Annotated in this window: 113 protein-coding genes and 2 tRNA genes (2 of these 115 cut by a window edge); 28 read left to right on the top strand and 87 right to left on the bottom strand. The window is 63.2% G+C overall.

Annotation, left to right across the window (positions count from 1 at the left end; all coding sequences use genetic code 11):
- A protein-coding gene (locus tag O3301_RS10165) for a DMT family transporter (RefSeq protein ID WP_305056277.1) crosses the window boundary here: on the top strand, positions 1 to 559 show its 3' portion. Its footprint begins 332 nt before the window's first position; only the last 559 of its 891 coding nucleotides appear in the window; its start codon lies off the left edge, out of view; its stop codon occupies positions 557 to 559.
- A gap of 3 nt (positions 560 to 562) precedes the next feature.
- Here O3301_RS10165 and O3301_RS10160 read toward each other — a convergent pair whose 3' ends face one another.
- Positions 563 to 1786: an MFS transporter gene (locus O3301_RS10160; RefSeq protein ID WP_305056276.1), complete on the bottom strand. Its 1224-nt coding sequence runs from the start codon at positions 1784 to 1786 to the stop codon at positions 563 to 565.
- A gap of 98 nt (positions 1787 to 1884) precedes the next feature.
- Between O3301_RS10160 and O3301_RS10155 the strand changes: the two genes are divergently transcribed.
- Positions 1885 to 2799 (top strand): LysR family transcriptional regulator, encoded by a 915-nt coding sequence (locus O3301_RS10155; protein WP_305056275.1) that lies wholly within the window; start codon positions 1885 to 1887, stop codon positions 2797 to 2799.
- On the opposite strand, the gene O3301_RS10150 is transcribed toward O3301_RS10155, so the two are convergent.
- A complete protein-coding gene (locus O3301_RS10150) occupies positions 2796 to 4955 on the bottom strand; it encodes a bifunctional diguanylate cyclase/phosphodiesterase (protein WP_305056274.1) in 2160 nt (719 codons plus the stop codon). The two genes, O3301_RS10155 and O3301_RS10150, sit on opposite strands and share 4 nt — an antisense overlap.
- 153 nt (positions 4956 to 5108) lie before the next feature.
- On the bottom strand, positions 5109 to 6035 hold the full coding sequence (locus tag O3301_RS10145; protein WP_251351450.1) for a LysR family transcriptional regulator: 927 nt from the start codon (positions 6033 to 6035) through the stop codon (positions 5109 to 5111).
- A 166-nt stretch (positions 6036 to 6201) separates the two neighbouring features.
- On the opposite strand from O3301_RS10145, the gene O3301_RS10140 reads away from it, so the two are divergent.
- The 5 genes from O3301_RS10140 to O3301_RS10120 all read left to right on the top strand — a co-directional run bounded on the left by O3301_RS10140 (position 6202) and on the right by O3301_RS10120 (position 10593).
- Positions 6202 to 6903 (top strand): pirin family protein, encoded by a 702-nt coding sequence (locus tag O3301_RS10140; RefSeq protein WP_305056273.1) that lies wholly within the window; start codon positions 6202 to 6204, stop codon positions 6901 to 6903.
- A gap of 27 nt (positions 6904 to 6930) precedes the next feature.
- Entirely contained in the window at positions 6931 to 7332 is a 402-nt protein-coding gene (locus tag O3301_RS10135) for a DoxX family protein (protein ID WP_305056272.1), read from the top strand.
- A gap of 160 nt (positions 7333 to 7492) precedes the next feature.
- Positions 7493 to 8146, top strand: a complete 654-nt coding sequence (gene ribA, locus O3301_RS10130) for a GTP cyclohydrolase II (protein WP_077407024.1) — start codon at positions 7493 to 7495, stop codon at positions 8144 to 8146.
- Between the two features lie 69 nt (positions 8147 to 8215).
- Positions 8216 to 9616, top strand: a complete 1401-nt coding sequence (locus O3301_RS10125) for a serine protease (protein ID WP_305056271.1) — start codon at positions 8216 to 8218, stop codon at positions 9614 to 9616.
- The gene (locus O3301_RS10120) at positions 9613 to 10593 is read left to right on the top strand and encodes an FHA domain-containing protein (protein ID WP_305056270.1); all 981 of its coding nucleotides are present in this window, start codon (positions 9613 to 9615) and stop codon (positions 10591 to 10593) included. The genes O3301_RS10125 and O3301_RS10120 overlap by 4 nt, the downstream gene beginning before the upstream one ends.
- 75 nt (positions 10594 to 10668) lie before the next feature.
- Here the strand turns inward: O3301_RS10120 and O3301_RS10115 are convergent, their stop codons facing one another.
- A complete protein-coding gene (locus O3301_RS10115; RefSeq protein ID WP_099667172.1) occupies positions 10669 to 11325 on the bottom strand; it encodes a CCXG family PEP-CTERM protein in 657 nt (218 codons plus the stop codon).
- A gap of 518 nt (positions 11326 to 11843) precedes the next feature.
- On the opposite strand from O3301_RS10115, the gene O3301_RS10110 reads away from it, so the two are divergent.
- Positions 11844 to 12182, top strand: coding sequence for an MmcQ/YjbR family DNA-binding protein (locus tag O3301_RS10110; protein WP_099667171.1), 339 nt, complete (start codon positions 11844 to 11846; stop codon positions 12180 to 12182).
- On the opposite strand, the gene O3301_RS10105 is transcribed toward O3301_RS10110, so the two are convergent.
- Positions 12183 to 12803, bottom strand: a complete 621-nt coding sequence (locus O3301_RS10105; protein WP_077407037.1) for a TetR/AcrR family transcriptional regulator — start codon at positions 12801 to 12803, stop codon at positions 12183 to 12185.
- A 92-nt stretch (positions 12804 to 12895) separates the two neighbouring features.
- Here O3301_RS10105 and O3301_RS10100 point away from each other — a divergent pair, with 92 nt between their 5' ends.
- On the top strand, positions 12896 to 14110 hold the full coding sequence (locus O3301_RS10100; RefSeq protein ID WP_289916414.1) for an MFS transporter: 1215 nt from the start codon (positions 12896 to 12898) through the stop codon (positions 14108 to 14110).
- Between the two features lie 3 nt (positions 14111 to 14113).
- On the opposite strand, the gene O3301_RS10095 is transcribed toward O3301_RS10100, so the two are convergent.
- The 34 genes from O3301_RS10095 to rpsO form a co-directional block, all read right to left on the bottom strand.
- On the bottom strand, positions 14114 to 14416 hold the full coding sequence (locus tag O3301_RS10095) for a hypothetical protein (RefSeq protein ID WP_305056269.1): 303 nt from the start codon (positions 14414 to 14416) through the stop codon (positions 14114 to 14116).
- Between the two features lie 57 nt (positions 14417 to 14473).
- Positions 14474 to 15649: a PQQ-dependent sugar dehydrogenase gene (locus O3301_RS10090; protein ID WP_305056268.1), complete on the bottom strand. Its 1176-nt coding sequence runs from the start codon at positions 15647 to 15649 to the stop codon at positions 14474 to 14476.
- Positions 15650 to 15762: 113 nt separating this feature from the next.
- Positions 15763 to 17781 (bottom strand): hypothetical protein, encoded by a 2019-nt coding sequence (locus tag O3301_RS10085; protein WP_305056267.1) that lies wholly within the window; start codon positions 17779 to 17781, stop codon positions 15763 to 15765.
- A gap of 175 nt (positions 17782 to 17956) precedes the next feature.
- Positions 17957 to 18457: a 2-C-methyl-D-erythritol 2,4-cyclodiphosphate synthase gene (gene ispF / locus O3301_RS10080; RefSeq protein WP_305056266.1), complete on the bottom strand. Its 501-nt coding sequence runs from the start codon at positions 18455 to 18457 to the stop codon at positions 17957 to 17959.
- Between the two features lie 17 nt (positions 18458 to 18474).
- Positions 18475 to 19176, bottom strand: coding sequence for a 2-C-methyl-D-erythritol 4-phosphate cytidylyltransferase (gene ispD, locus O3301_RS10075; protein WP_305056265.1), 702 nt, complete (start codon positions 19174 to 19176; stop codon positions 18475 to 18477).
- Between the two features lie 12 nt (positions 19177 to 19188).
- Entirely contained in the window at positions 19189 to 19884 is a 696-nt protein-coding gene (locus tag O3301_RS10070; RefSeq protein WP_180278728.1) for a hypothetical protein, read from the bottom strand.
- Positions 19885 to 19892: 8 nt separating this feature from the next.
- The gene (locus O3301_RS10065) at positions 19893 to 20450 is read right to left on the bottom strand and encodes an NUDIX domain-containing protein (protein WP_070255807.1); all 558 of its coding nucleotides are present in this window, start codon (positions 20448 to 20450) and stop codon (positions 19893 to 19895) included.
- 74 nt (positions 20451 to 20524) lie between these two features.
- Entirely contained in the window at positions 20525 to 20854 is a 330-nt protein-coding gene (locus tag O3301_RS10060) for a DUF2818 family protein (RefSeq protein ID WP_305056264.1), read from the bottom strand.
- A gap of 3 nt (positions 20855 to 20857) precedes the next feature.
- A complete protein-coding gene (gene nuoN / locus O3301_RS10055; protein ID WP_099667163.1) occupies positions 20858 to 22360 on the bottom strand; it encodes an NADH-quinone oxidoreductase subunit NuoN in 1503 nt (500 codons plus the stop codon).
- A 16-nt stretch (positions 22361 to 22376) separates the two neighbouring features.
- Positions 22377 to 23879, bottom strand: coding sequence for an NADH-quinone oxidoreductase subunit M (locus O3301_RS10050; protein WP_099667162.1), 1503 nt, complete (start codon positions 23877 to 23879; stop codon positions 22377 to 22379).
- Between the two features lie 29 nt (positions 23880 to 23908).
- On the bottom strand, positions 23909 to 26008 hold the full coding sequence (gene nuoL, locus O3301_RS10045) for an NADH-quinone oxidoreductase subunit L (protein WP_305056263.1): 2100 nt from the start codon (positions 26006 to 26008) through the stop codon (positions 23909 to 23911).
- A 46-nt stretch (positions 26009 to 26054) separates the two neighbouring features.
- Positions 26055 to 26363: an NADH-quinone oxidoreductase subunit NuoK gene (nuoK, locus tag O3301_RS10040; protein ID WP_010399724.1), complete on the bottom strand. Its 309-nt coding sequence runs from the start codon at positions 26361 to 26363 to the stop codon at positions 26055 to 26057.
- Positions 26360 to 26992: an NADH-quinone oxidoreductase subunit J gene (locus tag O3301_RS10035; protein ID WP_034779507.1), complete on the bottom strand. Its 633-nt coding sequence runs from the start codon at positions 26990 to 26992 to the stop codon at positions 26360 to 26362. The genes nuoK and O3301_RS10035 overlap by 4 nt, the downstream gene beginning before the upstream one ends.
- 66 nt (positions 26993 to 27058) lie before the next feature.
- Positions 27059 to 27547: an NADH-quinone oxidoreductase subunit NuoI gene (gene nuoI, locus O3301_RS10030; protein WP_010399726.1), complete on the bottom strand. Its 489-nt coding sequence runs from the start codon at positions 27545 to 27547 to the stop codon at positions 27059 to 27061.
- 14 nt (positions 27548 to 27561) lie between these two features.
- Positions 27562 to 28644: an NADH-quinone oxidoreductase subunit NuoH gene (gene nuoH / locus O3301_RS10025; protein ID WP_071076363.1), complete on the bottom strand. Its 1083-nt coding sequence runs from the start codon at positions 28642 to 28644 to the stop codon at positions 27562 to 27564.
- Entirely contained in the window at positions 28644 to 30977 is a 2334-nt protein-coding gene (gene nuoG, locus O3301_RS10020; protein ID WP_305056262.1) for an NADH-quinone oxidoreductase subunit NuoG, read from the bottom strand. Before nuoG ends, nuoH begins: the two co-directional genes overlap by 1 nt.
- 22 nt (positions 30978 to 30999) lie before the next feature.
- On the bottom strand, positions 31000 to 32295 hold the full coding sequence (gene nuoF, locus O3301_RS10015) for an NADH-quinone oxidoreductase subunit NuoF (protein WP_010399729.1): 1296 nt from the start codon (positions 32293 to 32295) through the stop codon (positions 31000 to 31002).
- Positions 32292 to 32771 (bottom strand): NADH-quinone oxidoreductase subunit NuoE, encoded by a 480-nt coding sequence (nuoE, locus tag O3301_RS10010; protein WP_034749989.1) that lies wholly within the window; start codon positions 32769 to 32771, stop codon positions 32292 to 32294. The genes nuoF and nuoE overlap by 4 nt, the downstream gene beginning before the upstream one ends.
- Before the next feature lie 12 nt (positions 32772 to 32783).
- Positions 32784 to 34037: an NADH-quinone oxidoreductase subunit D gene (locus O3301_RS10005; protein WP_034749992.1), complete on the bottom strand. Its 1254-nt coding sequence runs from the start codon at positions 34035 to 34037 to the stop codon at positions 32784 to 32786.
- Positions 34037 to 34630, bottom strand: coding sequence for an NADH-quinone oxidoreductase subunit C (locus tag O3301_RS10000; RefSeq protein WP_289898458.1), 594 nt, complete (start codon positions 34628 to 34630; stop codon positions 34037 to 34039). Before O3301_RS10000 ends, O3301_RS10005 begins: the two co-directional genes overlap by 1 nt.
- A gap of 17 nt (positions 34631 to 34647) precedes the next feature.
- The gene (locus O3301_RS09995; RefSeq protein WP_010399733.1) at positions 34648 to 35124 is read right to left on the bottom strand and encodes an NADH-quinone oxidoreductase subunit B family protein; all 477 of its coding nucleotides are present in this window, start codon (positions 35122 to 35124) and stop codon (positions 34648 to 34650) included.
- A gap of 3 nt (positions 35125 to 35127) precedes the next feature.
- Positions 35128 to 35487 carry an NADH-quinone oxidoreductase subunit A gene (locus O3301_RS09990; RefSeq protein WP_010399734.1) on the bottom strand — a complete coding sequence of 120 codons (360 nt, stop codon included), beginning with the start codon at positions 35485 to 35487 and terminating at the stop codon, positions 35128 to 35130.
- 177 nt (positions 35488 to 35664) lie between these two features.
- Positions 35665 to 35749: transfer RNA gene (locus tag O3301_RS09985), tRNA-Leu, on the bottom strand.
- Between the two features lie 191 nt (positions 35750 to 35940).
- The gene (secG, locus tag O3301_RS09980) at positions 35941 to 36345 is read right to left on the bottom strand and encodes a preprotein translocase subunit SecG (protein ID WP_034749996.1); all 405 of its coding nucleotides are present in this window, start codon (positions 36343 to 36345) and stop codon (positions 35941 to 35943) included.
- Between the two features lie 28 nt (positions 36346 to 36373).
- On the bottom strand, positions 36374 to 37123 hold the full coding sequence (tpiA, locus tag O3301_RS09975) for a triose-phosphate isomerase (RefSeq protein WP_305056261.1): 750 nt from the start codon (positions 37121 to 37123) through the stop codon (positions 36374 to 36376).
- 72 nt (positions 37124 to 37195) lie between these two features.
- Positions 37196 to 38176, bottom strand: a complete 981-nt coding sequence (locus O3301_RS09970) for an NAD(P)H-quinone oxidoreductase (RefSeq protein ID WP_305056260.1) — start codon at positions 38174 to 38176, stop codon at positions 37196 to 37198.
- 71 nt (positions 38177 to 38247) lie between these two features.
- A complete protein-coding gene (locus tag O3301_RS09965; protein ID WP_289898460.1) occupies positions 38248 to 38856 on the bottom strand; it encodes a tetratricopeptide repeat protein in 609 nt (202 codons plus the stop codon).
- A gap of 64 nt (positions 38857 to 38920) precedes the next feature.
- Positions 38921 to 39682, bottom strand: a complete 762-nt coding sequence (locus O3301_RS09960; RefSeq protein WP_099388387.1) for a GIN domain-containing protein — start codon at positions 39680 to 39682, stop codon at positions 38921 to 38923.
- A 109-nt stretch (positions 39683 to 39791) separates the two neighbouring features.
- Complete coding sequence (locus tag O3301_RS09955) at positions 39792 to 40001, bottom strand: hypothetical protein (protein WP_099667156.1); 210 nt, start codon at positions 39999 to 40001, stop codon at positions 39792 to 39794.
- 162 nt (positions 40002 to 40163) lie between these two features.
- Positions 40164 to 42116: a methyl-accepting chemotaxis protein gene (locus O3301_RS09950; RefSeq protein ID WP_305056259.1), complete on the bottom strand. Its 1953-nt coding sequence runs from the start codon at positions 42114 to 42116 to the stop codon at positions 40164 to 40166.
- 121 nt (positions 42117 to 42237) lie between these two features.
- Positions 42238 to 42537: a hypothetical protein gene (locus tag O3301_RS09945; RefSeq protein ID WP_305056258.1), complete on the bottom strand. Its 300-nt coding sequence runs from the start codon at positions 42535 to 42537 to the stop codon at positions 42238 to 42240.
- Positions 42538 to 42543: 6 nt separating this feature from the next.
- Positions 42544 to 43239 carry a hypothetical protein gene (locus tag O3301_RS09940; protein WP_305056257.1) on the bottom strand — a complete coding sequence of 232 codons (696 nt, stop codon included), beginning with the start codon at positions 43237 to 43239 and terminating at the stop codon, positions 42544 to 42546.
- A 226-nt stretch (positions 43240 to 43465) separates the two neighbouring features.
- Positions 43466 to 45583 (bottom strand): polyribonucleotide nucleotidyltransferase, encoded by a 2118-nt coding sequence (pnp, locus tag O3301_RS09935; protein WP_010399742.1) that lies wholly within the window; start codon positions 45581 to 45583, stop codon positions 43466 to 43468.
- Positions 45584 to 45815: 232 nt separating this feature from the next.
- Positions 45816 to 46085: a 30S ribosomal protein S15 gene (gene rpsO, locus O3301_RS09930; protein ID WP_010399743.1), complete on the bottom strand. Its 270-nt coding sequence runs from the start codon at positions 46083 to 46085 to the stop codon at positions 45816 to 45818.
- Between the two features lie 185 nt (positions 46086 to 46270).
- Between rpsO and bamE the strand changes: the two genes are divergently transcribed.
- Positions 46271 to 46768, top strand: coding sequence for an outer membrane protein assembly factor BamE (gene bamE, locus O3301_RS09925; protein WP_289916427.1), 498 nt, complete (start codon positions 46271 to 46273; stop codon positions 46766 to 46768).
- A 132-nt stretch (positions 46769 to 46900) separates the two neighbouring features.
- Here the strand turns inward: bamE and O3301_RS09920 are convergent, their stop codons facing one another.
- The 9 genes from O3301_RS09920 to O3301_RS09880 all read right to left on the bottom strand — a co-directional run bounded on the left by O3301_RS09920 (position 46901) and on the right by O3301_RS09880 (position 56645).
- Positions 46901 to 48445: a 2-isopropylmalate synthase gene (locus O3301_RS09920; protein ID WP_305056256.1), complete on the bottom strand. Its 1545-nt coding sequence runs from the start codon at positions 48443 to 48445 to the stop codon at positions 46901 to 46903.
- Between the two features lie 48 nt (positions 48446 to 48493).
- On the bottom strand, positions 48494 to 49345 hold the full coding sequence (pssA, locus tag O3301_RS09915; protein WP_077407095.1) for a CDP-diacylglycerol--serine O-phosphatidyltransferase: 852 nt from the start codon (positions 49343 to 49345) through the stop codon (positions 48494 to 48496).
- 157 nt (positions 49346 to 49502) lie between these two features.
- Positions 49503 to 50270, bottom strand: a complete 768-nt coding sequence (locus O3301_RS09910) for an SIMPL domain-containing protein (protein WP_305056255.1) — start codon at positions 50268 to 50270, stop codon at positions 49503 to 49505.
- A gap of 101 nt (positions 50271 to 50371) precedes the next feature.
- Positions 50372 to 51127, bottom strand: a complete 756-nt coding sequence (locus tag O3301_RS09905) for an SIMPL domain-containing protein (RefSeq protein ID WP_251351414.1) — start codon at positions 51125 to 51127, stop codon at positions 50372 to 50374.
- Positions 51128 to 51333: 206 nt separating this feature from the next.
- Positions 51334 to 52572, bottom strand: coding sequence for an MFS transporter (locus O3301_RS09900; RefSeq protein WP_369812184.1), 1239 nt, complete (start codon positions 52570 to 52572; stop codon positions 51334 to 51336).
- Positions 52573 to 52762: 190 nt separating this feature from the next.
- The gene (locus tag O3301_RS09895) at positions 52763 to 53173 is read right to left on the bottom strand and encodes a hypothetical protein (protein ID WP_305056254.1); all 411 of its coding nucleotides are present in this window, start codon (positions 53171 to 53173) and stop codon (positions 52763 to 52765) included.
- A 156-nt stretch (positions 53174 to 53329) separates the two neighbouring features.
- Positions 53330 to 54346, bottom strand: a complete 1017-nt coding sequence (gene ilvC / locus O3301_RS09890) for a ketol-acid reductoisomerase (RefSeq protein WP_034750044.1) — start codon at positions 54344 to 54346, stop codon at positions 53330 to 53332.
- Between the two features lie 74 nt (positions 54347 to 54420).
- On the bottom strand, positions 54421 to 54912 hold the full coding sequence (gene ilvN / locus O3301_RS09885; protein WP_010399754.1) for an acetolactate synthase small subunit: 492 nt from the start codon (positions 54910 to 54912) through the stop codon (positions 54421 to 54423).
- A gap of 2 nt (positions 54913 to 54914) precedes the next feature.
- Positions 54915 to 56645 carry an acetolactate synthase 3 catalytic subunit gene (locus O3301_RS09880; RefSeq protein WP_099667148.1) on the bottom strand — a complete coding sequence of 577 codons (1731 nt, stop codon included), beginning with the start codon at positions 56643 to 56645 and terminating at the stop codon, positions 54915 to 54917.
- 496 nt (positions 56646 to 57141) lie between these two features.
- Here O3301_RS09880 and O3301_RS09875 point away from each other — a divergent pair, with 496 nt between their 5' ends.
- From O3301_RS09875 to O3301_RS09855, 5 genes are all read left to right on the top strand, one after another.
- Positions 57142 to 57711: an RNA polymerase sigma factor gene (locus O3301_RS09875; RefSeq protein WP_034779551.1), complete on the top strand. Its 570-nt coding sequence runs from the start codon at positions 57142 to 57144 to the stop codon at positions 57709 to 57711.
- Complete coding sequence (locus O3301_RS09870; RefSeq protein WP_099667147.1) at positions 57708 to 58112, top strand: DUF3619 family protein; 405 nt, start codon at positions 57708 to 57710, stop codon at positions 58110 to 58112. Before O3301_RS09875 ends, O3301_RS09870 begins: the two co-directional genes overlap by 4 nt.
- On the top strand, positions 58112 to 58888 hold the full coding sequence (locus O3301_RS09865) for a DUF3106 domain-containing protein (protein ID WP_305056253.1): 777 nt from the start codon (positions 58112 to 58114) through the stop codon (positions 58886 to 58888). The genes O3301_RS09870 and O3301_RS09865 overlap by 1 nt, the downstream gene beginning before the upstream one ends.
- Positions 58878 to 59414, top strand: a complete 537-nt coding sequence (locus O3301_RS09860) for an RDD family protein (protein ID WP_099667145.1) — start codon at positions 58878 to 58880, stop codon at positions 59412 to 59414. The genes O3301_RS09865 and O3301_RS09860 overlap by 11 nt, the downstream gene beginning before the upstream one ends.
- A 63-nt stretch (positions 59415 to 59477) precedes the next feature.
- The gene (locus O3301_RS09855) at positions 59478 to 59906 is read left to right on the top strand and encodes a group III truncated hemoglobin (RefSeq protein WP_099667144.1); all 429 of its coding nucleotides are present in this window, start codon (positions 59478 to 59480) and stop codon (positions 59904 to 59906) included.
- Here O3301_RS09855 and O3301_RS09850 read toward each other — a convergent pair.
- From O3301_RS09850 to O3301_RS09780, 15 genes are all read right to left on the bottom strand, one after another.
- The gene (locus O3301_RS09850) at positions 59903 to 60661 is read right to left on the bottom strand and encodes an rRNA pseudouridine synthase (RefSeq protein ID WP_289898471.1); all 759 of its coding nucleotides are present in this window, start codon (positions 60659 to 60661) and stop codon (positions 59903 to 59905) included. The two genes, O3301_RS09855 and O3301_RS09850, sit on opposite strands and share 4 nt — an antisense overlap.
- 99 nt (positions 60662 to 60760) lie before the next feature.
- Positions 60761 to 61678, bottom strand: coding sequence for an SAM-dependent methyltransferase (locus O3301_RS09845; protein WP_099667142.1), 918 nt, complete (start codon positions 61676 to 61678; stop codon positions 60761 to 60763).
- On the bottom strand, positions 61665 to 61859 hold the full coding sequence (gene iscX, locus O3301_RS09840) for a Fe-S cluster assembly protein IscX (protein ID WP_071322763.1): 195 nt from the start codon (positions 61857 to 61859) through the stop codon (positions 61665 to 61667). The genes O3301_RS09845 and iscX overlap by 14 nt, the downstream gene beginning before the upstream one ends.
- 1 nt (position 61860) lies before the next feature.
- On the bottom strand, positions 61861 to 62202 hold the full coding sequence (fdx, locus tag O3301_RS09835) for an ISC system 2Fe-2S type ferredoxin (protein ID WP_034750070.1): 342 nt from the start codon (positions 62200 to 62202) through the stop codon (positions 61861 to 61863).
- 71 nt (positions 62203 to 62273) lie between these two features.
- Entirely contained in the window at positions 62274 to 64154 is a 1881-nt protein-coding gene (hscA, locus tag O3301_RS09830; RefSeq protein ID WP_305056252.1) for a Fe-S protein assembly chaperone HscA, read from the bottom strand.
- 108 nt (positions 64155 to 64262) lie between these two features.
- Positions 64263 to 64778 carry a Fe-S protein assembly co-chaperone HscB gene (gene hscB / locus O3301_RS09825; protein WP_230520945.1) on the bottom strand — a complete coding sequence of 172 codons (516 nt, stop codon included), beginning with the start codon at positions 64776 to 64778 and terminating at the stop codon, positions 64263 to 64265.
- Between the two features lie 66 nt (positions 64779 to 64844).
- Positions 64845 to 65165 carry an iron-sulfur cluster assembly protein IscA gene (gene iscA / locus O3301_RS09820; protein ID WP_305056251.1) on the bottom strand — a complete coding sequence of 107 codons (321 nt, stop codon included), beginning with the start codon at positions 65163 to 65165 and terminating at the stop codon, positions 64845 to 64847.
- A 157-nt stretch (positions 65166 to 65322) separates the two neighbouring features.
- On the bottom strand, positions 65323 to 65709 hold the full coding sequence (gene iscU / locus O3301_RS09815) for a Fe-S cluster assembly scaffold IscU (protein ID WP_034750082.1): 387 nt from the start codon (positions 65707 to 65709) through the stop codon (positions 65323 to 65325).
- Between the two features lie 55 nt (positions 65710 to 65764).
- Entirely contained in the window at positions 65765 to 67021 is a 1257-nt protein-coding gene (locus O3301_RS09810; RefSeq protein WP_099667139.1) for an IscS subfamily cysteine desulfurase, read from the bottom strand.
- A gap of 40 nt (positions 67022 to 67061) precedes the next feature.
- Positions 67062 to 67538 (bottom strand): Fe-S cluster assembly transcriptional regulator IscR, encoded by a 477-nt coding sequence (gene iscR, locus O3301_RS09805; protein WP_065310626.1) that lies wholly within the window; start codon positions 67536 to 67538, stop codon positions 67062 to 67064.
- Positions 67539 to 67742: 204 nt separating this feature from the next.
- Complete coding sequence (locus tag O3301_RS09800) at positions 67743 to 68294, bottom strand: NADAR family protein (protein ID WP_099667138.1); 552 nt, start codon at positions 68292 to 68294, stop codon at positions 67743 to 67745.
- Positions 68295 to 68332: 38 nt separating this feature from the next.
- Entirely contained in the window at positions 68333 to 69112 is a 780-nt protein-coding gene (locus O3301_RS09795) for a uracil-DNA glycosylase (RefSeq protein ID WP_305056250.1), read from the bottom strand.
- Between the two features lie 133 nt (positions 69113 to 69245).
- The gene (gene maiA, locus O3301_RS09790; protein ID WP_305056249.1) at positions 69246 to 69896 is read right to left on the bottom strand and encodes a maleylacetoacetate isomerase; all 651 of its coding nucleotides are present in this window, start codon (positions 69894 to 69896) and stop codon (positions 69246 to 69248) included.
- 11 nt (positions 69897 to 69907) lie between these two features.
- Entirely contained in the window at positions 69908 to 70936 is a 1029-nt protein-coding gene (locus O3301_RS09785) for a fumarylacetoacetate hydrolase family protein (protein ID WP_099667135.1), read from the bottom strand.
- A 62-nt stretch (positions 70937 to 70998) separates the two neighbouring features.
- Positions 70999 to 71532 carry a VOC family protein gene (locus O3301_RS09780; protein WP_092710160.1) on the bottom strand — a complete coding sequence of 178 codons (534 nt, stop codon included), beginning with the start codon at positions 71530 to 71532 and terminating at the stop codon, positions 70999 to 71001.
- 118 nt (positions 71533 to 71650) lie between these two features.
- On the opposite strand from O3301_RS09780, the gene O3301_RS09775 reads away from it, so the two are divergent.
- From O3301_RS09775 to O3301_RS09745, 7 genes are all read left to right on the top strand, one after another.
- A complete protein-coding gene (locus O3301_RS09775) occupies positions 71651 to 72586 on the top strand; it encodes a LysR family transcriptional regulator (protein WP_077407156.1) in 936 nt (311 codons plus the stop codon).
- 53 nt (positions 72587 to 72639) lie between these two features.
- Positions 72640 to 73224: a gamma-glutamylcyclotransferase gene (locus tag O3301_RS09770; RefSeq protein WP_305056392.1), complete on the top strand. Its 585-nt coding sequence runs from the start codon at positions 72640 to 72642 to the stop codon at positions 73222 to 73224.
- A 212-nt stretch (positions 73225 to 73436) separates the two neighbouring features.
- Positions 73437 to 75839: a sigma 54-interacting transcriptional regulator gene (locus O3301_RS09765; RefSeq protein WP_305056248.1), complete on the top strand. Its 2403-nt coding sequence runs from the start codon at positions 73437 to 73439 to the stop codon at positions 75837 to 75839.
- Positions 75814 to 77034, top strand: coding sequence for a DUF917 domain-containing protein (locus O3301_RS09760; protein ID WP_305056247.1), 1221 nt, complete (start codon positions 75814 to 75816; stop codon positions 77032 to 77034). The genes O3301_RS09765 and O3301_RS09760 overlap by 26 nt, the downstream gene beginning before the upstream one ends.
- A complete protein-coding gene (locus O3301_RS09755) occupies positions 77031 to 77744 on the top strand; it encodes an aspartate/glutamate racemase family protein (protein ID WP_289916439.1) in 714 nt (237 codons plus the stop codon). The genes O3301_RS09760 and O3301_RS09755 overlap by 4 nt, the downstream gene beginning before the upstream one ends.
- Before the next feature lie 295 nt (positions 77745 to 78039).
- Complete coding sequence (locus O3301_RS09750) at positions 78040 to 79950, top strand: S8 family serine peptidase (protein WP_305056246.1); 1911 nt, start codon at positions 78040 to 78042, stop codon at positions 79948 to 79950.
- A gap of 154 nt (positions 79951 to 80104) precedes the next feature.
- Positions 80105 to 80281, top strand: coding sequence for a hypothetical protein (locus O3301_RS09745; RefSeq protein ID WP_305056245.1), 177 nt, complete (start codon positions 80105 to 80107; stop codon positions 80279 to 80281).
- 208 nt (positions 80282 to 80489) lie between these two features.
- Here O3301_RS09745 and O3301_RS09740 read toward each other — a convergent pair whose 3' ends face one another.
- From O3301_RS09740 to O3301_RS09685, 12 genes are all read right to left on the bottom strand, one after another.
- Positions 80490 to 81632 (bottom strand): PA0069 family radical SAM protein, encoded by a 1143-nt coding sequence (locus O3301_RS09740; protein ID WP_305056391.1) that lies wholly within the window; start codon positions 81630 to 81632, stop codon positions 80490 to 80492.
- 128 nt (positions 81633 to 81760) lie between these two features.
- The gene (locus O3301_RS09735; RefSeq protein WP_305056244.1) at positions 81761 to 82456 is read right to left on the bottom strand and encodes a tRNA-uridine aminocarboxypropyltransferase; all 696 of its coding nucleotides are present in this window, start codon (positions 82454 to 82456) and stop codon (positions 81761 to 81763) included.
- 86 nt (positions 82457 to 82542) lie between these two features.
- Positions 82543 to 84315, bottom strand: coding sequence for a methyl-accepting chemotaxis protein (locus O3301_RS09730; protein WP_305056243.1), 1773 nt, complete (start codon positions 84313 to 84315; stop codon positions 82543 to 82545).
- A 264-nt stretch (positions 84316 to 84579) separates the two neighbouring features.
- Positions 84580 to 85092 (bottom strand): lipocalin family protein, encoded by a 513-nt coding sequence (locus O3301_RS09725; RefSeq protein ID WP_305056242.1) that lies wholly within the window; start codon positions 85090 to 85092, stop codon positions 84580 to 84582.
- 34 nt (positions 85093 to 85126) lie between these two features.
- Complete coding sequence (locus O3301_RS09720; protein WP_305052740.1) at positions 85127 to 85927, bottom strand: ABC transporter substrate-binding protein; 801 nt, start codon at positions 85925 to 85927, stop codon at positions 85127 to 85129.
- A 33-nt stretch (positions 85928 to 85960) separates the two neighbouring features.
- Complete coding sequence (gene tssA / locus O3301_RS09715; protein WP_305056241.1) at positions 85961 to 86992, bottom strand: type VI secretion system protein TssA; 1032 nt, start codon at positions 86990 to 86992, stop codon at positions 85961 to 85963.
- Positions 86993 to 87021: 29 nt separating this feature from the next.
- The gene (gene tssH, locus O3301_RS09710) at positions 87022 to 89664 is read right to left on the bottom strand and encodes a type VI secretion system ATPase TssH (RefSeq protein WP_305056240.1); all 2643 of its coding nucleotides are present in this window, start codon (positions 89662 to 89664) and stop codon (positions 87022 to 87024) included.
- Positions 89661 to 90137 carry a type VI secretion system baseplate subunit TssE gene (gene tssE, locus O3301_RS09705; RefSeq protein WP_305056239.1) on the bottom strand — a complete coding sequence of 159 codons (477 nt, stop codon included), beginning with the start codon at positions 90135 to 90137 and terminating at the stop codon, positions 89661 to 89663. The genes tssH and tssE overlap by 4 nt, the downstream gene beginning before the upstream one ends.
- 65 nt (positions 90138 to 90202) lie before the next feature.
- Positions 90203 to 90694 (bottom strand): type VI secretion system tube protein Hcp, encoded by a 492-nt coding sequence (locus tag O3301_RS09700; RefSeq protein ID WP_034750126.1) that lies wholly within the window; start codon positions 90692 to 90694, stop codon positions 90203 to 90205.
- 31 nt (positions 90695 to 90725) lie between these two features.
- Positions 90726 to 92225: a type VI secretion system contractile sheath large subunit gene (gene tssC, locus O3301_RS09695; protein ID WP_077407195.1), complete on the bottom strand. Its 1500-nt coding sequence runs from the start codon at positions 92223 to 92225 to the stop codon at positions 90726 to 90728.
- A gap of 1 nt (position 92226) precedes the next feature.
- Positions 92227 to 92736 (bottom strand): type VI secretion system contractile sheath small subunit, encoded by a 510-nt coding sequence (tssB, locus tag O3301_RS09690; protein ID WP_305056238.1) that lies wholly within the window; start codon positions 92734 to 92736, stop codon positions 92227 to 92229.
- A 37-nt stretch (positions 92737 to 92773) separates the two neighbouring features.
- On the bottom strand, positions 92774 to 93361 hold the full coding sequence (locus O3301_RS09685; protein WP_305056237.1) for a tetratricopeptide repeat protein: 588 nt from the start codon (positions 93359 to 93361) through the stop codon (positions 92774 to 92776).
- Positions 93362 to 93641: 280 nt separating this feature from the next.
- On the opposite strand from O3301_RS09685, the gene tssJ reads away from it, so the two are divergent.
- From tssJ to icmH, 3 genes are read left to right on the top strand one after another with little or no spacing between them, the layout of a single operon-like run.
- Entirely contained in the window at positions 93642 to 94241 is a 600-nt protein-coding gene (tssJ, locus tag O3301_RS09680; RefSeq protein WP_305056236.1) for a type VI secretion system lipoprotein TssJ, read from the top strand.
- Between the two features lie 47 nt (positions 94242 to 94288).
- A complete protein-coding gene (gene tssK, locus O3301_RS09675; protein ID WP_305056235.1) occupies positions 94289 to 95659 on the top strand; it encodes a type VI secretion system baseplate subunit TssK in 1371 nt (456 codons plus the stop codon).
- A complete protein-coding gene (gene icmH, locus O3301_RS09670) occupies positions 95656 to 96438 on the top strand; it encodes a type IVB secretion system protein IcmH/DotU (protein ID WP_305056234.1) in 783 nt (260 codons plus the stop codon). Before tssK ends, icmH begins: the two co-directional genes overlap by 4 nt.
- A 14-nt stretch (positions 96439 to 96452) precedes the next feature.
- On the opposite strand, the gene O3301_RS09665 is transcribed toward icmH, so the two are convergent.
- The 4 genes from O3301_RS09665 to O3301_RS09650 form a co-directional block, all read right to left on the bottom strand.
- Entirely contained in the window at positions 96453 to 97238 is a 786-nt protein-coding gene (locus O3301_RS09665; RefSeq protein WP_305056233.1) for an OmpA family protein, read from the bottom strand.
- 9 nt (positions 97239 to 97247) lie between these two features.
- A complete protein-coding gene (gene tagF / locus O3301_RS09660) occupies positions 97248 to 98228 on the bottom strand; it encodes a type VI secretion system-associated protein TagF (RefSeq protein ID WP_305056232.1) in 981 nt (326 codons plus the stop codon).
- On the bottom strand, positions 98225 to 102076 hold the full coding sequence (gene tssM, locus O3301_RS09655) for a type VI secretion system membrane subunit TssM (protein ID WP_305056231.1): 3852 nt from the start codon (positions 102074 to 102076) through the stop codon (positions 98225 to 98227). Before tssM ends, tagF begins: the two co-directional genes overlap by 4 nt.
- A 217-nt stretch (positions 102077 to 102293) precedes the next feature.
- The gene (locus O3301_RS09650) at positions 102294 to 103133 is read right to left on the bottom strand and encodes a M15 family metallopeptidase (protein ID WP_305056230.1); all 840 of its coding nucleotides are present in this window, start codon (positions 103131 to 103133) and stop codon (positions 102294 to 102296) included.
- Between the two features lie 136 nt (positions 103134 to 103269).
- On the opposite strand from O3301_RS09650, the gene O3301_RS09645 reads away from it, so the two are divergent.
- The gene (locus O3301_RS09645; protein WP_305056229.1) at positions 103270 to 103953 is read left to right on the top strand and encodes a hypothetical protein; all 684 of its coding nucleotides are present in this window, start codon (positions 103270 to 103272) and stop codon (positions 103951 to 103953) included.
- Positions 103954 to 103958: 5 nt separating this feature from the next.
- Here O3301_RS09645 and O3301_RS09640 read toward each other — a convergent pair whose 3' ends face one another.
- On the bottom strand, positions 103959 to 104750 hold the full coding sequence (locus O3301_RS09640; RefSeq protein ID WP_305056228.1) for an alpha/beta fold hydrolase: 792 nt from the start codon (positions 104748 to 104750) through the stop codon (positions 103959 to 103961).
- A 337-nt stretch (positions 104751 to 105087) separates the two neighbouring features.
- On the opposite strand from O3301_RS09640, the gene O3301_RS09635 reads away from it, so the two are divergent.
- Positions 105088 to 105471, top strand: a complete 384-nt coding sequence (locus O3301_RS09635; RefSeq protein WP_251351372.1) for a hypothetical protein — start codon at positions 105088 to 105090, stop codon at positions 105469 to 105471.
- Between the two features lie 144 nt (positions 105472 to 105615).
- On the opposite strand, the gene O3301_RS09630 is transcribed toward O3301_RS09635, so the two are convergent.
- A tRNA-Asn gene (locus tag O3301_RS09630) sits at positions 105616 to 105691 on the bottom strand.
- A 269-nt stretch (positions 105692 to 105960) separates the two neighbouring features.
- Here O3301_RS09630 and O3301_RS09625 point away from each other — a divergent pair.
- Entirely contained in the window at positions 105961 to 106668 is a 708-nt protein-coding gene (locus tag O3301_RS09625; protein ID WP_099667112.1) for a GntR family transcriptional regulator, read from the top strand.
- A gap of 109 nt (positions 106669 to 106777) precedes the next feature.
- On the opposite strand, the gene O3301_RS09620 is transcribed toward O3301_RS09625, so the two are convergent.
- The 6 genes from O3301_RS09620 to O3301_RS09595 all read right to left on the bottom strand — a co-directional run.
- Complete coding sequence (locus O3301_RS09620) at positions 106778 to 108076, bottom strand: NCS2 family permease (protein WP_092606241.1); 1299 nt, start codon at positions 108074 to 108076, stop codon at positions 106778 to 106780.
- A gap of 71 nt (positions 108077 to 108147) precedes the next feature.
- Positions 108148 to 108549: a GtrA family protein gene (locus tag O3301_RS09615; RefSeq protein ID WP_305056227.1), complete on the bottom strand. Its 402-nt coding sequence runs from the start codon at positions 108547 to 108549 to the stop codon at positions 108148 to 108150.
- Positions 108550 to 108814: 265 nt separating this feature from the next.
- A complete protein-coding gene (locus tag O3301_RS09610) occupies positions 108815 to 110278 on the bottom strand; it encodes a cytochrome c (protein ID WP_305056226.1) in 1464 nt (487 codons plus the stop codon).
- Complete coding sequence (locus O3301_RS09605) at positions 110275 to 111933, bottom strand: GMC family oxidoreductase (protein WP_099667110.1); 1659 nt, start codon at positions 111931 to 111933, stop codon at positions 110275 to 110277. Before O3301_RS09605 ends, O3301_RS09610 begins: the two co-directional genes overlap by 4 nt.
- Positions 111930 to 112589 (bottom strand): sugar dehydrogenase complex small subunit, encoded by a 660-nt coding sequence (locus tag O3301_RS09600; protein WP_305056225.1) that lies wholly within the window; start codon positions 112587 to 112589, stop codon positions 111930 to 111932. The genes O3301_RS09605 and O3301_RS09600 overlap by 4 nt, the downstream gene beginning before the upstream one ends.
- 122 nt (positions 112590 to 112711) lie before the next feature.
- Positions 112712 to 112944, bottom strand: partial view of a hypothetical protein gene (locus tag O3301_RS09595; protein WP_305056224.1) — the end only. 784 nt of this gene lie beyond the right edge of the window; the window shows 233 of its 1017 coding nt (coding positions 785-1017); its start codon lies off the right edge, out of view; the stop codon is at positions 112712 to 112714.

Here is a 112944-nt window from a genome sequence, read left to right as displayed (position 1 = left end):
CCTGCTGGCCTCGCGCCGCCCGCTCGACTTCGTCTGGGTGGCCCTGGCCGTGGCGGGATTGGCGCTGCTGTTGCCGCTGGGTCACGACGTCAGCAATCTCGATCCCACGGGCGTGCTGTTCGCCCTGGGCGCGGCCGTCTGCTGGGCTTCGTACATCGTCTTCGGCAAGCGCGCCAGCCATTTGCATGCGGGCCACTCCGTGTCGCTGGGCCTGGCCATGGCCGCGCTGGTGGTCGTGCCCGTGGGCGTGATGCATAGCGGCGTCGCCCTGCTCTCACCCGTCGTGCTGGGCGTGGGCCTGGGCGTCGCGCTCATTTCCAGCGCCATCCCGATCTCGCTGGAAATGGTGGCCCTGAAGCGGCTGACGCCGCAGGCGTTCGGCATCATGAGCAGCATGGAGCCTGCCGTGGCCGCCATGCTGGCGTTCATCCTGCTCGACGAACGCCTGGACGCGCCGCAATGGCTGGCCATCGCCATGATCATGGCCGCGTCGATGGGCAGCTCCTACATGGCGCAGCGCATGAAGAAACCGGCGCCGGCCGGCGCCGTGCATACCTGAACCTCAGTGCGCGGCCGCGCCCGCCACGTGGGACGCCAGGTTCTTGCGCGCCAGCCAGGCCAGCGGCAGCAGGGCCAGCAGCGCGGCGGCCACGCCGGCCCAGGGGGACGACGCCATCAGCTGGCGCGAGACCATCAGCGCACCGAGCATGGAACCGAAGGAAATGCCGAGGTTAAACGCGGAAATGTTCAGGCCCGAGGCGAAATCGACGGCGTGCGGCGTGTAGCGCTCGGCCGTGGCCAGCATGCCCGCTTGCAGGGCGGGCGACAGGCCGAAGGCGAACACGCCCCAGACGAACAGCATCACCGTCATCATCCAGGGCGAACTGATGCTCAGCGCCACGCCCGTTTGCGTGACGGCCAGCAATAGCAGCATCGCGCGCAAGGCCTTTTGCCAGCCCAGGTGGCTGGTCAGGTAGCCGCCCGCCAGGTTGCCGGCAAAGGTGGCGGCGCCAAACACGATCAGCAAGGCGCTGGCCATGGTGGCGGAAAAGCCCGTCACATCCGTCAGGATGGGCGTGATGAACGTGAACGCGGCAAAGCTGCTGCCAAAGCCAAACGTCGTAATCGCCATCATCGTCAGGATGGGGCCGCTGCCCAGCGCCGCCAGCTGCGTCATGGCCTTGCCGCCCTTGCCTTGCTGCAAACCGGCCGGCAGCCAGCGCGCCATGGCGGCCAGGCCCAGCGCGGCCAGCAGCACCACGGCAAAGAAGGGCAAGCGCCAGCCCATCAAGTTGCCGAGGAAACTGCCGAACGGCACGCCGATCACCATGGCCAGGGTCAATCCCGCAAACATCACGGAAATCGCCCTGCCCGCCTGCGCCTTGGTGACGAGGCTGGCGGCCACGGTGGCGCCGATGGCAAAGAAGGTGCCGTGCGCCACGGCCGTGATGACACGCCCCAGCAGCAACAGTTCGAACGTGTGCGAAAAGGCGGCCAGCAGGTTACCGGCCAGGAACACGCTCATCAGCCCCAGCAGGGCAGCCTTGCGCGGCAGGCGCGCCATCAGCAGCACCAGCAGCGGCGTGCCGATGGCCAGCGCCAGCGCATACAGGCTGACCAGCGAGCCTGCCGATTCGATGGAAATATGCAAATCTTTCGCGATGGTCGGCAAGATGCCGACGACGATGAATTCGGTCACGCCGATGGCAAAGGCGCCGACGGCCAGCGCCAGCACACCGGGCGGCATCTTGCTGGCTGAAGTGGAAACAGGGTTTGCGGTGGTCATGGTATTTCTCCGGCAGAGTTCAAGCCAGCCAGTGTATCGATGCAAACGCTTTTGATATAGACTCCAATAATGGAAACACCTGTGAAATGGATTCAATAATGGCCAGGCAAGACATCAACCGCGCGTTCGAGATGGCCGTGTTTGCCGCCGTGGTGGAAACGGGCGCCTTTTCCGCCGCCGCGCGCCGCCTGGCCTTGACGCCGTCGGCCGTCAGCAAGCTCGTCAATCGACTGGAAGCGCGGCTCGGCGCCCGGCTGCTGCAGCGCAGCACGCGCCAGCTGCACACGACGCCTGAGGGCGACGCCTTCTTTATCCAGTGCAAGCGCATCCTCGACGATATCGAGAGCGCCGAGCGCGAAGCATCGCAGGGCGCCGCGCCGCGCGGGCGCTTGCGCATCAACTGTTTCGTGCCGTTCGGCGTGCGCCATCTGCTGCCCATCCTGCCCGAGTTCGCGCAGCGCTATCCCGACATCGTACTCGACGTCGTCGTCAGCGACGCCATCGTCGATCTGCTGGAAGACCGCACCGACATCGCCATCCGCACGGGCAAGCTGAAGGAATCGAACCTGGTGGCGCGCAAACTCGGCGAAGACGCGATGGTCGTCGTCGCGTCGCCCGCCTACGCGGCGCGCCACGGCTTGCCGCGCACGCCGCAGGAGTTGTCACAGCACAATTTATTGGCGTTTAACTTCCGCTGCCAGAACGAAACCTGGCCCTTCCTCGATGAGGCTGGCAACACCATGCAAGTGGCGCCGCAGGGCAATACCTGCGTCAGCGATGGCGAAAGCATGCGCCAGCTGGTGCTGGCCGGCATGGGGCTGGGACGCTTTTCGCGCCAGCACGTGCTGCGCGACATCGAGCGAGGCGATTTGATACCCGTGCTGCAGGACTACAACCCGGGCGACAAGGAACTCGTGCACGCCGTCTTCGTGGGACCGGGCTTGCAAGTGCCGGCGCGGGTGCGCGTGATGCTCGATTATCTGCTGGAAAAAGTGCAGCTGGGTGGCGCTTAGAGCGCCAGTTCTTCCAGCCGCAATTGCCGGCCTTCACCCAGCATCAGCTCGAATTCGGCCGCCGGCACGGCCGGACTGAACAGATAACCTTGCAGCTGGTCGCAGCCGAGTTCGCGCAGGAAGCGCATCTGCTCGGCCGTTTCCACCCCTTCGGCGACGATTTCCTGGCGCAGCTGCTGCGCCATGGTGACGATGGCGCGGGCGATGGCGCAATCGTTTTCCTCGAAGGGCAAGCCGATGACGAAGGAGCGGTCGATTTTCAAGGTGCTGATGGGGAATTTCTTCAGGTAGGCCAGGCTGGAATAGCCGGTGCCGAAGTCGTCCAGCGCCAGCGCCAGGCCCATGGCCACCAGCTGGTTCATGATGTCGATCACCTTGTCGGCGCCGCGCATCAACAGGCTTTCCGTGATTTCCAACATGATCTGGTCGGGCCGCACGCCGTAGCGTTCCAGCACGGCCGCTATGCGCGCCGGCAACTGTTCATCGAACTGGCGCGCCGACAGGTTGACGGCGATGGCCGGCATGTGCAGGCCGCGGTCTTCCCAGCTGCGGATCTGGCGGCACGCCTCGTCCAGCACCCAGGTGCCCAGCTCCAGAATCAGGCTGGTTTCCTCGGCGACGGGGATGAAGAGGCCGGGCGAGACCATGCCGTGCATCGGATGCTTCCAGCGCAGCAAGGCTTCCGCGCCCACGATGCGTCCGCTGGCCAGGCTCACTTTCGGCTGGTAATGCAATTCCAGTTCCTTGTCGCCCAGCGCCAGGCGCATTTCGCTTTCCAGGCGCAAATGTTCCTTGGCCCGGCGGTTCATGTCTTCGCGGTAGAACAGGAAGGTCGATTCGATCGTCTGCCCCGCCTTGGCCACTGCCACGTCGGCAAAACGGAACAGGGCCGGCGCTTCCAGGCCGTCTTCCGGATACACGGTGATGCCGATGCTGGCGCCCACGTGCAGGGCGTGCGCATCGATATTGATCGGTGCTTCCAGCAAATTGAGCAGCTTTTGCGCCACGTTCGCCGCGTGTTCGCGCTTTTCGATATGCAGCAGGGCGACGACGAACTTGCTGTTGTCGACGCGCGCCAGGATGTCGGCGTCGCGCAGGGCGCCGCGGAACAGCTGGCCGATGGCGATCACCAGCTGGTCGCCCACTTCATGGCCGAGCGTGTCGCTGATGGAACCGATGCGGCTGATGTCGATGACCATCAGCGCGCCATGCGTGCCCTGGCGTTTCGCCTCGGCCAGGCCCTGGTCGACCAGCTGGTTCAGCAGGCAGCGGTTGGGCAAGCCCGTCAGGCTGTCGTAGTTGGCCATGCGCTGCATGCGCGCCTCGGCATCCTTGTGCACGGAGATATCGGAAAACAGGGAAAACACGTGGCTGATTTCGCCGAATTCGTCGCGCACGACGCTGATGGTGACGTCTTGCGGGAACAGTTCGCCATTCTTGCGTTTGCCGATGATTTCGCCACGCCAGGAGCCGTGGCCACGCATGGCGGCACGCACCTTGGCGCGGAAGTCGGGATCGTGCACGCCCGAGCGCAGCAAGTCCGGCGTGCGGCCGATGGCTTCGGCCGGCGAATAGCCGGTGATGCGGCTAAACGAACTGTTGATGGAGACGATGCGCTCTTCCGCATCCGTGATCAGCACGGCTTGCTCGCTGTCTTCGATGATGCGTGCGTGCAACCTTACCTTGTCCACGTCGGACAGCGGCTCGCTCATGGCCGACAGGCGCACGGCCATGCCGCACGCCTTGCCCGCCTGGTCGTGGATCACGTGGCGGTGCATGCGCAGCCACGTCACCATGCCCGACTTCTTGCGCCGGCGCACATCGGTGGCCACGTCGCCCTGCGTGAAATGCAATTCCAGCACGCTCGCTTCCGCGTCGTCTTCCGGATACAGGAACAGGATGTGCTGGCCCAGGGCTTCCAGCTCGGAATAGCCGAACATCTGTTCGGCGCCATGGTTCCAGCCGATCAGGAAGCCGTCGGGATCGATTTCCAGCAAGGCGTCGGGGGGCGCCACGCGCACCACGGGCCGGCTGGCGCCGCGCAGCCGCTCCAGCTCCTCCTCCAGCCGCGCCAGGGTGGCGGCCTGCTGCGGCCCCGCCTGTTCACGGGCATCCTGGGCCAGGCGCAGGCACAGCGCAACCTTCGCCTCAAGCATGGCAACCCCACTCTAGGGCCAGGTCAGGGGAACAGATCAGGGGCGCTGCGGTGTGTGTAATCATCAAAATCCCACTGTGGGGCGTGGAGGTCGGGCGGAAATACTGTGAATATGGTAACTTAAAAATGTTGGCGTATGTCAACATTTTAAGACCTACGCCGAATGGCCCGGCAGATGCTGCGCCAGGCGGGCAAACACATCCGGTTCGCGCATGCGCGCCATCCACCAGCGCAGCGCCGCGCCATCCTCACCCACTCTCCAGGCCAGGTAAAACGTTTCCGACGGTTTCGGCTCTTCCACGGCCTTTTCCACCAGCAAGCCACGCGCGATGGCGGCGCGGGCGCACGGTCCCGGCAGGAAGCCAAAGCCCAGCCCCAGCACCTGGTAGTCGAACTTGACCTGCATGTTCGGCACGCTCAAGGCATCCTGCCCCAGCAGCAGGCCCACCGTGCGCGGCGCCATCTGGCGCGCCGAATCGGCCACCACCACGGCCCGGTGCTGCTGCAGGTGGCCGCGCGACAAGGGCTCCTGCACCTGCGCCAGCGGATGCGTGGGCGCCACGGCAAACACGAAGTCGAGCATGCCGATCGGCTGCGCGATATAGCCGCCGCCCGCCGGCCCGTCGCCGGGCGCGCCCACCAGCAAGTCGGCCCGCCGGTCCAGCAGCGCTTCCCACGTGCCCGACAGGGTGTCTTGCGACAGGCGCAGGCGCGTCTGCTGCGCCACGTCATAAAAGGCGCGCACGTCGTCGGCCAGGGCCACGGCGGAAAACATGGAATCGATGCCGATGGACAATTCCGTTTCCCAGCCGGACGCCACCCGGCGCACGCGGTGTTCGAGGTCTTGCGCCGCCTTCAGCAGGTAGCGGCCCTCTTTCAGCAATTCCTGGCCGGCCGCCGTCAGCATGACTTTCGGCCCGTTGCGCTGGAACACTTGCACGCCGAGGTCGTCTTCCAGCTTGGCCACCGTATAGGAAATGGTGGACGGGACTTTGTGCAACTCCTTGCCGGCCGACGAGAACGATCCGCGGCGGTCGATGGCGTCGACGATTTGCAGGGCTTCCAGGCTCAGTCTTAACATTCGATTTTTTCGATCATAGGTCGCAAGATTTTCCGTTTTTCTTTCCCTGCACAGGGGCATATACTTTGTTCATCGTACAGCGAAGGGCAGAAAAGAGCCGCGGCGCAGCGCCAGGCAACGGTCCTTCGAAATTATCGCACATTAACTTATAGAAACGGAGTCCACCATGTTACAGATTCGTCACAGCGAAGAACGCGGCGCCGCCAACCACGGCTGGCTCAATTCCCACCACAGCTTTTCCTTCGGCAGCTATCACGATCCGCTGCACATGGGCTTTGGGCCCCTGCTGGTGATCAATGAAGACCGGGTCACGCCAGGCCAGGGTTTCGGCACGCACGGCCACCGCGACATGGAAATCATTTCGTATGTACTCGACGGCGCGCTGGAACACAAGGACAGCATGGGTACCGGTTCCGTCCTGCACTACGGCGATGTGCAGCGCATGAGCGCCGGCAGCGGCGTGCGCCACAGCGAGTTCAATCACTCGGCAACGGATGGCTTGCACTTCCTGCAGATCTGGATCCAGCCGAACGTGACGGGCATTCCGCCCAGCTATGAAGAGAAGCACTTCGCGCCGGACAGCAAACGGGGCAAGCTGCGCCTGATCGCTTCCTCCGACGGCCGCCAAGGTTCCGTGCTGATCCACCAGGATGCGGCCATCTACGCCAGCATTCTGCAGGAAGGCGAACAGGCCGAACACGCGCTGGAAGAAGGCCGCCTCGCCTATGTGCACCTGATCCGCGGCAGCCTGGTGGTCAACGGCACGCCCTTGAAAGCGGGCGATGCGCTGAAACTGACGCAGGAAGCCAGTGTGATCATCACGCAACCCGAGGACGCGGAATTCCTGGTCTTCGACTTACCCAAATAATTGATAAATATACAGAAAGAGAAAATCATGGAAAACAAAACCAATGTATTGCTCCCCCGCGGCCGTGCTGCCCTTGGCGTGCTGTTCTTTGTCTCGGGCTTGCTGAAAATCGGCGCCTTCGCGGGCGTGGCCGGCTACATGGCCAGCCAGGGCTTGCCAATCGCCAATATTTTGCTGGTGGGCGTGATCGCCCTGGAAGTGGGCGGCGGCTTGCTGCTGATCACGGGCTGGCAGGCGCGTTGGGCGGCGCTGGCCCTGGCGCTGTTCCTGATTCCCACCACCGTGATCTTCCACGCCTTCTGGAGTGCGGACGCGGCCCACTTCCAGGACCCGCTGACGAACTTCCTGAAGAACCTGTCCATCTTCGGCGGCATGCTGTTGCTGGTGGAGCGGGGCTTCGGCAAGGCCAGCCGTCTTGTAAAAGGCTGATCCGGCCGCAATTAGAGGAATATCACCAGGCATTCCAGCTTTCAAATCTCAGCCAGGGGAAATGGCTTCCCCTGCTTTTTGGTATGATGACAGGGCGCGCCGGCACCGGAGTGGTGTCGCGCGCCTTTTATTTTTGACAATTACCTATATGAGCACAACCATGCAAAGCGGCGCAGACCTCCTGGCGACAGGCGAATTGGATTACACGACTTCCTGCGCACTGCCGACGCCGTGGGCCCAGTTCACCCTGCACGCCTTTGTCGAGCACGCCACTGGCAAGGAACACCTGGCCATGGTGCTGGGCGATATCGGCAACGGCGAACCGGTGCTGGCGCGCGTGCATTCCGAGTGCCTGACGGGCGACGTGCTGTTTTCGCAGCGCTGCGACTGCGGCGCCCAGCTCGAGGGCGCCTTGAAACGCATCGCTGAAGAAGGCCGCGGCATCTTGCTGTACCTGCGCCAGGAAGGACGCGGCATCGGCTTGATCAACAAGATCCGCGCCTACCGCCTGCAGGAAGCGGGCGCCGACACGGTGCAGGCGAATGAACAGCTGGGCTTCAAGGCCGACGCGCGCAACTACACCCTGTGCAAGCCCATGTTTGCGCAATTCGGCATCCACAGCCTGCGCTTGATGACGAACAACCCGCGCAAGATCGCCGCCATGGAAGCGCTGGGCATCACGGTGGCCGAACGGGTGCCGCTGCTGGTCAACCGCAACGCCTTCAACCAGCACTACCTGAATACCAAGCAAAGCAAGCTCGGTCACATGATGACGCCGCAAACGGCGCCGGCGCTGGAAGACGGCGCCCTGTAGTCCCCCGGGCCGGCGCGTGCGCGATACCGCGCCGCGCCGGCCGCGCTCCTGCTCACGCACAAAGGATGCATGAAATTATCTAACTACGCCTGCTTGCTGGCCAGCCTGTGCGCTGCCGCAGGCGCCCACGCGGCCGCGGCGCCTGCGCCTGCCGCGCCTGCCGCAGCCACCACCGCTTCGACTCCCCCCATCAAACCGCCGCCGGCCACCGCCGCGCCCGCCGCCACCGAACATGCGGCCCTGCCGCCGCCCTCGTCGGCCGCGCAAAAGCTGTACACGGCGGCGCGCGCCGACATCCTGCAAGTGCGCGTGCTGCTGAAAAACGGCCGCACGCAATCGTCCGTGGGTTCCGGCTTTTTGATCGGCACGGGCGACCTGGTGGTGAGCAACTATCACGTGGTCTCCCAATTCGCCCTCGACCCCGATACCTACGTGGGCGAATGGGTCGACACCAGCGGCCAGCGCGGCAACGTGGAATTACTGGCCGTCGACGTGCTGCACGACCTGGCCGTGCTGCGCGTAAACCGCCATGGCACGGGTTTCTTCAAGATGCCGGAGCCGCTGGCGCCGCTGACGCAGGGCCAGTACCTGTATTCGATGGGCAATCCGCTGGACCTGGGCTTCGCCATTTCGGAAGGTTCCTATAATGGCGTCGTCACGCGCAGCTTCTACGACCAGCTGATGTTTACGGGACCGATCAATTCCGGCATGAGCGGCGGCCCCAGCGTCACGGCGAATGGCGACGTGGCCGGTGTGAATGTGTCGAAACGCCTCGATGGCGAACTCGTCAGTTTTCTCGTGCCTGCCCGCTATGCCCAACAATTGTTGGCCAAGGTGGCGCAGCAAGGCAAGGCGCCGAAGGACTTCAAGCCGCTGGTGACGGCGCAGTTGCTGGCGCACCAGGAAGTCATGCTGGCGCGCCTGCTCGACACGCCATTGAGCCTGAAAGCCATGGGCCCGTACCGCGTGCCCGTGCGCGAATCCGACCAGATGCGCTGCTGGGGCCGCTCCAACGTCAAGTCCGACAAGCCCTACATGCTCGACAACACCAGCTGCGCCATGGAATCGGCCATCTTCATCTCCGGCGCCTTGCAGACGGGGCAAGTGTCGATGCGCCACGAATTCCTGCGCAGCAGCGGTCTGGGCGCCCTGCGCTTTTCCGAACTGGCCAGCGCTTCGTTCAAGAATGAAAGTTTCGGCAGCTACAAGAGCGCCAGCCTGACGGGCCCGCAATGCACCGAACAGTTCGTCAAGAACAAGACCCTGCCCTTGCGCGCCGTCCTGTGCGTGCGCGCCTACCGCAAGTTTACCGGCCTGTACGACTTTGCCCTGCTGGCCGCCAGCACCGATGAGCCACTCATGAGCCTGCAAAGCCGCATCGACGCGCGCGGCGTGTCCTACGCCAACGGCATGCGCGTCACGCGCACCTTCCTCGAAGCGCTGTCGCGGGAAAGCCGCCGCAAGCCATGAAAGCACCATACTTCATCGAAATCCTCGCCGACAATGGCGAGGTGCGGCAACGCCAGCGCATCGACACCCTGCCGATCCGCATCGGGCGCGGCTACGACAACGACTTCATCCTCGACGACGCGCATACGGCCGCCGCGCACGCCATCGTCGAAGACGACGGCGCAGGCGGCCTGCTGCTGCGCGACCTGGGCAGCCAGAATGGCGTGATCCACCGGGGCCAGCGGCAAATGCAGGTGGCCCTGACGGGCAACAGCATCGTGCGCCTGGGCCACACGCGCCTGCGCGTGCGCGCCAGCGACCACCCGGTGGCGCCCGAACTGGGCGACACGACCCGGCACGACTGGGAAGGCTTGCGCCCCGCCATCGCCGGCCTGGCCATGATCGGCGCCTCGGCCGCCTTCAGCAACTGGCTGAGCGACGCGGACGCCTTCGAGCCGATTTCCTACCTGATGATCATCGCCTACGCGCTGGCCGGCGGCCTCGTGTGGGCGTCGATCTGGGCCGTGGCAAACCGCCTGTTTGGCCATGGGGCGCGTTTCGGCCGCCACCTGTTCATCATCGGCTGCGGCTTGCTGGCCATGGAAGTATGGGAACTGGGCAGCAATGTGACGGCGTATACGCTGTCGCTGGAAGTGCTGACGCGCTACGGACGGCATATGTTCATCGTCATTGTATGCGCGATGATCTATTACCATTTGTGCACGATCAAGCCGCAGCATCCGCGCCGCTTCGGCCTCGTCGCCGTCGTGCTGGCCATCGTCGGCTCGACCCTGATCCTGCTGAGCAACCTGCAGGCCAGCGGCCGCCTGGCCGACGAAGCCTACATGTCCGTGATCTACCCGCCAGCCTTGCGCCTGAGCCCGGATCACACGACGGACGCCTTCTTCCGCGACGCGGCCAGCCTGCAGCGCGCCGTCGATGCCGAGCGCGGCCAGGCGACCAAGGGCGCCGACGAAGACGAAGACAGCGGCGACTGACAGTGCGTACATAAAAAAAGCCCGCCGCATCCTGACGGAGCGGCGGGCTTTTTTACGTGCGCTCGGGATGTGCGCTTAAAACTTGGCTTCCTGCTTGCGGCGTGCCGTGAAGCCCAGCAAGCCCAGGCCGATCAGCAGCATGGCATAGGTGCTTGGTTCCGGCACGGCCGAGACCAGGCCGTCGGTGCTGGAAAAGCTGGCGAAATTGTTGTTGCCCGCCTTGAACTGGACTTGCTGGCCGCCATCGCAGCAGCCTTCCAGGCCGAAGATGCTCAAGGTATGGTTGCCTGCAGCCAAAGTGCCCGAACCGGCGAGGAACTGGCTGCTGCTATTGTAGTTACCGGCCCACCACAGGTCGCTGCTCTTGAAATCCAGCGCCACGCCGTCGAGGAACAGGGCGCCGCCCTTGCCGAAATCGACGCCGCTGCGGAAGCTCCAGGCGCCCGCATCGGCCGCGCTGACGCCAAAGTTGATCACCGACTTGAAGGCGATATTCGAACCGCTGCCGAACAGGCTGCTATTCGTGACATTGTTGTAGCTGGCAATCGTCGTCGTGCCATAGCCGGCGCCCGGCGTGGCCACGGCGGCATTCACAACGGACTGGTAAGCGGCGGCGGACGCTTGCGCGCCGGCATTCGAGTAGCCGGTGGAGACGGTGATGGTGCTGGCGTTCGCGTGGGCAAACACACCAACGGCGATCAGGGACAAAGCGATTTTAGGCAAGTTTTTCATAATGGGTATCCAGTCAATAAGTATTCAACGGGCGCAACAGGCGTGAAGGCGCTTGAGCTGAATACACGCTGCATTGAGGCGTGTCGGCGTAGCGCAAGAATTGCAAGAATGAGCGGTCGGGGGCGTGGCTTCCGCAAAACTTCGCGGACTTGCGGCGTGCCATGGCGGCACTGCAAGCGTCCTGGAAAGGGTTCGGGTTCCCGGGACAAAACCAGACAATTGACGGGTCAGGTGAAACGTTGAATCTATTCTATCTTAAATTCCCTAGAAGAAAAGTATTTTTCTTTTAGCCATGTAAGATATTTATATGATAAGTACCTTGAAACAGGCTGAACAAGCCTGCCGGGATGGGCATTTTACCCCTGGCGCGCTGGCCGGACCTGTCGCGCAAGCGCCACAAGCGCGCGCGCCAGTGTCGCATCTTGCGCATTTCTTTTCGCATGCCGCTGCACCACGCGGCGAAACAGCATGGCAAAATGTAGTCACGCTGCTATCTATCCGAACTGGGGGAAAGAGGAATGGTCGACCTGGAAGAACTACGCTATCTGGCACTGTCGTTTCCCGACGCCACCGAGGAAGAACACCACGACCGTCCGGCCTTCCGCGTGGGCGGGAAGATCTTCGCCACCCTGCCCGATGACGAGCACATCAATGTGCTGCTCGATGCGGAAGCGGCGCATATCGCCACCGTCATCACGCCGTCCGGCTGCGAGAAGCTGTGGTGGGGCGAACGCCTGGCCGGCATCACGGTACGCCTGGCGGATGCCGAGCTGGACATGCTGGCCGCCGCCCTGACGGCCGCCTGGCGGCGCAAGGCGCCCAGCGACCTGGCCAAGACCATCGCCCCGACGGAGTAGCTACATCGGCCAATTGCGCAGCAGCAATCCCACCATCTGCTGCAATTGCTCGCGAGATACGCCGGCCGCCGCCTGGATGGCCATGCCCTGCGACAGGGTCACGACGAAGCGCGCCTGCTGCTCCGGGCAGGAGTCGGGCGGCAAATCCCCCTCTTCCTTCGCGCGCCGCAAGCGGTCGCGCAGCTTGATTTCACCGCGCAGCCGGCGCGCGAACAATTCATCGCGGATCGGCAAGGCATCGTCGCTGCAGGCGAGCGCCGCATTGACGCCCATGCAGCCGTGCGGGCCGTCCGGCATCGTTTGCGCGTCGACATATTGCGTCAGCAAGGCTTCCACCACCTGGCGCGCCGTCGGCTGTTCCAGCGCCGCATCGAAAAACCGCATGCGCGTATCGCTGTAGCGCTCGAGCGCCTTGTGGAACAATTGTTCCTTGTTGCCGAAGACGGCATACAGGCTGGGCCGGTTCATGCCCATGGCTTTCGTCAATTCCGGCAAGGAACTGCCTTCATAGCCTTTTTCCCAGAATACTTTCATGGCGCAATCGAGCGCCTCGTCCGCGTCAAACGTGCGGGGCCGCCCCGTTTTCGCCTTGACCGCCTCTTCTTTTTTATCTTGTTTCATACCGTTCGGTAAAAAATTATTGACAACAATGTCCACCTGCCCTGATTATATACCGACCGGTTAAAAACCTCTCGGCTTTTCAGGAACCTCTCATGCATACACTTTCCAACGCTACCGACGACGATACCACCGTGGCGCCGTGGCTGGCCGTCTTATCCGTCGGCATCGGCGCCTTCGCCCTCGTCACTTCCGAATTCCTGCCCGTCGGCCTGCTGCCCGCCATGGCCGCCGAACTGGCCATCAGCAAGGGCCAGGCGGGCTTGATGATCACCACGCCCGGCATCGTTGCCGCGTTTGCCGCCATCTTCGTCACCGTCGGCTCGGGCCGCCTGGACCGCCGCATCGTGCTGCTGGCCCTGACGGCCCTGCTGGTGGCGTCGAACCTGCTGGTGGCGCTGGCCCCTTCGTATGCGTGGATACTGCTGGGCCGCGCCATGCTGGGCGTGGGCGTGGGCGGCTTCTGGGCCATCGGCAGCGCCATCGGCCCGCGCCTGGTGGCGCCGCAGCATGCCTCGCGCGCCATGTCCATCATCTTCGCCGGCGTCTCGCTGGGCACGGTGGCGGGCGTGCCGGCCGGCGCGCTGGTGGGCGATCTGGTGGGCTGGCGGGTCGCGTTCGGCGCGGCCAGCGCCATTGCCGTGCTGGTCTTCGTCGGCCAGCTGTTGCTGCTGCCCAAGCTGCCGCCGACACAGGCCATCCGCCTGCGCCAGTTGCCGATGATTTTCGGCATCCGCAAGGCCAGGCTGGGCCTGATCGCCACGGCCATGCTCTTCACGGGCCAGTTCGCCGCCTACACGTATATCGCGCCTTTCCTCACGCAAATCTCGCACCTGGCGGCCGGCACGGTCAGCGCCATGCTGCTCGTGTACGGCGCTTCCGGCTTCATCGGCAACCTCGTGGGCGGCTGGGCCGCCGGCCGCTATGAACGGGCCGCGCTGATGGCGACGGGCGCCGTGCTGGGCGTGTCCACCCTTGCCCTGGCCGCGTTCGGCAGCCATTCGCTTACCGCCATGCTGCTGGTGGCCGTCTGGGGTTTCGGTTTCGGCGCCATGCCGATCGCCGTGCAGACGTGGATGTTCAAGGCGGCGCCGGAGCTGATGGAAGGCAGCAGCGCGCTCTTCGTTGCCATCGTGCAAGTGTCGCTGGCGTCCGGCGCCTTGCTGGGAGGCGTGGCCGTCGACCGGCTGGGCGTGTCCAGCGCGATGGTGGTCGGCGGCTTGTTCGCCCTCGGCTGCGGCTTGACGATCGCTATCTTCGGCAAGCCGCAGGCCGGCGCCAAGGCCGGCGCGGCCTGCATCGCCTCGTAGGAATCAGATGCGGCCGCGGCGGAATTCTCCAAGGAATTTCGTCACTTCGGCCGGCGTCATCACCACGTCCGCGTCGCCGTGATACGCATACAGGAAAGGCGTGCCGCCCAGGCGGTCCGTCAGCTTGGCAAAGAGTAAAAAGCGGCTGCCCAGCGGATGGTGCTGCAGGTCGGCCAGGCGGCGCGAGCACTGTACGGCCAGCTCCGGCGAAAAGGCCTGGCCCGGCACGGGGCGGATTTCCACGCGGCCATTAATCGCGCGCGATTCGACGGCGACGTGCCGGTATGCATAAGTATCACGGGCCATGCCGCCACCTTGAATGAAGTAAAGGCGCCATCTTAAGCGAAGTGGGCGCCCGCCGTGCTACTGCGGCACGATGCGCAACAGGCGGCCGTTGTCTTCATCCGTCAGCGCGTACAGGTAGCCGTCCGGCCCCTGGCGCACGTCGCGCACGCGCGCGCCGATGGCCAGGCGGTCTTGCCCCGTCACCTTGCCGCTGGCATCGACGGCGATGCGGCGGATATCCTTGGCTGCCAGGCCGCCGCTGAAGATGCTGCCGCGCCAGGCGGCAATCTTGTCGCCCGTGTAGACAGCCAGTCCGGACGGGGCCGGCGACGGCACCCAGGCCACGCTCGGGTTGAGCATGCCGGCCACTTCGTGCTTGCCGACCGGTTCATGCGTCGTATAGTCGGCGCCATAGCTTTGCAGGGGCCAGCCATAGTTGCCGCCCGCCACCACCAGGTTCAGCTCGTCGCCGCCGTACGGACCGTGTTCCGTGGCCCATACGCGGCCGGAAACGGGGTCGAGCGCCAGGCCCTGCACGTTGCGGTGCCCATACGACCAGATTTCCGGCAAGGCGCCCTTGGCGGCCAGCGGATTGCCGGGCGCCGGCTTGCCGTCTTCCGTCAGGCGCAGGATGGAACCCTGGTGCGTGGCCAGGTTTTGCGCCTGCTCGCGCGCCAGGCGGTCGCCGATGCGCAGCGGCGGGTTGCCGCCATCGGCCACGCTCATCAGCAAAGTGCCGTCCGGCAGCCACAGCAGACGCGAGCCGAAGTGCTGGCCGCCGCTCTTGTCCGTAGCCACCTTGAACAGGGTCTGGATGCCCGTCACCTTCTTGCCGTCGAACACGCCGCGCACGAGGGTCGTGCGGTTGGCGTCATTGTTGCCGGTCGACACCGTCATGTAGACGCGCTGCTGCGCCTTGCCCGCATCCTGCGGGTGCAGGACGATATCGAGCAAGCCGCCCTGCCCGCCCGTGAATACCTTGGGCATGCCTTCCAGCGCCACGTCGGTAAAAGTCTTTCCATTGAGCAAATGCAAGGTGCCCTGCTTGCTGGTGACGAGCGCGCGTCCCTCGCCCAGCCAGGCGATGCCCCACGGCTGGCGCACGCCTTCGGCCACGGTAACGGCCTTCCACGGCTGTTTCGCGGCGGGCGGTTCGCCCGTCGCTTGCAGTTCGGCGTGGGCGGGCATGGCGCAAGCCGCGAAAGCTCCCAGCAGCAATGCGGTGGCAATGCGTGTACGCTTGATGATTGGCATCGGGAATTCTCCTGTGTCGTCAATAAAAAAAGCGGCCGCGATGGTCTGTGCCATCGCGCCGCCTTTAAAAATAGCACAGATTGCCAGGCGGACGCGCCGCCGCCTCCATGCGATCAGCGATACACCAGATAGTACTTGGCACGCGCGGTGCCCTTCTGCGCGCCGCCCGTCTGCACCAGCGCCACTGGATCGCCGGCGGCCGTGTGGAAGATGCCGATGCCATAGCTGGGTTCGCCGCCAATGTACGGCAAGGTGACATCGCCTGCAGGGAACAACAGATCTCCTGTGAAACGCTTGTAGCTGGCTTGATACGCCGGATCACTGCCGAGATAGCCGAGGCCATCACGCTCCATCACCAGCGCCTCCGCCTTGACGGGCGAATAGCTCACCGACAACACGCCGTTGTTCGTATTGCTCAAAGCAAAGCGACCAACGTATACCAGCGTATCAGCCTTAAAGTATGTTCCGCTTGCCGTAAATAGCAGGTCTTCCTTGGGTGACAGGAAAAACGGCGCGGCCATCGGGATCGGATGCGGCATGAAAATAGAGTAGGAGGTCTGCAAGATATAGCCTTGCTGCGAATCAACGAGAAAAGCCGAGGGCTGGAACAGTGGCTCCTCATTGATGGTAACGAGTCCCTTGTTCAGCGATGCCACGAAGATACCCCTCATTTCACCATAGAAACCTCCGCTCGTGGTTCGCCTCTCTACAAGCTGGCCAGTACGCGCATTGAACCCTTCCAATACTGGCTCTCTGAGCGATCCCTTGGATTGACCGGACAGAAAGACGATGCCCGCATCGGTCGTGAACACTTCGGTCTGCGAACCGGCTGTACCGGTCGAACGCAGCAGTTTCCCCGCTTCCAGATCAATCAGGCTGACCGCCCCCTCATGCAATACGCCGGCCAGTTTCCCGTCTGCACTCAGACTGAAGGACTTGACGGCGGCAGGCAAACTGACGCTGCTGAAAGTACCATCGGCCGGATTAATGATTTTCAAGCTATCGGGATTGGGCGTCACCACGATCAGTCGGTCCATTCCCTTGCTGTAACGCGCCTCCAAAGGCTTGAACGGCAACGCCATGACACTGTAAGTCGGGACGATCACATTGAGCTTCAGGTAGGCCACCGCCAATTGCCGGCCACTGGTGACCGTCATCGACAGCACATACGCGCCGGTCACGTCTGGCGTGAACGACGGCACTACCGCCGTTGCTTCCCCGATCACGGCGACGGAACCAGCAGGCCGGCTGTCAACCGCCCATGCATAAGCGAGTTTGCCGCCTCCCTCGTCATAACTCAGGATACCGCTGGTCACCACCGGCTGGCCGACGGGCACTGTTTGATTTTCACGGCTGATGACAGCGACCGTGCCTTGGATCACACCGGATGGCATCGTATTATTAGCATCGAACTGGTACACCGTTTCGGCATACGCGCCCTTGCCATCCGCACCGCGGGCGCGTATTTTATACAGGCCCAGCACATCGGGCGAGAAACGGGCAACCTGATCGACAACGCGCAAATTGGATGTGCTGCCGGCCGGTTTTTCGATCAAGTCCCACGTGGTGGTGACCTTGTCACCGTCAGCGTCAGTGCTGCCGGTGGCGTCGAGAACGATACCGGCTCCCAGCGACACACTCACGGCTGGTTTGACAAGTGCTTGCGCCGTAAACGTCGCATTGACCACCACCACCGCATTCGGTACCCGGTTATTCACCAGCACGGTAGCATTCTTTTCCGCAAAGCCACCCTTGCCATTCGTCACGCGCAGCTTGAAGATATACGTGCCCAAGGCGTCGGGCTGGAAGTTCAGTTTCGGGGTCGCGACAGCACCCATGTTCAAGCCGCTACCGGCAGGCTTGGATACCAGGCTCCAGGCAAAACTCAGCGTCCCGCCGTCGCTATCCTTGCTGCTACCGGCATCGAGTTCAATCTGTCCACCCATGCTGCCGATGGCATCGGCACCTTCGGCCGCCGCCGACACGGCGCCGGCAAACAAAATGGCAGGCTGCGGCACGGCCGCCACGGGCGGCGCCGCAGTTTCACTGCCACCGCCACCGCCGCCACATCCGGCCAGCATGACCATGGCCAACAGACCCGCTCCCAACCAGCGCGCGGCTGGTCCCTGCATACGACTGCGCATATGATCCCGTTCTCTCAATATTTCCAGTGGTTATAAGGTGACGTCTTGTCGCGTCCGAAAAAGCGGACAAATATTATCATGACAATAACGTTAAAATTTCACCAAATTTCACTTTGGAAATATTAATTTTCAGAAATCATTTAAAAGGTGCTGCAGGGTATGCTCAGGCGCGCAGCAGCAAGGCCACGGCTTCGGCCGCGATACCCTCTTCGCGGCCCAGGTAGCCCAGTTTCTCATTCGTCTTGGCCTTGATATTGACCTGGCCCACACTCACGCCCAGGTCTTCGGCCACGTTGGCGCACATGGCGGCGATGTGCGGCGCCATTTTCGGGCGCTGGGCGATGATGGTGGCGTCGATGTTGCCGATGATATAACCGGTCGCGTGCACGCGGCGCACGGCTTCACGCAGCAGGGTGCGCGAATCGGCACCCTTGAATTGCGCATCCGTGTCGGGGAAATGGCGGCCGATGTCGCCCAGCGCGGCGGCGCCGAAGATGGCGTCCGTGATGGCGTGCAGCAATACGTCGGCGTCGGAATGGCCGAGCAAGCCCAGGTGATGGGGGATTTTCACGCCGCCGATGATCAGGTCGCGGTTTTCCACCAGCGCGTGGCAGTCATAGCCCTGGCCGATGCGGAAAGGCAGTACGGGAGTCGTTGTGTTCATGCGGGTCTCTCTGGAATTCAAGGGTTGGCCAAATACAGTTCGGCCGTGTGTATGTCGCGCGGCAAGGTCACCTTCAGGTTGCGCGGGTGGCCTTCGACCAGCCTGGGCGCCAGGCCCAGCGCTTCGACGGCGCTGGCGTCGTCCGTGATCGCTTGCGGATCGGGCGCTTGCGACAGGGCCCGGTGCAGCAGCGCATAGCTGAACATCTGCGGCGTCTGCGCCAGCCATAAATGGTCGCGCGGCACCGTCTGCGCCGACAGGTTGTTCTGCCCTGCCCGCTTGACGGTGTCGACCACGGGCAAGGCCAGCAAGCCGCCTGCCGGATGGTCAGCGACTTCGGCGATGAGTGTTGCGATCAGCGCCGGCGTCAGGCCAGGGCGCGCCGCGTCGTGCACCAGCACCTGGTCGTGGGCGGCTATGCTGCCGTGCAGGGCCTGCAGGCCGTTCAGGATGGTTTCCATGCGCGTGGCGCCGCCGCAGCGCAGCACAGTCACGCCTTGCTCCGGCACGACCGTGTCGATCACGCCGTCCTCGGCGCTGACGACGACATAGGTATGCGCGATCAGGGGGCTGGCGAGAAAGGCGTCGAGCGCGTGGCGCAGCATGGGCTTGCCGGCGATGGGCAAATATTGCTTGGGACTGCCCGCTTCCATGCGCGCGCCCACGCCGGCGGCGGGGATCAGGGCAAAATAACGGGGGCGATTCGGTGCTGCTGTCATGCCATTCCTTGTCTAGTTGGCGGGCGCTGTCTTGCCCGCCAGGATATTCTGGATCTCACCATTGCACGCCTTGCCCAGGCGCGCATATTCCTGCGGAGAATCGATGGCCGCCTGCAAAATTTCCACCTTGCGCATTTCGGCCTTGACGTACGGCAACCAGCCCGTGTCGATCTCGCGCGCCAGCGCCGCCTTGGCCGTGCCACTGGGCGCATACAGGGGCCGCGCCTCGAAGCGCTTGGCCAGCGCGGCGCGCACGGTCTTTTCCACGCGCGGCAAGTGTTCCATATAGGTTTTCATGTGCCGCAGTTCGTGCGCCAGTATCTCATCATACGCGCAAGTGCCGGGGGCAAATTCGCGGCCGATATAGATCACCACGGGCGCATACGTGAGGGTGACGGTAATCTGCGGCGCCACGCATTCGTAGCCGCTGGCCGGGTCTTGCAGCATGGGGCCGGCCAGGGCGATGGCCACGCGCGACTCGGTCTTGGTCAAGCCCAGCACCCAGGTATTGGCGCGCGCCGTGCCCTTCATGACGGTCAGGGCCTTGTACGGCAGATGCGTGTCGATGCTGTAGCCGTTCTGCTGCGCCGTCAGCACGGACACCGTCTTGCTGATCGTGTCTTCGCAGCGCACCTGGAACGGCGTGCGCGCCGCCCCGTGTGCGCCCAGGCTGGCCGAGGCCAGCAACAGGAAGATCGCCGTGCGCATGCGCAGGATCAAGCCGGCTGCCAGGCGCCGCTGGTAATCTTGTCGAGCCAGAAGATGCCGATGACGGTTTTCACGTCCGTGATGGTGCCATCCTTGACCCAGTCGAGCAGCTGCGGCACGGTGGCAGTGAACGTCTCCAGGAATTCGCCTTCATCGAGCTGGCGTTCGCCCGCCACGAGCCCGCGCGCCAGGAACAGTTCCAGGTGCTCGTCCGAATACGCGATGGCGTTGTGGATGGTGGAAACGAATTGCCAGTCGCTGGCCGTGTAGCCCGTTTCTTCCAGCAACTCGCGCTGGGCGCAGGCCAGGTGCGATTCGCCCGCGTCGATCTTGCCAGCGGGGAATTCAATGAAGACCCGGTCCAGCGGATAGCGGTACTGCCGTTCCATCAGCACCGTCCCATCGTCGAGCAGCGGCAGGATGACGACGGCGCCCGGATGCAGGACGAATTCGCGCGCCGTGATCTTGCCGTCCGGCAGAGCAACCCGGTCACGCTGCACGCGCAGGAAGCCGCCCTGGTAGACGAGCTCGCCGTCCACCTTGGTCTCAGTTAAATTCATGTCCATGCGTTCAGTATCCATACCTTGATTATGCTCAATAAAAAAAACGGCGCCAGAGGCGCCGCTTTCGGTCGATGGGGCTAGTGTCGTTTGCGCAGGTAGCGGGTGACAAAGCCGGGAAAAGCCAGCACCAGGAACAGACAGCCCGTGATGGCATAGAACTCCCACGTCTGCGGGAAACCGTTGCCGATGCGCGCTTCGAGCGCGAACGCCACGGCGCCGACGATGAAGTACAGAATCACCATCTCCAGCAGGCGCAGCGCCAGCGGCTTGCGCCAGCCTTTGCCCCCGTCTGCTTGCGCCGTCTTTTTCAAGGGCACGGCGGCAAACAGTTTCTCGTTCAGGAAAGGCAGGTTGGCGCCCAGGATGCCCAGGGCGATCACCAGCCAGCTCGAGACGGTGACATCCATCGGTCAGGACGCCAGGGTCTTGGTGATGGCGGTCGCGCAGGCAGCCAGGATGCTGTTAGGCATCGCACCCAGCGCCAGGACGAACACGCCGTTCAGGGCCAGCACGACGCGCATGTCGCCATGCACGACCAGCGCATTGCTGTCGGTCGGCTCGTCGAACCACATCATCTTCACGACGCGCAGGTAGTAGAAGGCGCCGATCAGCGAGAACAGCACGGCGGCGATGGTCAGCCACAGCTGGCCCGTGGCCAATACCGATGCCAGCACCGAGTACTTGGCCATGAAGCCCATCAGCGGCGGCACGCCGGCCAGCGAGAACATGAACAGGGTCATCACCAGCGCGAAGATCGGGCTGCGTTTGCCCAGGCCCTTGAAGTCGGCCAGTTCGTCTGCTTCGAAACCATTACGTGCCAACAACATGATCACGCCAAAGGTACCCAGGGTGGTGAACACATAGGTGATGACGTAGTACATCGAGGCGCCGTAGGCGGTGGCTGCGCCAGCCGCGTTCAGGGTGTTGTTCGGTGCATCCACGGTACCGGACAGCAAGCCCAGCAGGACGAAGCCCATTTGTGCGATGGTCGAGTACGCCAACATGCGCTTCAAATTCGTTTGCGCGATCGCGGTGAAGTTACCGATCGCCAGCGACATCACGGCCAGCACCAGCAGCATTTGCTGCCAGTCATGCGCCATCGGCAGCAAGCCTTCGGCCAGCAGGCGCAGGGTGATGGCGAAGGCGGCCAGTTTCGGCGCCGCGCCCAGCAGCAGGGTCACTGCCGTCGGCGAACCTTGATACACGTCAGGCACCCACATGTGGAATGGCACGACGCCCAGTTTGAAGGCCAGGCCGGCTACCAGGAACACCAGGCCGAAGACCATGATGGTGCCGTTGGTCTTGCCGTTTTCCAGCGCCACGCGCAGTTCGCCCAGGTCCAGGGTACCGGAGGCGCCGTACAGCATCGAGATACCGTACAACATGAAACCGGAAGCCAGTGCGCCCAGGATGAAGTATTTCATGGCCGCTTCCGTGGCCTTGGCATTGTCACGGCGCAAGGCGATCAGTGCGTACAGCGACAGCGACATCAGTTCCAGACCCAGGTAAATGATCAGGAAGTTGTTGGCCGAGATCATGATCATCTGGCCCAGCAGTGCAAACAGGGCCAGCACGTAGAACTCGCCGCCCAGGTTACCCGACAGCATGCTGCGGTCGGTGGCGTAGGCACGCGAGTAGATCAGGGTCAGCGCCACGGCGCCGTAGGAGAACAGTTTCAGCAACTGCGACATCGGGTCCGACACGAACATGTTATTGAACGTGTAGACGGTGGTGCCCGCGTTGAAGTCGCCCACGGTCAGCAAGGCGCAGCCGGCCAGGGTCAGCAAGGCCAGCACGTAAGTGATCGAACGCTTCGCCGCAGGCAAGAACATATCGATCAGCAAGAGCGCCGACGTGGCGATCAGCAGAAAGATTTCCGCGTACAGCGGTACCAGATTAGGTGCATTAGTCATGTTATCGGTCTTCTATTTAAGGCAGCAGCTTGCCGGCTTTGACATGGGCAAGCAGATCAGTCACCGAGGTTTGCATCGTGTCGGTGAACGGGGCTGGGTACAGACCCATCACGAGCACGGCGATGGCCAGCACAGCAAGCATGAAGAATTCACGTTTGTTGATGTCGGTCAATTCGGCCACATGCTTGTTCTTGATCTTGCCGAACACCACGCGCTTGGCCATCCACAGCGAGTACGCCGCGCCCCAGATCAGTGCCGTTGCAGCCAGCAGACCAATCCAGAAGTTGAATTTCACCGCGCCCAGGATCACCATGAACTCGCCGACGAAGCCGGACGTCGCTGGCAGACCGCAGTTGGCCATCGAGAACAGCACGAAGAAGGCGGCAAATTTCGGCATGCGATTCACGACGCCGCCGTAGTCGGCGATGTTGCGGGTATGCATGCGGTCATACAGCACGCCGATGCACAGGAACATGGCCCCGGAGATGAAGCCGTGCGAGACCATCTGCACGATACCGCCCTGCACCGAGATATCGTTGAACATGAAGAAGCCCAGGGTGACGAAACCCATGTGCGCGATCGACGAATAGGCGACCAGTTTTTTCATGTCGGTTTGCACCAGGGCAACCAGACCGATATAGATGACGGCGATCAGCGACAAGGCGATCATGAAGCCCGACAGGTAGTGGCTGGCGTCCGGCGTGATCGGCAACGAGAAACGCAGGAAGCCATAGGCGCCCAGTTTCAGCATGATGGCGGCCAGCACGGCGGAACCGCCCGTAGGCGCTTCCACGTGGACGTCCGGCAACCACGTATGCACGGGGAACATCGGTACCTTGACGGCAAACGCCATCAGGAAGGCCAGGAAGATGAAGATCTGTTCGTTCATCGTCAGCTTGAACGCATGCCAGGCCAGGATGTCGAAAGTGCCCGACACATTGCGCAGGTAGATGATGGCAACCAGGGTCAGCAGCGAACCGAAGAAGGTGTACAGGAAGAACTTGAACGACGCGTACACGCGGTTCGAACCGCCCCAGATACCGATGATGATGAACATCGGGATCAGGGTTGCTTCAAAGAAGAAGTAGAACAGCAAGCCGTCCAGCGCGCAGAACACGCCGATCATCAGGCCCGACAGGATCAGGAACGAGCCCATGTATTGGGCGATGCGCTTCTCGATCACTTGCCAGGCCGAAATGACGACGATGACGGTGATGAAGGCTGTCAGTGGCACGAACCACAGCGACAGGCCGTCGATACCCAGCGAGTACCAGATATTGAAGGTTTCAATCCACGGTGCTTTTTCGACGAATTGCATGCCGTGTGCGGCGTTGTCGAAATGCTGGATCAGGGGCCAGGTGCACAGCATGCTGAGCACCGCGCCGGCCAGCGACAGCCAGCGGGTAAAGCCCGCTTTGCTGTCACGGCCGAGAGCCAGGACCAGGACGCCGCAAATGATCGGCACCCAGATCGACAGACTCAGGTAAGGAGGTAGTGTAGAAATCGTAGACTGCATCATGGTTCTCAGTATTCTTTTATCAGGTCAGCTTACTTAGCGGGCCAGAATGGCAGGAAATAGATCAGGAAGCCCAGCACGCCCAGGATCATCACGAATGCATAGTGATAGATGTAGCCGGTCTGCAACACTCGCGACAGCGAGGACAGCCAGGCGACGACCTTGGCGCTACCGTTGACCAGCAGGCCATCGATCAGCTTCTTGTCACCGAAGTTCCACAGGCCATTACCCAGCAAGCGGGCACCGCCGGCGAACACGACTTCATTGAACTTGTCCATGTAGTACTTGTTGTCCAGCAGGGTGTGGATCGCGTGGAACTTGGCAAAGAACCAGGCCGGCACACGCGGGTTGACCATGTAGCAGTAGTAGGCTGCCACCACGCCGGACAATGCCAGCCAGAACGGTGCCGTCGACAGGCCGTGGATCGCCATCGCCATTGCGCCGTGGAATTCATGCGACAACTCTTCCATTGCTGGATGGTTTTCGCCAACGAAGATCACGCCCTTGAAGAAATCGCCATGCAGCATCGGGCCGATCGTCAGGTAACCGATGATCAGCGATGGGATCGCGAGCATCACCAGCGGGAACCACACGACGAACGGCGATTCATGCGGCTTCTGGCCAGGTTCCAGGCCATGGTGGCCGTGGTCGTCTTCCTCTTCTTCGTGGTGGTCGTCATGTGCATCGCCGTGCGCGCCATGGGCCGCTTTCGGTGCGTGATGGTCATCGTGACCGTGCGCATGCGCCTGGCCGAAACGTTCCTTGCCGTGGAAGACGAGGAAATACATGCGGAACGAGTAGAAGGCGGTAACGAACACGCCAGCCAGCACGGCGAACTGGGCAAAGCCAGCGCCCCAGATGTGCGTCGCTTCGACGGCTTCGATGATGCTGTCTTTCGAGTAGAAACCGGAGAACAGCGGCGTGCCGATCAGGGCCAGCGAACCGACCAGGGACGTGATCCACGTGATTGGCATGTATTTGCGCAGGCCGCCCATGTTGCGGATGTCCTGGTCATGGTGCATGCCGATGATGACGGAACCGGCGCCCAGGAACAGCAGTGCCTTGAAGAATGCGTGCGTCATCAGGTGGAACACGGCCACGGAGTACGCGGACGAACCCAGCGCCACGGTCATGTAACCGAGCTGCGACAGGGTCGAGTAAGCGACGACGCGCTTGATGTCGTTCTGGATGATGCCCAGGAAGCCCATGAACAGCGCCGTGATGGAGCCGATCACCAGGATGAAGGACAGTGCCGTGTCGGACAGTTCGAACAGCGGCGACATGCGCGAAACCATGAAGATACCGGCCGTCACCATCGTCGCGGCGTGGATCAGTGCCGAAATCGGGGTAGGACCTTCCATCGAGTCAGGCAGCCACACGTGCAGCGGGAACTGCGCCGACTTGCCCATCGCGCCGATGAACAGGCAGATGCAGGCAACGGTCAGCAGGGCCCAGTCGGTACCTGGCAAGCTCAGCAGTGCCAGTTCGTCTTTCTTGGCGAACACTTCCTGGTAGTTCATGGTGCCGGCGTAGGCCAGCAGCAGGCCGATGCCCAGGATGAAGCCGAAGTCGCCCACGCGGTTGACGAGGAAAGCCTTCATGTTGGCCACGATGGCCGTTGGACGCTGGTACCAGAAACCGATCAGCAGGTAAGAGACCAGGCCCACTGCTTCCCAACCGAAGAACAGTTGCAGGAAGTTGTTGGCCATGACCAGCATCAACATCGAGAACGTGAACAGCGAGATGTAGGCGAAGAAGCGGTTGTAGCCTTCGTCATCCTTCATGTAGCCGATCGTGTAAATGTGCACCATCAGGGAGACGAAGGTGACCACGCACATCATCATCGCCGACAGCGAATCGATCTGGAAGCCCACTTCCATCTTCAGGGTGCCGATCGTCATCCAGTTATAGATCGTGCCATTGAATGTCGCGCCATCCATCACTGCCAGCAATGTCTGCACGGACAGGATGAACGCAATCAGTACGCCCAGGATCGTCGCGGTATGCGACGTCTTGCGTCCGACCAAATTACCCAGGAACTGGGTGCCAAGCAAGCCTGCAATCGCGGCACCGGCCAGCGGCGCCAGCGGTACGGCAAGAAGGAGGTTAGGGTTGAGGAGTTGCCCCGCCATGATGAACCTTAATCGTTATTATTCGAGAGATCGAGTCTGAAAAACATCAGCCTTTGAGGCTGTCCAGGTCTTCGACGTTGATGGTATCCAGATTACGGAACATCACCACCAGAATAGCCAGACCGATAGCCGACTCAGCGGCGGCAACCGTCAGGATGAAGAAAACGAAGATCTGACCGGCCGCGTCGCCCATGAAATGGGAGAACGCGATGAAATTCATATTCACCGCCAGCAGCATCAATTCGATTGCCATCAGCAATACGATGATGTTCTTGCGGTTCAGGAAAATACCGACGATCGAGATTGCGAACAGGATCGCGCCCAGGACCAGAAAATGTGTGAGCGATAATGTCATGGTGCCTCCTTAACTTCCGGCTCAGCCGCAGGACGCTCGACGACCGCGTCCATCTTGATGATCTTCAGGCGGTCGTTGCGCTTGACGCGTACCGCATCGCCTGGAGCAAAATGCTTGGTGTCCTTGCGTTTGCGCAAAGTCAGTGCGACCGCGGCAACGATGGCCACCAGCAGCACGACGGCAGCGATCTCGAAGGCGAACACATATTTCGTGTAGATCAGCAGGCCCAGTTCCTTGGTGCCGCCCAGGTTGACGTTCACCGGAGCGATGCTAGGCGCAAAGTTGCGGAAACCGTGCCACAGGACAGCGGCCATTTCCAGCACGATGATCACGCCCACCGTCACCGACAAAGGCAGATAGCCCCAGAAACCTTCGCGCATGCGGTCGATATTGATATCGAGCATCATGACCACGAAGAGGAACAGCACCATCACGGCGCCGACATACACCAATACCAGCACGATGGCCAGGAATTCAGCTTGCAGCAGCATCCAGATGCCCGCTGCGGAGAAGAAGGACAGTACCAGGAACAGTACTGCGTGGACCGGATTACGGGCCGTGATGACGCGCGTCGCTGCCAGAATCAAGATCAGCGCGAAGGCGTAAAACAAAATTGTTTTAAAGTCCATAAAAAACCCAATAGACGTACAGATGAACGAGGGGCGCGCCGCAGCTGGTCAGCTGCGGCGCATCCATCAGCGATAAGGTGCGTCGGCGGCGCGCGCAGCGGCGATGTCATTTTCATAACGATCACCTACGGCCAGCAACATCTCTTTCGTGTAATACAAATCCCCGCGTTTCTCGCCGTGGTATTCCAGGATTTGCGTCTCGACGATCGAATCGACCGGGCAGGACTCTTCGCAGAAACCGCAGAAGATGCACTTGGTCAAATCAATATCGTAACGCGTGGTGCGGCGCGAGCCGTCGTCACGCTGTTCCGATTCGATCGTGATGGCCATCGCCGGGCAAACCGCTTCGCACAGTTTGCAGGCGATGCAACGTTCCTCGCCGTTCGGGTAGCGGCGCAGCGCGTGCAAGCCACGGAAACGCGGCGAGATCGGTGTCTTCTCTTCCGGGAATTGCACCGTGATCTTGCGCGAAAACATGTACTTGCCTGTCAACGCCATGCCCTTGATCAGCTCGCCTAACAAGAGGCTGCTGAAGAAATCTTTTACCTTATCCATTCGTATGCACTCTCTTACTTCCAAATATTCCAGGATGTCTGCATCCAGGCAGCGACGAAGACCAGGTAGACCAGCGTCAACGGGATAAACACTTTCCAGCCGAGGCGCATGATCTGGTCATAACGGTAGCGTGGGAAAGTACCGCGTACCCAGATGAACACCGACACGATGAAGAAGGTCTTGGCGAACAACCAGAAGAAGCCGCCGAAACCACCCCAGAACTCAAGGAAAGCAAATGGTGCGGACCAGCCACCGAGGAACATGATCGAAGCCAGGGCGCCGATCAGGATCATGTTGGCGTATTCGGCCAGCATGAACATGGCGTAGGCCATGCCCGAGTACTCGACCATGTGGCCGGCCACGATTTCCGACTCGCCTTCGACGACGTCGAACGGGTGACGGTTGGCTTCAGCCAGGCCCGACACCAGGTAGATGACGAACATCGGCAGCAGCGGCAACCAGTTCCACGACAGGAAGTTCACGCCCTTGTCGGCGAAGAAGCCGATTTGCTGGCCGCCGACGATGTCGATGAAGTTCAGGCTGCCCGAGACCATCAGCACGATGACCATCACGAAGCCCATCGGGATTTCATACGAAATCATCTGTGCCGAAGCGCGCATGGCGCCCATGAACGAGTACTTCGAGTTCGAGGCCCAGCCGGCGATGATGATGCCGTAGACTTCCATCGAGGTAATCGCCAGCAGCATCAGCAAGCCTGCGTTGACGTTGGCCAGTACGGCTTGCGGGCCGAACGGCACGACCGACCAGGCGGCCAGGGCCGGCATGATGGTCATGATCGGGCCGATCACGAACAGGCCCTTGGCGGCCTTGGACGGGATGATGATCTCTTTGAACAAGAGTTTCAGCGCATCGGCGATCGGTTGCAGCAAGCCCAAAGGACCCACGCGGTTCGGACCGACGCGGATCTGGATCCAGCCGATCAGCTTGCGTTCCCACAAGGTCAGGTAGGCAACCAGGCCCATCAGCGGCAACAGCACGCACAGGATCTTGATCAGGGTCCAGAAGAACGGCCAGGAGCCGCCCAGCAAATCCTGGCCGCTGCTGTTGATGACGTTTACAAATTCAGGCAGAGCCATCAGATTTTCCCCTCTGCTGTTTCAACTGTGATGTCACCGAACATGCCGCCCAGGCTAGCCGTCGAGGCATGCGCCGCCGACACTTTCACCACATTGGCTGGCAGGCCGGCATGGATTGCCGCCACCAGGATGACGCTGCCGGAGCCTTGCGCCACTTTGACCTTGTCGCCCGCCTTGATGCCCAGCTTGTCAGCCAGCGCCAGGGACAGGTGCGCTTGCGGCGCGGCGCCATCGACCGTGCGCAGCAGCGGTTCGGAGCGGCGTACCAGCGCGTCGGCGAAGTAGATCGGCACGTCGGCGATGCGTTGCAGCTTTGGTGAAGCCGGTGCATACGAGGCCGCTTCCGGGGCGTTCTTGGCGATGTTGTTCAGCTGTGCCGACAAATCGGTCACACCGGCGCCAAACGCTTCGTCGCGGATCGCTTCGGACGTGTCGTAGTCGAAACCGGCCAGGCCCAGGATGTTGCCCAGGACGCGCAGCACTTTCCAGGCTGGACGGGTATCGGCCAGCGGTTTCACGGTGCCGTTGAAGCTTTGCGCGCGGCCTTCGCAATTGACGAAGGTGCCCGAGGTTTCAGCGAACGGGGCGATCGGCAGCAAGACGTCGGCGTAATCCATGCCGTGCTTGAATGCGGACATGGCCACGACCATGTCGGCGCCATCCAGGGCGGCGCGGGCCGCTTGTGGATTGGCGGCATCGAGTTCCGGCTCGGCGTGCAGCAGCACGTAGGCTTTCTTCGGCACGGCAAACGCAGCTTGCACGTTGGCGCGCGGCTTGGCGACCAGGTGCGCGCCAACCGTGTTGGCAGCTTCCGTCAGGTAACCGAGCTTGGCGCCCGTCTGTTCGGCGATCCATTGCGCGGCAGCATGCAGTTGCGACGCTTGCGGGTGTTGCGTTGCCGCATTACCCAGCAGCACGGCGCCGTTGTCGCCGGCCATCAGGCTGGCGGCAATCGCGACGGCCACGTCCGAAGCGCTCACCGCTTCGAAACCGGCTGGTGCGGCGATTTCTTTCGCTTTAGCAACAGCAACGACCACTTCCGACAAGGCCGCCAGCCAATCGCCAGGCGCGACGATCATCTTGTTGGCGATGGTGATCAATTGATCATCGTCGGACGCGTGCAGGATCGACAGCTTGGCGCCGCCCTTGACGGACGCGCGCAGACGCGTGGCCAGCAATGGGTGATCCTTGCGCAGGAACGAGCCGATGACGAAGGCGCGCTTGATCTGGCCAAATTCGTTGATCGGCATGCCCAGCCAAGGTTTGACGGACGCGTCGAGCGCGAAGTCGGTCTGGCGCAGGCGGAAGTCGACGTGCTCGGAACCGAGACCGTGGACGACTTTCTGCAGCAGGACCAGCTCTTCGACCGTCGAATGCGGCGTTGCCAGCGCGGCGATGGCGTCGGCGCCATGCTCGTGCTTGATATTTTTCAAACCGTGCGCCACGTATTCCAGTGCCGTTTGCCAATCGACTTCTTTCCACTCGTTGCCTTGTTTCAGCATCGGGGAAGTCAGGCGTTCGGCACTGTCCAGCGCTTCGTACGAGAAACGGTCCTTGTCCGAAATCCAGCACTCGTTGACGGCTTCGTTTTCCAGCGGCAATACGCGCTTGACCTTGCCAGCTTTCACTTGCACGATCAGGTTCGCGCCCAGGCCGTCATGCGGGCTGACCGATTTGCGGCGCGACAGTTCCCACGTACGGGCGCTGTAGCGGAACGGCTTCGAGGTCAGTGCGCCGACCGGGCACAGGTCGATCATGTTGCCCGACAGTTCGGAGTCGACCGTCTGGCCCACGAAGGACACGATTTCCGAGTGTTCGCCGCGGCCGATCATGCCCAGTTCCATCACGCCGGCCACTTCCTGGCCAAAGCGTACGCAACGGGTGCACTGGATGCAGCGCGACATTTCCTGCATGGACACCAGCGGACCGGCTTCCTTCGGCTGCACGACGCGCTTGTCTTCCTTGTAGCGCGATTCGCTCTTGCCGTAGCCCACTGCCAAGTCTTGCAACTGGCACTCGCCGCCCTGATCGCAGATAGGGCAATCGAGCGGGTGGTTAATCAGCAAGAATTCCATGACCGACTTTTGCGCCTGCACAGCTTTATCGCTGGCGGAGCGCACGATCATGCCGGCACTGACCGGGGTCGCACAAGCGGGCAAAGGCTTGGGCGCCTTTTCCACTTCGACCAGGCACATGCGGCAGTTCGCTGCGATCGACAATTTCTTGTGATAGCAGAAGTGCGGAATGTAGGTTCCCAATTTGTTGGCGGCGTCCATCACCATGCTACCAGCAGGGACTTCGACTTTTTTGCCGTCTATTTCGATTTCAACCATGGTGATCGTTACCTGACGCAGCTTAGATATATGCGGGCACTAAGCAATGCTTGTGCTCGATATGATATTCAAATTCTTCACGGAAATTCTTAATGAAGGCCCGTACCGGCATGGCAGCCGCATCGCCCAGCGCGCAAATGGTGCGGCCCTGGATGTTGTCGGCGATCGAGTTGAGCATGTCCAGGTCGTCTGGACGACCCTGCCCCTGCTCGATGCGGTGCACCATGCGGTACATCCAGCCTGTGCCTTCACGGCAAGGCGTACACTGGCCGCACGATTCTTCAAAGTAGAAGTAGGACAGGCGTTCCAGCGCCTTTACCATGCAGCGTGTTTCGTCCATCACGATGACGGCGCCCGAACCCAACATCGAACCGGCTTTCGCGATCGAGTCATAGTCCAGGTCGGTCTGCATCATGATGTCGCCGCGGATCACCGGAGCGGACGAACCGCCAGGGATCACGGCCTTGATCTTTTTGCCACCGCGCATGCCGCCTGCCAGTTCCAGCAGGGTCGCAAACGGGGTGCCGAGCGGCACTTCGTAGTTGCCCGGTTTTTCCACGTCGCCCGAGATCGAGAAGATCTTCGAACCGCCGTTGTTCGGCTTGCCCATCGCCAGGTATTTCTCTGGACCAATGTTCAGCACGAATGGCACGGCCGCGAAGGTTTCCGTGTTGTTGATCGTCGTCGGCTTGCCGTACAGGCCAAACGAGGCTGGGAAAGGCGGCTTGAAGCGCGGCTGGCCTTTCTTGCCTTCCAGCGACTCCAGCAGGGCCGTTTCTTCGCCGCAGATGTAGGCGCCATAACCATGGTGCGCATGCAACTGGAACGAGAACTCGCTACCCATGATCTTGTCACCCAGGAAACCGGCGGCGCGCGCCTCTTCCAGCGCTTCTTCGAAACGCAGGTATTCCTGGAAGATTTCACCGTGGATATAGTTATAGCCGACGGTGATGCCCATCGCATAAGCGCCAATGGCCATGCCTTCGATCAGCGCATGGGGATTGTAACGAATGATGTCGCGGTCCTTGAAAGTGCCCGGTTCGCCTTCATCTGTATTGCAGACGAGGTATTTTTGACCCGGGAACTGGCGCGGCATGAAGCTCCACTTCAAGCCGGTAGGGAAACCCGCGCCGCCACGGCCGCGCAAGGACGAAGCCTTAAGGTCGGCGATGATCTGTTCCGGCGTGATTTTCTCTTCCAGGATACGCCGCAGGGCGCTATAGCCGCCGCGGTTCACATAATCTTGCAAATGCCAGTTCTTGCCATCCAGATCCTTCAGGATCAATGGATCGATATGGCGGTTGTGGAGTGACGTCATTTCTTGAGTTCCTCCAGCATGGCGTCGATTTTCTCGTTCGACATCCAGCTGCACATGGTTTTATTACTGACCAGCAAGACAGGCGCATCGCCGCAAGCACCCATGCACTCGCCTTCAACCAGGGTGAACTGGCCGTCTGCGGTGGTTTCGCGGAAATCGATACCCAGTTTCTGCTTCAGGTAGTCTGCAGCGCGCACGCCGCCCGACAGGGCGCATGGCAGGTTGGTGCACACGGTGATCTTGTGCTTGCCCACGGGTTTCACGTTGTACATATTGTAGAACGTGGCCACTTCCTGCACGGCAATCGCCGGCATGCCGATGTAATCGGCCAGTTCCTTCATGGTTTCTGGCGCCAGCCAGCCCAGTTCATCCTGGGCATGGGCCAGCGCGGCCATGACGGCCGACTGACGCTGGTCGGCCGGGTACTTGGCCAGCTCGCGGTCAATTTTCTTATAGCATTGCTCTGATAACAACATACTTTTTGCCTCTTAGCGGTCAATACTGCCGAACACGATATCTTGCGTCCCGATGATGGTCACGGCGTCGGCAAGCATGTGCCCACGCGCCATCTCGTCGAGCGACTGCAAGTGGGCGTAGTCTGGCGCGCGCAGTTTCATGCGGTACGGCTTGTTGGCGCCATCGGACACCAGGTACACGCCGAACTCGCCCTTCGGATGTTCCACGGCGCTGTAGGCCTCGCCTGGCGGCACGTGGAAACCTTCCGTGAACAGCTTGAAGTGGTGAATCAGCGATTCCATGTTGGTCTTCATGTCGACGCGGCCCGGAGGCGCCACCTTGCGGTTGCTGGTCATGACAGGACCTTCATTGTTGCGCAGCCACTCCACGCATTGCTTGATGATGCGGTTCGACTGGCGTAGCTCTTCCACGCGGACCAGGTAGCGGTCGTAGCAATCGCCGTTGGTGCCGATAGGAATGTCGAAGTCCATCAAGTCGTACACTTCGTACGGCTGTTTCTTGCGCAAATCCCACTGCACGCCCGAGCCGCGCAGCATGGCGCCCGTGAAGCCCATGGCCAGCGCATCTTCCGGCGAGACCACGCCGATGCCGACGGTACGCTGTTTCCAGATACGGTTGTCGGTCAGCAAGGTTTCGTACTCGTCCACGGAATTCGGGAAACGGCGCGCGAAGTCTTCGATGAAGTCCAGCAGGGAGCCCTGGCGGTTTTCGTTCAGCTTGCCGATGGCCTTGGCGTTGCGGATGATCGACGCCTTGTGCTGCGGCATCGCATCCGGCAAGTCGCGGTACACGCCGCCCGGACGGTAGTAGGCCGCGTGCATGCGCGCACCCGATACCGCCTCGTAGGCGTCGAACAAGTCTTCGCGGTCGCGGAAGCAATACAGGAACGGGCCCATGGCGCCGACGTCCAGCGCGTGGGTGCCGAGCCACATCAGGTGGTTCAGGATACGCGTCATCTCGTCGAACATGACGCGGATGTATTGCGCGCGCAGCGGCACTTCCAGGCCCAGCATCTTTTCGATGGCCATCACGTACGCATGTTCATTGCACATCATCGACACATAGTCGAGACGGTCCATGTACGGCACGGATTGCAGGTAGGTCTTCTGTTCGGCCAGCTTTTCGGTAGCGCGGTGCAGCAGGCCGATATGCGGGTCGGCGCGCTGGATGACTTCGCCATCCATCTCCAGCACCAGGCGCAGCACACCGTGCGCGGCCGGATGCTGCGGCCCAAAGTTCAGGGTGTAGTTCTTAATCTCAGCCATTATTTCATCCCGTAATGTTCTTCGCGGATCACGCGCGGCACGTTTTCCCGCGGCTCGATCGTCACGGGCTGGTAAATCACGCGCTTTTGTTCCGGATCGTAGCGCATCTCGACATAGCCGGAGACGGGGAAATCCTTGCGGAACGGATGGCCGATGAAACCGTAGTCGGTCAGCAGGCGGCGCAAGTCGTTGTGGCCTTCGAAGAGGATGCCCAGCAGGTCGAATGCTTCGCGCTCGTACCAGTTGACGGCGCGCCAGATGCCGACCACGGAGGGCAGCAGCGGCATGTCGTCGTCCGGTGCGAACACGCGCACGCGCACGCGCCAGTTGTGCTTAACCGACAGCAAGTGCGAAACGGCCGCGAAACGCAGGCCATCCCAGCTACCGTCGCCATAGGTCGAGTAGTCGACGCCGCACAGGTCGAGCAATTGCTCGAAATGCAGGGCCGGATCGTCGCGCAGGGTCAGCATCACGGCCAGGTAGTCCTCGGCCTTGACGACCAGGGTGACTTCGCCCAGCGCAACCGTCGTGCTAACGCGATCGCCCAGGGCAGTGCCGAGGGCGTTTTGCAATACTTCTAAATGTGTTGTCATAATCTGAAGCGGCCCCGTTAGCGTGCGATCGTGCTGGTACGCTTGATCTTGTTCTGCAACTGCATGATGCCGTACAGCAAGGCTTCAGCGGTCGGAGGACAGCCAGGCACATACACGTCGACGGGCACGATGCGGTCGCAACCGCGCACCACGGAATAGGAGTAATGGTAGTACCCGCCGCCATTGGCGCAGGAACCCATCGAGATGACCCAGCGTGGCTCTGCCATCTGGTCGTAGACCTTGCGCAGGGCCGGCGCCATCTTGTTGCACAGGGTGCCGGCAACGATCATGACGTCGGACTGACGCGGCGACGGACGAAACACGACGCCGAAACGGTCCATATCGTAGCGGGCTGCGCCCACATGCATCATTTCGACCGCACAGCAGGCCAGACCGAACGTCATCGGGAACATAGACCCGGTGCGCGCCCAGTTGATCAGCTTGTCGGCCGAGGTGGTGATGAAACCTTCGCTTAATACGCCTTCAATAGCCATGGCTTATTCCCAGTCAAGGGCACCTTTCTTCCAAATGTACCAAAATCCGACCACGAATTCAGCGATGAACACCATCATCGTGACGAAACCGGCCCAGCCCAGGTCGCGCATTGCAACGCCCCATGGGAAAAAGAATGCCGTTTCCAGATCGAACAAAATAAACAGGATTGCGACCAGATAGTAGCGCACATCAAATTTCATGCGCGCGTCTTCGAATGCTTCAAAGCCACATTCGTACGGGGAGAGTTTTGCTGCGTCGGGCTTGTTAGGGCCTAACAGGCGCCCCAGGAGCTGGGGAGCGATACCGACACCAAGGCCGATAATAATGAACAGCAGGACGGGGAAGTAATTTTCGAGGTTCACGATTGATGAGCTTATATTGAACGATCGGTTAAATGAGGACGCTGCGATCATTTGCAGCGTATCTAACGCACGACCCCAATCAAAGCTAAGACCAGGATCGAACGACACATCCTCGTAAAAAAAGCCAGCAACTTTGTACGAGCCATGGCTCGTGCGCCGTTGCTGGCTTCTGATTTCTGGTGCCGACGACGAGACTCGAACTCGTACAGCTTTCGCCACTACCCCCTCAAGATAGCGTGTCTACCAATTTCACCACGTCGGCGGTAAGGCCCGTATTCTACTCTGCTTTGCCGCTAAAGTTAATGCACAAATGCATCAAAACACAGATAAAAACGATAAATTTTTACATCTTCCAGCGCGCCACGATTTTTTCCTGCCGCACTGCTAAAACATTGAGCAATAATCTGCCCGTAATGAGAATTACTCTCGATGAGGTATCGAGCTGATACAGAATTACTTCGGAATCGCGCCGGCCGGGGTGCTGGCAACCGGAGCCGCCGCTGCCGGAGCGCTGGCAGCCGGAGCTGCTGCTGGCACCGTCGTCGGGATCGCGCCCGCACCGGTGACCGGCACTGGCTTGACGACTTTATCCATCACGCCGCCGCCGACCGTGGTGGCGCGTTGATTCGCCATCAGCGACAGGGCCAGGGTGGCGCCGAAGAAGATCGCGGCGGCAACGCCCGTCGATTTCGACATGAAGTTCGACGAACCCGTCGCACCGAACAGGCTGCCCGAGGCGCCCGAACCGAAGGCGGCACCCATGTCGGCGCCCTTACCGTGCTGCAACAACACCAGCGCGATAATCGACAATGCCGAAATAACCTGTACTACCACTACCAGATTGAACATCATGTTCATTGCAATTCCATTCTTAGTTTAAATTAATTCAATCAGCGGCGTGAATAATTGCCAGGAAATCCGCCGCCTTCAATGCTGCTCCACCGATCAGACCGCCATCGATATCCGGCATCGCCATCAATTCTTTCGCGTTCTCCGGCTTCATGCTGCCGCCGTACAGGATTTGCACGCCGGCGGCCGCTACCGCATTCTTTGCCACCAGCTGGGCGCGCAATACCTGATGCACGTCCTGCGCCATTTGCGGCGTGGCGGTCTTGCCCGTGCCGATGGCCCAGACTGGCTCATAGGCCAGCACCAGTTTCGCCACGTCGTCGGCGGAAATCGCCACCAGCACGGCGCCCAGTTGCTGCGCCACCACGGCATTGGTCTGGCCCGCTTCGCGCTGCGCCAGAGTTTCGCCGATGCAGACGATGGGCGTGATGCCCGCCGCCAGCGCCGCAACCGTCTTGGCCGCCACCTGCGCATCGCTCTCGCCATGGTAGGCGCGGCGCTCGGAATGCCCGATCACCACGTAGCCGCAGCCAAAATCCTGCAGCATGGCGGTCGAGATTTCTCCCGTGTAGGCGCCGCCGGCGTGCGCGGACACATCCTGCGCGCCCCAGCCCAGAGCCGTGCCTGCCAATTGCGCCTGGCACTGCGCCAGATACGGCGCAGGCACACAGACGGCGCTGGCGGCGCCAGAGGCAGCCAGGCCAGCAACTATTTCAGACAATAACACCGCGTTCGAGGTGCGACTGCCGTTCATTTTCCAATTTCCGACGACGAGTTTGCGACGCATAGTAGCCTAAATTCTAATAACCCGTCATTCTAACTCCGGCACCGATGCCGGTCAAACAGGCAGTGCCCCGTTTCAGGCAACTTGCAACATGATCTTGCCCACGTGCGTGCTCGCTTCCATCAAGGCATGCGCCTCGTTGGCTTTTTCCAACGGGAAAGTTTGATAGATCACGGGCTTGATCTTGCCTGCCTCGATCAGCGGCCAGACGGTCTCGCGCAAATGGCTGGCGATGGCGGCCTTGAAGGCGACGGAACGGGGACGCAGGGTGGAACCCGTCACCGTCAGGCGGCGGCGCAGCAAGCTACCCAGGTCCAGTTCCGCCTTGGTGCCGCCCTGCACGGCGATCAGGCCGATGCGACCATCGTCGGCCAGGCAATCGATTTCGCGCGGCAGGTAGTCGCCGCCCACCATGTCGAGAATGACGTCGACGCCTTTGCCACCGGTCAATTCCTTGACGACGGCGACGAAATCTTCCGTGCGGTAGTTGATACCCCGTTCGGCGCCCAGCGCCTCGCAGGCGCGCGCCTTCTCGTCGCTGCCCGCCGTGGCGAACACGCGATGCCCCAGGGCGGCCGCCAGCTGGATGGCCGTCACGCCGATGCCGGACGTGCCACCCTGCACCAGTAACGTTTCGCCATCGGCCAGCGCGCAGCGGTCGAAGACATTGCTCCAGACGGTAAAGAAATTTTCCGGCAGGGACGCGCCTTCCAGCGCCGTCAAGCCTTGCGGCAAGGGCAGGCACTGGCCGCTTGGGGCGGCGCAGTATTCGGCATAGCCGCCGCCCTGCACCAGCGCGCAGACCAGGTCGCCCTTCTTGAATCCGGTATTGGTAAAATCGCCATCGACGACTTCGCCCGCCACTTCCAGGCCCGGCAAGTCGGACGCGCCGGCGGGCGGCGCATACTTGCCCAGGCGCTGCAGCACGTCGGGACGGTTGATGCCGGCCGCGTGCACCTTGATCAGCAGTTCGCCCGCCTTATATTGCGGCATGGGACGTTCCGCGATCTGCAAAACGTCGGCGGGACCTGGCTGGCTGATGGCAACTGCACGCATGGCGGAACTCTCTCAAGGGAAAACGGCGATTGTACGCCAAGCCGCCCTCCCCTGCAGACCACCACCCCGTCTTAACCGGCGCCCGTTTTCGACTGGCGCGGCAAGGGCGTGCCCGGCTTCCATTTCGCCGACAGGGCTTGCCCCTCTTCGACTTGCTCATGCGTCATCTTGCGCACCACGGCGGCGCGCTGGTCGGCCGCATTCGCGTTGCCATTCGCGGCCGCCAGGTTCCACAGCATGTAGGCGATGACGTTATCCTGCTGCACGCCGCCCATGTGGTAGCGGTACATCAGGCCCAGCACCTGCTGCGCCTCGGCATGGTTCTGCTCGGCCGCCTTGCGGAACCAGCCGACGGCCTGCTTATGATCCTGCAGCACGGCGTTGCCTGTGTAATACATGGCACCCACCACATACTGGGCGTCGGCCTTGCCCTGCTCGGCCGCCTTGCGGTGCCAGAACATGGCTTGCTTGTAATCCTGCGGCAAGCCCCGTCCCATGTAATACATCAAGCCCAGCAAGTGCTGGGCATCGGCGCTGCCGGTCTTGGCAAGGGGCAATATTTCCTTGTAGGCCAAGGCGTAATTCTTGTTGTTGTAGGCACTGGCGCCTTCGGCGAAGCCAGCCCGCGCGGGTAGCTGTATCGTCAACAGCATGAGTAATGTAATGATCAGTTTTTTCATCGGAATGGGATGTGGTCTGACTACTTATTCTTGTCCTGCCAATACGGCCTGCGGCAGGATGCTTTTACTTCCAGCTAACTTTGCCCAGGCCCTCGACGCTGACATCGCGGTTGACCGGCTTGCCGTACACCACCACCGAACCGAGCCCGCTCAAGTTCAGCTTGGCATTCGTATGGGCATTCACCGTGGCGTTGCCGAGGCCGCTCAATTCCAGGTTCACGGCGTCCGCTTCGAATTGCTGCGCATTCAGGCTGCCCAGGCCGCCCAGGCTGGCTTTCAAGAGTCGTCCGCGTCCGCCCAGCACGACCGAGCCCGCACCCTGCAAGTCCAGCTCGGCCCGCTCATTGTTGCCTATCCATATCTGCATGCTGCCCACGCCGCCCAGGCTGGCGTTGAGCTTGCGGTAGTCGCCCACCAGCTTGATGCTGCCCGCCCCTTCCAGCGACAGGGTCAGTTCCTCGCCCTTGAAACCCGTGATGTCCGTGCTGCCGAAGCCTTCCGAGCTCAGCTCGCGCAAATTCGGCAAGACCAGGTCCGCGCGTATCGACGAAGGGCCGATCTTGAAGCCGCGCACTTCCGTTTCGATGTGCAGGGTATCGCCGCTTTGCGCCGTACTGACGTCGGCGATATAGCGCTTGTCGGCCGTGATGCTCAGCGAAGGCACGTTGCCCTGGCGAATGCGCACCTCCATCACGCCATCGAGCTTGACGCGCACCACGCGGGCGTCGATGTTGCGCATTTCCAGCAAGCGGGTCTCCGCGGCCGCGCCGCGCACCAGGCCCAGAGTCGCCAGGAACAGCAGCGCCAATTGCAGTGTCTTTTTCATGTAGTGCATCCTCGGTATCTTGTTTTTATGTGTCGCGGCGCCCTCGTGGGACCCGCGCGCATCGCCGCTGGCTGCCACTGTAGCAGCAGCAAAAATTGCTGACAATCAATTATGCAAAACGGGCTTTTTCCAAGGCGGTCAAGCGCTTGGCCTTGACCACCACCACTTGCATGGCCGCCTTGTTCGCTGGCGCGGCCAGGGTGGCCGTGGAACTGGCCACTTGCAGGGCCGGGGCGGCCGGGGCGATGGCGTAGCAGCTGGCGCCGAGCAGGATGGCGGCGGCAACGGCGATGACTTCCATGTTTTTAGCGACGTTCATTTGAATCTCCTCGGGTGTCTGGCAGTGGGCTTGCGGTATGGTGTCACTATAGCCATACCACTCCCGGCAGACACGCCGATTGCGACGAACTGCGCTTTTGGCAGGCTGGCCTGACAAAAACGCGGATGAACGTGCCGAATAAGCGTCGCGATTGCTGTACGCTTAAAACTCTTCCCACTCGTCGGCGCCGGACTTGGCCGCCTTGACGGGCTTGGCCGGCGACAGCGCGCGGGTTGGCGCGCGCGGCGCGGCAGCACGAACGGCCGGCTTCGCCTTGAGGCGGGTCACGGGCGCGGGCGCGGCGGCAGGGCCCGCATCGCCGAGGCGGAACATGCCGACGGCTTGCGCCAGGTCCACAGCCTGCTCCTGCAGGCTTTCCGCGGCAGCGGCGGCTTGCTCGACGAGGGCCGCGTTTTGCTGCGTCATGGTATCCATGTGCGTGACGGCCGTATTGATCTCGCCGATGCCGGCGCTCTGTTCGCGGCTGGCCACCGTGATTTCGCTCATGATGGTCGTCAATTGCTGCACCGACGCCACCACCTGGTCCATGGTCTGGCCCGCCTCATCGACGAGGCGGCCGCCCGCATCGACTTTTTCCACCGAATCGCCGATCAATTCCTTGATTTCCTTCGCCGCGCCGGCAGACCGTTGCGCCAGGTTGCGCACTTCGGACGCCACCACGGCAAAGCCCCTGCCCTGCTCGCCCGCGCGCGCCGCCTCGACGGCCGCGTTCAGGGCCAGGATATTCGTCTGGAAGGCGATGCCGTCGATCACGCCGATGATGTCGACGATCTTGCGCGAGCTTTCCTGGATGCCGGCCATGGTGCCGACCACTTGCTGCACCACACGGCCGCCCTTGGCCGCCACTTCCGAGGCGGACACGGCCAGCTCATTGGCCGCATGCGCGTTTTCCGCATTCTGCTTGACGGTCGACGTCAGCTCATCCATCGAACTGGCCGTTTCTTCCAGCGCGCCCGCCTGCGCTTCCGTGCGCGAGGACAGGTCGGCGTTGCCTGCGGCGATATCGGCCGATTCGCTGCGCACCAGGGTGCTGATGCTGCGGATCTGCACCAGCACGGTGGCGATCTTTTCGACGAACAAGTTGAACGCCTTGGCGATCTGCGCCAGCTCGTCCGTGCCTTCCGCGTCGAGGCGGCTGGTCAGGTCGCCGTCGCCCGTGGCGATCGCTTCCATCGCATCGCGCACCAGGCCCAGGCGGCGCAAGGCGCGCGCCACCAGCACGCTCAAGACCGTGGCGGCCAGGGCCAGCACCAGCAAGGCCGTCAAGGCCGAGGCACGCAGCATGGAGCTCAAGGCTTGCGTCGCTTCTGCACGGTCGAGCACGGTCGCCAGCAGCCAGTCGCTGCCCGGCACCTTACTCACATGCAAGATGCCATTGCGTTCGCCGAGGCGGATGGCGGCGCCGTCGCCGCTCTTTTCGATGTCGGCCAGCGCCTGCGCACTGAGGCCCGGATCCAGCTCGGCCAGCGGCTTCAGGGTCAGCTTGCCGTCCGGGTGGGCGATGATCTTGCCGCCGCCATCGACGAGGAAGGCATAGCTGGACGCCGTCGGCTTGATCGAGGCGACGTTTTGCACCACCGCATCCATCATCACGTCGGCCGCCATCACGCCCGTCACGCTGCCCTTGCCGCCCAGCGGCTCGGCAAACGTCACCACCAGCTTGCCCGTACTGGCGCCGATGTAGGGCGCCGTGATGATGGGGCCGCCCACTTCGGACGCCAGCTTGTACCAGGGCCGCGCCGTGGGGTCGTAGTCGGCGGCGCGCTTGCGCTCCTGCGAAAAGACGGCGTGCTTGTCGGCAAAGCCGATATACGCCATGTCGAAGGTGCCGGCCTGCTCGGCCGCCTTCAGGGCCGGCAGCGGATCGGCCGCCGTGGCGCCCTGCTTGAGCGAGCCCACGACGGCTTGCTTGGAACGCAGCCATTCGGCGATGGCCGCGGCATGGCTGTGCGACAACTGCAGCATCTGCGTGTCGAGCGCGGCCAGGGTGCTGGAGCGGGTAGTGAAGAAGTTGGCGATGGCGACGGCCAGCATGGCCAGCACGACGATGGAAACGGCGATGGCGATCAGCCGCGCCTTAAGGGAGGACAACATGGTGCATCCAATAAAAAAGAGAAAATCGGGAGGGATGCGCCATGGTCAGGGAATAAGATTTTGTCGTCAAGCAATACTGACAGTCAATTACCCATAAACAACAATTGATACCATATATTAATCAGATCTCGCCGCGCAGCTTGCGCAGGGCCAGCGATTCGCCGCCCGTCGCCTCGATGCGGAAACGGGCAAATGCCTGCTCCAGCTCGGGGTAGCGGCGCAAGCCGCCTTCCGTAAAATAACGCCCGCCGGGGATATCGCCCCACGGCAAGGGCGCCGTCAAGGCGCCGCTGCCCGCCAGGGCCAGCAGCGGCTCCAGCGCGCTGCGCAGGTCGGCCACTTCCCCATCGGCGGGCGCCAGGCGCGTCAACAACTGTTCCAGTTCGGCGGCATGGGCTTGCAGGCGCGGTTGATCCATCATCTCTCCTCAATTCTTGATCGTGCCGATCAGCACGGGGGCCGACCATAGGCTGCGGTTGGGCAGTAGATACTGCTGCGCCCCGCCACGGCGCCGCACCAGCCCGCCCAGCTCTTCCGTCGGCGCCACCTGGCTGACGAACACGCTGACGGTACCCTTGGGCATGACCTGATACACATCATACAGCGGCGCCTCGCTCTTCAAGGGCAAGCCGAAACAGTCGGCCAGGCTGGCGCACTTGCCCGAAGCCAGCTGCAATTGCGCGCTGGTGGTGAAATACGGCGAGTACGGCGACACATTCTGGCCATGCGGCACGATCTTCACCAGCGCGGCCGACATGGCTTGCACATCGGGCAAGGTGCTGCCGGAGGCGAGCTGCTCGACCGCGCGCGCGTAAATCGTCTCGGCCGGGGCGGCAGGATCGGCGGCGCGCAGTTCGCGCAGGAATTGCTGGCCCGGCGCGCTGTCCAGGTAGGGATCGATGGCTTCGCGCTGCAAGCCCGCCGTCCTGAAGGTGCTGAGGTCATTGATTTCGCGCGCATGCACGGCGCGCAAGGCGTCGAGGTCTTGCGCCGGCATGGCCGCGGACGCGGCGGCGATAGGGATGGGCAACGGCACCGGCGTCGGTGCGCTGTCCAGCTGCGCCCGGACACCGGGCGCGACGGCAAGCAGAAAGGCGGCGGCCAGCCCGCAGTATGTGCGCATGCTGCATCTCCTTGGAAGACTCGTTCAGGGGAAGATCCCATGCCGAATCTACAGAGAGCAGCGGCGGCCGATACGCGCTGGATCAAGGCCGGTGCAGACAGACGGACAAGCCGGCACACGCCTTCGATACAGCGCAAACGCGGCGCATAAAAAAACCGCCAGGGCTTGCGCGCCGGCGGTTTTTGAGCATGCGGCCGAAGCCGCACTCAGGCGAACCTGAAAGACATTAAGCGGCTGGCGCTTCGTTGCCTTCGGCAGCTTTCATCGACAGTTTCAAACGGCCGCGGTCGTCCGTTTCCAGCACTTTGACGCGCACCAGCTGGCCTTCTTTCAGGTAGTCGGCCACGGCGTTGACGCGCTCGTTGGCGATCTGCGAGATGTGCAGCAAGCCGTCCTTGCCTGGCATGACTTGCACGATGGCGCCGAAGTCCAGCAGTTTCAGCACGGTGCCTTCGTAGGTCTTGCCCACTTCGACGGAAGCGGTCAGTTCTTCGATGCGGCGCTTGGCTTCCTGGCCGGCAGCGGCGTCGACGGAAGCGATGGTGACCACGCCTTCGTCGCTGATGTCGATCTGGGTGCCCGTCTCTTCGGTCAGCGCGCGGATCACGGCGCCGCCCTTGCCGATCACGTCACGGATTTTTTCCGGGTTGATCTTGATCGTGATCAGACGCGGTGCGAAATCGGACAGTTCGGTTTTGACGTGCGGCATGGCTTTTTGCATTTCGCCCAGGATGTGCTCGCGGCCTTCCTTGGCTTGCGCCAGTGCCACTTGCATGATTTCCTTGGTGATGCCCATGATCTTGATGTCCATCTGCAGCGCCGTGATACCGTTGCGGGTACCGGCTACCTTGAAGTCCATGTCGCCCAGGTGATCTTCGTCGCCCAGGATGTCGGACAGCACGGCAAACTTGCCGCCTTCCTTGATCAGGCCCATGGCGATACCGGCCACGTGTTCCTTCATCGGCACGCCGGCGTCCATCAGTGCCAGGCAGCCGCCGCACACCGATGCCATCGACGAGGAACCGTTCGATTCCGTGATTTCCGATACCAGGCGCACCGAGTAGCTGAACTCTTCAGCGGCTGGCAGGGCGGCGATCAGCGCGCGCTTGGCCAGGCGGCCGTGGCCGATTTCGCGGCGTTTTGGCGTACCGACACGGCCCGTTTCGCCGGTGGCGAACGGAGGCATGTTGTAATGCAGCATGAACGAATCCGTGAACTCGCCCATCAGCGCATCGATCTTCTGGCTGTCGCGGGCGGTGCCCAGGGTGGCAACGACCAGCGCTTGCGTTTCGCCGCGCGTGAACAGGGCCGAACCGTGGGTGCGTGGCAGCACGCTGGTGCGGATCGAGATCGGACGCACGGTGCGCGTGTCGCGGCCGTCGATGCGTGGCTCGCCGTCCAGGATTTGCGTACGCACGATTTTCGCTTCGATGTCGAACAGGATGTTGTTGACTTCAGCGCTGTCGATCGATGCGCCGCCGGCGGCAGCCGCTTCGGCCGACAGGTCGGCGATCACTTCCGACGTCGCCGCTTTCAGCTTGGCCGTACGCTCTTGCTTGTCCTTGGTTTGATACGCGTCATTGATCTTGGCGTTGGCGAAATGCGCGACGCGGGCGATCAGTGCTTCGTTTTTCGGCGCAGGCGCCCATTCCACTTCCGGCTTGCCGCCATCACGCACCAGGTCGTGAATCGCGTCGATGACGACTTTCATCTGGTCGTGGCCGAAGACCACGGCGCCCAGCATGATTTCTTCGGACAGCTGTTTCGCTTCCGATTCGACCATCAGCACGGCCGTTTCGGTACCGGCGACCACCAGGTCCATTTCCGACGTTTTCAGTTGCTGGACGGTCGGGTTCAGGATGTACTGGCCATTGGCGTAACCGACGCGCGCGGCGCCGATAGGACCGTTGAAAGGCACGCCCGATACGCACAGGGCAGCCGAGGCGCCGATCATGGCGGCGATGTCCGGATCGATTTCAGGGTTGACCGACAGCACGTGAATGATGACTTGCACTTCATTCAGGTAGCCTTCCGGGAACAGCGGACGGATAGGACGGTCGATCAAACGGGATGTCAGTGTTTCTTTTTCGGAAGGACGGCCTTCGCGCTTGAAAAAACCGCCCGGGATTTTACCGGCAGCATAGGTTTTTTCAACATAATCAACCGTCAAAGGGAAGAAATCCTGGCCTGGCTTGGCATCTTTGCGTGCCACCACCGTTGCCAGAACGACGGTATCTTCGATCGACACCAGCACTGCGCCGGATGCCTGACGTGCGATTTCGCCGGTTTCCAGGGTCACTTGGTGTTGACCGTACTGGAAGGTTTTCGTAACTTTGTTAAACATGGGGTATCCCTTTTCTAATTGCCGACAGATTTTCAGGGGCTGTCGTTCACCTCACCACAGGCGGCGTAAAAATGCTGCCTTTACTTGTTGCCACCTTTGCTACTTTACTTTTAAAACATGATATCGGTAGAGAATACTGTACTTCTCGACATAAATCCGGAATTCAAATGACAAAATGCCCGCGTCAGCGAACTGGCGCAGGCATTTCTGTATAAACCTTGTACGGCAAAAATTACTTGCGCAGACCAAGTTTAGCGATCAGGTCGCGATAACGGGTAGCGTCTTTAGCCTTCAGGTAGGACAACAGGCTCTTACGACGGTTGACCATCATGATCAGGCCGCGGCGGGAGTGGTGATCTTTCGAGTGGGCTTTGAAGTGGCCGTTCAGTTCGTTGATGCGAGCTGTCAGCAGTGCAACTTGCACTTCAGGGGAGCCGGTGTCGTTTTGACCACGTGCGTTGTCCGCGATGATAGCGGCTTTGTTGATGTTTTCTACTGTCATGATAAACCTTTCACATGCGGTGCACAGAGTCTGAACCCTATCCACCGTGAACTACGATTATTAAAATACTGGCCTATGCTGCCAACCAGACGCGCAAGTATATCGGAAAAATGCCCGCCTGTATCCTGCCGTGCGCGCTTTTCTCGGTGCATGATAGGGTTTTCCTGCATTTCAGGAGGTCAAACATGAAAAATCTGCTCAAATTAGCAACACCCATGCTGTTTGCCGTCCTGGCCGGCTGCGCCAGCTGGAACGTCCCGCCGCCCCAGCCGGGCGAGCCGCGCGCCGCCGTGGAAGCGCGCCTGGGCCGGCCAAGCAACATCTACCAGCTGCCCACGGGCGCGGAACTGGAATACGCGACGGGCCCCTACGGCCAGTACACGTACATGGCCCGCTTCGGCCCCGACGACAAGCTCATTTCCTACGAGCAAGTGCTCGATACGCCGGGCTTTGCCCGCATCAAGGTGGGCGTATCGACCCAGCAAGACGTGCTGCACACCCTGGGCCGCCCGACGGAAACGTCGTATCTGTCGCTGCCGAAACTGCACGTCTGGTCTTACCGCTACAAGGAATCGGGCGTCTGGGATTCCATGATGCACGTGCACTTCGACCACGACGGCATCGTGCGCATGATGATGAACGGCCCCGATCCGGCCAAGGAAGAGCGGCGGTTTTTCTGGTAAAACATTACCGGCGTAACGACGCCTGATAAAACCGTAGCGAGCGGAAGAGAGAGGTGACTAAGAAGCGCAACCGTACTCTGGTACGGTGAGCATCAAATTCGGGGGTCAGACCCGGCGGGTCTGCCCCCCGAATTACGGCTGGGGATCGATGCGCTCATCCTTGGCATGCAGTTTATTCAACGCCGACAGATACGCCTTGGCCGACGCGACGATGATGTCCGGGTCGGCGCCCACGCCGTTGACGATGCGCCCGTCGCGCGACAATCGCATCGTGACTTCGCCCTGCGACTGCGTGCCCGTGCTGATGGCATTGACGGAGAACAAGACCAGCTCCGCGCCGCTGGCGGCCGCGCTTTCGATGGCGTTGACGGTGGCGTCGACGGGGCCGTCGCCCCGCCCTTCGCAGCTCAGCTGCTTGCCGCCGACGAGGAATTCCACGCGCGCATGCGGCACGGCGCCCGTCGTCGACTGCTGCGTCAGTGAAATGAAACGGTAGTGCTCACTTTCCTGCGCCTGCTGTTCCTCGCTGACGAGGGCCATGATGTCTTCGTCGAAGATTTCGGATTTCCGGTCCGCCAACTCCTTGAAGCGGATGAAGGCGGCATTGATGTCCGCTTCCGATTCCAGCGCGATGCCCAGCTCGTGCAGCCGCTGCTTGAAGGCGTTGCGGCCCGACAATTTTCCCAGCACGATCTTGTTGGCCGTCCAGCCCACGTCTTCGGCGCGCATGATTTCATACGTCTCGCGCGCCTTTAAAATGCCGTCCTGGTGGATGCCGGACGCGTGCGCAAAGGCGTTCGCGCCGACGACGGCCTTGTTCGGCTGCACGGCAAAGCCCGTGATTTGCGACACCATCTTGGATGCCGCCACGATTTGCGTCGTGTCGATACCCACCGTCAAGTTGTAATAGGCGGCGCGCGTGCGCAGCGCCATCACCACCTCTTCCAGCGCCGTGTTGCCGGCCCGCTCCCCCAGGCCATTGATCGTGCATTCGATTTGCCGCGCGCCGCCTATCATGACGCCGGCCAGGGAATTGGCCACAGCCAGGCCCAGGTCGTTATGACAATGGACAGACCAGATGGCTTTATCTGAGTTCGGGATGCGTTCGCGCAAGCGTTTGATGGTGGCGCCAAAGATTTCCGGCACGGCGTAGCCCACCGTATCGGGGAAATTGATGGTGGTGGCGCCCTCGGCGATCACGGCTTCCAGCACGCGGCACAGGAAATCCTCGTCGGAGCGGCTGCCGTCTTCGGGGCTGAATTCGATGTCGTCCGTGAACTGGCGCGCGTAGCGCACGGCGTTTTGCGCTTGCGTAAGCACTTGCTCTGGCGTCATGCGCAGCTTCATCTGCATGTGCAGGGGCGACGTGGCAATAAACGTGTGGATGCGCTTGCGCTCGGCCGGCGCCAGCGCTTCGGCGGCGCGGGCGATGTCGCGGTCGTTGGCGCGCGACAGCGAGCAGATGGTCGATTCGCGCACGGCGCCGGCTATCGCCCGTATCGACTCGAAGTCGCCTTGCGAGGCGGCGGCGAAGCCCGCTTCGATCACGTCGACCTTCAGGCGCTCGAGCTGCTTGGCGATGCGCAGCTTTTCCTCGCGCGTCATGGAGGCGCCCGGCGATTGCTCGCCGTCGCGCAAGGTGGTGTCAAAAATGATGAGTCGGTTGCTGCTGCTCATGGCTGCTCCTGGCTGGCTGAAGACTGGCGACGCTACCGACTCAGCGCATCAATGCTCGGGGTCGGTCTGGATGATGCTGACGGGCTTGCCCTTCGCCATGCGCCAGAAGAACACGGCGTAGCCGGACAGGCCATAGGCGACGAAAATCGGGAACAGCACTTTCGGCGGGTCGATGGAGATGAGCGCAAAGAACAATGCCAGCAGGAATACCACGATGAACGGCACGGACTTGCGGAAATTCACATCCTTGAAGCTGTAGAACGGCACGTTGGTGACCATGGTCAGGCCGGAAAACAGGGCGATCGCCCACGACACCCAGGCCAGCTGGTTGCCGGCAAATTCCAGGTCGTTCATCAACAGGATGAAGCCGGCCACCATGGCGGCCGCCGCCGGGCTGGGCAAGCCCTGGAAGAAGCGCTTGTCGACCACGGCGATATTCGTGTTGAAACGGGCCAGGCGCAAGGCCGCGCCGGCGCAATACACGAAGGCGGCCAGCCAGCCCAGCTTGCCCATGCCGCGCAGCGACCATTCGTAGATCACCAGCGCGGGCGCGGCGCCGAACGACACCATGTCGGACAGGCTGTCGTACTGGGCGCCGAATTCGCTCTGCGTATTCGTCAGGCGCGCGATGCGGCCGTCGAGGCCGTCGAGGATCATGGCGATGAAGATGGCCCAGGCCGCGTGTTCGAATTTCTGGTTCATGGCCATGACGATGGCGTAGAAACCGCAAAACAGGGCTGCCGTCGTGAAGGCGTTCGGCAACAGATAGATGCCGCGGCGGCGCAAGGTTTTCTTGCCAGTGCCATCGGTCACCGGCTGGCGCACGAATTTGCTGAAGCGGGACGCTTTGGATGCTGCGGGGGTGCCGTTCTTGCCTCTACGACGGGGGAAGTTTGCCATGTTGTTCCATATCTTGTGTACTGCGGGGGAATCGGTGCCAGATGGCAGGCGCATGACTGTCTCGCCATGCGCCCGCCGATATTGCCATTATAGAGGAGCTACCGCCAAAGAAAAGCGTGGCGGCGTCAAGCTGACAATATTGATCCCGAAGCTAGCCTTATTTGAACTTGACCTTCGCCACCAGGCCCATGTTGAGGGTCGTTTCGCCTGGCTCGAAGCTCGGCTCGGCCACCTGGTTGCCGCCATAGCCCATGGCGTCGGCACTCATGTTGCGCGCGCCGGCCACGCTGACGCGCTGCGCGTAATTGCCCGAGCCTTCGAAATCGATGGTGTCGATCACGGCGTCATTGACGTTGCGGCCCATGGCGCCGGCGATGGCGGCCACGCGTTCGTTCAGGTTCTTGTAGGCGGCGACGATGCGCTGGTCGTCGAGCTTGCGGATGGTGGCGGGCGCCAGGCCGAAGTTCAGGCGGTTCAGGGTCAGCACGCCTTGCGCCGCGGAAACGGTTTTCGGCAAGGCGGCCAGGTTGGTCGTCGTGACCTGCAGGTATTGGCCCACTCTCCAGCCCGTCGGCACGCGCGGCTTGGCGGCGACGCCTGGCGGCAGCGGCGCCGTTTCCGGGTACACGGCATACGTGTAGTAGCCCTGGGTCTTCAGCACGGCTTGCGGATCGGCTTTCTTGACGATGGCGGCGCCCTGGTTCATCTTCTGGTTCACGCGCGAGGCGGCGGCGGCCTTGTCCTTGTCCTGCTCTTCGATGGCCAGGGTGACGGTCACCTGGTCGTTCGCATGCACCACTTCGCCGTTGGCGGGCACCACCACGAGGGTGCCGGAGGTGGGCAAGGCCTGGGCTTGTGCGCCCAGGGCAACGGTAGCGGCGGCGGTAACGACAGCGGCGGCCAGCATGGTTTTCATGACGGTCATGGTGTTCTCCTGAAAAATAATGGGGCAAAAACGACCATGGGGCCAACAGCCCCATGATTTTTAAAACAGTCTAACGCGGAATTGTTTCCACGCTAATGCACTTACTTGAACTTGACCTTGCCGACGACACGCATGTCGAGCGTCGTTTCGCCCGGCTCGAAGCTCGGTTCGGCGACGGTGCTGTCTTCAGCCATCTTGGCGCTGCGCATCATCATCGGTGCGGCGGCAGCACGGTTTTCGGTGACATAGTTGCCCGAACCTTCGAAGTCCACCGTATCGAGCACGGCGTCGGCAACGTTGCGGCCCATGGCCTTGGCGATGGCGGCCACGCGCTCGTTCAGGTTCTTATACGTGGCGGCGATGCGCTGATCGTCCAGCAGGCGGATGGTTTCCGGCTTCAGGCCGAAATTCAAGCCATTCAGGGTCAGCACGCCTTGCGCCGCCGACACGGTTTTTGGCAGGGTCGCCAGATTCGCCGTCGTCACTTCCAGGTACTGGCCCACGCGCCAGGCCGTCGGCAAACGTGGCTTGGCCACGGCGCCGGCTGGCAATGGGCGCTCTTCCGGATACACGGGATAGGTGTAATAGCCATACGATTTCAGCGCGGCAGAAGGATCGGCCTGCTTGACGATGGCGATGCCCTTGTTCATCTTCTGGTTGACTCGCGACGCGGCGGCAGCCTTGTCCTTGTCCTGTTCTTCGACGGCCAGGGTAGCGACCACCTGGTCATTGACATGCTTGACTTCGCCAAACGCGGGTACGACCACCAGGGTGCCGTTGGTCGGCAGGGATTGGGCTTGTGCGCTCAGGGCAACGGTGGCTGCGGCGGCAACAAGGACGGATTTCATCACGGTCATGGGGTACTCCTAGGTAGTTAATATGGCTGACAGCCCGCGAAAGGGGTGGCTGTTGCCACCTCTTTCGCTTGAGAAACTTGTCAAACTGTGTAGATTCTAACGCCTCATTCATTCCTGTGGCGCAAATTAACAAATCGTCACAAAATGTGCTTGCCAGTCACATCTGCTCACATTTCAATACACCGTCATTCAAAATAACAATGTTATTAGTGGCCCGCCACCGGGCCGCCGCTGCGCCGGCCCGGCTTGAAACTGTAACGCCGCGCGCGCCAGGCGATGGTCAAGGCCACCAGCAGCAAGGCCAGCATGGCCCAGGGGAACGAGGCCGCGCCATAGCCGTCCAGCAGCACGCCGCCCGCCAGGCCGCCGCCCGCGATGGCCACGTTCCAGATGGTCGCCACCATCGCCTGCGCCACATCCATGCCGTCGCCGGCCGCGTCGGCCGACGCCGTCTGCAGCAAGGTGCCGGCGCCGCCAAAGGTAACGCCCCAGATGGCCATGCTGACATAGATGACGGCCGGCGAGTCCATCGCCAGGCCCAGCGCCACCACCACGCAGGCCAACGCGGCGAGGCAGCCCAGCACGAGCGGGCGCAGCCAGCGGTCGATCAGTTGGCTGACCAGCCAGATGCCGGCCAGCGAGCCCACGCCATACACGAGCAGCACCAGGTCGATGCGGGGACGCAAGCCGGACGGCGCCAGGAACGGCGCGATATAGGTATACAGAATGTTATGCGCCAGCATCCAGGCGACGATCACCGCCAGGATCGGCCGCACGCCCGGCGTCATGAACACCTGGCGGATCGACAGCCGTTCGCCATTCCTTTGCCCCGGATAATCGGGCACGGCCACCAGTATCCAGGCGACCAGGACCACAGCCAGGCCGGACATGATGCCGAAGATGCTGCGCCAGCCCAGCACGCCGCCCATCAAGGTGCCCAGCGGCACGCCCAGCGACAGGGCCAGCGGCGTGCCGATCATGGCAATGGCCATCGCCCTGCCCTGCTGTTCCACGCTGACCATGCGGCGCGCATAGCCAGCCATCAAGCCCCAGGCCAACCCGGCCGCCATGCCGGCCAGGAAGCGCGAGGCCAGCGCCACCATGTAATTGGGCGCCAGCGCCGTCATGGTATTGAAGACCAGGAAGCCGCCGACGGCCAGCAGCAGCACCTTGCGGCGGCGCCAGCCGCTGGTCATGGCGGTCAGGGGGATGGCGGTCAGAATGGAGCCGATCGCAAACACCGTGACGAGCTGACCCGTCATGACTTCGGAAATACCGAGACCCCGCGAAATCTGCGGCAACAGGCCGGCGGGCAAGGTTTCGGCCAGGATGGCGATAAAGCTGGTCATCGCGAGCGCCAGCAAGGCGGCCAGCGGAAAGCGTCGGGAAATGGCAGTGCCGGCAGGGCCTGAAACAGGCACGGCGGCGGTCATACGGTCAGTCATGTGGGTACCTCGGGTTGCGCAGGCAGCGCTTCAACGAGCCTGGCGTGCTATCAAATAGCGGTAATGCGCGTTGCGGTCGGCAGATACCGAAACAGATGCAGCGATATGAAACTGCAAAGGAAGGGCGGAATTGTAGCGCAAACGCCGCGACGGCGTGCGCAGGGAAATAGCCGTGTTCAGGCAGCCATGCTCAGGCTGGCGTCATGCAGGCATCATTGGCCGCCTTGCGTGGCGAAAACCAGGCATTCGATTTCGGACTGTACAGGAAGGCGCAGATGACGGCGAACATGAGCGCGCCAGGCAAGACGTTCATCTTGACCGGCAAGGTCGCCAGGCAGAGCGCAATGTCGATCACGCCCCACACCAGATACACCGTGCGCGCGCCACGCTGCCGTTGCAGCATGGCCAGCGCCGCCACCAGGGTAATGCCCTGGCTGAAGAGCAAAATCGCGTATTGCACTTCGGCGGGAATCACGCCGTCCCCCATTGCGGCCAGCATGGCGGGGTCGTGGCGGCCGAGGAAAGCCGATACCAGCGCCAACAGCGAGCCGATGACCAGAAACCAGCAGCTGACGGCAACCGCGACGGGGCGCTTGACCACATGAAGATTCCCGACAAAAACTTTAGAAAAAACAAGCATGAGGCTGACGGTATTGTTGAATGGGCCTGATTGTAACGGATGTTGCCTGCCAGGCGCCTGCGCACATAAAAAAGCCGGCTTGTGCCGGCTTTTTTATGGTGAATCAGCAAAAAATGCTTAGTTTTTCGACTGGTCGACCATCTTGTTCTTGGCGATCCAAGGCATCATGGCGCGCAGTTTCGCGCCCACTTCTTCGATCTGGTGCTCGGACGTCAGACGACGGCGCGAGATCAGGGTCGGTGCGCCTGCCTTGTTTTCCAGGATGAAGCTCTTCGCGTATTCGCCCGTTTGAATGTCTTTCAGGCATTGACGCATCGCATCCTTGGTGGCCGACGTCACGACTTTAGGACCGGTCACGTATTCGCCGTATTCGGCGTTGTTCGAGATCGAGTAGTTCATGTTGGCGATGCCGCCTTCATAGATCAGGTCGACGATCAGCTTCAGTTCGTGTAAGCACTCGAAGTACGCCATTTCAGGCGCGTAACCGGCTTCCGTCAGGGTTTCGAAGCCGGCCTTGATCAGTTCCACGGCGCCGCCGCACAGCACGGCTTGCTCACCGAACAGATCCGTTTCGGTTTCTTCACGGAAATTCGTTTCGATGATGCCGGCACGGCCGCCGCCGTTGGCCGATGCGTACGACAGGGCGATATCGCGGGCGATGCCCGATTTATCCTGGTACACGGCGATCAGGTGAGGCACGCCGCCGCCCTGGGTGTAGGTGGCGCGCACGGTGTGGCCTGGGGCTTTCGGCGCGACCATGATCACGTCCAGGTCGGCGCGTGGCACGACTTGGCCGTAATGCACGTTGAAACCGTGGGCGAAGGCCAGTACGGCGCCTTGCTTGGCGAACGGGGCGATGTTTTCGTTGTAGACCTGGGCGATGTTTTCATCCGGCAGCAAGATCATGATGACGTCGGCCGCTTTCACGGCGTCGTTGACTTCCGCTACTTTCAAGCCCGCTTGCTCGACCTTGGTCCACGACGCGCCGCCCTTGCGCAGGCCGACGGTGACGTTGACGCCCGAATCGTTCAGGTTTTGTGCGTGTGCATGGCCTTGCGAACCGTAGCCGATGATGGCAACGTTTTTGCCTTTGATCAAGGAGAGGTCAGCGTCTTTGTCGTAAAAAACTTTCATGGTATTTCCTATAATTTGATGATGCGTTGTTGTTTTAAATGCGGCGCCAGGGCCGCGTAGAGCTGCTTGTATTTTTATACTTTGAGGATGCGTTCGCCGCGGCCGATGCCGGAACCACCCGTGCGGACGGTTTCCAGGATGGCGGCGCGGTCGATCGAATCGATGAACGCGTCGAGCTTGACCTTGTTGCCGGTCAATTCGATCGTGTACGTCTTTTCGGTGACATCGATGATGCGGCCACGGAAGATATCGGCGGTGCGCTTCATTTCCTCGCGCTCCTTGCCCACGGCACGGACCTTGATCAGCATCAACTCGCGTTCGATATGCTGGCCTTCGGTCAGGTCCACCACCTTCACCACTTCGATGAGGCGGTTCAAGTGCTTGGTGATCTGCTCGATGATGTCGTCCGAGCCGCTGGTGACGATGGTCATGCGCGACAGGGTCGAGTCTTCCGTCGGCGCCACGGTCAACGTTTCGATGTTGTAACCGCGTGCCGAGAACAGGCCCACCACGCGCGACAGGGCGCCCGCTTCGTTTTCCAGCAAGACAGAAATAATATGGCGCATGATTAGAGGTCCTCCGAGCCGAGCATCATTTCGGACAGGCCTTTGCCGGCTTTCACCATTGGCCACACGTTTTCGGACTGGTCGGTAATGAAGTTCATGAATACCAGCCTGTCTTTCATGCCAAACGCCTCTTTCAGGGCGCCGTCGACGTCGCCCGGTTTTTCAATTTTCATGCCCACGTGGCCATACGCTTCAGCCAGTTTCTCGAAGTCGGGCAGCGAATCCATGTACGACTCGGAATAGCGCGAACCGTAATCGATTTCCTGCCACTGGCGCACCATGCCGAGGAAACGGTTGTTGAGCATGATGATCTTTGGCGTCAAGTGATATTGCTTGCACGTCGCCAATTCCTGGATGCACATCTGGATCGAACCTTCGCCCGTGATGCAGGCAACGGTGGCGTCCGGGTTGGCCATCTGCACGCCCATGGCGTACGGCAAGCCGACACCCATGGTGCCCAGGCCGCCGGAATTGATCCAGCGGCGCGGCTTGTCGAAACCATAGTATTGCGCGGCCCACATCTGGTGCTGGCCCACGTCGGACGTGATGAAGGCGTCGCCCTTGGTGATCTGGAACACCTTTTCCACCACCGATTGCGGCTTGATGACGAGGTCGGAGGTCGGGTATTTCAGGCATTCGCGGCCGCGCCATTCGGCGATCTGCTTCCACCAGTTGCTCAAGGCATTGACGTTCGGCTTGGCTTCGGCCGCATCCAGTTGCGCGAGGAACTCGATCAGCACGTCCTTGACGTTGCCGACGATGGGGATATCGACCTTGACGCGCTTGGAAATCGACGAGGGATCGATGTCCACGTGGATGATCTTGCGCGGATGCGAGGCGAAATGTTTCGGGTTGCCGATCACGCGGTCGTCGAAGCGGGCGCCGATGGCGATCAGGACGTCGCAATTCTGCATCGCCATGTTCGCTTCATAGGTGCCGTGCATGCCGGGCATGCCGACATACTGCTCGCTCGAGGCGCGGTAGCCGCCCAGACCCATCAAGGTGTTGGTGCAAGGGAAACCCAGGCGGTCAACCAGCTTGTTCAGCTCGGCCGAGGCGTTCGCCAGGATCACGCCGCCGCCCGTGTAGATCATCGGGCGTTCGGCTTGCAGCAACAGCTGCACGGCCTTGCGGATCTGGCCCGAGTGGCCCTTGTCGACGGGACGGTAGGAACGCATCTCGACTTCCTTCGGATAGTCGAAATGGCATTTGTGCATGCTGATATCCTTGGGGATATCGACCAGCACGGGTCCCGGACGGCCGGTACGGGCGATGAAGAAGGCTTTCTTGATCGTCGCTGCCAGGTCCTTGACGTCCTTGACGAGGAAGTTGTGCTTGACGACGGGGCGCGTGATGCCGACCGTGTCGCATTCCTGGAACGCATCCTGCCCGATGGCGTGGCTCGGCACCTGGCCGGAGATCACCACCATGGGAATCGAGTCCATGTACGCGGTGGACAAGCCCGTGACGGCATTCGTGACGCCCGGACCGGACGTGACGATGGCGACACCGACCTTGTTCGAGCTGCGCGAATAGGCATCGGCGGCGTGGATCGCGGCCTGCTCGTGGCGTACCAGGATATGCTGGAATTTGTTTTGCTGGAAGATGGCGTCGTAGATGTAGAGTACGGCTCCGCCCGGGTATCCAAAGACGTGCTCGACGCCCTCTTCAGCCAGACAGCGCACGACAATTTCTGCGCCCGTAATTGGTCCTGCTGCTGCTTCGGTATTCATGAAACATTCCTTTCAAGGTCCATTGGAGATTGATCGGATGTTCTTTCCTGACGAAGTTCGCTGTGCGCGACAGTGCTCCTGCTTCCCTTTTCATGCGGTCACGCAATTTCTTTGGGCACCCATAGATACCTTACAAAACAACGCTTAACGCAACTCGTTTGGCCGGAGTTTCTGTGGCGCCTGTACGAACCGCTCGCGCTTGTGGCGCGGGTTAGAACAAACTGCCTACAAATGAAAGCGCGTCTTGTCGCGGATGGCCTTGTGTGCCGGTCGCGACCTGACCATAGGGCTTTGGGGTGTTCAAAGCGTCCTATACGGTATCGCGTCGCACCATTATGGTCAAGGAAAATGTCAGCCGAAAGGCCATTTTGCGCGCACAGAGTGCAAAAACTCTGCGGAAACGCACATTTTTTGCTAGCATGCACGGGGTTGCAAAAAGCATACCCGCCCCCATTTCGCCCACCGCACCCGCAGCCGCTAAGATCCCCCATACCGCATGGCAACAGACAAAGAATTATCCGACTTTCTAGAAAATGTCGAGCGGCGCGCCTTCAAGCAAGCCGCCTACGCGGTCCGCAAGGAAGAATCGGCACTCGACATCGTGCAGGACGCCATGATCAAGCTGGCCGAGAAATACGGCGACAAGCCGGCCGCCGAACTGCCGATGCTGTTCCAGCGCATCCTGCAAAACACCATCCTCGATTATTTCCGCCGCGAAAAAGTCCGCAACACCTGGGTCAGCCTGTTTTCCGGCATGAAGCCCTCGGGCGACGAGCATGAGGATTTTGATATACTTGACACTTATGAATCGGAACAGGGCTCCAGCGCCGCCGAATCCTCGGCCGACCAGGTCGAGCGCGCGCAAATCCTTGATTTGATTGATGCAGAGGTACAAAAACTGCCGTCACGTCAACGCGAAGCCTTCCTCATGCGTTATTGGCAGGACATGGATGTGGCTGAAACAGCGGAAGCGATGGGTTGCTCCGAAGGTAGCGTGAAAACACATTGCTCTAGAGCTACCCACACGCTCGCCGAATCGCTGAAAGCCAAGGGAATTAAATTATGAACACCGACGATCTCAATTTCGCTTACAAAGTGCGCCATGCACTGAACGAAAAACTCGACGACCTGCCCGCATCGGCCACCGATCGCCTGGCAGCGGCACGCAAGCTGGCCCTGTCGCGCAAGAAGGCGGACGCGCCCGCCGCCGTCGCCGTGCGCCAGAATGTGTTCGCCGGCGTGGCCAGCAGCCTGTTTGTCGAGCCGCTGTCGTGGCTGGGCCGCATGAGCGTGATCATCCCCCTGCTGCTGCTGGTCGGCGGCATGGTGGGCATCTATCAGTTTGAGCAAGAACAACATATTGCCGAACTGGCAGAAATCGACGCTGCCGTGCTGTCGGACGAATTGCCGCTTTCCGCCTACATGGACCATGGCTTCAACGCCTACCTGACGAAACGCGAGCAATAATGACACGCTCAAGCGTACGCAAAGGCTGGCTGGCCGGCGGCATCGGCCTGGGTGCCTGCGCCCTGGCTGGCGCCGCCTGGGTTGGCGCGCAGCAACATGCCGCGCCCGCCGCCCCTCCCGCGGCAGCCGCGCCCGTGGTGGCGCCCGCCCCGGCCTCGACAGCCAAGCCCGGTTCGCCCCGCACGGCCGGCAAGGGCGGCACGCCGCCCAAGACCGGTGAGAATCCCTCGTGGAACAAGCTGTCGCGCGCGCAGCAGGAAGCCCTGCAGCCGCTGGCGAGCGAATGGAACAAGCTGGAAGCCTTGCGCAAGCAGAAATGGCTCGATATCGCCAGCCGTTTCGCCTCCATGACGCCGGACGAGCAAACGCGCGTGCATGAACGCATGCGCGAATGGATCAAGCTGACGCCGGAACAGCGCCGTCTCGTGCGCGAAAACTATACGCGCACGAAGAAGATTGATCCTGGTCAAAAGACCGCGCAATGGGAGCAATACCAGCAATTGCCGGAAGATCAAAAGAAAAAGCTGGCGACGGAACTCGTGCCGAAAAAGCCGCTGGAAAAAGTGCCCGCGATCAATTCGAATACGAGCAAGCCGGCCCCGATCCTGCTGCCCGCCACGCCGGCAGCGCCTGCGGCCGCCGCGCCCGTCCTGCCGCCCGCGCCCGCAGCGACGGCCGTGCCGAGCGATCCCGCCGCGGCCCCCGCCACCGTGCCCGTCACGCCACCTGTTACGCCATCTATTACGCCTGCCCCACTGCCAACCAATGCCAAATAGTACGCCTGCCGCCAGCATCACTTCCCATCCCACGATCAAGCGCCGCCTGATTTCCATGGTGTACGAGTCGCTGCTGGCCCTGGCCGTGCTGTTCCTGCCCTTCCTGCTGTTCGAGCTGGCCGTGCAGGGCGCGCATACGCCGTTGACGGAACACATGCGCCAGTGCCTGGCCTTCCTCGTCATGGGTGCGTATTTCATCCATCAATGGAGCCGCGAAGGGCAAACCCTGGCCATGAAGACGTGGCGCCTGAAAGTCGTGCTGCCGGGCCACGCCCACGTGCCGCTGCGCGTGGCCGCCTACCGCTATGTCCTGTCATGGATGTGGCTGCTGCCAGCCCTGCTGGTGTCATATCTGCTGGACTTGCAGCACTGGACGGCCCTGGGCGCCATCGGTGTCGGCATCCTGGCGTGGTCCAGCACGGCCCTGTTCACGGGCAATGGTCAATTCCTGCACGACAAGCTGGCAGGCACGCACATCGTGCAATTGCCGGCTCCCGCGAAGAAGCCGAAGAAAGTCGCCGCCTGAGTTTTTACGCGGCTTGACCTGGGTCATTGAAGCGCCACGGGGGCTCTGCGATCATGGCATGCCATGAATACTACCGCCCCCCTCCCCCACACACGCTTCGCTCCCTACCGCGAGGAAGTCTGCAGCGAAGACGAAGTCAAGCATCTCGTCCACACCTTTTATGCGGCCGCGCGCGACGATGCCATGCTGGGCCCCATCTTTGCCGCCGAGGTCAAGGATTGGGATGCCCACCTGGCCACACTGGTCGATTTCTGGTCAGGCTTGCTGCGCGGCACCATGCGCTACCACGGCAAGCCGCTGGCCCAGCACGCGCAAATGGAACACCTCACGCCCTGCATGTTCCGCCGCTGGCTGACTCTGTTCTTCGCCACGACGGAGAGCATGGGCAATGCGGCCTTGCAAGAGAAAGCCGATACCATCGCCTTGAATATTGCCGAACGGCTATGGAAAAGCTTTGCAGAAAGCCACTCCATCGTGGCGCCGCAGCTTTAGAAGCGTTCGTAACCCTGTAGATATCGCCATTGCCCCACGGGCATGGCGCCCATCGGGATGCGGCCGATGCGCAAGCGCTTCATGGCGACGACGTCCAGTCCCACCATCTTGCACATGTGGGCGATCTGGCCCGGCTGCACGTTTTTCAGGGCGAAACGCAAACGCGTTTCATTTTGCCAGCTGACCTTGATCGGCGGCAAAGGCTTGCCATTGAAGGGCAAGCCGTGATTGAGCAGCGCCAGGCCGTTTTCCATGATGCTGCCGGCCACTTCCACGATGAATTCCTGCTCCACCGTTTTCGCTTCGTCGACCAGCTTGCGGGCGACGCGGAAATCCTGCGTGAATACCAGCAAGCCGGACGCCATGGTGTCGAGCGGATTGGTGATGGTCAGGCCGATCAGGTGGCGCTTGAGGAAGCGCGTGACGGAACTGGGCGCCACGTTTTCCGGCGTGAAGATCTCTTCGGGACGCAAACAGCTCAGGGCTGGCTTGCCTTCCGCGCCCACGCCGCCATTGATGCCGGCCGGCTTGTGCAGCAGAATCGTCACGGGCGGCATTTCTTCCAGCGTCGCGTTCGGCAACAGCACCACTTCCTGGTTGTCCGCCACGCGCGCGCCCGACTCTTCCACCAGCACGCCGTCGACCGTCACCCAGCCGCCCTCGATATACAGCTCGGCCTCGCGGCGCGAACAGGGCACGTCTTCAGACAGGCGCTTGGCCAGGCGGACGGTGGGCATTTCAATAGGTGTGGTCATGGAGGAGGCGCAAAAAGCAAGAGGAGGAGAAAGCCGGTATTGTAACCGACCCGCTCCTCCCCTCGTTTGCCCTTGCGGATACTTTGCCCTGCGGATACTTTACGCGCCCGCCTTGGCCAGCTCTTCGGCAAAGAAGCGGTGGCCCATCTCTTCCAGGCCCAGGGTTTGCAGCACTTCCTGCAAGCGTTCCGTCGGACGCTGGCGCGGCAAGTTCTTGTAGCTGGCGATGATCAGTTCATTCTTCATCGAATGCTCCCAGCCCACCAGTTCCGTCACGCTGACCTGGTAGCCATGCGCTTCCAGCTGCAGGCAACGCAGCACGTTGGTGATCTGGCTGCCGAACTCGCGCGTATGCAGCGGGTGGCGCCACAATTCCGTCAAAACATTCTTGCCCAGGCTCTTGCCCTTGTTCTTCTTCAATACGGAGGCGACTTCAGCCTGGCAACATGGCACCAGCACCATGAATTTCGCCTTTTTCTTCAAGGCGAAGTGGATGGCGTCGTCGGTGGCCGTATTGCACGCGTGCAAGGCCGTGACGATGTCGATCTGCTGCGGCAGCAAGGTCGATTCCGTCGATTCGGCCACGGACAGCGGTAAAAACGACATGCCGGGGAACTTGAATTTCTTCGCCAGCTCCTGCGAGCGCTGCACCAGTTCTTCGCGCGTCTCGATGCCATAGATGTGCGAGCCGTCGTTGCCGTTCTTGAAGAACAGGTCGTACAGGATGAAGCCCAGGTAGGACTTGCCGGCGCCATGGTCGACCAGGGACACGCCAGGGTGATCGAGCTGCACTTCGCGCAGCAGCGGCTCGATGAATTGCGTCAGGTGGTACACCTGTTTCAACTTGCGGCGGCTGTCCTGGTTCATCTTGCCGTCACGCGTCAGGATGTGCAATTCCTGCAGCAAGGCGACCGACTGGCCATCCTTGATCTCGGGCATGTTGCTGGCGGCGGTGATGACGTCTTTCGGCGCGGCGACTGCGGTGGCGGCGGCTGCCGCGCCCTTAGCGCGCTTCATCGATCCACGCCATCTGTATCGCTTCGAGCACTTTTTCGCCGCCGCGCGTGTGGTCATCGTCGAAGCCGTCCAGTTCCACCACCCAGTTGTGCAGGTCGGTGAAACGCACGGTCAGGGGATCGATGTCCGGATGCGCATCGTACAGCGCCTCGGCGATCACGTGAATGTCGGACCATTTCATGTTAGTGGCTGCCTTCGCTGACCTGGTTGATCGTGTATTTCGGGATTTCGACGACGAGGTCGGCCTCGGCCACGATGGACTGGCACGACAGGCGCGACACGGCTTCCAGGCCCCAGGCCTTGTCCAGCATGTCTTCTTCCAGTTCCGTCGCTTCGTTCAGCGATTCGATGCCTTCACGCACCAGCACGTGGCAGGTGGTGCAGGCGCACGACTTTTCGCAGGCGTGCTCGATGTCGATGTCGTTTTCCAGCAGGATGTCGCAGATGGACTTGCCGGCAGGTGCTTCGATGACGGCGCCGTCCGGGCAAAGCTTGGCGTGCGGCAGGATAACGATTTGTGGCATGGTGTCTTCTTTCAGTCTGTCATTCGGAGCGCGGCCGCGGCGAGTGCCTGCGGCGCGCTGTTCAATTGGTTTTATACGACTTGATCCAGGGATTTACCCGTCAAGGCCGTGCGCACGCTGCGGTCCATGCGGCGCGAGGCGAAATCCTCGGTGCCGTCGGCCAGCGCCTCGATCGCCAGCTTCAAGGCCTGGTGGTCGATGGCGCCGCTTTGCGATTGCGCAATAGCGTCGCGCACCTTGTTCATCAGGCTGTCGACGGCTGCGCGTTCGGCTTCATCGAGCAAGCCGCCGTCTTCATCGAGCGCCGACTGCGTGGCCAGCAGGATGCGTTCCGCTTCCACCTGCTCTTCGCGCAGCGCGCGCGCCACCATGTCGACGTCGGCCGAGGTGTACGAATCCTGCAGCATGCGGGCGATGTCGTCGTCGCCCAGGCCGTAGGCCGGCTTGACGCTGATCGACGCTTCCACGCCCGAGCGCAGTTCGCGCGCCGACACGGACAGCAAGCCGTCCGCATCGACCTGGTACGTGATGCGGATGCGCGCGGCGCCCGCCACCATCGGCGGAATGCCGCGCAGCTCGAAGCGCGCCAGGGAACGGCAATCGCTGACCAGTTCGCGCTCGCCCTGCAGCACGTGCACGGCCAGGGCCGTCTGGCCATCCTTGAAGGTCGTGAATTCCTGGGCGCGCGCGCACGGTATCGTCGAATTGCGGGGGATGATCTTTTCCACCAGGCCGCCCATGGTTTCGATGCCCAGCGACAGCGGGATCACGTCCAGCAGCAGCCAGTCGTCGCCGGCGGCGCGGTTACCTGCCAGCAAGTTCGCCTGGATGGCGGCGCCCAGCGCCACCACTTTGTCCGGGTCGATGTTCGCGTGCGGCGTCGTGTGGAAGAACTCGCTCACGGCGCGCTGCACGTGCGGCATGCGCGTGGCGCCGCCCACCATCACCACGCCATCGACGTCGTCCGCATCCACGTTCGCGTCGCGCAAGGCTTTCTTGATGGCGTTCATGGTTTTCACGACCAGGTGCTGCGTCATGGCGGCAAAGTCGGCTGCCGTGATGCGCAGATGGATTTCTTCGCCCGAGTTCAGCTTGGCGTCGATCGTCGTTTCCGACTTGGTCGACAGCAATTCCTTGATCTCGCGCGCCTTCACCATCAGGATGGCCGTGTCTTCGTCGGACAGGGGCGCCAGCTTGGCGTGCTCGCTGATCCAGCAGAACAGGCGGCGGTCGAAATCGTCGCCGCCCAGGGCCGAGTCGCCGCCCGTGGACAGCACTTCGAACACGCCCTTGCTCAGTTTCAAGATCGAGATGTCGAAGGTGCCGCCGCCCAGGTCGTACACGGCGTACACGCCTTCGGACGCGTTATCGAGGCCATACGCGATGGCGGCGGCCGTCGGCTCGCTCAGCAGGCGCAAGACATTGATGCCGGCCAATTGCGCCGCATCTTTCGTGGCTTGCCGCTGTGCATCGTCGAAATACGCTGGTACAGTAATCACGGCGCCCACCAGGTCGTCGCCGAGCGAATCTTCCGCGCGCTGGCGCAGGGTGGCGAGGATTTGCGCCGACACTTCGACGGGGCTTTTCACGCCGGCCACGGTTTTCAGCTGCACCATGCCAGGCGTGTCCTGGAAATCGTAGGGCAGGTTTTCCGCATAGGCGATGTCGGCCAGGCCGCGGCCCATGAAGCGTTTCACGGAAACGATGGTGTTCTTCGGGTCGGTGGTTTGCGCGGCCAGGGCCTTGTAGCCGATGTTCGCGTGGCCGTTCGGCAGGTAGCGCACGACGGAGGGCAGCAGGGAGCGCCCGTCTTCGTCGTTGAGCACCTCGGGAATGCTGTTGCGGACGGTGGCGACCAGGGAATTGGTGGTGCCAAGGTCGATGCCGACGGCCAGGCGGTGCTGGTGCGGCGCGGTCGACATGCCTGGTTCGGAAATTTGCAGAAGTGCCATTGTATTCGTGCCTCGATTAATTTTTTGCGTGATGCAGTTGATGCCTGACGCGCATTATAAGTCGCGGGCCAGACTGGCGCTTGGCACGCCGGTCAAGCGATCGCCTGGTCAAGCCTCGATGGCCTCATAGGCAAAACGGACTTCCTCGCCGAATTTGTCGAGGAACATCAGGGCGCGCACGCTTTGCGCGGCATTCGCGTAGTCGGCCGCGTCCAGCTGGGCCGCCACCTGGGCCAGCAAGGCCTTGCGTTCGCCGCGCAGCTGGCGGTCCAGGGCGTCGAGCGCGTCGGCATCCTTGCCGGCACGGGCGTCGCCCAGCTCTTCGCGCCATTCCATCTGCTGCATCAGGAAACTGACGGGCATGGCCGTGTTCGACTCCGTCTGCAGGTCGACGCCATTGAGTTCGCACAGGTATTGCGCGCGTTTTTGCGGGCTTTTCAGGGTTTGATAGGCTTCATTGGCGCGCGTGGCCCATTGCATCGCCACGCGCTTTTCAGCACTGCTGGCATTGATGAAGCGGTCCGGATGGACCTTGCCCTGCACGTCGCGGTAGGCCGCGTCGAGCGCGCTCATGTCGAGCGAGAACTGCGCCGGCAACTGGAATAATTCGAAGTGGTTTTGCATAATGGTCGGTGGTCGCTGTACCGCAATCGATGGGTACAGCGCACCGACCGGGGTCTTGCCAGCTGTTTAAATCCTGAAGGACTCGCCGCAGCCGCAGGCGTCTTTTTCGTTCGGATTGTGGAACTTGAAGCCTTCGTTCAAGCCTTCGCGCGCGAAATCGAGTTCCGTGCCGTCGATGTAAGGCAAGCTTTTCGGGTCGACGAAGACTTTCACGCCGTGCGATTCGAAGACGCTGTCTTCGGCCGCCACTTCATCGACATATTCGAGCTTGTAGGCCAGGCCCGAGCAACCCGTGGTGCGCACGCCAAAGCGCAAGCCCATGCCCTTGCCGCGCCGTTCGATATAACGGTTGATGTGTTTCGCCGCTCTTTCGGTCAGTGTGATCATGTATTTCTCCGCTCCTGTTCCCACATGGGAACAGGTATCAAAATCCAACAAATTCTAGAATGCCTGAAAAACGTTCAGGGCAAGGCGCATTGCCGCAGGCAGTACGACTAGTACGACAAGGCAATGCAACGCAGCCATGGGCGTTTTCTCAGGTGCTCTACGCGGCCGGATGGCGGGTCTGATAGTCCAGCACTGCCGCCTTGATGGCGTCTTCCGCCAGGATGGAGCAGTGGATCTTCACTGGCGGCAGGGCCAGCTCTTCGGCGATCTGCGTATTCTTGATGGCCAGCGCCTGATCCAGGGTCTTGCCTTTCACCCATTCGGTCACCAGCGAGCTCGAGGCGATGGCCGAACCGCAGCCATACGTCTTGAATTTCGCATCTTCGATCAGGCCGTCGGCGCCAACCTTGATCTGCAGTTTCATCACGTCGCCGCAGGCAGGCGCGCCTACCATGCCGGTGCCGATGGTTTCATCACCCTTGTCGAAAGCGCCCACGTTGCGCGGGTTTTCGTAGTGATCGAGTACTTTGTCCGAGTAAGCCATTTTGATGCTCCTTAAATATTCTTGCCGGCCCTGTCCAACAGGGCCAGGGTATTGGTTAGTGGGCAGCCCATTGGATCGAATTGATATCGATGCCATCTTTAAACATGTCCCACAGCGGCGACAGGTCGCGCAGCTTGTGTACTTTCGATTTCAGCAGGTTCACGGCGAAGTCGATGTCTTCCTCGGTCGAGAAGCGGCCGATGGTGAAGCGGATCGAGCTGTGCGCCAGTTCGTCGCTGCGGCCCAGGGCGCGCAGCACGTACGATGGCTCCAGGCTGGCCGAGGTGCAGGCCGAACCGGACGACACGGCGATATCCTTGATCGCCATGATCAGCGACTCGCCTTCGACGTAGTTGAAGCTGACGTTCAGGTTGTGCGGCACGCGGTGCTCCATGTCGCCGTTGATGTAGACTTCTTCGATCTCTTGCAAGCCCTTGGCCAGGCGGTCGCGCAAGGCCTGGATGCGGCCGATTTCGCTGTCCATCTCTTCCTTGGCGATGCGGAACGCTTCGCCCATGCCGACGATCTGGTGCGTCGGCAGGGTGCCCGAACGCAGGCCGCGCTCATGGCCGCCACCGTGCATCTGCGCTTCCAGGCGCACGCGCGGCTTGCGGCATACGTACAGGGCGCCCACGCCTTTCGGGCCGTAGGTTTTGTGCGCCGTGAAGGTCATCAGGTCGACCTTGGTCTTTTGCAGGTCGATGACGACCTTGCCCGTCGCTTGCGCGGCGTCGCAATGGAAGATGATGCCTTTCGAGCGGCAGAACACGCCGATCTCGTCGATCGGCTGGATCACGCCGATTTCGTTGTTCACCAGCATCACCGACACGAGGATGGTGTCCGGGCGCACGGCCGCGGCCAGCTGCTCGACGGTGATCAGGCCGTTATCCTGCGGTTCCAGGTAGGTCGCTTCAAAGCCGATGCGTTCCAGTTCGCGCACCGTGTCGAGCACCGATTTGTGCTCGGTCTTGACGGTGATGATGTGCTTGCCCTTGGTCTTGTAGAACTGCGCCGCGCCCTTGATGGCCAGGTTGTTGCTTTCCGTCGCGCCGGAGGTCCAGATGATTTCGCGCGGATCCGCGTTCACCAGGGCCGCCACGTGGCCGCGTGCCTCTTCCACGGCTTTTTCCGCCGTCCAGCCATACATGTGGCTGCGCGATGCCGGATTGCCGAACTGCTCGCGCAGGTAAGGAATCATCTTGTCGGCGACGCGTGGATCGATCGGCGTCGTGGCCGAGTAATCCATGTAGATCGGGAAATGCGGTGCGGTTTCAAAGTGCACTTGGCCTACGTTTTTTTCTGGGGCGTTCATCAATAACTCCTGCAATCAGCAACTGGTATTTTTGTCATTATCAACCGAGGGCGGCGTGGTTACGGTGCATCACCATCACGCTTTGCTCGGCATTCTTTTGTCTCTGCTGGTCGACCAGGTCCTGCAAGGACACAGAATCCAGATAATCGACCATTTTTTCGTTGAGTGTGGACCACAATTCATGCGTCATGCAGCGCGCGCCCGTGGCCGCGTCGGCGCCGTGGCAATGTTCCTTGCCGCCGCACTGCGTGGCATCCAGCGGTTCGTCGACGGCGATGATGATGTCGGCCACCGTCACCTTGTCGGCGCGGCGCGCCAGGCTGTAACCGCCGCCTGGGCCGCGGATCGATTCGACGATCTCATGCCGGCGCAGCTTGCCGAACAGCTGCTCCAGGTAGGACAGGGAAATCGACTGGCGCTGGCTGATACCGGACAAGGTGACCGGTCCCTTGCCCTGGCGCAGGGCAAGATCGATCATCGCTGTCACGGCAAAACGGCCTTTTGTAGTCAGACGCATACATCCTCTGGTCAACTGGTTTAAAATATTGCGGCTTTTCAACTCCTCAAACCCCGAGTAGTTGAATGATTTAGTCAAGTATAACAAATTCGGCGGGGTTTGTCAGAGCGCCCCTCGATGACCACAGGGCTGGAAGGGGCATGGCCGGCCGCGCCAGGCGCGGCGGCATCAGGAAAACAACAGTCGGGAAATTGCAGGGCGTTCTCAGCCCCGTAAAGCGGTCCGCACTTTCATCAGTTCAAACCCCAGCAGGTTCAAGCCGTCCCAGCTGGCGGGGTCCAGGATGCGCGGATTGTCCGACGCCAGGCCCACGCCCCATATCCGGTCGACGGGACTGGCTTCGACGATGACGCGCTCGCCCGTGCCCAGCAAAAACTTGCGCAGCGCAGCCTTTTGCGAGAACTTGGCAAAGTTGCCATCGAAAACGATGCCGGCGCGCGCCGCTTCCCACACCCTGGCGTCGAAGTTCGCCACTTCGCGTCCCAGCTTCTTCACTTCCGACGGCCGCTCGGCCGCCACGATGCGCGCCTGCACGGCCGTGTCGCCAAACAAGGCCGCCTTTTGCGCCATCATGTAATGCTCGGCCGTCGCATACGTCACGCCGGCCAGGCTGAACGGCGATGGAAACCACTGGCTGAAGCAGCTTTTGTCGGGCACCTGCGGCTGCGCCGGCGTGTGCCCCCAGAAATACAGATAGTCGGGCACGCCGCCCGCCGCGATCCACGCCTTCAATTCTTCCACGTTACTGATTTGCATATTCCCCGCACTTCCGCCAGACAGGCGATGATTCAAGCTCAAGCACGCAATAGTTGCATGGGGCCAAACAAGGCCTGCATGTCACGATTGCCGATAAAGGACAGATTATACGGATGTTCCGCCGTCACCTGCGGCAAGGATGCCGCCACCGGCAGCCGTTTGATCAGCTCGGCGATCTTGCCCCACAGCACCAGTTGCGGCTGCACCGCCCCGCCCTGCTGCGCCAGCGCTTCCAGCACCACTTGCAGGAAAGGCAGCCAGCCGCGCGCATCCTGCACGGGCGGCACGTGGGAACGGAACACCAGCGCCGCGTTCAGCAGCAAAAAGCCCTGCTGCGTCATCTTGCGCTGCAAGTCGGGCAGGGTCTGGATCACGCCGCTGTCCGCTTGCAGCGCGGCCGCCGCCACGGGCGCCATGGCCGCGCCGGAGGTATCGCCGCCCTGCAGCTGGCCATCGGCCACCAGTAGCATCTTCATGAAGTTGCGCAAGGACGTGGCGCGGTTGACGGGTTTCGACAGGCCCGTGGCCGACCACAGGCTGCCGACGGCGCCATCCATGAAACACACGCCCGTGGCGCTGTCGGCGCGCGGATACGGCCCCTCGCCCACCAGCACGTAGCGCACCTGCGCCATCGGCAAGGCAAAGGCGGCGAACAGCCGGCCCTGCGTGGGCAGGTAATCGTCGGCGGCCAGCGCCGGCAGGTAGGCGGGATCGGCCGCCATCACGGCCTGCAAGCCGCGCAGCAGGATGGGACGCCAGGAAGCGTGCGCCAGGGACAGGGCATCGGTGATACTGGCAGGAACGGTTGTTGCGGTCATGGGCACGTGAAGTATTTGGGCAAACGCAAATTGTAGCGCACCGGCAAGATGGCATTGACTGATCAAAATCAAGCACGCATAAAAAAACCCCGCCTGTTGCCAGACGGGGCTTCCCGCACCGCGCCGTGTGTTGCTATTCGGCGTCAGGCTGCTGCGACGGGTGCGCCGCAATAAAGGCTGGCAAGCCAGCGCAATGCGCATGGATGCGCGCCACGCGCGGATACGGCGCCAGGTCGATGGCAAAGCGCAGCGCATTGAACACTTGCGGCACCAGGCAGCAATCGGCCATCGTCGGGCTGTCGCCGTGGCAGAACAGGCCCGTGCCGGCAGGATCGCCCTGCGCCAGCAGCGCTTCCACGGCCGCCAGCCCCTCGGCCATCCAGTGGCGGTACCACTCCTGCTTGACCTCGTCCGACAGCCCAAGCGTCCCTTTCAGGTATTTCAGGACGCGCAGATTCGTCAGCGGATGGGCGTCGCAAGCGATGGCCAGCGCCAGCGCGCGCACGCGCGCCCGTTCCAGCGGATCCGCCGGCAGCAAGGGCACGCCAGGGCGCGTCTCTTCCAGATACTCGAGCATGGCCAGCGACTGCGTCAGGATGGCGCCGTCGTCGTCGAGGGCCGGCACCAGCGCCGACGGATTGACGGCGCGGTAGGCCGGCAGCAGCTGCTGGCCGCCATCCTGCAGCAGATGCACGGGGATGCTGTCGTAAGCGATGCCCTTGAGATGCAAGGCGATGCGCACGCGGTAGGCGGCCGAACTGCGGAAATAGGTGTACAGCTTCACGGGCGGCCTCCTCAGGCGCGCGTGGCGCCAGCGTACAGGGCCACGGTCTGCTCGATGCTGCCGAAGATGCTGGCGCCGGCCGCGTCGCGCATCTCGATGCGCACCGTGTCGCCGAACTTCAGGTACGCCGTCTTTGGCGCGCCGTGTTCGATGGTTTCATACATGCGCACTTCGGCCAGGCAGCAGTAGCCGACGCCGCCATTCTCGATGCTGGAGCCAAACAGGTTGCCCTGCTTGTTCGACACGGTGCCCGAGCCAACGATGGTGCCGGCGCCCAGTTCGCGCGTCTTCGCCGCATGGGCGACCAGTTGCGCAAAATTGAAGGTCATGTCTTCGCCCGCATTCGGCTTGCCGAACGGTTTGTCGTTCAAGTCCACCAGCAGCGGCAAATGCAGCTTGCTGTCCGCCCAGGCCGCGCCCAGTTCATCGGGCGTGACGGCGACGGGAGAGAACGCGCTGGCCGCCTTCGACTGGAAGAAACCGAAGCCTTTCGCCAGTTCGCCCGGGATCAGGTTGCGCAGCGAGACGTCGTTGACCAGCATGACCAGGCGAATCGCCTTCGCCGCGTCATCCACGCCGGCGCCCATGGCCACGTCGCCCGTGATCACCGCCACTTCCGCTTCCAGGTCGATGCCCCACTCTTCCGACAGGGCGAAGACGGGGTCGCGCGGGCCGATGAAGCTGTCCGAGCCGCCCTGGTACATCAGCGGGTCCGTGTAGAACGAGGCCGGCACTTCCGCGTTGCGCGCCTTGCGCACCAGCTCCACGTGGTTGATGTAGGCGGAACCGTCGGCCCACTGGTAGGCGCGCGGCAGCGGCGAGTGGCACTGATTGGCATCAAACGGCTGCGCGTCCGGCGCCTGGCCCGCGTTCAGGTTGGCGTACGCCTGTTCCAGCTTGGGCGCGACGGCGTCCCAGTTGTCGAGCGCCGCCTGCAGGGTGGGGGCGATGGCGGCCACGCGCTGGTACTGGCGCAGGTCGCGGCTGACGAGGATCAAGGCGCCGTCGCGGCTGCCGTTTTTCAGGGTTGCGAGTTTCATGGTATTCCTGGTTCGGTGTATTGGTCAGAGAGTGTCGGTCTGCAGCAGTCAATCTGCTGCGCTCAGGCGTCGGCCGGCGCGTGCATCCAGGCGGCGTGCTTCGGCGCGCGGCGCGTCTGCGACCATTCTTCCAGCATTTCCCATTTGACGGCGTCCAGTTTGGCCATCATTTCCGGCGTGCCCACGTTGGCCGCCAGCTCCAGGCGGTGGCCGTTCGGATCGAAGAAATAGATCGACTGGAAGATGGCGTGGTTGACGGGGCCCAGCACCTCGATGCCGCCGGCCACCAGGCGCTCCTTGGCGGCCAGCAGTTCTTCCATGCTGCCCACTTCCAGCGCCAGGTGCTGCACCCAGGCCGGGGTATTGCGGTCGCGGTCCATCGGCGGCTGCGTCGGCAGCTCGAAGAAGGCCAGCACATTGCCCTGGCCCGCGTCGAGGAACACGTGCATGTAAGGGTCCGGCGCCTTGGTCGACGGCACCAGGTCTTCGGCGATGGCGAGGACGAAATTCATGTTCAAATGCTTGACGTACCACTCGACGGTTTTCTTCGCGTCGATGCAGCGGTAGGCGACGTGGTGGATCTGCTTGATTTTCATGCGGTCTGTCTCCGATGGATGGCGCCCTGGGCGCGATGTTTTTCAGCTTTTCACCATTAGAATCCAGTTACAGCTATCATACAAACAATTTTTAACCATCGATTTATCGGATTATCTTATGAGTCCCAGCCTGCGACAGATGCGCGCCTTCGTGGCGCTGGCCAAGACGGGCAGTTTTACCCTGGCCGCCGAATACCTGCACGTGACGCAGTCGGCCTTGAGCGGCTTGATCAAGGAACTGGAAAGCGTGCTGGGCGTGCGCGTGGTCGAGCGCAGCACGCGCAAGACGCAGCTGTCGGAAATCGGCCGCGAACTGTATCCGCTGTTCGAAAAGATGATCGAGGACCTCGACGGCGCCATGGCCGGCATCGCCCAGCGCAAGGCCCTGAAAACGGGCATGGTGCGCATCGCCGCGCCGCAGATGATGGCGTGCACCCTGCTGCCGGAAGTGATCGCCGCCTACCGCCAGGCGCATCCGGACGTGCAGCTGCGCCTGGTAGACTGCCCCGTGGAGAATGTCTCGGCGCGCGTCTTCAGCGGCGAAGTCGATTTCGGCATCGGCCCCGAGCGCGATCCGACGGCGGAAATCGCCGCGCAAGTGCTGTTCGAAATGCCCTTCGTGCTGGTCTACCCCGAGCAGCATCCGCTGCGGCAGAAAGAGCGCGTCACCTGGGCCGACGTGGGCGACTATCCGTTCATTTCGCTGCAGGGCCAGTTCACGGAACGCCTGCTGCGCGACATGCACGGCGCGTTTCGCGAGCTGTCGCTCAATCCCTACAATGAAGTGACCTTCATGACGACGGCGCTGGCCATGGTCAGCGCCAACCTGGGCATCACGGTGTGCCTGCCGTACGCGGAACCGATGGTCAAACTATACAATTTGCACATGCGCGCCCTGCACGAACCGGAACTGACGCGGCGCTTTTTCGTCTACACGAAGACGGGCCGTTCGCTGTCGCCGGCGGCCGAAAGCTTCATGGCCTTCCTGTTCCGCTTTGTCGAGACGCACGAATGGAACGTGGGAGCGGGCGGCCCGGCTGGCGCCGTCTTATAATCGCGCATCGCCCCCTCACCGCCTGCACCATGACCCAGCCCGACCTGTCCGCCATCGACGCCGCCACCATCGCCATCAACCAGCGCATGACCACATTCGACGGCCATGCGCAGGTCTGGCTGTTCGGCTATGGCTCGCTGATCTACAAGGCCGATTTTCCCTACATCGAACGGCGCCCCGCCAGCATCGCCGGCTGGACGCGGCGCTTCTGGCAAGGTTCGCACGACCACCGGGGCACGCCGATGGCGCCGGGCCGCGTCGCCACCATCGTGCCGCAGGCGGGCGCCGTGTGCGACGGCATGGCCTACCTGATCACGCCCGAAGTCTTCGCCCACCTCGACCACCGCGAAAAGAACGGCTACCTGCGCCTGGCCACCGAGATCACCTTCGACGATGACAGCAAGGCCGAAGGCCTGGTGTACATCGCCAACGAGGAAAACGCCGCCTTCCTCGGTGCCGCGCCGGAACTGGACATCGCGCGCCAGATCGCCCGATCAAGCGGCCCCAGCGGCCCGAACAGCGACTACCTGCTGCATCTGGCCAACGCCCTGCGCGAGCTGGGCAAGAGCGATCCCCACGTCTTTGCCATCGAGCAACATCTGGCGCAATTGAAGGATGTGCCGCCTGCCGCGCAGTGAGCTGCAGCGGGCCGCCGGCTTGCATGATGCAAGCGATGAAAATCTTTTTATTGTGACAATTGGCGACTATCGCCGTTTCATTAACGCCCATAATCGGAACGCGCGATTCCTTTATGCCCGAGTAGGGCAATGGCACGCGTCAGGAGGCAGCGGGGCAAAACAAAAATGATGGCCCTGCACGATCGGAGCGAATTCATCGGAGCGAGACGACCATGTCCGACAGGTCTATGCTGCAACAGCATGGCAGGCAGCCGCATTACGTTCTGCCCGGGACGGGCACCATTGCTCCTGTGCAAGCCCCCCTGCACCGCGCCAGCCTCGGGGGCGGGCTGAACGTCATTGGCAGCTCCCCCATCTTCCAGCGCCTGCTGCGCATGGTCGACGCCGTGGCGCCGACCCGCTGCACGGTGCTCATCAGCGGTCCCACCGGTTCCGGCAAGGAAATCATCGCCCAGCTCGTGCACCGGCAAAGCGGCGATCCCGGCGCGCCCTTTGTCGATCTCAACTGCGGCGCCCTGCCGGAACACCTGATCGACGCCGAACTCTTCGGCCATACCAAGGGGGCATTTACGGGAGCGCTGAGCAGCCGCGCCGGTTTTTTCGCCCAGGCGGGACAAGGCACGCTGTTTCTCGATGAAATCGGCGAATTGCCGCTGGCGGTACAGAGCAAGCTGCTGCGCGTGCTCGAATCGCGCTGTTTCCGGCCGCTGGGCGGCGGCGATACCCAGCCGTTCAACGGCCGCATCGTGGCCGCCACCCATTGCGACCTGGCCGCGATGGTGCAGGCGGGCCGTTTCCGCGAAGACTTGTATTACCGGCTGGCGGTATTGAAACTCGACGTGCCGGGCCTGGATCAGCGCCGCGGCGACGTCGCCGCCCTCGCCGCGCACTTTGCCGGGCAGCAAAAGCGCCCCATCCGCTTTACCGCCACCGCCATGGAACGCCTCGGCCGGCATGCCTGGCCCGGGCATATCCGCGAACTGCGCAACCTGGTGGAACGGCTGTCGATACTGGCCGAATCGGCGCTGATCGATGCCCACAGCCTGGAAGCGTTCCTGTCGGCGGGCAAGCCGCAGGACGCCGATCACACGCTGCTGGCGGAAGCCCTCATGCGGCTGGACGGAGACGACAAGCTGGCGGCCGCCGAACAATTGCTGATCGACTATGCGATGCGCCTTGCCGATGGCAACAAGACGACCGCGGCCCGCCACCTGGGCATCAACCGCAAGGTCATCGAACGCCGCGTGCATGGCGACGAGGAGCGCAGCAATTTCGCCCGCGTCTGCCTGCTGGAGGGACGCGCGCTGATCGAGGCGGCCCGCTTCAAGGAGGCCATCGAAGTGTTGCGCCGCGGCCTCACCTTGCTGGCCGCCGATGCGCATCCCTGCACCGCGCACCGCCTGAGCTGCGACCTGCACCGCTGGCTGGCGATTTCGCACCGTGGCATCAGCGGCTGGCAAAGCGCCGAAGCGCTCGCCTGCTACCAGCAGGCATTGCAGGAAGCGGCGGCGCTGGGCGACGAGGTGGAAATCACCGCCCTGCGGTTCGGCATCTGGAGCTCGCAACTGATGGCGCTGGACCTGGTGGCGGCGCGGGCAACGGCGCAAGACATGTTGCAGCGGGCGCAAGCGATAGGCGACACGGACTTGCTGTCGCAGGCCCACCTGGCCCTGGCCAACACGCTGTTCTGGCTCGGCGACTACCGCGAGACGCTGGCCTGCCTGGCGCGCGGGCACCTGCTGTGCGGCGCGGCAGCGGCCGACACGGGCGGACAGGGCCTGGACATCGCCGCGCTGTCGACCACGTTCGAAGGCCTGTCCTGCTTCCAGAGCGGCGCCTTCCGCCGCGCGCGCGCGGTGATGGAACACCTGGCGTTGCGCGGCGGCGCCGACAACCCGCACCCCTTCCATCGCGCCATCGCGCTGCAAGGCGCCGCGTGGCTGGCCTGCATGTTCGAGGACTGGGTCCGGCTGGCAAGCCTGGCGGCGGACCTGCAAACCGTCGCCAGCGAATACGGCTATCAATTCTACCTGGGGGTGGGGCAGATATTCCATGCCTGCGCATTGGCAACAGGCAACATCCATGCGCAGACCGAACAGCGCATCGCCGACGGCTACCAGCAATACATGCTGTGCGAAGGCGGCATGCTCTTCCATTCATTCCAGGCCTGGAAGCGGGGCGAACTGCTGCTGTCGGCAGGCCAGCCATCGCAAGCCCGGCAACTGCTGCACGGCGCCATCGAACTGGCGCTGGAACATGGCGAACGGGCCTACCTGGTCGAATTGCTCGACATGCATGCCCGGACGTGGATCGCGGTGGGCGACCTGGACAACGCGGAACGCGAACTGGGCAGTGCGCTGTCGACCGCCAAGGCGCTGGGCGCCGCGGCCGGCAGCCTGCTGGTGGCGACCCGACTGGCGCAACTGCTGCTGCAGCGCGGCCGCCGGCACGAAGCACTCGATCACCTCACGCGCGCCTTGCGCGGCGTGGAACGCGACACGGCTTTTCCCCGGTTTGCCCAGGCGCTGCAGTTGCAGGCCGTCCTGGCGCAAACCATTTCCATGCCATGCCAACCTGAGGACCCGCAACATGAGCTATGTGCTGAACCACGATGACCTTGAATCGCTGTTGCTGGGCGCCTGCTTCTTCGGCAGCGGCGGCGGCGGCACGCTCGCTTCCGCGCGCAGCCTGCTGGCCCAGTTCCACGCCGGCGATTATTATCCGGACGCCCAGGTGCGCGTGGTCGGCGTCGACGAAGCCACCGCTGGCGAAACGGTCATGGTCGCTTACCTGGGTTCGCCCGTGGCGATCAATGGCGCCCATTTCCCGCAGGGTCCCGTCGATGCCGTGCTCGCCGTCAGGGAGCGCCTGGCGCTGGAAAATCGCACCTTGGCCTACCTGGCGCCGCCCGAGAGCGGCGCGCTGGGGTTTCTCGTCGCCTGCCTGGTCGCCGCCCGCCTGGGCCTGGCCGTGATCGACGCCGACGGAGCCGGCCGCGCCGTTCCCTCGCTGCCCCAGCTGACGTATGCGGCCGCGCACATCAATCCGCGCCCCGCCTTCCTCGTCAGCCAGACGGGGCTGCGCGTGGAACTCGACGTCCAGCCCAGCCAGGGCGTGAACGGCGCCCATGCCCACCAGCAAGACGTGGCAACGATCATCGACCAGATGATGCGCCCCATCGTTTCGCAGGCCGATTTCAAGCAGTTCGGCGGCCTGGCCATGTGGATCATGGCGCCGGCGGAGCTGGCCCGGGCGCTGCCCGTGCGCGGCACCCTGGGACGCGCGCTGCGCCTGGGCCGCGAACTGCAGGCAGGCCGCTTGCGCAGCGCGGAGGAAGTGGTCGATTACCTTGCGCGGCAATGCGACATGCGCGCCTGGCCATTGTTTCCACAGGGCACGTTCGTCGCCGCCGAAGTCGACTCGCGCAATGGCTTCGACCTGGGCAAGATCACCATCCGCGCGGGTGAACGGCTTTGCACGGTCCTGTACCAGAACGAATCGCTGCTGGCCTGGGACAGCAGCCGCAGCACGCCCCTCTGCATGGCGCCCGACACCATCAGTTACTTTGTCGAGGGCGATGGCCAGGCCGTGTATTCGAATGGCGACTTGCTGCTGCCGGACGGCACGCTCAACCCGGCCTTGATGCAGCGCAAGGTGACGCTGCTGGGCCTGCAAGCCCATCCGGCATTGCGGGAACGGGACGGCCTGATACTCGACAGCTTCATGCAACTGATCAACGCCATCGGCTACTTGGGACCCTACGTGCCGCTCACGGGCAACGCCGGCGCCGCGGCAGGGAGCGCCGCATGAAGCCGCTGCGCATCTGCATCGTGGCGCCGGTGGCCACGTCCATCTACAACCAGCGCCTGCTCGACGCCATCGAGCCCGTGATGCCGCCCGATGTCGAAGTGTCCGTGCGCAATATTTCTACTGGGAACGACTGCATCGAATACCGCGTCGACTGGCTGCAAAACGGCTATCCGGTAGTGCAGCTGGCCAGGGAAATCGAACGCGAAGGCTATGACGGCATCTGGCTCAGCGACTTCGACATGTGCGGCGTGGAGGCAGCGCGCGAAGTGATCGACATCCCCATCCTCGGCGGCTTCCCGCCCGCCGCCTTTACCGCGCTGGCCCTCAGCCAGCGCCTGTCGATCATGACGATACTGCCCAGCACGCTCGCCATGCAGCAGGGCCACATGCAGACCTACGGCTTGCAGGACAGCTTCGCCTCCATCCGCTCCATCGACTGTCCCGTCGCCGACCTCGGCAAGCTGGACACGGTGGTCGAAAAAACCTTCAAGGCCGCCATGCTGGCCATACAGGAAGACGGCGCCCAGTCCATCCTGCTGGGCTGCACAGGCTTTGTCGGCGTCGCCGCGCGCGTCAGCGCGCAGCTGGAAGACGCGCTGCAGACCTATGTGCCGGTCATCGATCCGAACCAGGCAGGCTTCAGCTTCCTGGTGTCCCTCGTGCGCATGCGCCTGCGGCCCAGCCGCGCCTGCTACAGCAAGGATAGCTGAACCGCCGCACGCGCCCGCGTCACGCCATGCCGTGTCCCGGGCGCCCCCTCCCCGTCCTTGCCGCCTGCCGTTTTCGTCCATCCCGCTCAACAAGGGTGGACGATATCCGCCAACATTATTGCAACACGACAATGCAAATCCGCCCCATCCCTTGAAAATCAAGCACTTGGTCTTCTGGCACGCCCCTTGCTAAAGATCATGCTATCGGCGCTGGAGCAGCAGGCGCCGCAGCAGGCGGGCGGAGCACCTCAAGCGGTGCGCCGCACGCCCTCCAGGACCCAGCAAGGAGCACCGCGTGCCGACGACCATGGAAGTATCCACCACCCACGACAGCCTGACCAATCATGGCTTGCTGCACGGCCTGGCTGCCTTGCAAGATGGCAACACCGGCTGTGCCGACATCTGCATCGCCGTGCTCGACGGTCCCGTCGATACCAGCCATCCCTGCTTTGCCGGCGCCAGACTGCAACTGCTCGACACGCTCGCCACGGGTGCCAGCGGCAGCGGCCGGGCATCGCAACACGGCACCCATGTCGCCAGCATCATCTTTGGCCAGCCGGGCAGCCCCGTCACGGGCCTGGCCCCCCATTGCCGAGGCTTGATCCTGCCCATCTTTGCCGACCGCGCCGACGGCGCACTGACGCAATGCACGCAGCTCGACCTGGCCCGCGCCATCACCCAGGCCGTCGAGCACGGCGCGCACATCATCAATGTCAGCGGCGGCGAACTGTCCGACAGCGGCGCCGCCGATGGCCTGCTGCAAAAAGCCATACAGCTGTGCCATGAACGCAACGTCCTGCTGGTCGCGGCGGCGGGCAACGACGGCTGCGATTGCCTGCACATCCCCGCCTCCATCAAATACACGCTGGTCGTCGGCGCACTGGACCGGCAAGGCGCGCCCATGCCCAACAGCAACTGGGGCGAAGCCTATCGCGCGCGCGGCATCATGGCGCCCGGCACCGACATCCTCGGCGCCGCGCCCGCAGGGCGGGTGCGGCTCAGCAGCGGCACCAGCTTTGCCACCCCGATCGTCTCGGCCATCGCAGCCTTGCTGCTATGCCGGCAACACCAACATGGGGATCGTCCTGACCCTCGTGGAGTTTGCAGCGCATTGCTGCAGAGCGCAACGCGTTGCAACACCAATGGCGAGCTGGACTGTCGCCGCCTCCTGACTGGGACATTGAATGTGCCGGGCGCCACTCAACTATTATTAAAAGGGAAAATTGAAATGTCAGACGATACTGTGATTGAAGCGAGCCCAGCCAATGCCGACACTTCCGCGCAGGCGCATCCGCTCAGCATTCCCATGCTGGAAACCCCCTCCCTGGCCAACCTTGCGGGCCCTTCCGGCGCGACGCGGCAAGGCATCGCCGCTTCCGGCATCGATGCCTCCGATTGCGGCTGCGGCGGCAGCGCCAAGGGCCCGACCCTGGTGTATGCGCTGGGCAACCTGGGCGTCGACTTCGGCAGCGAAGCGCGCCGCGATTCCTTCGTCCAGGCCATGCCACCAGGCAGGGACAATCCGAGCGATCCGCAGCAATTGATCGAATTCCTGCGCGCAAAGCCATATTTCCGCCAATCGCTGACCTGGACCGTCAACCTGGACGCCACGCCGATTTACGCGGTCGTCCCCGTCGGTCCGTATGCCGACATGACCTATGAACTGCTGTTCGAGGCCTATGTCGGCACCATCGATGGCCTGGTCGTCATGAATTCGTTTCCAGGCGTAATCTCGGGCGCCGCCAGGCTGATGTCCGGCCAGGTCGTTCCCGTGATCCAGCCGGCCATCCGGGGCATGTTCAGCTGGAATGTGCCGCAGCTGATCGACAGCCTGATGGCGGTGCAGGACAGCCTGGACATCAACAGCAGCAACACGGGCGCGCGCCTGGAAAACTTCCTGAACCGCATCTATTACGACTTCCGCAACCTGGGCGTCACGGGCATGGACCGCGCGCTCAACTTCTCGGCCACGAATGCCATGCAAGCGGCGGAAATGCTGGCCAAGACCACGGGCATGCAGCTCGATACCATCGTCGTGCAACAGAGTCCCGTGTGCCGCCCGGGCTCCGAGTGCTACGACATCATCATGACCTTCTTCAACCCGGAAAACCTGCAGGTAGCCAACACGGTCGCCCGCTTCGCCGTCGACGTCAGCGATGTGATACCGGTCAGCGTCGGCGCAGTGCGCTACTGGTCGCAACGCTGACGTCAACAGCATTTGAATTGTCGGGGCTCGTGGGCGCAGCGATGCGTGCACGCGCTTCAGCATACGGTCGTTGGCGGGAAACGATCAGCACCGTACTTCGGTACGCACACCCATTGCCGTTGCCCGCGGCGGCGCCATCACAAGGAGTTTTAAAATGAACAATCTGCCATTGCAAGCCAAAGCCGTACAACGCAGCCCCAGCATCTCCGCCATCAGCCAGGGTGTCGCCCCTTCCGGCATTCCCTGCACCCTGTGCAAAGCGGCTTGCGGCGCCTTGAGCGGCATCGCACAGCAACTCTGCCTGGCTGCTTGCGCCAGCACCGTTTGCTGATCCAGCCAGCAAGATCGAGCCGTTCCGGCTAAGCCCGGCATGCCTGCGGGCGATGAGTTTCTCGTCGCCCGCTCCCCCTGCCGGCATCCCCCCCGATGGACGCAGGACGGCGATGCGACTCGCCACCAAACCCGCCTGTTTCGCGCAGCGCGCATGCCCTTGCGCGTGCCCGTGTCAACGCACAAGCGCGCGCCCCGCACTGCTTGCGCTAAAACAAATCCAGCTGCCCCGCATTACCCTTTTTTACTTTTGCGCCCAGCGGCGGCACCACCAGCGGCCGGCGGAACTGCGTGCAATCGAGCTGCTTGAAGCGGCCGCCCTTGCCGTGCAAGCCCAGCCGGTGCACGGCCTTTTCAAAGCGCTGGCGAATGAGATCAGCCCACACGCCCTCGCCCCGCATGCGCGTACCGAACGCGCTGTCGTAATCCTTGCCGCCACGCATTTCGCGCACCCGGTTCATCACGCGCTGGGCCCGTTCCGGGAAGTGCGCTTCCAGCCATTGCTGGAACAGCGGGCTCACTTCCCACGGCAGGCGCAGCACCACGTAATGGGCGTGGATGGCGCCCGCGTCGCGCACGGCTTCGAGCAGCTGCTCGATTTCCGGTTCCGTCACGAACGGGATGATGGGCGCGATGCTCACGCCCACGGGGATGCCCGCCTCCGTCAGGGTGCGGATGGTGCGCAGCCGCCGCGCCGGAGCGGCCGCGCGCGGTTCCAGGGTGCGCGCGATGGCCGGGTCGAGCGTGGTGACAGTGACGGCCACGGCGGCCAGGCGCCTGGCCGCCATCGGCGCCAGAATGTCGATATCGCGCTCGATCAGCGACGATTTCGTGATCAGCGCCACGGGGTGGTCGCACTCGTGCAGCACTTCCAGCACGCGCCGCGTCAGTTGCCGTTCGCGTTCGCACGGCTGATATGCATCCGTGTTCACGCCCAGGGCGATCGGTTCGGGCACATATGAGGGCTTGGCCAGTTCGCGGCGCAAGAGTTCGGGGGCGTTCACCTTGGCGTAGATGCGGCTTTCGAAGTCCAGGCCCGGCGACAGGCCCAGATAGCTGTGCGTAGGGCGGGCAAAGCAATAAATGCAACCGTGTTCGCAACCCCGGTACGGGTTCAGAGAGACGTTGAACGGCAAATCGGGCGAAGCGTTGCGCGTGAGAATGGTGCGCGCCTGCTCGTCGCTGACCTGCGTCTTCCAGGTGGGAGGCCCCGCCTCCCCGCCCTCCTCATCCATGCCGCCCACGCCCCAGCCATCATCGAAACCGCCGCGCGCGTGCACCTCGTAGCGCCCTTGCAGGTTCGACACGGCGCCGCGGCCCTTGTGGGCTTTCAGCGATTGCGGCGGCAACATGGCTTGCCCGGCGAAGCTGTCATCGTGCTCTGGAATGATTGCTTTCATGAACGGCCCCATCAACTGTATATACGTACAGTATACTATGCCGCTGCGCGGGCAAGATCAAGGGCTGGCGTGATGCCGTTTCAAGCTTTTTCACCGTGCGGCATGACATAGCTCAACTGCTGTGCGACAAAGCCGTCAAATGCCGCGATCAGGGGAACGAAGCGGGCCGCGTCCTGCTCCAACTGCATCAGGGCATAGCACGTCGCTTCCAGGGTCGATAATTGGTCTGGCGCGTGCGCCTTGCGGATCAGGTAATGGGATGCGGGCGTGTCGCGCAGGGGCAGGCGCGGCAGCTGTTGCAACGGGGGATTCAGATACAGCATCTTGCGGCTCTTGCGCCAGGTGGCGTCCAGCACCACCAGCCGCACGCGGGCAAGATCGAGCAAGCTGGCTGGATCGAGCACCGGCGGCGGGGCGATGCCCAGCGAACGGTCGCCGGGCGTATCCGGGTAGAGCAACACGTTGTGCTTGTCGGCCAGCAATTCGGCGAACGTATCGGCGGCAAACTGCTCGCCCGTCAGCATGCGGCTGTTCGGCAGGCTCAAGTGCAGCAGGCGGGCACTGCCCTTGGCATTGTGCACTTCCAGCGGATGCTGCAGGATCAGCACTTCCACCGCGTGGGAAACGGGGGCGATCCAGCGGCAGATGCAGCTGGAGACGGCGCGCAGGCAGGCTGGGCAGCGCGCGCGTTTGGCCGGTTCAGCCAGGGAGGACGATGCAGCGCCAGGGCTGGCGGGATGGCTTGAGCTAAGGCTGGAGGTACGGCGGGTGGTCATGGCGGAGCGCGTTCGCGGCTGTCTTCAAGCCGCGATTGTAGCGCCCGCGCCATGCCAAGGGGGAAACTGCGCTTAAGAATCCGTGCTTAAAACTCTTCCCATTCGTCGGCGCCCGAGGCCACCGGCGTCTTCGGCGTGCGTGCGCGCACCGCGTCCGCTTGCGCCGCCTTGTCCGGCGAGTTTGCGGTCACGGCGGGTGCTGGCGCGCGGGATGCTGGCGCGCGTCGCATGGCAGGCTGCGTGGCGGCTCGCGTGGCAGCCGCTACTGGCGCAGGCGCCGTCACGGACGGGCTGCTACGGGCGGCAGCATATTGCTGCGTGGCATCGAGCTTGAACACGCCCACGACCTCGGCCAGCCTGGCCGCCTGTTCCTGCATGGATTCGGCCGCCGCGGCCGCTTCTTCCACCAGGGCCGCGTTTTGCTGCGTCACCTGGTCCATCTGGCCGATGGCCTGGTTGACTTGTTCGATGCCGGCGCGCTGTTCATCGCTGGCGTCGGTGATCTGGTTCATGATCTGCGTCACGTGACTGATGCTTTGCACGATCTCGTCCATGGTGCGGCCCGCCTTGTCCACCAGTTGCGAACCGGCCTCGACCTTTTGCACGGAATCGTCGATCAAGCCCTTGATTTCCTTGGCTGCCGCGCTGGAGCGCTGCGCCAGGTTGCGCACTTCAGAGGCCACGACGGCAAAGCCACGGCCCTGTTCACCAGCCCTGGCCGCTTCCACGGCCGCGTTCAGGGCCAGGATATTCGTCTGGAAGGCGATGGCGTCGATGACGCTGATGATGTCGACAATCTTGCGCGAGGAATCGTTGATCGAGCCCATGGTGCTGACCACTTCCGACACCACCACGCCGCCCTTGCTGGCGATCTGCGAGGCGTCGATGGCCAGCTGGTTGGCGCTGCGCGCATTGTCCGCGTTGAGTTTCACGGTGGAGGTCAGCTCTTCCATGGACGACGCCGTCTCTTCCAGCGAGCTGGCCTGCTCTTCCGTGCGTGACGACAAGTCCAGGTTGCCGGCGGCAATTTCGCTCGACGCCGTGCTGATCGATTCGGTGCCGGCGCGCACCTGGCCCACGATACTCACCAGTTTATCGTTCATGTTTTTCAGCGCATGCATCAATTGCCCCGTCTCGTCGCGGCTTTCCACGACGATATGGCTGGTCAAGTCGCCAGCGGAAACGGCTTCCGCCACCTCGACGGCACGCGTGATGGGACGCGTGATCGAGCGCGTGATCCAGTAGGCGCAGGCGATGCCCAGCAAGATGGCCACCACGCCCAGCGAGATCAGCAGCATGCGGCCATTTTCGTAGCGCGAACGGATTTGCGCGGCCGTTTCATCGAGCAATTTGGCTTCCAGCAATTCCAGCTTCTTCAGCGACGCCAGGTAGATGTCGCGCTTGACGGCCATGTCGCCTTCGTACAGGCGCTTGCCCAGTTCCAGGTCGCCCGCATTCTTGGCTTTGAACACATTCTTGCGCACTTCCGTGTAGGCCTTGCGCGTGCTCAATACTTCCTGGTACAGCGCCTGCTCGTCCGTGTTCAGCTCGCTCTTGCCGATATCGTTCTGGATTTCCGTGGCGCGTGCAGACGAGACCGCCATTTCCTGTTCAAACTGCTTCTGGTGTTCGGGATCGCTGACTTTCCAGGCGGCCGCCGTGCGCGCCGCGTTGACCTCGATGACCTTGGTCCACTCGGCGATCAGGCGCTCATTGCGCACCTTGACGTTGACGAGCGCATCGGTTTCCTTGCTGGCGCTTTGCATCTGCACGATGCCCACCACGGTCAGGCTGGTCAACAGGAACAGGACGGCGGCAAAACCGCCACCGAGACGTACGCCGATTTTGAGGTTTTTCATTGCGTGATTCCTATCTGAAGAAAACGATGCACAGACGCCACGAAACCGACCTACTGCTACGTACCAATATAGCAGGCATCTGCCGTGCGGCAATCACGAGCGGTGGCGCAACGCGAACGTCGCCACCGGAATGGCAGCGCGCCGCAGCGCACTACTTTGGAGCAGATTGTGAGTGAATCAGAGTGGTATTGCAAGAAATAACATGCAGAAAAGCAACAACCAGAAGGCGCTATGCCGCCACGAACGGGCGGCAGGCAAGCAAGGTCAGTTTTGCTTCACATAGATCAATTTTGACGTGTCAAAACCCAGGCTGCCGGCTTTCTCGATCAGGCGCTGCTGCAAGGCAGGGTCCATGGTGGGCGTGCGCGACAACAGCCAGAAGTACGACTTGTCCGGGCCGCTGATCATGGAATAGCTGTAATTTTGCTGGTCGAGGTCGAAGACGATGTAGGAACCATAGAAGGGGCCGAAAAACGACACTTTCAGATAGCCCACGTCTTTCTTGTCCACGAAATACGCCTTGCCTTCCGCTTCCTTCCACTTCGCATCCGCATCCTTGTAGCCGCGGTTGAGCACTTTCAGGCCGCCATCCTGGCGCAGGCTGTAATCGGCCGTCACATGACTCAGGCCCCGCTCGAACGAATGGTCGAGGCGCGCGATCTCATACCATTTGCCCAGATAGCGGGTCGTGTCGAAGTGACTGACAGGCACAATATTGTCGGGGCGGCCCACGCAGCCGGCCAGCACGAGCACACTCAGAAACAGCAATTTTTTCATGGTCTTCTCCATCGGGTGAATCAGGGTGGCAGCGTCAGGGTTGCAATGCGCGGTCGACGATGCGGCGGATCGCGCCGCTATTTTGCATGCGCACGATGGCCGCATTGAATTGTGCGATAAAGTCATCGCGATACGGGTAGGCGGCAGGCCGTTGCGCCGTAAAACCCAGGTGGCCTTGCTGGCTGGCCAGCTGCGCCGTTTCCTCGATTGCCTGCATCGGCGTGCCCGGCGGTCCCTCGCGCCGGATGCGCTGCAATTCCCACTGCGCCGACAGGCGGTCGCTGACATAGCAATCGATGCGTCCGCGCATCAGCTTGAGCAAATTCGTGCGCGTGCCCTTGGCGGGATCGAGCACGATTTTTTCAGCGCGCAGGGACGCCATCAATCCCGCGTCGCCCGGCAGGAAACCGGCGTTCACGCCGATGTGCAGGCCGCCGTAATCGGCGGGCCATTGCCGCAGCTTGCGCCTGGCCAGCACGTCCTGGTTGCACAGCACCACCAGCTGTTCCATCAGCAGCGGCACGGAATAGCGCACATACGGCCGCTCGCTGCGCCAGGAATACGGCGGATACAGGGCGAAGGCCTCGCCCGTCTGCAGCATCAGCAAGCCCCGTTTCCAGGGCACGGGGCGCAGCTGCACCGCATACTGCGGCATCGATTGCGCCGCTTCGCGCACGATCTCCGTATAAATGCCTTTCAGCTGGCCGTTTTCAACGTAGGAGTACGGCGGATAGTCGTCGTCGCCGTAAATCACCAGCGGCACCGCGGTGCCGGCCCGCGCGCCGGCGGCGATGAACAGGCATAGCGCGGCAGGCAAGATGAGCATTCTGGACATGCCCGAAGAGTAGCATGGAAGGGTTCAGCGCCATCACCCGTTTGCACTGTTCGTTCCCAGCATGTCGTCGAGCTGCGCCAGGGTATTCGCATCCTTCACGACGGCGCGCAGCCACAGGTGCAGCGGCAGCTCGCCCCAGCTGGCGGCCTTCTCGGCCAGGTAGGCGACGGGGCTGTGCGGCTCCGTGCGGCGGAAGAAATCGGCCACCTGGCGAAGCTGGGCCAGCGCCTGCTGGCGCTGCACGATGGCGCCGCCGCCCTCGCCGGCGGCCTGGCCGGCGGCGGGTGGCGCGCCGATAAAATCCGCGCCTGGCGACAGCGGCGCGATGAAATGAATGGCGTTTTCCAGCGCTTCGCGCGCAGCGCGGAAACTCGGACCGTCGGCGCCGAAACGCGCATCGACGCTGCGCTCGAACGCCAGCAGCGACTGCATGCAGTACTGCGCATCGGCCAGCAAGCCGTCGGAAAAGGCGCGCGTGTTCCTTTGCCGCGCCGCCTCCATCTGCGCCAGCGTTGCCGCTTCGTCGTGGCGCGCGTCGCCCCAGCCCTGCTCCGCCGCGCCCTGCGCTACGCCGGCGGCCGCGCGCTGGCGCGCCGCATCGAAATCCTGCAGCGAATACAGGCCGTCGGCGCCTTCGGTCAGCGGGATCTCGCGCAGCAGCTGCGGTGTGCGCGACAGCAGCCAGAAGACATTGCCGATGCGCTGTTCCTGGTCGCCCTCTTCCGCCGGCGGATACAGGCCATCCCAGTAACGTTCGCACAGGCCGGCCAGCAGCGCGTAGCCATCGCCCAGGCCACGGAAATGGCGCGTCTTCGCGTGCGCCTCGGCCAGCCACACGGCCATGCGCAAATCCTTGCTGCGCGCCGCGATCAGCTGTTCGCAGCGCGTCGCCACGAAGGGCCAGTCGGCTTCCTTCAGCGCCGTCACCCACTCGCCCTGGTCCAGGCTCGGGTCGTCGTGCTGGCGCGCGCGCGCAATGGCGTCGAGCTCCTGGCTGAAGGTGAGGTCGTCGCCGCAGGGGCTGACGGCGCTGACGGGGTGCAGCAACTGCTCCAGATTGAACATGGCGCTCTCCGCGGGGTTACTTGATGACGTTACTTGATGGTGTATTTGAACTGCCCCTGCTTGCTGGCGCTGACGCGTATCGACGCGACCGGCTCGCCTTCGGCCATGCGCGCCAGCACCGCTTCGGCGATCGCCGGCAGCAGGCTGCCGTTGAGGATCTGGTCGACATTGCGCGCGCCCGAATCGACCTCGGTGCAGCGCGCCAGCACGGCGTCGACCAGGCCCGCGTCATGGCTGAACTGCGCCTGGTGGTTGCGCGCGATGCGCGCCCCGATGCGCGCCAGCTTCAGGGCGATGATCTCGGCCAGCACCGCGTCATTCAGGGGATAGAAGGGCAGCACCTTCAGGCGCCCCAGCAAGGCCGGCTTGAAGTGCGCCACCAGTTGCGGTCGCACCAGTTCTTCCAGCGCGGCCGGCGTGGGCAAGTCCTGCGCCGCCCGGTTCAGGCAAGCGGCCATCATCGCGCCCGAACCCAGGTTCGAGGTGGCGATGATGATGGTGTTGCGAAAATCGACTTCGCGCCCTTCCGCATCATCGAGCACGCCCTTGTCGAACACCTGGAAGAACAATTCCAGCACGTCGGGATGGGCCTTTTCCGCTTCATCGAGTAGCACCACGCTGTAGGGCTGGCGCCGCACGGCTTCCGTCAGCACGCCGCCTTCGCCATAGCCGACATAGCCGGGCGGCGAGCCTTTCAGGCCGGCCACGCTGTGCGCTTCCTGGTACTCGCTCATGTTGATGCTGATGAGCTTGCGCTCGCCGCCATACAGCAAGTCGGCCAGCGCCAGCGCCGTTTCCGTCTTGCCCGTGCCGGACGGCCCCGTGAACAGGAACACGGCTTGCGGCTTGTCCGGGTCGTCCAGGCTGGCGCGCGCCGTGCGCACGCGCTGCGCCACGGCCTCGATGACGTGGTCCTGTCCCAGCACCCGTTCGCGCAGCGCGCCGTCCAGGGTCAGCACCGTGCGGATTTCGTTCTTGAGCATTTTCCCCAGCGGGATGCCGGTCCAGCCGGCGACGATGCCGGCCACCACCTGCGCATCGACTTCCAGCGGCGACAGCGGCGCGTCGCCCTGCAGGGCCGCCAGCTCGTCCTTCAGCGCCAGCAGGCGCGCCGCGCCGATCTCGCCCGGCCGCTCGCCGCGCAGCTGCGCGCGCAGCTCGCCGATCTGCGCCACCAGCGCCTTTTCGCGCTCCCAGCGCTGCGCCAGCGCCGCGACCGCCGCCTGCCCTTCGTCATGCTCGCGCCGCAGCTGCGCCAGGCGCGCGGCGCCGGCTTTATCGGGCACTTCGCCATCGGCCGCCTCGCGGGCCAGGGCGGCGATTTCAGCGCCGACACGTTCCTGGCGCCGGTGCGCGTTTTCCAGCTGCGCCGGCGTGGCGCGCTGGCCCAGCGCCACCTTGGCGCACGCCGTATCGAGCACGCCGATGGCCTTGTCGGGCAGCTGGCGCCCGCTGATGTAGCGGTGCGACAGGCGCACCGCTTCGACGATGGCCGCGTCGCGCACGCGGATGCCGAAATGGCGCTCCATCAGCGGCGCCATGGCGCGCAGCATGGCGCAGGCGATGTCTTCGCTGGGCTCTTCCACCTTCACCACCTGGAAGCGCCGCGCCAGCGCCGCATCCTTTTCAAAATACTTCTTGTACTCGCTCCAGGTGGTGGCGGCGATGGTGCGCAGGGCGCCGCGCGCCAGCGCCGGCTTGAGCAGGTTGGCCGCATCGTTCTGCCCGGCCTGGCCGCCGGCGCCGATCATCGTATGCGCCTCGTCGATGAAGAGGATGACCGGATGCGGGCTTTTCGTCACCTCGTCGATAACATTTTTTAAACGGCTTTCGAATTCTCCCTTCACGCTGGCGCCGGCCTGCAGCAAGCCCATGTCGAGCGCGTGGATGCGCGCGCCCTGCAGCACCTCGGGCACGTCGCCGGCGGCGATGCGCAAGGCCAGGCCTTCCACCACGGCCGTCTTGCCCACGCCCGCCTCGCCCGTCAAAATAGGATTGTTCTGGCGCCGGCGCAGCAGGATATCGACGGCCTGGCGTATCTCCGCTTCGCGGCCGATCACGGGATCGAGCTTTCCGTCGCGCGCCAGCTGCGTCAGATCGGTGGTGAACTGGTCCAGCGCCGGGGTTTTGCTGGCCAGACTAGCAACAGGATCGTCGCCGGTGTCGGAAAGCCGCGGCACCGCCGCGCTTTCCTCCTCGCCTGAACCGGCCGTCAGCTTGTCCGGATGGTGCTTCAATTGCTCCACGCTGAAGCGGGCGAACAGCTTCGAACCGCGGTACGCGAGCTGCGACAGTTCCGGCTCCGTCAGCAGCGCCAACAGCAGATGGCGGCTGCGGATGGGGCCTGGCTGCGCCGTGTCCAGCGAGGCGATCAGCCAGGCGTGTTCGAACAGCAGCGGCAAGTGGGGCGAAAACACGGGCGTGCGCGCGCTGCCCGTGCGGAAGCCGCCGATCTCGCGGCGCAGGTCCGCCTCAAGCGCCGTCAGGCTGATTTCGCTGCGCCGCGCGATGGTGACGAAATCGCTGCGTTCCTGCTCCAGCAGCGCCAGGAACAGGTGTTCGATATCGACTTCATACTGGCCCAGTCCCACGCAGATGGCGGCGGCGCGGGTGGCGGCCGTGCGCGCCGTGTCATTCAGCTTGGCGATCAGGGTTTTCAAGTTGTTGCTCATGCGGCGGCTCCCTTGCGGTTGATCGAATAGCGCAGCGACGACGGCTGCAGCACGGCGTCGAAATTGACCGTCTCGCCACCGGACCTCACGGCCAGGGTGCCGCTGATGACGAAGCCGACCCGGTTGATGGCGCCAGCTTCCCGTTCCAGGCGGGCGCGCACATTGCGCAGGCGCGGCTCGTGGCGTTCGATGGCGGCCTTCAGCGCGGCGCAGATGCGGGCGCGGTCGTCGCTGCTCGAAAAACACATGCCGGCGAAATCGATCAAGCCATAGTTGACGATGGACGCCGCGCATTCCGGATAGGCGTCGAGCGCGCCGGGCCGCAGGGCCACGCGCGTATTGAGCAGCTCTTCCAGGTCGCGCGCCACCGCATCCTTCAATTGTTCCAGCGACAGGCGCGGCGCCACGCCGCCCGCCGCCGCGCCGCCGTCGCCCATCAGGCGGTCGAACAGGCCAGGTACATAACTGTCCATGCGCTCTCCTGAAAAGTCGGCGCGGCGCGGGCGCAGGTGGCCGCCGCGCGCCGCGCGAGGATGGATCAAGCCACGCGGTTCGCGGCCAGGTCCCAGCCGCCCGAGGTATTGCCGCCGGCGCCGCCCGTCACTTTTTGCTGCGTGTATTTCCACTTCACCTTCGAGAACTTGAAACCGACGTGTTCACCGAGAATGTCGCCCTCTTCCACGTTCGGCGTGACGGCGCCGATCAGCACATTTTCGATTTCGATTTCAAAGTACTTGACGCGCTCGCCCTGGCCGTCGGCGCGCATGAATTCGAAGCGCGCCTTGGGGATGGTCTTGCCGGCCGAGCAGGTCTGCAGCAACACCGGCGAGGCCAGGTCGGCCAGCTTGGAAATGACGATGTCCTTGTGCTCGCAGCGTTCGGCCGTGTGACCGCCGCCCGTCGACGCGGTGGCGGACTTCGGCTGCTCGACGCTCCAGCTGACCGATTTGCACTCGATCCAGTCCTTGTGCTTGTCATCGGTGGACTCGCCCTTGATGCCGTCTATCTGCAGATATACATCGATTGCCATGGTGTGCTCCTGTGGTTGAAAGAGAGGTGGATCAGGAATTGGTCGACTTCGGCAACTCCGCGACCAGTCGGAGCGAAACGGATAATTCATCGAGCTGGAAGTGCGGCCGCAGGAAGGACACGGCGCGGTACACGCCGGGCCGGCCCGGCACTTCATGCACCTGCACGGACGCTTCGCGCAGGGGGAACTGCGCCTTCTGTTCCTGGCTGGCGTTATCGTCGAGCAGCACGTACTGCATCAGCCAGCGGTTCAAAAAATCCTCCACGTTGGAGGCGGCGGCAAAGCTGCCGATCTTGTCGCGCATCATGGCCTTCATGTAATGGGCGATGCGCGAGACGGCAAAGATGTACTGCAGCTGCGACGACAGCACCGCGTTCGCATTGGCCGCGTCGCTGTTGTACTTGCGGCTTTTCTGCGCCGATTGCGCGCCGAAGAACGCCGCATACGCCGTGTTCTTGCAGTGCACCAGCGAGATGAAACCCAGGTCGCTCAATTCCTTTTCGCGGCGGTCAGTGATCGCCACTTCGGCCGGGCATTTCAGGGCCACGTCGCCCTCGTCCGTCTTGAAGGTGTGGGTCGGCAGGTCGTCCACCAAGCCGCCGCCCTCCACGCCGCGGATGGCGGCGCACCAGCCGTAGTCGGCAAAGGCGCGCGTCAGCTTGCAGCCGAACGCATACGCGGCGTTACACCACAGGTATTTGTGATGGTCGCTGCCGTCGACTTCCTCAACAAAATTGAAACCTTCCACCGTGGTGCCGTCGACGGGATTGAACGGCAACCGGCCCAGGAAGCGGGGCAAGGTCAGGCCCACATAGCGCGCATCCTCGGATTCGCGGAAGGCTTTCCATTTCGCGTACTCGATGGTGTCGAAGACCTTGGCCAGGTCGCGCGGCTTGCCCAGGTCGCCGTAGCTTTCCAGGCCAAACAGTTCCGGCGCGGCCGAAGCGATGAACGGCGCATGCGCGGCGGCGGCGATGTGCGACATCTGTTCGACGAAATACATGTCTTCCGGCTGGCGCGAAATGGCGAAGTCGCCCAGCAGCGCGGCGAACGGCGCGCCGCCGAAGGTGCCGAATTCCTCTTCATACACCTTCTTGAACATGCTGCTCTGGTCGAACTCCAGCGCGGCCTGGAAATCCTTCACCAGTTCGCGCTTGGTGGCGTTGAACATGCGGATCTGCAGGCGCGTGCCCGTATCGGAATTGCCGACCAGGTAGCGCAGTCCCGTCCAGCTTTGTTCGAGCTGCTGGAACGGCGCCGCGTGCATGATTTCGCTGAGCTGGGCGGAAATGAGGCGGTCGATTTCCGCCACGCGCGCATCCAGCGTGGCCGACAGGCTGCTGGACATCAGCACCGTGCCGTCGAGCACCTGCGCCACCAGTTCCGAGATCAGGTCGCGCGCGCGCGCATGTTCGGCGCCGGACTTGGCGACGCGGCTTTGCTCGACGATCTGGTCCAACAAGTCGGTGGCGGCCGGCGCATCGGGTGCGGATACAGCGAGGGATTCTGGGGCTTCTGCCTGGGCGCTCATCTCAATCCTCCTGCGCTGGGAACTGCGGTTTCAGGGTGGCCAGGCTGTCCGTGTTGTTCAGCACTTCCGTCAGCAAGTCTTCCAGCTTGTCGTTGCCGGCCAGCTTGTTGCGCAGGTCGGCCAGCTTGGTGCGCGCCTCGAGCAGCTTGCGCAAGGGGTCGACCTGGCGCACCACCGATTCCGGGCGGAAGTCGTCCATCGAGCGGAAGTGCAGGTCGACGGCAAACGTGCCGCCCGCCTCGCCGAGGCGGTTCGGCACGGAGAAACGGGCCACCGGCTCCACGCCGGCCAGCACTTCGTCGAAGTTGTCGCGGTCGAGGGCGACGAACTTGCGGTCCTTCAGGCGCTTTTTTTCGCTGTCCGGATTGCCGCCAAAGTCGCCCAGCACGCCGACCACGAAGGGCAGCTCCTTGTTTTCAATCGCGTCGCCGATTTCGACGTCGTAGGTCATTTGCACGCGCGGCGCGCGTATCTGCTTCAGGCGTTTTTGCACGCTGTCGGACTTGGGCATGTCGCTTCCTTTGCAAGGGGATGGTGGGGATGCCGGCTTATTTCAGGCCGCTGAACGGGTCGGCCGCGCTGCCTTGCGCCGCGCCCTTCGCCGCCGGCGTGCCGGAACCGGCGGCGCGCTTGCCGGCCGCCGGCGGACGCTTGGCCGGCGGCACCAGCACGTCTTCGCCGATGCTCGCGCGCAGCAGCTTGGCCAGGTCCTGCGCTTCCGAGCGCAACGAGCCGTTCAGATTGTTTTGCCGCGACAGGTCGGCCAGCGCCTTGCCGGACAGGCGCAAGCCGCTGACGGCGACGATGCTGTTGGCGACCTTGTCGTCCGGGTCGCGCTCCAGCGCTTCGAGCGCATGGCCGATGGCGTCGCCGTACTGGCCGCGGTCGAACTTCATCTGCGCCATTTGCAGCCACGGCGCCTTGTCGGCCGGGTAGCTGCTGCTGCCGCCCTTGAGCAGGGTCATGGCCCGCTCGTACTGGCCGGCGCGCGCCGCCGCATCGGCGTCGCTCATCACTTGCGCCAGGGTCGGCGCGGCAGGTTTCTTCGGCGCCGGCTGGTCCGGCGAGGCACAGGCGGCCAGCAGCAAGGCGCTGGCGAGGCAGGCAATACGGGGCAACACGGTGGCTGGCTTCATCGGGGCATTCCTTCACGTGGAGGACGCTACCGCTGGGAAAGATGGGCGGCGCCTTGGTGGAGGCCATTATTGATCGCCAATTTTTTTGCCAGATTGAGATTAATCAGCAAAGAAGAAGTTCCACATCACAGCCGCGAACAGCGACATGAAACCTGATCTGGCGCAGTAATTGTCTTGATCGCTGACCGATTTTGCGCCAGCGCAAGCGGGTCGTCCCTGCATGCGTTTAAATGACTGCAGCACTTTCATTTCCACGCACCATTTTTTGCAAAGAGCAGCCATGCCATTTGACGCCCCGCTCCGCCGCCTGGCCCGCACCGCCGCGCTACTGCTGCTGGCATTGCCGCTGGCCGGCTGCGCGGGCGGCACCATCGGCACCCTGGCCAACGCGGCGCTGCAGATGGCCGGCGCGGCCAAGCCGCCGCCCGAACTGCCCGACGCGCAAAAGCCGCCGCGCAACGTCAGCATCCGCCTGCATGCGGCGCAGCGCCTCAACACGGATGCCGAAGGCCGGCCGCTGGCGCTGGTTGCGCGCATCTACAAGCTGCGCCAGAGCGCCGCCTTCGAGCAGGCGCCGTACGACAGCTTCCTCGACACGCAGCGCGAAAAGACGGCGCTGGGCGCCGACCTGATGGAAGTGAAGGAAGTGCTGCTGGTGCCGGGCCAGCGCTACGAGGTGCAAGAGAAAGTCAGCAAGGAAGCGTATTTCATCGGCGTCGTGGCCCTGTTCCGCGCGCCTGCGGCGCAGCGCTGGCGCGCCACCTTTGCCGCCGCCGACGCGGAACGCGGCGGCATCACCGTCGGCCTGCACGCCTGCGCGCTCAGCGTGGCCGGCATGGACGACGGCATGGCGCCGCTGTCCACCCTGCGCTGCCGCTAACGCAGCAGCGGCGGCAGCGGCACGCCACACATTCAAGGAGAAACGCAATGGGCATGGCAGCGAAAATCTTGTGGGGAGAGGGCCTGTTCCTGCGGCCGCAGCATTTCCAGCGCCAGGATCAATATCACGAAGCGCGCCTGCATCACACGGCCAGCGCGCTGCATCCCTACCTGTGGGGCGTGGCGCACATGGAGTGGGACCTGGCGGCGCTGAAGACGGGCACCTTGCGCCTGCAAGCCCTGTCGGCGATCTTCCGCGACGGCGAAGTGTTCGAGGCGCTGGGCGACGGCGCAACGGGCAGCGATACCCTGCCCCCGCCGGTGGACCTGGAAGCGCTGCCGCCGGCGGTGCAGGAAGTGACGTATTACGCGGCGCTGCCCATCCTCAACGGCGAAGGCATGAACTACACGGCGCAGGCGACAACGGCGGGCACGCCGGCGGCCACGCGCTTTGCGCACGCGCTGCGCGCCACGCCCGACCTGTTCACGGAGTCCGCCGTGGCCGACGTGGCCTACCTGAAGAAGAGCGTGCGCCTGATTCCCGACAGCGAGGCGCGCGGCTCCTACGACTGCCTGCCGCTGATCGCCCTGCGGCGCACGGTGTCGGGCGGCTTCGAGCCCGTGCCCTCGTTCATGGCGCCCAGCCTGGCGATCGCCGGCGCGCCGCGCCTGCGGGGCGTGCTGGAACACCTGCTCGACGCCTTGCAGGCGAAGGTGAGCGCGCTGCACGGCCACCACCGGGAACCGAGCCGCAACGTGATCGAGTTCCGCTCCGGCGACGTGTCCTCGTTCTGGCTGCTGCACACGGTCAGCACGGCCGCCGCGGCGCTGATGCATTACGTGCGCCATCCGGCCCTGCATCCGGAGCGCCTGTACGAAGCGCTGCTGGGCCTGGCGGGCGGCCTGCTCAGCTACTCCAAGCATTACACGCTGGCCAGCCTGCCCGCCTACGACCACGCGCAGCCGGGCGCCTGCTTCGACGCCATCGACGGCATCATCCGCGAACTGCTCGACACCGTCATCTCGTCGAAGTATTTTTCCATCGCCCTGCTGGAAGAACAGCCGTCGTACTACCTGGGCAAGCTCGATTCGGGCAAGATCGACCAGCACACCACCTTGTACCTGGCGATCCGCGCCGCCATGCCGGCCATCGAACTGGTCGACGTGGTGCCGCTGCGCGTGAAGGTGGGCGCGCCCGACGACGTGGAAAAATGCGTGCTCACGGCCATGCCCGGCCTGAAATTGTCGCATGCGCCGCAAGTGCCGGCGGCCATCCCCGTGCGGCCCGACACCTATTATTTTGCGATTGAAAACCGCGGCGCGCTGTACGAGCAGATGCTCAAGGCGCAATCGATTTCCGTGTACGTGCCGGCCGGCATACGCGACCTGCAGCTGGAACTGATCGCGGTGACGGCATGAGCCAGCTCATCGAACGGCGCGCGGCGCCTTCCCTGCTGGGACCACGCGGCCCCGCCCCTGCCGGCGCCCGGCATGCCGGCAGCGCCCTGCTGGACCTGATGCATGAAGGCTTTTACATGCTGTTCATGCTGAAGCACGGTTCGGCGCCCGGCGACGAGCAAGGCTTCATGGACCGCATCACGGCCTTCCTCGACGACTTCGAACGCGAGGCGAAAAAGATCCGCGCCGACGGCGACGATATCGAGGCGGCCAAATATGCATTCTGCGCGGCCGTCGATGAAATCATCCTGGCCTCGCCCTTCACGCTGCGCAAGCAGTGGGAGCGGCGCCCGCTGCAGCTGCTGATCTTCGGTGACCAGCTGGCCGGCGAACATTTTTTCGACCGCCTCGACGCCCTGCGCGGCAAGGGCGCCATGCGCGTGCAGGCGCTGCAGGTCTTCCATATGTGCCTGTTGCTGGGATTCCAGGGCAAGTATGCGATCGACGGCGGCGAAAAACTCAGCTACCTGACGGCGCGCCTGGGCGATGAAATCGCCCACATCAAGGGCAAGAGCCGCGGCTTCGCGCCGCGCGCGGAACGCCCCGACCAGGTGGTCAACAAACGCGGCAGCGACGTGCCGCTGTGGGTGCTGTCGAGCTTTTTCGCCCTGCTGGCCATCTGCGCCTACCTGGGCCTGAAAACGCATCTGACGCGCGGCACGCAAACAACCCTGGCCGCGTATGCGGACCTGGTCAAGCTGGCGCCCCGCCCCGCGCACCTCACGATCACACTGCCCTGATCATTGCGCGCGGATCATTGCGCAATACGGAACTCGATGCGCCGGTTTCTCGCCCGGCCATCGGCCGTGGCGTTGCTGGCCACGGGGCGGTCCGGCCCCTGGCCCGACACCAGCACCGTATCGGCGACGACACCCTTGCCGGCCAGGTAGGCGCGCACGGCTTCGGCGCGCGCCTGGCTCAGGGCCACATTGCTGGCGCGCAGGCCCGTGTCGTCCGTGTGGCCGATCACCTCCACCTTGCGGCCCCGCAGCCTGAGCATGGCGGCCGCCATCTCGTCGAGGATGGCCAGGCCGGCCGGCGTGATGGACGCCTTGCCGCTGTCGAATTCGATGATGCGTTTGTCCAGCGCCGCATCGAGCAAGCCTTGCTCGGCCTCGGCCGCCTTGACCCGCAAGCCATTGTTGACGATGTAGGTGGGATTGAGGCTGGTGGCGATGTCGCTGGCGATCTGCTGGCGCTGCGCCTCGTTCGCCACTTCGCCGCGCACGCTGACGTTGTTGCCGTCGATGCTGATCTGTCCCCGTGAAATGAGCTTCAGGTTCGGCGCGATCAGCTTTTGCACGTAGCCGTTCCAGTTGGCCGGCACGGCCACGTTGCCGATGGCGATCTGGTCGACCACGCGCTCGGCGCCATACAGTTCGCGCAGGCGGGCCAGCACGGCCGCCTTGCCCGTCTCGTCGGCCAGGGTGCCCGTGACGAGGATCTGCCCCGGCATCGGCGTCTGGGGCGCCTGCGCCTGGGCGTGGCAAGAGGGGGCCGCAAGCAGCAGCGGCAGCAGAAAAATGACGGGAGATTTCATCGCAATCCTTCAGGCAAAGGTATCGGCAAACATGGCGCAGGCCGAGCGCAGCGACAGCTGCTCCTGCTGCAGGCAGGCGGAAAACTGGCGCAGCGCCGCATCGTGTCCCAGCTGCTCCTCGACCCAGTCGAGCTGGTCGAAGACGATCAGCCGTTCGCTGCCGGCCTGCGGATCGATCAGCGCGCGCAAGCCGTGCGGGTCGGCGCCGCAAAAGCCGATCACCAGCACGGGCGCCTCGTCGAGGTGGGAAAAGAACAGCGCCAGTTCGAAGTCGGCCTGGCGCAGGAAGGGCGCGATCAGGTGCAACCAGAAGCTGGCCACCAGTTCGCGCAGCTGCGCGTCCTGCGGCAGCGGCAGCACCAGGCTTTTCTCCAGGCGCGGCAAGCCGCTCTGGCGCACGGGCCGCAGCAGCAGGCCCAGGCCCAGCAGCAATTCGCGCACCGTCACGGGAAACGCGGGCGAAGCCAGCATCGATTGCAGGCCATGCAGCGTCTGCGCCTGCAAAAAGGCGGCCAGGCGCGCCGCATGGCACGGCGCGGCCGGCTCGATGTCGACCACGTTGCCGGCCAGCGCCAGCAGGGCCGGCAACGGTTCGGCGCTGGCCACGATGCCTTGCGACAGCTGCTCCACGCGCTGCCACAGGGGCGCCAGCACCAGCGGGCTGCAGGCGACAAAGGCTTCCGCGTCATCGACTTCCAGCGCGCCCATGGCCATGAAGGGAAAGCGCCGCAGCGACTGGTCGCTGCTCGCTTCCAGGCGCCCGGCGATGGCGCGCCGGCTGCGCGTGCCGACGAAGGCAAAGCGCAGCGGCGGCAAGGCGTCGTAATTGAGCTTCCAGCGCGGCTCCACCGTCAGTGCCGTCATGACCTGCGCCAGCCAGTCGTCGAGCAGCTGCACCAGCGCGTGATTATCGCAAGCCTTGATGAAATCGCCGCGCGCGGGGATCTTGCCAAAATAGCCGAGACGCACCTGCTGTTGCGCGCGCATCATGGCGCCACTCCCGCTGCGGCTACGGCAACGGCCGGAGCGGCGGCCATCGCCGGCGCGGGCGCGGCAGGAACAGCGGGCGCGCCGACGATGGTCTCGGGCAGCTGCATGCCGCGAAAGCCCTGCTCCTGCAGCGCCGCAGTCCCGCCCGCGACGGCGCCCGCCGTCTCGGCGCTGCTGGTTATCTTCAGGTCCACCGCCACGGCCACCTCGCCGCGCGCCCAGCGCAGTTCGAACACGCCGCCATCCTTGCGCTTCTTGGCTGCCGCATCGATCATGCGCTTCAAGCCGAACTGGCCCGGCTCGTTGAACAGTTCCACCGTGCGCCCGTCGAAGGTGACGGCCGTGATGCGCGCCCCCTGCCCCCCCGCCGCGCCCTGCGGGCCCGGATGCACCATGTTCGTCCACTGCGCCGGGGTGTTGCGGTAGCGTAGCTGCTGGCCGTCGATCTCCACCGTGTATTCCAGCGTGCCAGGCGCGGGCGATGGCTGGATCTGGAAGACGGTTTGCGCCGCCGTCGAGGTGGCCGCCACGCCGCCGGCGCCCAGCGGCGCGATCCAGCCGGGAAAGCGCGCCACCACCTGCGGCGACAGGCTGATGCCCATGTCGGCCCAGGTGCGCGGCGCCAGCACGTCGCCGCGCCGCACCACCAGCGGTCCCATGGACGTCGTGACGAATTTCGCCACCAGGCCTTCCGGGCCGAAGAACTGGCCGATCTCCAGGTTGCTCGCCTCGATGCGCGCCGTGGGCGCGAACGGATATTTGTTCGCCAGCGATTTCTGGAACGGCTCATACACTTGCGCCGCCCAGGTCTTGTTGATATCGAGTTCGGCCGGCGCGACGATGACGGCAAAGGTCTGCATCAGCGGGCGCACGAGGATGGGACGAATGGCCTGCTTTTGCGCGTCGCTCATCCCCGTGAGCAGCTGCTCGTCGACCAGTTTCAGGGCGTCGGCCAGTTCGGAACCGCTGCCTTCCAGGGTCTGCTGCATGAACTGGCGCGCGCCCGGCCCGGGATCGCCCTGGTTCTTCAACTGGTTCAAGCGGCTGCGCAGTTTCGACAGCGCTTCCAGGTAGGCGCGCATCAGGGACGCATTGTTGTCCCTGGCCGCCACCAGCTTGCCCACGCCGGCAAATTCGCGGCCCACGGGGCCCATGGGCTTGTCCAGGCGGGCCGGGTCGAGCTGCGCATTGAGACCGGGACTGGACGTCAGTTGCGACGGCGCGCGGCGCAGCACGGTTTCCTTGAACCAGGCAACGAGGCCCCGCTCGGCCTTGCGCAACTGGGCGTTTTGCAGCGCCGGGTTGTCCCACGAGGTTTCCTCGTAAATCGTCGTCAGCAGCTTGGCGACCGGCGACGACTGCGGGTCGCCCAGGCGGTTCATCGCCTGCACGGCGCCGTCGAAGCCTTTCAGGTCGGCGACGGCGACGCCCTGCACGAATTTTTGCCACTCGCGCGCGTAATCGGCCTTGTACATGGCCACCAGGTTTTTCTCGATCTGCTCCGGACTGCCTTCCAGGGTCAGGTCGTCGGTGGTGGCGCTTTTCAGCACCCAGTCGGCGCTTTGCAGCTCGCGGTTGGCGGCGTCGCGAAACGCGCCTTCGACGAACTTTTCCCACGCCTGGCGCGTAAAGGCGCCGGAGACGGCGTGACTGCCCGCCAGCAGCGACTGATCCTGTTCGCCGACGATGCGCGCCACCGTCATGCCGGGAAAGCGCGTCGAGGCGCGCGCCTTGACGTCTGCATACACGCGCTCGCGCGCCGGCATGCCGCGCACCACGCGGCGCAGGTTTTCGCGCGCCTGGTCGACCAGCGCCAGCTTTTGCTCGATGCGCGGCCAGGACGGGTCGCCGACCTGCGCCAGGTAAAACGTCAGCAGCCGTTCGGCGCTGCGTATCATCTGTTCGCGCGGCATGGCGCCCCGATTCCCCTCCAGCCAGCCGCGCCAGAAGCGCGTCAGCTGGTCGTTCAGGTGGCTGCTTTCCGCATGCGACTTATCGGCCAGCATCAGATAGGTTTTCAGCGCATTGTAGGCATCTTCCACGTTCGTCGCGCTGGCCGCCTGGTACTGCACGCCGCGCGCCGCGGCGGAAGGCGTGACGGAAGCGGCGGCCGGCGTCTGCGGGGTGCGCGCCGTGGGCTGCAACTGGTCGGCGCTGGCGTTCATTTCAAACAGCAGGGCTTCCAGCGCGCCCGCCACGGGGGTGAGCATGACCTGGCGCGCGCCGGAAAAGTACTCTTCGCGCAGCTTGCGTTCGAGCAAATCCCCCTGGTACAGGCCCAGGCGCAAGGACCAGGGCCGTTGCGTGCGGTACGCTTCCAGCTGCTCGATGCGGTCCTGCAAGATCTCCAGCGCTTCCAGGCGCGACTGCAAGTCCAGGCGCCGCTCCTGCAGCTTCACCACTTTGTTCAGATCGGCCTCGACGTTGGCCACCAGTTGCCGGTTGCCCAGGTAAGACCAGCTCCAGCCGCCCAGGCAGGCGCCCAGCGACACCGTGGCGGCAAAGAACACGGCATATTTGAAGCGCAGCCTGGCGCGGTTGGCATAGTTGGCCACCAGGTGCTTGTCGGCAAAAATGACCTTGCGGAACAGCTCCAGCAGGAAATAGCCATGCTGGCGCGCACCCGATGGCACCGTGGCCGGGGCCGGCGCGAACGCCAGGTCGAAGCGGCGCGCCACCTGCTGCGAGGAAGCACTGACGGGCTCGCCCTCCTGCAGCGCGCTGGTAAAGTAAAAGCCGCGGAACACGGGCTGGAACTGGAACGGGTTTTCCTCGAACAGGGTGGCGATGAAGGCGCGCAGGGCCGGCTTGATGGCGGCGAATTCGAGCGGAAAGGTGAAGACGCCGGGCGCCATCGTCTTGCGTTGCCGGTGCGCCATGTTGGCCAGGCTCAGCTCCGTCAAGCCGTCGTGCAATTCATCGAAACCCTGGTCGAAGAACGCCAGCAGGTCGGCCGTCGGCAGCTTGCGCTGGTAAGGCATGGTGGCGCCCCAGACGCGTTCGCGCTCGCTGCGTTCGGCATCCGCGAAAAACTCCGCGAAGCCGGCGATCAAGTCCGCCTTGGTAAACACGATATACAGGGGCGCGAACACTTCCAGGCGTTCGATGACGTCCTGCACGCGCTTGCGCAGGCTGCGCGCCAGTTGCATGCCGACATCGGGGTCGCCGCGCAGTTCGGCGATGCTGACGGCGATGAGGATGCCGTTGATGGGCGCCTTGCGCCGGTATTTTTTCAGCAGGTCGAGAAAGCCGAACCACTCGCCGCGGTGCTCGTCGACGACGGAATAGCGTCCCGCCGTGTCGAGCACGATGCCGTCCGTGGTGAAAAACCAGTCGCAGTTGCGCGTGCCGCCCACGCCTTGCACGATCTTGCCGTCGGCGAAGGGAAACTGCAGTCCCGAATGCAGGATGGCGCTGCTCTTGCCGGCGGCCGGATTGCCGATGATCATGTACCACGGTAATTCATACAGGGCGGCGGCGCCCGACTTGATGCCCAGCTTGGACGTCTTGATGGTCTCGATGGCGGCCAGCATGCCCGTGCGCACGGCGCCCAGTTCGCCCTGCTGCGTGCTGCTGGCCGTCGACGCCGAGGCCGCTTGCGCGGCGGCGATCTCGGCCTCGTTGAGGATGGCCTGGCCCAGCGCCTGCGCATCGCGCCGCGCGCGGCGCCGGCGCCACAGCCACAGGCCCAGCCAGGTGACAAAGGCCAGCAACAGCAAGGCCAGCGCCCAGATCAGCGCCACTTCCAGCACTTCGGCGCCCAGGTACAGGAACACGGCCAGCGCCACGAAGCCAAGGATGGTCAGATTGCGGCTGTCGGTGAGGAAATGCCAGATTCGTCGCAGCATGATGAGCCCAGGGTGAGGTCGCAAAGCAGGAGGAACGCCGCCGCGCAGCGAGGCGGAGTCGGCCCATGCTGACAGCAATGCGGCGCGCCATTGTTGACATATGACAAGTACCAGGCGCCAGCGCGCGGCAGGCGCCGCTGCACCCTTGACGCTGCGCAAGCAAGCTTGCAGCTGTGAAAATCCGGCCGCCGCGCGGCGCTAGAATGGCTGGCGCGGCTTACTTGCCCAGCACGCGCGGTTGCGGCAATTCCGTGTGGCCGAAGTCCATCATGGTCCAGCGCCCGCCCCAGCGCAGACCCACCGATTCGGCCGTCACGCCATATAAACGGTAGCCGCGCATGGCCCAAGCATTTTTTTCAGAAATGATGAGCTTTCCTTCATGCATGAATGCGCAATCGGCCGCCAGGCCATACTGGTGATAGCTTTGAAACGCCCTCGCGTTCGTCACGTTCGGGCCGGCCGCCGCCAGTTGGTCCTGGCGCGCGGGACTGCGATAGCCTTCCAGCAAGACCATGTCGTAGCCATGCACGTCCTTCATGATCTTGAAGACCAGCAGCAAACGCTGCGCGAAATCGTGGTCGAGCAATTGCCAGTTGCGGCTGGCGCCGCCCAGCAGCGGGCGCAACTGCGTCACTTCTGCCGTGGAAAACAGCAGCGGCGGCAAGGCCGGCGGCGGCACCAGCTGCTCGCCTTTCAGCAAGTCGCTGACCTGGTCATTGATGACGTGTTGCTGGTCGGCATAGCCGCGCAGGGCGATGCGGTCGCTGGACAGCCAGGCCAGCAGCGGCGGCACGATGACCAGCACGCTGCCCGCCAGGCTCAGCCAGCGGTGCCGCCACAGCAGTTGCCAGGCGCGCGCCATGCCCGAGCCCGTGTAACGTTGCACGCGCTGCCACTGCGCGCCGCTGCCGCCCTTCCAGTGCTGCGCGCGCCGCTGCATGCGCCAGCCCAGGTTGACGAGCGTGTGCTGCACGATGGCGCGGCCGCCGGGAAACAGCAGCAGCCAGCAGGCAAAACAGGCGAGCAAGAAATACATCAGGACCAGGGCGACGAACATGGGGCGCTCCGTAAGGGGAATAGCCGGGGCCGGGCAGCGTGCTCGGCGGTATCGCTAGATCGTAGGCGTCCGCGGCCCGCATGAGCGCGGTTTACATCAAGGTCAGTCGAATTTGATCCACTGCGGAGGTGATATTTTGTCTTTACTGAAAACCGGGGATGGCCAGGCGCGCGGTCCCGACCTGCTGGGCAAGGCCGGCGCGGCTGGCGCGCGCATCGAAGGCAAGGGCATCCTGTCGCAGCTCGAACACGGCGTTGCCGCGCCCGCAGCCATGCCGGCCCTGCGCTGGCGTCCCGGCTGGCGGCACGGGGCCGCCGGCGCGCTGTGCCTGGCGGTGCTGGTCACGGCCGTGTTCGCCTACGATACGGAGGTCTTGCCGCGGCCCCGGCCGGCAGCGCCCGCCACGGCCATGGCGCCGCCCGCAATGCCGGGGCCAACGGTGCCGCCACGGGCGGCGCAGGCGGCCACCATCGTCAATACGGCGGCACCGCCCTTGCCCGAGGCGACGGCCGCGAGCGCGCCGCGCAAGACGCCGCCGCCCGTGCGCCAGGCGGCCGCGCGGCCACAGGGGACGCGGCCGGCTGGCGCGCCCGGCGACAGCGACGTCGCCTTGCTGACGGCGATGGTGGCCCATGCGCACCGGCAAGAAGGCACGGCAGCGCCCGTGCGCGACGTGGTGCTGCGCAGGCAGGAACAGGAGCAGGAACAGGAAACGGCGGAACTGTTACGGCGCTGCAAGCAGCTGGGCTTGATCGAAGGCATGCTGTGCCGCTCGCGCATCTGCTCGGGCCGCTGGGACAGCGATCCCGCCTGCCATTGAGGAACTCATGTGTGTCTCGGATGCGTGGCCGCCTCCATGCGGCCCTGCAAAAAGCCTTCCATCAACGCCAGCAATGCCTGCGGCTGCTCCTGGTGCGGCGTATGGCCGCACTGCTCGACCATGGCGGGCACGGCGTTGAGCGCCTGCGCCACGATCGTGTCGACCTGGGCCGCGCTGCCGTACTGGTCCTCGCTGCCCTGCACCACCAGCGCCGGGCATTCGACGGAAGGCAGCAGGTACTCGATGTTCCAGAACTGGAAACCATAGCTGAGCCAAGTATCCGACCAGGCCTTGAAGATGGTCTCCGTCTTGTCGCCATGGTATTTCGCCAGCGCGCGCAGCTTGCCCGCGCCAAACGCCGCGTCCGCCACGCGGATGCCCTCGAGCGTGATGCCCTCGACAAACACGTGCGCCGCTTCGGTGATGATGCCGCGCAAGCGCGGCGGCTGCTGCGCCGCATAGATCAGGGCGATGCTGCCGCCATCGGAATGGCCGACGAGAAAATGATCCTGTCCCGGCAGCAGTGCCGCCAGCACTTGCGGCAGCTCGCACAGCGCATAGTCGTGCAAATAATGGAGCTGCCGGCGCGCCGCCAGCGGCGACGACTGCCCATAGCCGTGGCGGTCGTACAGCAAGCCGCGGCACCCCGTCGCCTGGCATAGCTGCGCAGGGAAGTCTTTCCACATCGCGCAGCAACCGAGTCCCTCGTGCAGGAATACCAGGCAGGGCTTGGCGGGGTCGCCTTCGATCAATTCGTAATAGATATCGGTTTCGGCACTCAGGTTCAGTATCGGCATGGGCTAGGCTCGCAACGGGTTCCGCATCGGCAGGTCGGCTGGGCCTATTGTGCCATTGTCCTGCGCGGCATGCGTGGCGCCCCGTAAAAATAGCCTGCGGGAAAAGATCTTGCCGCCTGCCTGCAAGGTGTTTGCGCCAGCACAAGCGAGCGCCGTTTTTCCGGTGGCGCCGCCCCCTTTTTGCCCGCGCGTTTGCCTAGAATAGCTTACTCCCACAGCATGGAGCAGGCGGCTACCTTATCAGCCAGGACGTGACACTGGCCGTCACGGCAACAGATAGGGCGTCTTGCCGCACGACGACAGGCGCGGCGTCCAAACTATCGATCAGGAGTACATCATGGAAATGAAAGTAGAACATCGCACCGGCAGCAACCTGGCACTGGAAGAAACCGAGCTGCCGATGGAACAGGAAGGCCAAAGCGCCAAAGGCGCGGCCGCGCAGGACTTGAACCTGAGCCCCGCCGCCTTCACCACCTACTACACGTGGACGGCCAACGGCGTGCATCCTTCGGTCAACTTCGCCAATGCCAACGTGAAAGCCAATTCGCGCGTCTTCCTCAACATCAGCGAATACGGCGCCACTGCCCAGGATCGTTTCATTGGCGCCGCCCGCATGGCCGTGTACAACATTGCGCCATACAACGGCGGCTTCCGGGCCTGGGTGGAAATCTCGTGGGGCAGCCCGCTCAAGGTGCGTTTCGACGTGTTTGTCGATCCCTGATCCGGGAAACACTGCGCGCCCCCTGCCAGCAGCGGGCCGGCGTCGCGCACGCCGCTAACACGGCATGGCCAGCGTGAACGGAAACCGTGCGCGCATGACAAAAGGGCCACGTGTTGCCACGTGGCCCTTTGCTGCTGCTTGTTCTGGCTCCCCGACCTGGACTCGAACCAGGGACCTGCGGATTAACAGTCCGTCGCTCTACCAACTGAGCTATCAGGGAAAGGAGGCCGAATTATATACGTCAAAATTTCCCATGTCCAGTCGTTACGACATGGTTGCTGCATGAGCAGCAAAACAGGCTACCGGCGAGCCAGCCTCGCCAGATGGCTGCGCCCGTCTGCGCGGTGCCACGCAAGATAGTAGAATAGCCAGGCCTTGCCGATATGGAAGGCGCACAACGGCATGCCGGCAACGGGGCGTCAACCACGCCGCCGCGCGGACATGCGCTTGCAAGCTCACCTTGCCCCTGGCTTACTGCTCTCACCCGACATGACAGAATCAAGCGCAACCCTGGTGGACAAACCCGGCAGCGGCGACAGCTCGGCGGAAATTGCCGAGCATATGGCGGCCGCCATCGTGGCGCGCCAATTGCCGCCCGGCACCCGGCTGCGCGAAGAAGCGCTGTGCCGGCTGTATGGCGTCAGCCGCACCAAGATCCGCGCCGCCCTGCTCATTCTTTCGAAAGATAAACTGATCCGCATGGTGCCCGACAAGGGCGCCTTCGTCAGCCAGCCGACCGAGGCGGAGGCGCGCGACATCTTTGCCGCGCGGCGCGTCATCGAAGCGGCCCTGGCGCGCGAATTCGTCGCGCGGGCCAAGCCTGCCGACTACCGGATGCTGGAGCGCCACCTGAAGGCGGAACGCCTGGCGCTGGCGCAAGCGACGCCGCTGCGTTCGCAACTGCTGGGCGACTTCCACGTCTTGCTGGCCGATATCGCCGGCAACGCCGTCCTGCGCGACATCGTGCGCGAACTGGTGGGCCGCAGCTCGCTCATCACCATGCTGTACCAGTCCGGCCATGCCGCCGCCTGCTCGTACGACGAACACGGCCGCTTTCTCGAGGCGGCGCGCAACGGCGACGCGGACCTGGCGGCGCGCCTGATGGTCGAGCACCTGTCGCACGTGGAAGCGGCCTTGCGCTTCGACGGCAGCGCCAGCGACGACAGGAAAGACCTGGTGGCCGCGCTGCTGATGTAGGCCCCGTCATCAAAAAAGGCCGCCCCTGCGGATGCACGGGCGGCCTTTTTGCGATTGCCGCTTTTTCGATAGCAGTACCGGACGCGCGGCTCCGGCCCTGCCCTCCCCGCTATTCGCCCAGGTAGATAAACTTGAACAGGAAGATGGCGGCGATGATGTAAGCCACCACGGACACTTGCTTGCCCTTGCCCGTCAACAGTTTCAATACCGCATAGGTGATGAAGCCGAACGCAACGCCGCTGGCCACGGAATACGTAAAGGGCATCATCAAGGCCGTGATGGCGGCAGGAATGCTTTCCGTGCTGTCATCCCAGTCGATGAAAGTCAGTTCGCGCAGCATCAGGCACGCCACGTACAGCAGCGCCGGCGCCGTCGCGTACGGCGGCACCGTGTGCGCCAGCGGGGCGAAGAACAGGCTGCCCAGGAACAGCAATGCAACGGCCACGGCCGTCAAGCCCGTGCGGCCGCCCGCTTGCACGCCGGCAGCGCTTTCCACGAAGGCCGTGGTGCTCGACGTCCCCAGGCAGGCGCCTGCCGCGATCGCCGTGCTGTCGGCCAGCAAGGCCTTGTTCATGCGTTCCATCTTGCCGTCTTTTAACAAGCCGGCGCGGTTGGCCACGCCCATCAGGGTGCCCGTCGCATCGAACAATTCCACCAGGAAAAATACCAGCACCACGTTGACGATGCCGATCGACAGCGCGCCCATGATGTCGAGCTTGAACAAGGTCGGCTCGATGGCGGGCGGCGTCGAAACGATGCCGTTGAACTGGTTGCCGCCAAAGAAGAAGCTGGCAACGGTGATGGTGAGGATGCCGATCAGGATGGCGCCCGGCACTTTCAGGCGGTCCAGCGCGACGATGATGAAAAAGCCGAGGATGGCCAGGATGGGCGCCGCCTGGTGCAAGTCGCCCAGCGCGATGATGGTGGCCGGGTTAGACACCACCACGCCGGCGCTTTTCAGGGAAATGATCGCCAGGAACAGGCCGATACCGACGGTGATGGCCGTGCGCAGCGCGGGCGGGATGCTGTTGATGATCATCTCGCGCACCTTGAACAGGCTGACCAGGATGAACAGGCAGCCGGAAATGAAGACGGCGCCCAGCGCCACTTCCCAGCTCATGCCCATGCCCTTGACCACCGTGTACGAGAAATACGCATTCAAGCCCATGCCCGGCGCCAGCGCGATCGGGTAGTTCGCGTACAGACCCATGATCAGGGTGCCGATGGCGGCCGCCAGGCAGGTGGCAACAAAAACGGAGTCTTTCGGCATGCCCGCGTCGCCGAGGATGGACGGGTTGACGAAGATGATGTAGGCCATCGTCAGGAACGTGGTCAGGCCGGCCAGCAGCTCCGTGCGCACATTGGTTCCGTTGTCCTTCAGTTTGAAATAGCGTTCCAGGAACTGCATGATTAACCCCTTGTTTTGGTAAAACCGGGCGCCTGCGTGTGGCCAGTGCGCCTCTTTTTATGACGAAATGACTACTTTCCCGCTGCGCCCGCCGGCTTGAAGGCCCACCAGCGGCTGCCCGCGAAATTCCAGACCAGCCCGATTCCCGTCGCCAGCACCTGCGCCAGCCAGTAATACCAGCCCAGCTGGTGTACCAGCAGCCACATCAGGCCCGTATTGATGCACCAGCCGATGCCCAGCAGGGTGAAATACTTGCTGGCCGCCTCGCCATGGCCCTTGTCGCTCTTGAACGTGAAAAAGTAATTGAGGAGGTAGTTGACGATGGAACCGAGGATGTAGCCGATGCCGGACGCGGCGGCGGCACTGATGCCGGCCCATTCCACGCCACCCCACAGCACGCTGTATTGCACGGCCGTGCCGGAAGCGCCGACGGCGGCGAAACGCAAAAATTGGTGATGCAGGGAATGGGACATTGTCAATTTTCAAATAAGACGAAAACAATTGCCGGGATCGGGCCAGAATAAAAAATGGCTACGATTGCTCGTAACCATTTTTCAGCCTGCATTTTACTGCAAGTTGCGCCCAACGTTCATATTCGCCGCCGTTTCGACACTTATAACGCCTAACAAAACCGTAGCGAGCGGAAGGAAGTTGTGGTTGAGAAGCGCAACTGTACGAAGGTACAGTGAGCATCGCAGACCGCAAATTACGACGCGCAGTAGGTTTTGATAGGCGTACTTATTCCTTGCGCTGGCGGCGCCTGCGCAGCCACACAAACAGCGCGATCAACAGCAAGATTCCCACGATGCCGCCCGGCAGCATAAACGGTTGTGCCCGCGCCAGCACGGGTTTCTCGCCGCCGCTGCGCGCCTGCGCCACATACGCGGGCGTGACGGACACATCCGGATTGCCATACTGCTTCAGCACGTAATTGGCGATAGCGGCGATCTGCTCGTCCGTCAAGGGTTGCACATACGAACGCTGGTCGAAACGGGGCATGAACGCTTCATGCTCTTCCCCTTCGATCTTGCGCTCTACGCCAAACAAGATGGCCGAGACCAGGTTGGCCGGCGTGCTACCGCCCGTCGCCGTGTTGTTGAACAGGGCGGGATAGGCCTGGCCCGTGCTGCCGGCACCGCTGGCCGAATGGCAGCTGGCGCAGTAGCCGGAAAACAGGATCGCGCCGCTGTTAAGCGAATGGCGCTCGGTGGAACTGGCCATGCCGCGCAGCAGCGGCTCTTCGCTGGCGGCGCTGCCATGGCTGAAGGCAGCTTGCGTCTGCCCCTGCGCGCGCACGGGCGGCACCGTGCGCAGCCAGGCCACGATGGCGGCCACGTCGTCGTCGCGCAAAAACTGCAGGCTGTTCTGGATGGCTTCGGCCATGCCGCCCGCCGCCTGCCCCTTGCCTTCCACGTGGCCCGTCTTCAGGTAAGCCGTGAGTTCCGCATCCGTCCACGCGCCGATGCCGCTGACCTTGTCGGACGTGATGTTCGGCGCATGCCAGGAACCGAGCGACGCGCCCGCCAGGGTCTGGCTGCCGATTTCCGCCATCAGCGCGTTGCGCGGCGTATGGCAGGCGCTGCAGTGCGCCAAGCCTTCGGCCAGGTAGGCGCCGCGGTTGATCTGCGCGCTCTTCGTGGGGTCCGGCACAAAGCGTTTATTGTCCAGGAACAAGGTATTCCAGCCCAGCATCGACAAGCGCACATTGAACGGGAATGGCAAGGCCGTCTGGCGCGCCGGAGCGTCGACAGGTTGAACGGCCTGCATGAAGTAGTAATACAGGTCGCCCACGTCCGCATCCGTCAGCTGCGCATAGCTGGTGTAGGGCATGGCGGGATACAGATGGCTGCCATCGGCGCGCACGCCTTCGCGCAGCGCGCGCGCAAAGTCGGCTTCCGTGTAGCGGCCGATGCCGCCTTGTTTCGAAGGCGTGATATTCGTCGCGTAAATCGTGCCCAGGGGCGAATCGATGGCGTAGCCGCCCGCGTACGGCTTGCCGCCCGCTGCCGTATGGCAAGCCATGCAGTCGGCCGCGATGGCCAGGTAGCGGCCCCGCTCGAGGCGCGCATCGGGCTTGGCGGCCGCCGGCGCGGCGGGACGGTCCGGCGTCAGGGTGACGGGCGGCGCCGAGGCAGGCACGGCAGCGATGGCGCCGCCGGCCAGCAAGGCCAGGCCAAGAGCGAAGGACAGGCGGCGCATCATGCTGCCTCCCTTGCCAGGGTGCGGGCGATGTCGTCGGCCGCGCGCAAACCGAGCGCGGCCATGCTGAGGGTGGTGTTGACGACGCTGGCCGACGGCATGGCGCCGCCGCCCGGCAGCCACAGGTTGGCGTGATCGTGGGCGCGGCAATTGCCGTCGACCACGGAATCGGCGCGATTGGAACCCATGATGACGCCGCCCATGATGTGGTTATTCGCGTTCAGGCTGTCGGTGATATGGAATTCCACGGCGCCGAACAGCTTGCCGATGTGCTCCAGCTGCGCATGCGCGGCCTTCGCGCCATCGCGCACATAGTCGCCCACGTCATAGTAGATGTCCGGGCAGGCCAGGCCCAGCGGGTCCTTGCGCGTCTTGCTCAAGGTCAAACGGTTGTGCGCTTCCGGCAGCGGCTCCAGGCTGATCGACAGGTCCACGCCGAACGCGGCGCGGCGGCGGATTTCATCGTCGAGATCCTTGCCCACCAGGCCCAGCTTCAAGGATTGCTGGGTAGCAGGTCCAACGCGGGTGATATTGTTCAAGATCATCTTGTTGGCCGAATACTGCGCGCGGAAGGCGCCATCGCGCGGCCCCACCAGGCAGCTGCTCTGCGCCGGGCCGCGGCCCGTCCAGATCGGTTCATTGGCGAGGAAAGTACAGTGGAAACCCGAGTGGTCCATCATGTTGCGGCCCACCTGGTCGGAACTGTTGGCGATGCCGTTCGGATTGTTCTGGTTCGCCGCCAGCAGCAGCAAACGGGGCGTTTCGATGCCATTGCAGGCGATCACGAAGGCCTTGCCGGTCGCCATGTGCGACTGTTTCTTCGCGTCATACCAGTGCACGGCCGTCACGCGGTTGTTGTGGTCCGTGTCAATGCGGTAGACGACGGCCTCGGCCAGCACACCAGCGCCCTTCAGCTCGGCCCGCTCCACGTGGTGGATGCCGTTGTACATGGCGCCGATGGGGCAGATCGGCTGGCAATTGTTATTGCCGCAGCAAGTCGGGCGTCCCTGCCATGGGCGCGTCGAGCGGCCTTGCGGAATCGGCACGGAACGGTAGCCGTGCGGGTTGACCACTTCGGCAAAGCGCTTGTCGCCATAGCCCCAGGGCACCATGTCCATCGGATACGGCGCGCTGCGCTCGCTGGGCGACTGCAGCGCGGGATCGTTGGGGCCGGCCACGCCCATTTCCTGCTCGGCGCGGCAATAGTACGGTTCCAGCTCATCGTAGGAGATGGCCCAGTCGCGCCCTACCCCGTAATCGCTTTTCATGCGCATGTCGGACGGCAAATGGCGCCAGCACGACGCAGCCCAGTGCCAGGTCGTGCCGCCCACCGTGCGCAGGTAGCCCTGCTGGAAACTGCTGCCGCTGGGGCCGGACAATTCCACATAGTTGTTTTTTGGAAAATACAGCGGCGCGGGCGCGTTGTCCGCCTGCGGATACAGGCCCTGGAAGTCGGAACCGACGCGGTTCTCGAACGGCATGTTGCGCCAGTTTTCCACGGCTTGGCCCCGCTCGATGCGCAAGCCCGCTTCCAGCATGATCACGGAGTGACCCTGTGCGGCCAGCTGGTCGGCCATCATGGCGCCGACGACGCCGGTCCCGACGATGACGACATCGGCGACGACGTCGCCATTACTCTTGAATTGGGGTGATTTCATTTTGCTTGCTTGCCTTTGGTTTCGGGAGTGCCGGTGGTGGCCGGGGCCGGTACGGGTTTTGGCGCCACGGGCGCGGACACGCCCACGGCGGGCGGCGCCTTCAGCCACCACAGGGGGCCGTAATTGCAGTAAGTCGGCACGACCTGGCCATCGGCCACCGTGCGGTACATCAACGCTTCCGCATACGCGACGACGATGGATTTCGTGCCCTGCGCCGCATTTCCGGCGACGGTGCCTGTGTACCAGGCGGCAACGATGGCCAGGGCCAGCTCGCGCAGACCCGCATCGGCGGCGCTGGCGGCCGCCAGCAGGGCCTTGGCTTCCTGGCCCGTGACGAGCAGCGCACCCAGCCGTGGCAACTGGTCGGCAAAGCCGGGCACGTTGGTGCGCATGGCTTGCTCGATGCGCGCCGCCGTCGCGGCGGACAGGTCGCGGTGGCCCGTGATCGTTTGCGACAAGGTGTAGAACAGCATGGTGGCGGGCGCCAGGCCGGTGGCCGGAGCGCTGGCCGGCGCCGACATGGCGGCGGACAGGGGATTGCTCCAGAAACCGGCCTGCGCCAGCAGGGCAGCCAGGCCGATCAGGGCGTGGCGGCGGCTGATGCGGGGAAGGGATGAAACGGATGTTGCAGATGGTTCAGTGCCTGGATGGTTCATGAGACTCCCGCAAGACTTGTTATTTTATTGACTTCGATGATTGCGCTACATTGCATTTGCGCATAGATGGAACCGGTTCCATATTATCCTACAGAAGTAAATAGTCTGCCAATGTAGTACTACTACTGAGACACTGCCCTGGGCAATTCCGGCATGGATTCAGGCATTCTGCGCAGGCAAAACGCCAATCCCGGCTGGCTGCCCAGGCGGTAATGGAAGTCGAGCACGCTGCCGCCGGCCAGGCTGGGCTTGCCGGGCAAGGCCAGGGGCAGGTTCAGGCTGCACTCATGGTCGCCCAGGACGATGTCGCCATGCACGCGGATGCGCGTCAGCAATCGCGGCGCCTGCTCCAGCA

This window comes from Janthinobacterium sp. SUN211, from assembly GCF_030587315.1.
Lineage (GTDB): Bacteria > Pseudomonadota > Gammaproteobacteria > Burkholderiales > Burkholderiaceae_D > Janthinobacterium > Janthinobacterium kumbetense.
This window is presented reverse-complemented; position numbering and strand designations above follow the sequence as displayed.

Coding starts and splice junctions, on each gene's coding strand:
- O3301_RS09745 (WP_305056245.1), top strand. CDS start 80,105: ATGAACAATCTGCCATTGCAAGCCAAAGCCGTACAACGCAGCCCCAGC.
- O3301_RS09735 (WP_305056244.1), bottom strand. CDS start 82,456: ATGACCACCCGCCGTACCTCCAGCCTTAGCTCAAGCCATCCCGCCAGC.
- O3301_RS10135 (WP_305056272.1), top strand. CDS start 6,931: ATGGAAAACAAAACCAATGTATTGCTCCCCCGCGGCCGTGCTGCCCTT.
- tssC (WP_077407195.1), bottom strand. CDS start 92,225: ATGAGCGCCCAGGCAGAAGCCCCAGAATCCCTCGCTGTATCCGCACCC.
- O3301_RS09635 (WP_251351372.1), top strand. CDS start 105,088: ATGGAAATGAAAGTAGAACATCGCACCGGCAGCAACCTGGCACTGGAA.
- O3301_RS09865 (WP_305056253.1), top strand. CDS start 58,112: ATGACACGCTCAAGCGTACGCAAAGGCTGGCTGGCCGGCGGCATCGGC.
- tssH (WP_305056240.1), bottom strand. CDS start 89,664: ATGAGCAACAACTTGAAAACCCTGATCGCCAAGCTGAATGACACGGCG.
- O3301_RS09875 (WP_034779551.1), top strand. CDS start 57,142: ATGGCAACAGACAAAGAATTATCCGACTTTCTAGAAAATGTCGAGCGG.
- O3301_RS09905 (WP_251351414.1), bottom strand. CDS start 51,127: ATGACCGTGATGAAATCCGTCCTTGTTGCCGCCGCAGCCACCGTTGCC.
- O3301_RS09910 (WP_305056255.1), bottom strand. CDS start 50,270: ATGACCGTCATGAAAACCATGCTGGCCGCCGCTGTCGTTACCGCCGCC.
- O3301_RS09730 (WP_305056243.1), bottom strand. CDS start 84,315: ATGAAAAACCTCAAAATCGGCGTACGTCTCGGTGGCGGTTTTGCCGCC.
- O3301_RS10150 (WP_305056274.1), bottom strand. CDS start 4,955: ATGCTTGAGGCGAAGGTTGCGCTGTGCCTGCGCCTGGCCCAGGATGCC.
- O3301_RS09720 (WP_305052740.1), bottom strand. CDS start 85,927: ATGTCCAGAATGCTCATCTTGCCTGCCGCGCTATGCCTGTTCATCGCC.
- O3301_RS09880 (WP_099667148.1), bottom strand. CDS start 56,645: ATGAATACCGAAGCAGCAGCAGGACCAATTACGGGCGCAGAAATTGTC.
- hscB (WP_230520945.1), bottom strand. CDS start 64,778: ATGCAAAACCACTTCGAATTATTCCAGTTGCCGGCGCAGTTCTCGCTC.
- O3301_RS10095 (WP_305056269.1), bottom strand. CDS start 14,416: ATGGCCCGTGATACTTATGCATACCGGCACGTCGCCGTCGAATCGCGC.
- rpsO (WP_010399743.1), bottom strand. CDS start 46,085: ATGACAGTAGAAAACATCAACAAAGCCGCTATCATCGCGGACAACGCA.
- O3301_RS09610 (WP_305056226.1), bottom strand. CDS start 110,278: ATGATGCGCCGCCTGTCCTTCGCTCTTGGCCTGGCCTTGCTGGCCGGC.
- O3301_RS09780 (WP_092710160.1), bottom strand. CDS start 71,532: ATGAAAATCAAGCAGATCCACCACGTCGCCTACCGCTGCATCGACGCG.
- O3301_RS09600 (WP_305056225.1), bottom strand. CDS start 112,589: ATGAACCATCCAGGCACTGAACCATCTGCAACATCCGTTTCATCCCTT.
- secG (WP_034749996.1), bottom strand. CDS start 36,345: ATGAACATGATGTTCAATCTGGTAGTGGTAGTACAGGTTATTTCGGCA.
- O3301_RS10000 (WP_289898458.1), bottom strand. CDS start 34,630: ATGACAACACATTTAGAAGTATTGCAAAACGCCCTCGGCACTGCCCTG.
- O3301_RS10085 (WP_305056267.1), bottom strand. CDS start 17,781: ATGCAGGGACCAGCCGCGCGCTGGTTGGGAGCGGGTCTGTTGGCCATG.
- O3301_RS09950 (WP_305056259.1), bottom strand. CDS start 42,116: ATGTTGTCCTCCCTTAAGGCGCGGCTGATCGCCATCGCCGTTTCCATC.
- O3301_RS10140 (WP_305056273.1), top strand. CDS start 6,202: ATGTTACAGATTCGTCACAGCGAAGAACGCGGCGCCGCCAACCACGGC.
- O3301_RS10160 (WP_305056276.1), bottom strand. CDS start 1,786: ATGACCACCGCAAACCCTGTTTCCACTTCAGCCAGCAAGATGCCGCCC.
- O3301_RS10100 (WP_289916414.1), top strand. CDS start 12,896: ATGCATACACTTTCCAACGCTACCGACGACGATACCACCGTGGCGCCG.
- O3301_RS09855 (WP_099667144.1), top strand. CDS start 59,478: ATGAATACTACCGCCCCCCTCCCCCACACACGCTTCGCTCCCTACCGC.
- O3301_RS09795 (WP_305056250.1), bottom strand. CDS start 69,112: ATGACCGCAACAACCGTTCCTGCCAGTATCACCGATGCCCTGTCCCTG.
- O3301_RS09800 (WP_099667138.1), bottom strand. CDS start 68,294: ATGCAAATCAGTAACGTGGAAGAATTGAAGGCGTGGATCGCGGCGGGC.
- O3301_RS10070 (WP_180278728.1), bottom strand. CDS start 19,884: ATGCGCACGGCGATCTTCCTGTTGCTGGCCTCGGCCAGCCTGGGCGCA.
- O3301_RS09700 (WP_034750126.1), bottom strand. CDS start 90,694: ATGGCAATCGATGTATATCTGCAGATAGACGGCATCAAGGGCGAGTCC.
- O3301_RS10110 (WP_099667171.1), top strand. CDS start 11,844: ATGGTCGACCTGGAAGAACTACGCTATCTGGCACTGTCGTTTCCCGAC.
- O3301_RS09725 (WP_305056242.1), bottom strand. CDS start 85,092: ATGAAAAAATTGCTGTTTCTGAGTGTGCTCGTGCTGGCCGGCTGCGTG.
- O3301_RS10115 (WP_099667172.1), bottom strand. CDS start 11,325: ATGAAAAACTTGCCTAAAATCGCTTTGTCCCTGATCGCCGTTGGTGTG.
- nuoN (WP_099667163.1), bottom strand. CDS start 22,360: ATGACTAATGCACCTAATCTGGTACCGCTGTACGCGGAAATCTTTCTG.
- O3301_RS09785 (WP_099667135.1), bottom strand. CDS start 70,936: ATGAAACTCGCAACCCTGAAAAACGGCAGCCGCGACGGCGCCTTGATC.
- O3301_RS10065 (WP_070255807.1), bottom strand. CDS start 20,450: ATGGACATGAATTTAACTGAGACCAAGGTGGACGGCGAGCTCGTCTAC.
- O3301_RS09810 (WP_099667139.1), bottom strand. CDS start 67,021: ATGAACGCCCCAGAAAAAAACGTAGGCCAAGTGCACTTTGAAACCGCA.
- O3301_RS10035 (WP_034779507.1), bottom strand. CDS start 26,992: ATGGACTTTAAAACAATTTTGTTTTACGCCTTCGCGCTGATCTTGATT.
- pssA (WP_077407095.1), bottom strand. CDS start 49,345: ATGGCAAACTTCCCCCGTCGTAGAGGCAAGAACGGCACCCCCGCAGCA.
- O3301_RS09625 (WP_099667112.1), top strand. CDS start 105,961: ATGACAGAATCAAGCGCAACCCTGGTGGACAAACCCGGCAGCGGCGAC.
- O3301_RS09940 (WP_305056257.1), bottom strand. CDS start 43,239: ATGCGCACATACTGCGGGCTGGCCGCCGCCTTTCTGCTTGCCGTCGCG.
- O3301_RS10145 (WP_251351450.1), bottom strand. CDS start 6,035: ATGTTAAGACTGAGCCTGGAAGCCCTGCAAATCGTCGACGCCATCGAC.
- O3301_RS09615 (WP_305056227.1), bottom strand. CDS start 108,549: ATGTCCCATTCCCTGCATCACCAATTTTTGCGTTTCGCCGCCGTCGGC.
- tagF (WP_305056232.1), bottom strand. CDS start 98,228: ATGATGCGCGCGCAACAGCAGGTGCGTCTCGGCTATTTTGGCAAGATC.
- tpiA (WP_305056261.1), bottom strand. CDS start 37,123: ATGCGTCGCAAACTCGTCGTCGGAAATTGGAAAATGAACGGCAGTCGC.
- O3301_RS09605 (WP_099667110.1), bottom strand. CDS start 111,933: ATGAAATCACCCCAATTCAAGAGTAATGGCGACGTCGTCGCCGATGTC.
- ispF (WP_305056266.1), bottom strand. CDS start 18,457: ATGAACACAACGACTCCCGTACTGCCTTTCCGCATCGGCCAGGGCTAT.
- O3301_RS09760 (WP_305056247.1), top strand. CDS start 75,814: ATGAGCTATGTGCTGAACCACGATGACCTTGAATCGCTGTTGCTGGGC.
- O3301_RS09920 (WP_305056256.1), bottom strand. CDS start 48,445: ATGAGCAGCAGCAACCGACTCATCATTTTTGACACCACCTTGCGCGAC.
- nuoH (WP_071076363.1), bottom strand. CDS start 28,644: ATGGCTCTGCCTGAATTTGTAAACGTCATCAACAGCAGCGGCCAGGAT.
- nuoL (WP_305056263.1), bottom strand. CDS start 26,008: ATGGCGGGGCAACTCCTCAACCCTAACCTCCTTCTTGCCGTACCGCTG.
- nuoK (WP_010399724.1), bottom strand. CDS start 26,363: ATGACATTATCGCTCACACATTTTCTGGTCCTGGGCGCGATCCTGTTC.
- O3301_RS09640 (WP_305056228.1), bottom strand. CDS start 104,750: ATGCCGATACTGAACCTGAGTGCCGAAACCGATATCTATTACGAATTG.
- O3301_RS09620 (WP_092606241.1), bottom strand. CDS start 108,076: ATGCAGTTCCTGGAACGCTATTTCAAACTGAAGGACAACGGAACCAAT.
- tssK (WP_305056235.1), top strand. CDS start 94,289: ATGGGCATGGCAGCGAAAATCTTGTGGGGAGAGGGCCTGTTCCTGCGG.
- O3301_RS10120 (WP_305056270.1), top strand. CDS start 9,613: ATGAAAGCACCATACTTCATCGAAATCCTCGCCGACAATGGCGAGGTG.
- O3301_RS09970 (WP_305056260.1), bottom strand. CDS start 38,176: ATGCGTGCAGTTGCCATCAGCCAGCCAGGTCCCGCCGACGTTTTGCAG.
- ispD (WP_305056265.1), bottom strand. CDS start 19,176: ATGACAGCAGCACCGAATCGCCCCCGTTATTTTGCCCTGATCCCCGCC.
- O3301_RS09740 (WP_305056391.1), bottom strand. CDS start 81,632: ATGTTGCCGCCGCAATCGCTGAAAGCCCACAAGGGCCGCGGCGCCGTG.
- O3301_RS09665 (WP_305056233.1), bottom strand. CDS start 97,238: ATGAAATCTCCCGTCATTTTTCTGCTGCCGCTGCTGCTTGCGGCCCCC.
- pnp (WP_010399742.1), bottom strand. CDS start 45,583: ATGTTTAACAAAGTTACGAAAACCTTCCAGTACGGTCAACACCAAGTG.
- O3301_RS09960 (WP_099388387.1), bottom strand. CDS start 39,682: ATGAAAAAGACACTGCAATTGGCGCTGCTGTTCCTGGCGACTCTGGGC.
- icmH (WP_305056234.1), top strand. CDS start 95,656: ATGAGCCAGCTCATCGAACGGCGCGCGGCGCCTTCCCTGCTGGGACCA.
- iscU (WP_034750082.1), bottom strand. CDS start 65,709: ATGGCTTACTCGGACAAAGTACTCGATCACTACGAAAACCCGCGCAAC.
- O3301_RS09850 (WP_289898471.1), bottom strand. CDS start 60,661: ATGACCACACCTATTGAAATGCCCACCGTCCGCCTGGCCAAGCGCCTG.
- nuoG (WP_305056262.1), bottom strand. CDS start 30,977: ATGGTTGAAATCGAAATAGACGGCAAAAAAGTCGAAGTCCCTGCTGGT.
- O3301_RS09650 (WP_305056230.1), bottom strand. CDS start 103,133: ATGTTCGTCGCCCTGGTCCTGATGTATTTCTTGCTCGCCTGTTTTGCC.
- O3301_RS10105 (WP_077407037.1), bottom strand. CDS start 12,803: ATGAAACAAGATAAAAAAGAAGAGGCGGTCAAGGCGAAAACGGGGCGG.
- ilvN (WP_010399754.1), bottom strand. CDS start 54,912: ATGCGCCATATTATTTCTGTCTTGCTGGAAAACGAAGCGGGCGCCCTG.
- O3301_RS09685 (WP_305056237.1), bottom strand. CDS start 93,361: ATGAAGCCAGCCACCGTGTTGCCCCGTATTGCCTGCCTCGCCAGCGCC.
- tssB (WP_305056238.1), bottom strand. CDS start 92,736: ATGCCCAAGTCCGACAGCGTGCAAAAACGCCTGAAGCAGATACGCGCG.
- O3301_RS10155 (WP_305056275.1), top strand. CDS start 1,885: ATGGCCAGGCAAGACATCAACCGCGCGTTCGAGATGGCCGTGTTTGCC.
- nuoE (WP_034749989.1), bottom strand. CDS start 32,771: ATGTTGTTATCAGAGCAATGCTATAAGAAAATTGACCGCGAGCTGGCC.
- fdx (WP_034750070.1), bottom strand. CDS start 62,202: ATGCCACAAATCGTTATCCTGCCGCACGCCAAGCTTTGCCCGGACGGC.
- hscA (WP_305056252.1), bottom strand. CDS start 64,154: ATGGCACTTCTGCAAATTTCCGAACCAGGCATGTCGACCGCGCCGCAC.
- O3301_RS10060 (WP_305056264.1), bottom strand. CDS start 20,854: ATGGATGTCACCGTCTCGAGCTGGCTGGTGATCGCCCTGGGCATCCTG.
- O3301_RS09900 (WP_369812184.1), bottom strand. CDS start 52,572: ATGACTGACCGTATGACCGCCGCCGTGCCTGTTTCAGGCCCTGCCGGC.
- iscR (WP_065310626.1), bottom strand. CDS start 67,538: ATGCGTCTGACTACAAAAGGCCGTTTTGCCGTGACAGCGATGATCGAT.
- iscX (WP_071322763.1), bottom strand. CDS start 61,859: ATGAAATGGTCCGACATTCACGTGATCGCCGAGGCGCTGTACGATGCG.
- O3301_RS10090 (WP_305056268.1), bottom strand. CDS start 15,649: ATGCCAATCATCAAGCGTACACGCATTGCCACCGCATTGCTGCTGGGA.
- nuoI (WP_010399726.1), bottom strand. CDS start 27,547: ATGGATAAGGTAAAAGATTTCTTCAGCAGCCTCTTGTTAGGCGAGCTG.
- O3301_RS09955 (WP_099667156.1), bottom strand. CDS start 40,001: ATGAACGTCGCTAAAAACATGGAAGTCATCGCCGTTGCCGCCGCCATC.
- nuoF (WP_010399729.1), bottom strand. CDS start 32,295: ATGACGTCACTCCACAACCGCCATATCGATCCATTGATCCTGAAGGAT.
- ribA (WP_077407024.1), top strand. CDS start 7,493: ATGCAAAGCGGCGCAGACCTCCTGGCGACAGGCGAATTGGATTACACG.
- tssA (WP_305056241.1), bottom strand. CDS start 86,992: ATGTTCAATCTGGAGCAGTTGCTGCACCCCGTCAGCGCCGTCAGCCCC.
- O3301_RS09775 (WP_077407156.1), top strand. CDS start 71,651: ATGAGTCCCAGCCTGCGACAGATGCGCGCCTTCGTGGCGCTGGCCAAG.
- tssE (WP_305056239.1), bottom strand. CDS start 90,137: ATGGACAGTTATGTACCTGGCCTGTTCGACCGCCTGATGGGCGACGGC.
- O3301_RS09755 (WP_289916439.1), top strand. CDS start 77,031: ATGAAGCCGCTGCGCATCTGCATCGTGGCGCCGGTGGCCACGTCCATC.
- O3301_RS09860 (WP_099667145.1), top strand. CDS start 58,878: ATGCCAAATAGTACGCCTGCCGCCAGCATCACTTCCCATCCCACGATC.
- tssM (WP_305056231.1), bottom strand. CDS start 102,076: ATGCTGCGACGAATCTGGCATTTCCTCACCGACAGCCGCAATCTGACC.
- bamE (WP_289916427.1), top strand. CDS start 46,271: ATGAAAAATCTGCTCAAATTAGCAACACCCATGCTGTTTGCCGTCCTG.
- O3301_RS09870 (WP_099667147.1), top strand. CDS start 57,708: ATGAACACCGACGATCTCAATTTCGCTTACAAAGTGCGCCATGCACTG.
- O3301_RS10125 (WP_305056271.1), top strand. CDS start 8,216: ATGAAATTATCTAACTACGCCTGCTTGCTGGCCAGCCTGTGCGCTGCC.
- ilvC (WP_034750044.1), bottom strand. CDS start 54,346: ATGAAAGTTTTTTACGACAAAGACGCTGACCTCTCCTTGATCAAAGGC.
- O3301_RS09845 (WP_099667142.1), bottom strand. CDS start 61,678: ATGAAGCGCGCTAAGGGCGCGGCAGCCGCCGCCACCGCAGTCGCCGCG.
- O3301_RS09995 (WP_010399733.1), bottom strand. CDS start 35,124: ATGGCTATTGAAGGCGTATTAAGCGAAGGTTTCATCACCACCTCGGCC.
- tssJ (WP_305056236.1), top strand. CDS start 93,642: ATGCCATTTGACGCCCCGCTCCGCCGCCTGGCCCGCACCGCCGCGCTA.
- iscA (WP_305056251.1), bottom strand. CDS start 65,165: ATGATCACACTGACCGAAAGAGCGGCGAAACACATCAACCGTTATATC.
- O3301_RS09765 (WP_305056248.1), top strand. CDS start 73,437: ATGTCCGACAGGTCTATGCTGCAACAGCATGGCAGGCAGCCGCATTAC.
- O3301_RS09945 (WP_305056258.1), bottom strand. CDS start 42,537: ATGATGGATCAACCGCGCCTGCAAGCCCATGCCGCCGAACTGGAACAG.
- O3301_RS10050 (WP_099667162.1), bottom strand. CDS start 23,879: ATGATGCAGTCTACGATTTCTACACTACCTCCTTACCTGAGTCTGTCG.
- O3301_RS10005 (WP_034749992.1), bottom strand. CDS start 34,037: ATGGCTGAGATTAAGAACTACACCCTGAACTTTGGGCCGCAGCATCCG.
- O3301_RS09965 (WP_289898460.1), bottom strand. CDS start 38,856: ATGAAAAAACTGATCATTACATTACTCATGCTGTTGACGATACAGCTA.